Annotated in this window: 120 protein-coding genes (2 of these 120 cut by a window edge); 30 read left to right on the forward strand and 90 right to left on the reverse strand. The window is 65.1% G+C overall.

Annotated elements, in window-relative coordinates:
* From H292_RS0119715 to H292_RS0119755, 9 genes are all read right to left on the reverse strand, one after another.
* Positions 1-45 carry the start of a TlpA disulfide reductase family protein gene (locus H292_RS0119715; RefSeq protein WP_019666482.1) on the reverse strand. It extends 549 nt beyond the left edge of the window, so 45 of the gene's 594 nt are visible here — the first part of the coding sequence; the start codon lies at positions 43-45; its stop codon lies off the left edge, out of view.
* Positions 38-697, reverse strand: coding sequence for a histidine phosphatase family protein (locus H292_RS0119720; protein ID WP_019666483.1), 660 nt, complete (start codon positions 695-697; stop codon positions 38-40). Before H292_RS0119720 ends, H292_RS0119715 begins: the two co-directional genes overlap by 8 nt.
* Positions 694-2,016, reverse strand: a complete 1,323-nt coding sequence (gene hemL / locus H292_RS0119725; RefSeq protein WP_020112511.1) for a glutamate-1-semialdehyde 2,1-aminomutase — start codon at positions 2,014-2,016, stop codon at positions 694-696. Before hemL ends, H292_RS0119720 begins: the two co-directional genes overlap by 4 nt.
* Before the next feature lie 52 nt (positions 2,017-2,068).
* Positions 2,069-2,497: a DUF1707 SHOCT-like domain-containing protein gene (locus H292_RS0119730; RefSeq protein ID WP_019666485.1), complete on the reverse strand. Its 429-nt coding sequence runs from the start codon at positions 2,495-2,497 to the stop codon at positions 2,069-2,071.
* A 40-nt stretch (positions 2,498-2,537) separates the two neighbouring features.
* Positions 2,538-3,239 carry an alpha/beta fold hydrolase gene (locus tag H292_RS0119735; RefSeq protein WP_020112512.1) on the reverse strand — a complete coding sequence of 234 codons (702 nt, stop codon included), beginning with the start codon at positions 3,237-3,239 and terminating at the stop codon, positions 2,538-2,540.
* A gap of 39 nt (positions 3,240-3,278) precedes the next feature.
* Entirely contained in the window at positions 3,279-3,830 is a 552-nt protein-coding gene (locus tag H292_RS0119740) for a hypothetical protein (RefSeq protein WP_019666487.1), read from the reverse strand.
* A 73-nt stretch (positions 3,831-3,903) separates the two neighbouring features.
* Positions 3,904-4,590, reverse strand: coding sequence for a dethiobiotin synthase (gene bioD, locus H292_RS0119745; RefSeq protein WP_020112513.1), 687 nt, complete (start codon positions 4,588-4,590; stop codon positions 3,904-3,906).
* Positions 4,587-5,729, reverse strand: a complete 1,143-nt coding sequence (locus H292_RS0119750; protein ID WP_020112514.1) for an 8-amino-7-oxononanoate synthase — start codon at positions 5,727-5,729, stop codon at positions 4,587-4,589. Before H292_RS0119750 ends, bioD begins: the two co-directional genes overlap by 4 nt.
* A 25-nt stretch (positions 5,730-5,754) precedes the next feature.
* Positions 5,755-7,020, reverse strand: coding sequence for an adenosylmethionine--8-amino-7-oxononanoate transaminase (locus tag H292_RS0119755; protein WP_020112515.1), 1,266 nt, complete (start codon positions 7,018-7,020; stop codon positions 5,755-5,757).
* A gap of 84 nt (positions 7,021-7,104) precedes the next feature.
* Here H292_RS0119755 and H292_RS0119760 point away from each other — a divergent pair, with 84 nt between their 5' ends.
* Positions 7,105-7,311: a hypothetical protein gene (locus tag H292_RS0119760; RefSeq protein ID WP_020112516.1), complete on the forward strand. Its 207-nt coding sequence runs from the start codon at positions 7,105-7,107 to the stop codon at positions 7,309-7,311.
* A 30-nt stretch (positions 7,312-7,341) separates the two neighbouring features.
* The gene (locus tag H292_RS0119765; RefSeq protein ID WP_020112517.1) at positions 7,342-9,306 is read left to right on the forward strand and encodes an acyl-CoA dehydrogenase family protein; all 1,965 of its coding nucleotides are present in this window, start codon (positions 7,342-7,344) and stop codon (positions 9,304-9,306) included.
* A 99-nt stretch (positions 9,307-9,405) separates the two neighbouring features.
* Here the strand turns inward: H292_RS0119765 and H292_RS0119770 are convergent, their stop codons facing one another.
* The 14 genes from H292_RS0119770 to H292_RS0119840 all read right to left on the reverse strand — a co-directional run bounded on the left by H292_RS0119770 (position 9,406) and on the right by H292_RS0119840 (position 19,852).
* Positions 9,406-10,584, reverse strand: a complete 1,179-nt coding sequence (locus H292_RS0119770; RefSeq protein ID WP_020112518.1) for a PQQ-dependent sugar dehydrogenase — start codon at positions 10,582-10,584, stop codon at positions 9,406-9,408.
* Positions 10,585-10,659: 75 nt separating this feature from the next.
* Positions 10,660-10,872: a heavy-metal-associated domain-containing protein gene (locus tag H292_RS0119775; RefSeq protein WP_020112519.1), complete on the reverse strand. Its 213-nt coding sequence runs from the start codon at positions 10,870-10,872 to the stop codon at positions 10,660-10,662.
* Positions 10,873-10,894: 22 nt separating this feature from the next.
* On the reverse strand, positions 10,895-11,176 hold the full coding sequence (locus H292_RS0119780) for a metal-sensitive transcriptional regulator (RefSeq protein ID WP_019666495.1): 282 nt from the start codon (positions 11,174-11,176) through the stop codon (positions 10,895-10,897).
* Between the two features lie 16 nt (positions 11,177-11,192).
* Positions 11,193-11,432 (reverse strand): hypothetical protein, encoded by a 240-nt coding sequence (locus H292_RS0119785; protein ID WP_019666496.1) that lies wholly within the window; start codon positions 11,430-11,432, stop codon positions 11,193-11,195.
* Positions 11,429-11,905: a hypothetical protein gene (locus H292_RS0119790; protein ID WP_020112520.1), complete on the reverse strand. Its 477-nt coding sequence runs from the start codon at positions 11,903-11,905 to the stop codon at positions 11,429-11,431. Before H292_RS0119790 ends, H292_RS0119785 begins: the two co-directional genes overlap by 4 nt.
* A complete protein-coding gene (locus tag H292_RS0119795; protein WP_020112521.1) occupies positions 11,898-12,332 on the reverse strand; it encodes a hypothetical protein in 435 nt (144 codons plus the stop codon). The genes H292_RS0119790 and H292_RS0119795 overlap by 8 nt, the downstream gene beginning before the upstream one ends.
* Positions 12,333-12,400: 68 nt before the next feature.
* The gene (locus H292_RS28465) at positions 12,401-12,559 is read right to left on the reverse strand and encodes a hypothetical protein (RefSeq protein ID WP_020112522.1); all 159 of its coding nucleotides are present in this window, start codon (positions 12,557-12,559) and stop codon (positions 12,401-12,403) included.
* A gap of 300 nt (positions 12,560-12,859) precedes the next feature.
* Positions 12,860-13,459, reverse strand: a complete 600-nt coding sequence (locus H292_RS0119810; RefSeq protein WP_020112523.1) for a hypothetical protein — start codon at positions 13,457-13,459, stop codon at positions 12,860-12,862.
* The gene (hemB, locus tag H292_RS0119815) at positions 13,456-14,430 is read right to left on the reverse strand and encodes a porphobilinogen synthase (RefSeq protein WP_027498939.1); all 975 of its coding nucleotides are present in this window, start codon (positions 14,428-14,430) and stop codon (positions 13,456-13,458) included. Before hemB ends, H292_RS0119810 begins: the two co-directional genes overlap by 4 nt.
* Positions 14,431-14,435: 5 nt before the next feature.
* The gene (locus H292_RS0119820) at positions 14,436-15,998 is read right to left on the reverse strand and encodes a uroporphyrinogen-III synthase (RefSeq protein WP_020112525.1); all 1,563 of its coding nucleotides are present in this window, start codon (positions 15,996-15,998) and stop codon (positions 14,436-14,438) included.
* A gap of 159 nt (positions 15,999-16,157) precedes the next feature.
* On the reverse strand, positions 16,158-17,153 hold the full coding sequence (hemC, locus tag H292_RS0119825; RefSeq protein ID WP_019666504.1) for a hydroxymethylbilane synthase: 996 nt from the start codon (positions 17,151-17,153) through the stop codon (positions 16,158-16,160).
* Positions 17,150-18,532: a glutamyl-tRNA reductase gene (locus tag H292_RS0119830; protein WP_019666505.1), complete on the reverse strand. Its 1,383-nt coding sequence runs from the start codon at positions 18,530-18,532 to the stop codon at positions 17,150-17,152. The genes hemC and H292_RS0119830 overlap by 4 nt, the downstream gene beginning before the upstream one ends.
* The gene (locus H292_RS0119835) at positions 18,529-19,392 is read right to left on the reverse strand and encodes a redox-sensing transcriptional repressor Rex (RefSeq protein ID WP_019666506.1); all 864 of its coding nucleotides are present in this window, start codon (positions 19,390-19,392) and stop codon (positions 18,529-18,531) included. Before H292_RS0119835 ends, H292_RS0119830 begins: the two co-directional genes overlap by 4 nt.
* Positions 19,393-19,579: 187 nt before the next feature.
* Positions 19,580-19,852 (reverse strand): glutaredoxin family protein, encoded by a 273-nt coding sequence (locus H292_RS0119840; RefSeq protein WP_026348038.1) that lies wholly within the window; start codon positions 19,850-19,852, stop codon positions 19,580-19,582.
* Between the two features lie 306 nt (positions 19,853-20,158).
* Here H292_RS0119840 and H292_RS0119845 point away from each other — a divergent pair, with 306 nt between their 5' ends.
* A complete protein-coding gene (locus tag H292_RS0119845; RefSeq protein WP_230594353.1) occupies positions 20,159-21,085 on the forward strand; it encodes an HAD family hydrolase in 927 nt (308 codons plus the stop codon).
* 7 nt (positions 21,086-21,092) lie between these two features.
* On the opposite strand, the gene H292_RS0119850 is transcribed toward H292_RS0119845, so the two are convergent.
* From H292_RS0119850 to H292_RS0119895, 10 genes are all read right to left on the reverse strand, one after another.
* A complete protein-coding gene (locus tag H292_RS0119850; protein WP_019666509.1) occupies positions 21,093-21,581 on the reverse strand; it encodes a GNAT family N-acetyltransferase in 489 nt (162 codons plus the stop codon).
* Between the two features lie 17 nt (positions 21,582-21,598).
* On the reverse strand, positions 21,599-22,687 hold the full coding sequence (locus tag H292_RS0119855) for a lysophospholipid acyltransferase family protein (protein WP_020112526.1): 1,089 nt from the start codon (positions 22,685-22,687) through the stop codon (positions 21,599-21,601).
* Entirely contained in the window at positions 22,684-23,796 is a 1,113-nt protein-coding gene (locus tag H292_RS0119860; protein ID WP_170947532.1) for an NAD-dependent epimerase/dehydratase family protein, read from the reverse strand. The genes H292_RS0119855 and H292_RS0119860 overlap by 4 nt, the downstream gene beginning before the upstream one ends.
* A 145-nt stretch (positions 23,797-23,941) precedes the next feature.
* Positions 23,942-24,043 carry a 30S ribosomal protein bS22 gene (locus H292_RS27930; RefSeq protein WP_003402602.1) on the reverse strand — a complete coding sequence of 34 codons (102 nt, stop codon included), beginning with the start codon at positions 24,041-24,043 and terminating at the stop codon, positions 23,942-23,944.
* A gap of 285 nt (positions 24,044-24,328) precedes the next feature.
* On the reverse strand, positions 24,329-24,565 hold the full coding sequence (locus H292_RS0119870) for a helix-turn-helix domain-containing protein (RefSeq protein ID WP_019666513.1): 237 nt from the start codon (positions 24,563-24,565) through the stop codon (positions 24,329-24,331).
* A 127-nt stretch (positions 24,566-24,692) separates the two neighbouring features.
* Positions 24,693-25,508, reverse strand: coding sequence for a pyrroline-5-carboxylate reductase (proC, locus tag H292_RS0119875; RefSeq protein WP_019666514.1), 816 nt, complete (start codon positions 25,506-25,508; stop codon positions 24,693-24,695).
* Between the two features lie 40 nt (positions 25,509-25,548).
* The gene (locus tag H292_RS0119880) at positions 25,549-26,379 is read right to left on the reverse strand and encodes a thioesterase family protein (protein WP_019666515.1); all 831 of its coding nucleotides are present in this window, start codon (positions 26,377-26,379) and stop codon (positions 25,549-25,551) included.
* A gap of 38 nt (positions 26,380-26,417) precedes the next feature.
* Entirely contained in the window at positions 26,418-27,254 is an 837-nt protein-coding gene (locus H292_RS0119885) for a sugar phosphate isomerase/epimerase family protein (RefSeq protein ID WP_052062070.1), read from the reverse strand.
* Positions 27,255-27,265: 11 nt separating this feature from the next.
* Positions 27,266-28,360 (reverse strand): hypothetical protein, encoded by a 1,095-nt coding sequence (locus H292_RS0119890; protein ID WP_019666517.1) that lies wholly within the window; start codon positions 28,358-28,360, stop codon positions 27,266-27,268.
* Positions 28,357-29,310: a Ppx/GppA phosphatase family protein gene (locus tag H292_RS0119895; protein WP_027498940.1), complete on the reverse strand. Its 954-nt coding sequence runs from the start codon at positions 29,308-29,310 to the stop codon at positions 28,357-28,359. Before H292_RS0119895 ends, H292_RS0119890 begins: the two co-directional genes overlap by 4 nt.
* 33 nt (positions 29,311-29,343) lie before the next feature.
* On the opposite strand from H292_RS0119895, the gene H292_RS0119900 reads away from it, so the two are divergent.
* On the forward strand, positions 29,344-30,144 hold the full coding sequence (locus H292_RS0119900) for a hypothetical protein (RefSeq protein WP_020112528.1): 801 nt from the start codon (positions 29,344-29,346) through the stop codon (positions 30,142-30,144).
* A 62-nt stretch (positions 30,145-30,206) separates the two neighbouring features.
* Here H292_RS0119900 and H292_RS0119905 read toward each other — a convergent pair whose 3' ends face one another.
* The 18 genes from H292_RS0119905 to H292_RS0119990 all read right to left on the reverse strand — a co-directional run bounded on the left by H292_RS0119905 (position 30,207) and on the right by H292_RS0119990 (position 51,891).
* Positions 30,207-31,232, reverse strand: coding sequence for an NAD(P)-dependent alcohol dehydrogenase (locus tag H292_RS0119905; protein WP_019666520.1), 1,026 nt, complete (start codon positions 31,230-31,232; stop codon positions 30,207-30,209).
* Between the two features lie 97 nt (positions 31,233-31,329).
* A complete protein-coding gene (locus H292_RS0119910) occupies positions 31,330-32,019 on the reverse strand; it encodes a response regulator transcription factor (RefSeq protein WP_019666521.1) in 690 nt (229 codons plus the stop codon).
* Positions 32,016-33,191 carry a sensor histidine kinase gene (locus H292_RS0119915; RefSeq protein ID WP_019666522.1) on the reverse strand — a complete coding sequence of 392 codons (1,176 nt, stop codon included), beginning with the start codon at positions 33,189-33,191 and terminating at the stop codon, positions 32,016-32,018. The genes H292_RS0119910 and H292_RS0119915 overlap by 4 nt, the downstream gene beginning before the upstream one ends.
* A gap of 119 nt (positions 33,192-33,310) precedes the next feature.
* Entirely contained in the window at positions 33,311-34,066 is a 756-nt protein-coding gene (locus H292_RS0119920) for a phosphoglyceromutase (protein ID WP_019666523.1), read from the reverse strand.
* Positions 34,063-35,223: a low temperature requirement protein A gene (locus H292_RS0119925; RefSeq protein WP_020112529.1), complete on the reverse strand. Its 1,161-nt coding sequence runs from the start codon at positions 35,221-35,223 to the stop codon at positions 34,063-34,065. Before H292_RS0119925 ends, H292_RS0119920 begins: the two co-directional genes overlap by 4 nt.
* A 143-nt stretch (positions 35,224-35,366) precedes the next feature.
* A complete protein-coding gene (gene cydB, locus H292_RS0119930; protein ID WP_020112530.1) occupies positions 35,367-36,401 on the reverse strand; it encodes a cytochrome d ubiquinol oxidase subunit II in 1,035 nt (344 codons plus the stop codon).
* Positions 36,402-36,410: 9 nt separating this feature from the next.
* Positions 36,411-37,853, reverse strand: a complete 1,443-nt coding sequence (locus H292_RS0119935; RefSeq protein ID WP_026348042.1) for a cytochrome ubiquinol oxidase subunit I — start codon at positions 37,851-37,853, stop codon at positions 36,411-36,413.
* A 73-nt stretch (positions 37,854-37,926) separates the two neighbouring features.
* Positions 37,927-39,402 (reverse strand): carboxylesterase/lipase family protein, encoded by a 1,476-nt coding sequence (locus tag H292_RS0119940; protein WP_020112532.1) that lies wholly within the window; start codon positions 39,400-39,402, stop codon positions 37,927-37,929.
* 104 nt (positions 39,403-39,506) lie between these two features.
* Positions 39,507-41,096, reverse strand: coding sequence for an AMP-binding protein (locus tag H292_RS0119945; protein WP_019666528.1), 1,590 nt, complete (start codon positions 41,094-41,096; stop codon positions 39,507-39,509).
* Positions 41,097-41,181: 85 nt separating this feature from the next.
* Positions 41,182-42,447, reverse strand: a complete 1,266-nt coding sequence (locus tag H292_RS0119950) for an ABC transporter permease (RefSeq protein ID WP_019666529.1) — start codon at positions 42,445-42,447, stop codon at positions 41,182-41,184.
* Entirely contained in the window at positions 42,444-43,664 is a 1,221-nt protein-coding gene (locus H292_RS0119955; RefSeq protein WP_230595781.1) for an ABC transporter permease, read from the reverse strand. The genes H292_RS0119950 and H292_RS0119955 overlap by 4 nt, the downstream gene beginning before the upstream one ends.
* Positions 43,657-45,159, reverse strand: coding sequence for an ABC transporter ATP-binding protein (locus H292_RS0119960; RefSeq protein WP_020112534.1), 1,503 nt, complete (start codon positions 45,157-45,159; stop codon positions 43,657-43,659). Before H292_RS0119960 ends, H292_RS0119955 begins: the two co-directional genes overlap by 8 nt.
* A 1-nt stretch (position 45,160) precedes the next feature.
* Entirely contained in the window at positions 45,161-46,258 is a 1,098-nt protein-coding gene (locus H292_RS0119965; RefSeq protein WP_027498941.1) for a BMP family lipoprotein, read from the reverse strand.
* A 138-nt stretch (positions 46,259-46,396) separates the two neighbouring features.
* Complete coding sequence (locus H292_RS0119970) at positions 46,397-47,839, reverse strand: nucleobase:cation symporter-2 family protein (protein WP_020112536.1); 1,443 nt, start codon at positions 47,837-47,839, stop codon at positions 46,397-46,399.
* A gap of 34 nt (positions 47,840-47,873) precedes the next feature.
* Positions 47,874-48,371, reverse strand: coding sequence for a YbjN domain-containing protein (locus H292_RS0119975; protein ID WP_019666534.1), 498 nt, complete (start codon positions 48,369-48,371; stop codon positions 47,874-47,876).
* Positions 48,368-49,696, reverse strand: a complete 1,329-nt coding sequence (gene mshA / locus H292_RS0119980) for a D-inositol-3-phosphate glycosyltransferase (RefSeq protein ID WP_027498942.1) — start codon at positions 49,694-49,696, stop codon at positions 48,368-48,370. Before mshA ends, H292_RS0119975 begins: the two co-directional genes overlap by 4 nt.
* 31 nt (positions 49,697-49,727) lie before the next feature.
* Positions 49,728-50,600 (reverse strand): alpha/beta fold hydrolase, encoded by an 873-nt coding sequence (locus H292_RS0119985; protein WP_020112538.1) that lies wholly within the window; start codon positions 50,598-50,600, stop codon positions 49,728-49,730.
* A 49-nt stretch (positions 50,601-50,649) separates the two neighbouring features.
* Complete coding sequence (locus H292_RS0119990; protein ID WP_230620902.1) at positions 50,650-51,891, reverse strand: ROK family transcriptional regulator; 1,242 nt, start codon at positions 51,889-51,891, stop codon at positions 50,650-50,652.
* 372 nt (positions 51,892-52,263) lie between these two features.
* On the opposite strand from H292_RS0119990, the gene H292_RS0119995 reads away from it, so the two are divergent.
* Complete coding sequence (locus H292_RS0119995; RefSeq protein WP_020112540.1) at positions 52,264-53,019, forward strand: SDR family NAD(P)-dependent oxidoreductase; 756 nt, start codon at positions 52,264-52,266, stop codon at positions 53,017-53,019.
* A gap of 96 nt (positions 53,020-53,115) precedes the next feature.
* Here the strand turns inward: H292_RS0119995 and H292_RS0120000 are convergent, their stop codons facing one another.
* The 3 genes from H292_RS0120000 to H292_RS0120010 all read right to left on the reverse strand — a co-directional run bounded on the left by H292_RS0120000 (position 53,116) and on the right by H292_RS0120010 (position 57,053).
* A complete protein-coding gene (locus H292_RS0120000; protein ID WP_026348046.1) occupies positions 53,116-54,312 on the reverse strand; it encodes a L,D-transpeptidase in 1,197 nt (398 codons plus the stop codon).
* A 103-nt stretch (positions 54,313-54,415) separates the two neighbouring features.
* Positions 54,416-55,966, reverse strand: coding sequence for an MBL fold metallo-hydrolase (locus H292_RS0120005; RefSeq protein ID WP_019666540.1), 1,551 nt, complete (start codon positions 55,964-55,966; stop codon positions 54,416-54,418).
* 70 nt (positions 55,967-56,036) lie between these two features.
* Positions 56,037-57,053: a UDP-N-acetylmuramate dehydrogenase gene (locus H292_RS0120010; RefSeq protein WP_019666541.1), complete on the reverse strand. Its 1,017-nt coding sequence runs from the start codon at positions 57,051-57,053 to the stop codon at positions 56,037-56,039.
* A 56-nt stretch (positions 57,054-57,109) separates the two neighbouring features.
* Here H292_RS0120010 and H292_RS0120015 point away from each other — a divergent pair, with 56 nt between their 5' ends.
* The 3 genes from H292_RS0120015 (at position 57,110) to H292_RS0120025 (ending at position 58,946) form a co-directional block, all read left to right on the forward strand.
* Positions 57,110-57,616, forward strand: a complete 507-nt coding sequence (locus H292_RS0120015; RefSeq protein WP_019666542.1) for a DUF2505 domain-containing protein — start codon at positions 57,110-57,112, stop codon at positions 57,614-57,616.
* A 15-nt stretch (positions 57,617-57,631) separates the two neighbouring features.
* Entirely contained in the window at positions 57,632-58,135 is a 504-nt protein-coding gene (locus H292_RS0120020; RefSeq protein WP_020112541.1) for a DUF2505 domain-containing protein, read from the forward strand.
* Between the two features lie 109 nt (positions 58,136-58,244).
* Positions 58,245-58,946, forward strand: a complete 702-nt coding sequence (locus H292_RS0120025; protein WP_020112542.1) for a class I SAM-dependent methyltransferase — start codon at positions 58,245-58,247, stop codon at positions 58,944-58,946.
* Here H292_RS0120025 and H292_RS0120030 read toward each other — a convergent pair.
* Entirely contained in the window at positions 58,943-59,530 is a 588-nt protein-coding gene (locus tag H292_RS0120030) for a type IV toxin-antitoxin system AbiEi family antitoxin domain-containing protein (protein ID WP_019666545.1), read from the reverse strand. The genes H292_RS0120025 and H292_RS0120030 overlap by 4 nt on opposite strands.
* A gap of 132 nt (positions 59,531-59,662) precedes the next feature.
* Between H292_RS0120030 and H292_RS0120035 the strand changes: the two genes are divergently transcribed.
* Positions 59,663-60,397: an LmeA family phospholipid-binding protein gene (locus tag H292_RS0120035; RefSeq protein ID WP_026348048.1), complete on the forward strand. Its 735-nt coding sequence runs from the start codon at positions 59,663-59,665 to the stop codon at positions 60,395-60,397.
* A 32-nt stretch (positions 60,398-60,429) separates the two neighbouring features.
* On the opposite strand, the gene deoC is transcribed toward H292_RS0120035, so the two are convergent.
* Positions 60,430-61,092: a deoxyribose-phosphate aldolase gene (gene deoC, locus H292_RS0120040; RefSeq protein ID WP_020112543.1), complete on the reverse strand. Its 663-nt coding sequence runs from the start codon at positions 61,090-61,092 to the stop codon at positions 60,430-60,432.
* 45 nt (positions 61,093-61,137) lie between these two features.
* Here deoC and H292_RS0120045 point away from each other — a divergent pair, with 45 nt between their 5' ends.
* Entirely contained in the window at positions 61,138-61,968 is an 831-nt protein-coding gene (locus H292_RS0120045; protein ID WP_020112544.1) for a class I SAM-dependent methyltransferase, read from the forward strand.
* Positions 61,969-61,980: 12 nt separating this feature from the next.
* A complete protein-coding gene (gene purU / locus H292_RS0120050) occupies positions 61,981-62,868 on the forward strand; it encodes a formyltetrahydrofolate deformylase (protein WP_020112545.1) in 888 nt (295 codons plus the stop codon).
* A gap of 13 nt (positions 62,869-62,881) precedes the next feature.
* Here purU and H292_RS0120055 read toward each other — a convergent pair whose 3' ends face one another.
* From H292_RS0120055 to H292_RS0120080, 6 genes are all read right to left on the reverse strand, one after another.
* Positions 62,882-63,907 carry an alpha/beta fold hydrolase gene (locus H292_RS0120055; RefSeq protein WP_019666550.1) on the reverse strand — a complete coding sequence of 342 codons (1,026 nt, stop codon included), beginning with the start codon at positions 63,905-63,907 and terminating at the stop codon, positions 62,882-62,884.
* A gap of 1 nt (position 63,908) precedes the next feature.
* On the reverse strand, positions 63,909-64,688 hold the full coding sequence (locus tag H292_RS0120060; protein ID WP_027498944.1) for a MerR family transcriptional regulator: 780 nt from the start codon (positions 64,686-64,688) through the stop codon (positions 63,909-63,911).
* A 45-nt stretch (positions 64,689-64,733) separates the two neighbouring features.
* Positions 64,734-65,036 carry a DUF2516 family protein gene (locus H292_RS0120065; RefSeq protein WP_019666552.1) on the reverse strand — a complete coding sequence of 101 codons (303 nt, stop codon included), beginning with the start codon at positions 65,034-65,036 and terminating at the stop codon, positions 64,734-64,736.
* A 70-nt stretch (positions 65,037-65,106) separates the two neighbouring features.
* Positions 65,107-65,904 carry a YtxH domain-containing protein gene (locus H292_RS0120070; protein ID WP_020112547.1) on the reverse strand — a complete coding sequence of 266 codons (798 nt, stop codon included), beginning with the start codon at positions 65,902-65,904 and terminating at the stop codon, positions 65,107-65,109.
* A complete protein-coding gene (locus H292_RS0120075) occupies positions 65,897-66,418 on the reverse strand; it encodes a helix-turn-helix domain-containing protein (protein WP_371828083.1) in 522 nt (173 codons plus the stop codon). The genes H292_RS0120070 and H292_RS0120075 overlap by 8 nt, the downstream gene beginning before the upstream one ends.
* Before the next feature lie 107 nt (positions 66,419-66,525).
* The gene (locus tag H292_RS0120080; protein ID WP_170947547.1) at positions 66,526-67,779 is read right to left on the reverse strand and encodes a DUF445 domain-containing protein; all 1,254 of its coding nucleotides are present in this window, start codon (positions 67,777-67,779) and stop codon (positions 66,526-66,528) included.
* A 127-nt stretch (positions 67,780-67,906) separates the two neighbouring features.
* Here H292_RS0120080 and H292_RS0120085 point away from each other — a divergent pair, with 127 nt between their 5' ends.
* From H292_RS0120085 to H292_RS0120100, 4 genes are all read left to right on the forward strand, one after another.
* Positions 67,907-68,683, forward strand: coding sequence for a TetR/AcrR family transcriptional regulator (locus tag H292_RS0120085; protein WP_020112548.1), 777 nt, complete (start codon positions 67,907-67,909; stop codon positions 68,681-68,683).
* A 29-nt stretch (positions 68,684-68,712) separates the two neighbouring features.
* Positions 68,713-69,270 carry a type 1 glutamine amidotransferase domain-containing protein gene (locus H292_RS0120090; RefSeq protein WP_026348051.1) on the forward strand — a complete coding sequence of 186 codons (558 nt, stop codon included), beginning with the start codon at positions 68,713-68,715 and terminating at the stop codon, positions 69,268-69,270.
* An 8-nt stretch (positions 69,271-69,278) separates the two neighbouring features.
* Positions 69,279-70,256, forward strand: coding sequence for an iron-siderophore ABC transporter substrate-binding protein (locus tag H292_RS0120095; protein WP_020112549.1), 978 nt, complete (start codon positions 69,279-69,281; stop codon positions 70,254-70,256).
* Between the two features lie 108 nt (positions 70,257-70,364).
* A complete protein-coding gene (locus tag H292_RS0120100) occupies positions 70,365-71,651 on the forward strand; it encodes a lipase family protein (protein ID WP_020112550.1) in 1,287 nt (428 codons plus the stop codon).
* Between the two features lie 96 nt (positions 71,652-71,747).
* Here the strand turns inward: H292_RS0120100 and H292_RS0120105 are convergent, their stop codons facing one another.
* Positions 71,748-72,209 (reverse strand): PPOX class F420-dependent oxidoreductase, encoded by a 462-nt coding sequence (locus H292_RS0120105; protein WP_019666560.1) that lies wholly within the window; start codon positions 72,207-72,209, stop codon positions 71,748-71,750.
* Positions 72,210-72,287: 78 nt separating this feature from the next.
* Between H292_RS0120105 and H292_RS0120110 the strand changes: the two genes are divergently transcribed.
* The gene (locus tag H292_RS0120110) at positions 72,288-73,157 is read left to right on the forward strand and encodes a polyphosphate kinase 2 family protein (RefSeq protein ID WP_019666561.1); all 870 of its coding nucleotides are present in this window, start codon (positions 72,288-72,290) and stop codon (positions 73,155-73,157) included.
* Between the two features lie 38 nt (positions 73,158-73,195).
* Here the strand turns inward: H292_RS0120110 and H292_RS0120115 are convergent, their stop codons facing one another.
* From H292_RS0120115 to H292_RS0120140, 6 genes are all read right to left on the reverse strand, one after another.
* Positions 73,196-73,450 (reverse strand): hypothetical protein, encoded by a 255-nt coding sequence (locus H292_RS0120115; RefSeq protein ID WP_019666562.1) that lies wholly within the window; start codon positions 73,448-73,450, stop codon positions 73,196-73,198.
* Positions 73,451-73,554: 104 nt separating this feature from the next.
* On the reverse strand, positions 73,555-74,595 hold the full coding sequence (locus H292_RS0120120; protein WP_020112551.1) for an NAD(P)-dependent alcohol dehydrogenase: 1,041 nt from the start codon (positions 74,593-74,595) through the stop codon (positions 73,555-73,557).
* A gap of 120 nt (positions 74,596-74,715) precedes the next feature.
* On the reverse strand, positions 74,716-74,991 hold the full coding sequence (locus tag H292_RS0120125) for a hypothetical protein (RefSeq protein ID WP_020112552.1): 276 nt from the start codon (positions 74,989-74,991) through the stop codon (positions 74,716-74,718).
* 93 nt (positions 74,992-75,084) lie between these two features.
* Positions 75,085-75,969, reverse strand: coding sequence for a 3-hydroxybutyryl-CoA dehydrogenase (locus H292_RS0120130; RefSeq protein ID WP_019666565.1), 885 nt, complete (start codon positions 75,967-75,969; stop codon positions 75,085-75,087).
* A 159-nt stretch (positions 75,970-76,128) separates the two neighbouring features.
* Complete coding sequence (aceA, locus tag H292_RS0120135) at positions 76,129-77,418, reverse strand: isocitrate lyase (protein WP_019666566.1); 1,290 nt, start codon at positions 77,416-77,418, stop codon at positions 76,129-76,131.
* 433 nt (positions 77,419-77,851) lie between these two features.
* Positions 77,852-78,250, reverse strand: coding sequence for an SPW repeat domain-containing protein (locus H292_RS0120140; protein ID WP_019666567.1), 399 nt, complete (start codon positions 78,248-78,250; stop codon positions 77,852-77,854).
* A 174-nt stretch (positions 78,251-78,424) separates the two neighbouring features.
* Here H292_RS0120140 and ramB point away from each other — a divergent pair, with 174 nt between their 5' ends.
* Positions 78,425-79,837 (forward strand): acetate metabolism transcriptional regulator RamB, encoded by a 1,413-nt coding sequence (gene ramB, locus H292_RS0120145; RefSeq protein WP_020112553.1) that lies wholly within the window; start codon positions 78,425-78,427, stop codon positions 79,835-79,837.
* A gap of 25 nt (positions 79,838-79,862) precedes the next feature.
* On the opposite strand, the gene H292_RS0120150 is transcribed toward ramB, so the two are convergent.
* From H292_RS0120150 to H292_RS0120175, 6 genes are read right to left on the reverse strand one after another with little or no spacing between them, the layout of a single operon-like run.
* The gene (locus H292_RS0120150; RefSeq protein ID WP_020112554.1) at positions 79,863-80,993 is read right to left on the reverse strand and encodes an LLM class flavin-dependent oxidoreductase; all 1,131 of its coding nucleotides are present in this window, start codon (positions 80,991-80,993) and stop codon (positions 79,863-79,865) included.
* Between the two features lie 16 nt (positions 80,994-81,009).
* Positions 81,010-81,828, reverse strand: a complete 819-nt coding sequence (locus H292_RS0120155) for an NADPH-dependent oxidoreductase (RefSeq protein ID WP_019666570.1) — start codon at positions 81,826-81,828, stop codon at positions 81,010-81,012.
* 45 nt (positions 81,829-81,873) lie between these two features.
* Positions 81,874-82,863, reverse strand: coding sequence for an MBL fold metallo-hydrolase (locus H292_RS0120160; RefSeq protein ID WP_020112555.1), 990 nt, complete (start codon positions 82,861-82,863; stop codon positions 81,874-81,876).
* A 22-nt stretch (positions 82,864-82,885) separates the two neighbouring features.
* The gene (locus H292_RS0120165; RefSeq protein WP_019666572.1) at positions 82,886-83,371 is read right to left on the reverse strand and encodes a hypothetical protein; all 486 of its coding nucleotides are present in this window, start codon (positions 83,369-83,371) and stop codon (positions 82,886-82,888) included.
* On the reverse strand, positions 83,368-83,892 hold the full coding sequence (locus H292_RS0120170) for a hypothetical protein (protein ID WP_020112556.1): 525 nt from the start codon (positions 83,890-83,892) through the stop codon (positions 83,368-83,370). The genes H292_RS0120165 and H292_RS0120170 overlap by 4 nt, the downstream gene beginning before the upstream one ends.
* Positions 83,893-83,894: 2 nt before the next feature.
* The gene (locus H292_RS0120175) at positions 83,895-84,119 is read right to left on the reverse strand and encodes a helix-turn-helix transcriptional regulator (RefSeq protein ID WP_019666574.1); all 225 of its coding nucleotides are present in this window, start codon (positions 84,117-84,119) and stop codon (positions 83,895-83,897) included.
* Between the two features lie 188 nt (positions 84,120-84,307).
* Between H292_RS0120175 and urtA the strand changes: the two genes are divergently transcribed.
* From urtA to H292_RS0120205, 6 genes are all read left to right on the forward strand, one after another.
* Positions 84,308-85,582 carry an urea ABC transporter substrate-binding protein gene (gene urtA, locus H292_RS0120180; protein WP_020112557.1) on the forward strand — a complete coding sequence of 425 codons (1,275 nt, stop codon included), beginning with the start codon at positions 84,308-84,310 and terminating at the stop codon, positions 85,580-85,582.
* Positions 85,583-85,661: 79 nt separating this feature from the next.
* The gene (urtB, locus tag H292_RS0120185; protein WP_020112558.1) at positions 85,662-86,546 is read left to right on the forward strand and encodes an urea ABC transporter permease subunit UrtB; all 885 of its coding nucleotides are present in this window, start codon (positions 85,662-85,664) and stop codon (positions 86,544-86,546) included.
* Entirely contained in the window at positions 86,543-87,631 is a 1,089-nt protein-coding gene (gene urtC / locus H292_RS0120190; RefSeq protein ID WP_019666577.1) for an urea ABC transporter permease subunit UrtC, read from the forward strand. The genes urtB and urtC overlap by 4 nt, the downstream gene beginning before the upstream one ends.
* A complete protein-coding gene (gene urtD, locus H292_RS0120195) occupies positions 87,628-88,458 on the forward strand; it encodes an urea ABC transporter ATP-binding protein UrtD (RefSeq protein ID WP_019666578.1) in 831 nt (276 codons plus the stop codon). The genes urtC and urtD overlap by 4 nt, the downstream gene beginning before the upstream one ends.
* Positions 88,451-89,143: an urea ABC transporter ATP-binding subunit UrtE gene (urtE, locus tag H292_RS0120200; protein ID WP_020112559.1), complete on the forward strand. Its 693-nt coding sequence runs from the start codon at positions 88,451-88,453 to the stop codon at positions 89,141-89,143. The genes urtD and urtE overlap by 8 nt, the downstream gene beginning before the upstream one ends.
* Before the next feature lie 15 nt (positions 89,144-89,158).
* Entirely contained in the window at positions 89,159-89,863 is a 705-nt protein-coding gene (locus tag H292_RS0120205) for a GntR family transcriptional regulator (RefSeq protein WP_051104951.1), read from the forward strand.
* 13 nt (positions 89,864-89,876) lie between these two features.
* Here H292_RS0120205 and H292_RS0120210 read toward each other — a convergent pair whose 3' ends face one another.
* The 3 genes from H292_RS0120210 to prpD are packed head-to-tail and all read right to left on the reverse strand — an operon-like array spanning position 89,877 to position 93,432.
* A complete protein-coding gene (locus H292_RS0120210) occupies positions 89,877-91,022 on the reverse strand; it encodes a bifunctional 2-methylcitrate synthase/citrate synthase (RefSeq protein WP_020112560.1) in 1,146 nt (381 codons plus the stop codon).
* On the reverse strand, positions 91,019-91,930 hold the full coding sequence (prpB, locus tag H292_RS0120215; protein WP_019666582.1) for a methylisocitrate lyase: 912 nt from the start codon (positions 91,928-91,930) through the stop codon (positions 91,019-91,021). The genes H292_RS0120210 and prpB overlap by 4 nt, the downstream gene beginning before the upstream one ends.
* A complete protein-coding gene (gene prpD, locus H292_RS0120220) occupies positions 91,927-93,432 on the reverse strand; it encodes a 2-methylcitrate dehydratase PrpD (RefSeq protein WP_020112561.1) in 1,506 nt (501 codons plus the stop codon). Before prpD ends, prpB begins: the two co-directional genes overlap by 4 nt.
* Positions 93,433-93,550: 118 nt before the next feature.
* On the opposite strand from prpD, the gene H292_RS0120225 reads away from it, so the two are divergent.
* Positions 93,551-95,053, forward strand: a complete 1,503-nt coding sequence (locus H292_RS0120225; protein ID WP_020112562.1) for a short-chain fatty acyl-CoA regulator family protein — start codon at positions 93,551-93,553, stop codon at positions 95,051-95,053.
* A gap of 6 nt (positions 95,054-95,059) precedes the next feature.
* On the opposite strand, the gene H292_RS0120230 is transcribed toward H292_RS0120225, so the two are convergent.
* Positions 95,060-96,001 (reverse strand): ABC transporter substrate-binding protein, encoded by a 942-nt coding sequence (locus H292_RS0120230; RefSeq protein ID WP_020112563.1) that lies wholly within the window; start codon positions 95,999-96,001, stop codon positions 95,060-95,062.
* A gap of 132 nt (positions 96,002-96,133) precedes the next feature.
* Between H292_RS0120230 and H292_RS0120235 the strand changes: the two genes are divergently transcribed.
* Together H292_RS0120235 and H292_RS0120240 are read left to right on the forward strand one after the other, a co-directional pair.
* Positions 96,134-97,183 (forward strand): M48 family metallopeptidase, encoded by a 1,050-nt coding sequence (locus tag H292_RS0120235; RefSeq protein WP_019666586.1) that lies wholly within the window; start codon positions 96,134-96,136, stop codon positions 97,181-97,183.
* Between the two features lie 66 nt (positions 97,184-97,249).
* Complete coding sequence (locus H292_RS0120240) at positions 97,250-97,798, forward strand: carboxymuconolactone decarboxylase family protein (RefSeq protein WP_020112564.1); 549 nt, start codon at positions 97,250-97,252, stop codon at positions 97,796-97,798.
* An 87-nt stretch (positions 97,799-97,885) separates the two neighbouring features.
* On the opposite strand, the gene lpdA is transcribed toward H292_RS0120240, so the two are convergent.
* The 3 genes from lpdA to H292_RS0120255 are packed head-to-tail and all read right to left on the reverse strand — an operon-like array spanning position 97,886 to position 100,972.
* Positions 97,886-99,301, reverse strand: a complete 1,416-nt coding sequence (gene lpdA / locus H292_RS0120245; RefSeq protein WP_019666588.1) for a dihydrolipoyl dehydrogenase — start codon at positions 99,299-99,301, stop codon at positions 97,886-97,888.
* 49 nt (positions 99,302-99,350) lie between these two features.
* Complete coding sequence (locus H292_RS0120250; protein WP_019666589.1) at positions 99,351-100,331, reverse strand: dipeptidase; 981 nt, start codon at positions 100,329-100,331, stop codon at positions 99,351-99,353.
* Positions 100,328-100,972, reverse strand: a complete 645-nt coding sequence (locus H292_RS0120255; RefSeq protein WP_019666590.1) for a GAP family protein — start codon at positions 100,970-100,972, stop codon at positions 100,328-100,330. The genes H292_RS0120250 and H292_RS0120255 overlap by 4 nt, the downstream gene beginning before the upstream one ends.
* Before the next feature lie 38 nt (positions 100,973-101,010).
* On the opposite strand from H292_RS0120255, the gene H292_RS0120260 reads away from it, so the two are divergent.
* Entirely contained in the window at positions 101,011-103,038 is a 2,028-nt protein-coding gene (locus tag H292_RS0120260; RefSeq protein WP_020112565.1) for a prolyl oligopeptidase family serine peptidase, read from the forward strand.
* Here the strand turns inward: H292_RS0120260 and H292_RS0120265 are convergent.
* The 3 genes from H292_RS0120265 to ppk2 form a co-directional block, all read right to left on the reverse strand.
* Positions 103,028-103,864, reverse strand: coding sequence for an alpha/beta hydrolase family protein (locus H292_RS0120265; protein WP_019666592.1), 837 nt, complete (start codon positions 103,862-103,864; stop codon positions 103,028-103,030). The two genes, H292_RS0120260 and H292_RS0120265, sit on opposite strands and share 11 nt — an antisense overlap.
* A gap of 448 nt (positions 103,865-104,312) precedes the next feature.
* Positions 104,313-104,441 carry a hypothetical protein gene (locus H292_RS28770; RefSeq protein WP_020112566.1) on the reverse strand — a complete coding sequence of 43 codons (129 nt, stop codon included), beginning with the start codon at positions 104,439-104,441 and terminating at the stop codon, positions 104,313-104,315.
* Between the two features lie 489 nt (positions 104,442-104,930).
* Entirely contained in the window at positions 104,931-105,842 is a 912-nt protein-coding gene (gene ppk2, locus H292_RS0120285) for a polyphosphate kinase 2 (protein WP_020112568.1), read from the reverse strand.
* 160 nt (positions 105,843-106,002) lie between these two features.
* On the opposite strand from ppk2, the gene H292_RS0120290 reads away from it, so the two are divergent.
* On the forward strand, positions 106,003-106,203 hold the full coding sequence (locus H292_RS0120290) for a PspC domain-containing protein (RefSeq protein ID WP_019666597.1): 201 nt from the start codon (positions 106,003-106,005) through the stop codon (positions 106,201-106,203).
* A gap of 19 nt (positions 106,204-106,222) precedes the next feature.
* On the opposite strand, the gene H292_RS0120295 is transcribed toward H292_RS0120290, so the two are convergent.
* Positions 106,223-107,626 carry a glucose-6-phosphate dehydrogenase gene (locus H292_RS0120295; RefSeq protein WP_027498948.1) on the reverse strand — a complete coding sequence of 468 codons (1,404 nt, stop codon included), beginning with the start codon at positions 107,624-107,626 and terminating at the stop codon, positions 106,223-106,225.
* 48 nt (positions 107,627-107,674) lie between these two features.
* Here H292_RS0120295 and H292_RS0120300 point away from each other — a divergent pair, with 48 nt between their 5' ends.
* Positions 107,675-108,277, forward strand: a complete 603-nt coding sequence (locus tag H292_RS0120300; RefSeq protein WP_020112570.1) for a hypothetical protein — start codon at positions 107,675-107,677, stop codon at positions 108,275-108,277.
* Here the strand turns inward: H292_RS0120300 and H292_RS0120305 are convergent.
* On the reverse strand, positions 108,274-108,846 hold the full coding sequence (locus H292_RS0120305; RefSeq protein ID WP_020112571.1) for an isochorismatase family protein: 573 nt from the start codon (positions 108,844-108,846) through the stop codon (positions 108,274-108,276). The genes H292_RS0120300 and H292_RS0120305 overlap by 4 nt on opposite strands.
* Positions 108,847-108,868: 22 nt before the next feature.
* Between H292_RS0120305 and H292_RS0120310 the strand changes: the two genes are divergently transcribed.
* Positions 108,869-109,696 (forward strand): MOSC domain-containing protein, encoded by an 828-nt coding sequence (locus tag H292_RS0120310; RefSeq protein ID WP_026348057.1) that lies wholly within the window; start codon positions 108,869-108,871, stop codon positions 109,694-109,696.
* On the opposite strand, the gene H292_RS0120315 is transcribed toward H292_RS0120310, so the two are convergent.
* The 3 genes in view from H292_RS0120315 to aspA are tightly spaced (at most 6 nt apart) and all read right to left on the reverse strand, a layout consistent with a single transcriptional unit that may run on beyond the window.
* On the reverse strand, positions 109,668-110,534 hold the full coding sequence (locus H292_RS0120315) for an asparaginase (RefSeq protein ID WP_019666602.1): 867 nt from the start codon (positions 110,532-110,534) through the stop codon (positions 109,668-109,670). The two genes, H292_RS0120310 and H292_RS0120315, sit on opposite strands and share 29 nt — an antisense overlap.
* A 4-nt stretch (positions 110,535-110,538) precedes the next feature.
* A complete protein-coding gene (locus H292_RS0120320; protein WP_020112573.1) occupies positions 110,539-111,957 on the reverse strand; it encodes an amino acid permease in 1,419 nt (472 codons plus the stop codon).
* 6 nt (positions 111,958-111,963) lie between these two features.
* Positions 111,964-113,186, reverse strand: the 3' portion of a protein-coding gene (gene aspA, locus H292_RS0120325; protein WP_020112574.1) for an aspartate ammonia-lyase. 217 nt of this gene lie beyond the right edge of the window; the window shows 1,223 of its 1,440 coding nt (coding positions 218-1,440); its start codon lies off the right edge, out of view; its stop codon occupies positions 111,964-111,966.

The following is a 113,186-nucleotide window of genomic DNA, read 5'->3' on the forward strand; positions in this document are numbered from 1 at the left end:
GGTGACTGCGACGACGGCCAGAGCCGAAGCGAGTACCTTACGCACCGGTGACTCGTGGATCGCTGGCGCCCGCGGGCTCGGAGTAGACGATGTCGACGAGCGTGTCTCCCTCGTAGACAAGGGAAGTCAGCGACGCGAGACCGCACTGACGGTGCCGCGGGTCGTGCCACAGACGCTCACCCTGCAGGAATCGACGCAGGGTCCAGACGGGGAGCTGGTGACTGACGACAACGGCTTCGTGGCCGACGGCTGCGACGCGAGCGGCGTTCACTGCGGCCAGCATCCGGTGCGCGATCTGCAGGTACGGCTCACCCCACGACGGCGTGAACGGGTCCCGCAGCTTCCACCAGTGCCGTGGCCTGCGCAGTGCCCCGTCGCCGACGGCGACCCGGAGGCCTTCGAACTCGTTTCCTGCCTCGATGAGGTTGTCGTCGGTGGCGATGTCGAGTCCGTGCGCCTTCGCGATCGGACCTGCCGTCTCCTGCGCCCGCTGCAGCGGGGACGCGATGACGGCGGTGATGTCGTGTCCGGCAAGCGCATTCGCCACAGCTGTCGCCTGCGTCTGCCCCTTCACCGACAGCCGGAACCCGGGGAGGCGTCCGTAGAGGATGCCCTTGGGGTTGTGGACCTCACCGTGCCGCAACACGTGGACGATGGTGCGCGTCGTCTGATGCGGATGCGCCTCCGGTGTACTCACTTGGTTCCTGCTTCGGCTCGGGCCGCTGCACGTGCGGCGTGGGGAAGGGCGTCGGCGATCTTCTCGAACGCGGCGTCGTCGAGGGCAGCGGAGACGAACCAGGCTTCGAATGCGCTCGGCGGCGGGTAGACCCCGCGCGCGAGCAGTGCGTGGAAGAAGTCGGGGTATCGCCACGTCTCGGCTGCTTTCGCGCCTGCGTAGTCGGTGACGGGCCCGTCGGAGAAGAACACGCTCACCAGTGTGCCTGCGAACTGGACGTGGTGACGAACGCCTTCGGCGGTCAGGGCATCACCGAGCAGCCCGCCGAGTCGCTCCGCGTTGTTCTGCAGCTTCTCGTAGACGGACGCGTCGGCCAGTTGCAGGCTCGCGAGACCGGCCGCGACGGCGACGGGATTACCGGACAGGGTGCCTGCCTGGTAGACGGGACCGGCCGGTGCGAGGTAGGCCATGACGTCGGCGCGCCCACCGAAGGCTGCGGCCGGTAGTCCACCGCTCATGACCTTGCCGAAGGTGTACAGATCGCCCGCGACGCCGTCGATGCCGTACCAGCCCGCTGCGCTCACGCGGAAGCCCGTCATCACCTCGTCCATGATGAGCAGTGCGCCGTTGTCCGTGGCCAGGCGTCGTAGCCCCTCGTTGAAGCCGGGGACCGGTGGAACTGCGCCCATGTTGCCCGCGGCGGCCTCGGTGATGATGCACGCGATCTGGCCGGCATTCTCGGCGAAGGCGTGCTCCACCGCGGCGAGGTCGTTGTAGGGCACGACGATGGTGTCCGACGCCTGTGCCCCAGTCACCCCGGGAGAGGTGGGCAGGCCGAAAGTGGCGAGACCGGACCCGGCGTCGGCGAGAAGCGCGTCGACGTGGCCGTGGTAGCAGCCGGAGAATTTGACGATCTTGGTGCGCCCGGTGAAACCACGGGCGAGGCGGACGGCGCTCATGGTCGCCTCTGTGCCGGAATTCACAAGCCGAACCTGGTCGACGGGGCCGACGCGGCGCACGATTTCTTCCGCAAGTGCGATTTCCCGCTCGGTCGGAGCGCCGAACGACAGACCGGTTTTCGCGGCCTTCTGCACGGCCTCCACGACGACCGGATGAGCATGCCCGTGAATCATCGGGCCCCACGACGAGATCAGGTCGACGTACGAGTTCCCGTCGGCGTCGAACATGGTGTATCCGCTGGCCTCGGTGATGAAGCGCGGCGTACCGCCGACCGAGTGGAACGCACGAACCGGGGAGTTCACCCCACCCGGGATCACTGCGCTCGCGCGCTCGAAGAGCTGGGCAGATACGGGTGCGTCGTCGCCGGGAGAAACAGTCACGACCCCCAGTGTCCCAGGTTCGTCGATTTCGCCAACTACAGGGCGTAATAATTCAGGACTTCTCGTCCTCGTCGTCGTCCTTGTCCTCGGGCATGACTGCCATCGCCACGAGGATCAGCGCCCAGATACCGATGGGCCACCCGGGCCAGTACCCGTTCAGTTCCCCGTCGGAGATGGACTGAAATCCCCAGATGCCGGACATGATGATGACGCCGCCGAGCCACCATCGCCATTCGTCCCAGTACTCGCGCCACTCGCGAGCATCCTTCGACTCCGCGGGTTCCGTGGCCTGCGTGGGCACAGGGAGATCGTCGGTCACTTTCGCGAGTTCGCCTCGCGTCGCTGATTTCCACACCAGGTCGAGGCGCTGCTCGTATTCGACGAGCGTCAGCCTGCCGTCCGCCATCGCGGTGCCGAGGAGCTGCGCAGTGGCCTCGCGCTCAGCGGTACTGACGCGCAGCTTCTCCATATCGGATCCCATGGACAAGCACCCCATCTCGGTCGGTGTCCGAAAAGCCAGGTTATCGCGGATCGCCGACGAGTTCAGCCCGATATCGATCCAATCGATCGGCGAGTTCGGCCGGCCTGGACAGGGCAACGAGGTGGCCGCCGGGCATCTCGTCCACCTCGATTCCCAGCCTGTCGCGAACCACGCGTCGCTGGAACTCGACCGGGAAGAACCGATCGTCGATGCCCTGAAGACAACGCGTCGGGATGTCGGGCCACGCCGTCAGCGGCCATGGCAGTGCGAACGGGCCGTCCGATTGGTCCGGTGCCGTGCCGCCCAACTCTGCGACGACATCGGCCGGAACGTCGTGCAGGAAGACATCCGCAACCAGATCCTCGGTGTCCAGGTCCCGTCCATCGCGCTCGGCTTGGACGGCGCGCGCGTGCCCGAACCCCGTGGCTTCCCACCACTCCCCGGGTGGCTCACCGGGTGTCGGTGCCATCGCGTTCAGCAGCACGATCATCGACGCGTCGACACGCGGAGCGACGAGGGGCGCGGTGAACCCGCCGAGGGATTGGCCGACCACGGTCACGCCCCGCCGATCGCCGACGGCGTCCACGACGACGTCGGCGTATTCGGCGAGTCCGGCGTTCGGATCCGACGCGGGAAGAGTCACGGCAACGACGTCATGGCCGCGGTCGCGCAGTTCGGGCTCCAACCGCGACCAGTACCGTGCGTCACCGCCTGCGCCGGGGACGAGAACGAATGTGTGCATCGCCGCTGAGCGTAAGCGCGTGCCGGAACAACCGCGGAATTACGGCTGGCGGTGCTCGCCGACGTGGTTGTCGTCGGTGCGGGGGTCGATCTTGCTGCCGCGAGGATCGAGCGGGTTACCGGGATTGTTCGTGGGGTTGTGGGTGGTGTGGGCCGGGTTCTGCGTGGCACTGTGGTCGCCCGAGCGCGCGTCCTGGTGCACGATCTTCTCTGCCGACGCCTTGTCCACGTCACCCGAGCGAGAGCGGGTCTTCACGTCGGGGTCGATCTTGTTGGCGCGTGCGAATTCCGCGTCCAGTTCGTCGCGTGAGGACGCGGCGTCACCCTGGTGGTTCTCTGCCTGCAGCGTGAGCCTGCGCGCCTCGGCTGCCTTCGCTTCGGCGTCGGCCTGTGCGCGGCGGGCTTTGGCTGCGCTTTCGTCGGCGCGCGCTTGACGCTCTTCGACTTCCGTTGTTCGGTCGGCGGCCTGCTCACGGATGCGTTCGGCCTCGACCCGACGGCTTGCTTTCTGCTTCTTGGACAGGGCCAGCGCGACGGCCACGACGAGAAGTACCACTACTACTGCGATGACGATCCATACTGCTGTGTTCATTGTGGAGCCCCCAACTTGTCGATGATGGGTTCGGGTACCCGCACGGGGGTTCGACAAACTACGAACCGGCGGTTCACCGGTTCAAGATGTCGGCGACGGCCTCCGAGTCGAACCATGCGGGTGCGTCGGCGAGGAACTGCTCCCGGTCCACGCTCCCCGTTCCCGCCGGGATTCGCCCGAGAATCGGGACCCCCGCTACGTCGGGAAGTTCGACGAGGTTGGTACGAGCGGCAAGGTCGGGCTGCGATGGCCACGCTCCCACGATCAGTCCCGCACAGAAGACGCCTGCCCGGTCGAGCGCGCCGACCGTCAGCGCGGTGTGGTTGAGGGTTCCGAGCTCGACGCCGCACACCACCACGACCGGTGCACCGATCTTCGCCGCGACGTCGAGCAGTGTGAACCCCTCGGCGCCGAGCCGGACGAGGAGGCCACCGGCACCTTCCACCAGTACGACGTCCTCGGTCAGCGAGACGATGTCGTCCACCACCGCGCCCAGTTCCAACGCAGGCATTCCGGCGAGGCGCGCGGCGACGTCGGGCGCGAGCGGGTCCGGATAGCGCGCAGTTTCCACGGACCTGGTGATCCCGGTCAGCCGCTCGATGTCCGCGAGGTCGCCCGCCTCTCCGTAGCCCAGACCTGTCTGCGCCGGTTTCACGACGGCGACCGACGCCCCGAGAGCAGACGCCGTTGCCGCGATCGCCGCTGTCGCCACGGTCTTTCCGACGTCGGTGGACGTGCCGGTCACGACGAGAACCGTCATACCGCAGCCCGATGCAGAACGGAATCGAGGACGTTCGCGACGGCCGCGAGCTCGGAGTCGGTGAGGTTCGCGCGCGCGGTCAACCGAAGCCGGGAAGTCCCTTCCGGCACGGACGGCGGCCGAAAACAGCCGACGTGTACGCCTCGCCGAAAGGCGTCCTGCGCTGCGTCGTACGCCCGCTGCGGATCGCCGAGAACGACGGAGACGACGGCCGACTCGGAACGCTCGACGCCGGCGATGTCGGCCAATTGGTGTGCGCGACGACGCACGTCCGCCGCCCGTTCCGGTTCTCGCTGCAGGATCGCGAGTGCTGCCCGAGCTGCTCCGGCAGCCGCGGGAGCCAACCCGGTGTCGAAGACGAAGGGCCGTGCGACGTCGATCAGATGATCACGCACCGCGTGCGTCCCGAGGACCACACCACCCTGCGACGCAAGGGATTTGGAGAGCGTCGCGGTGACGACGACGTCAGGCAGGCCCTGTAATCCCAGTTCGTGCACCAGACCACGGCCACCGGACCCACGGACGCCGATTCCGTGCGCCTCGTCCACGAGCAGGGCAGCCGAATACCGTCGGCACAGTCCGTGAAGTTCTCGCAGAGGCGCGAGGTGACCGTCGGTGCTGAACACAGAATCGGTGACGACGAGCGCACGGTCCTCGGTTCGTGTTCGAAGCGAGTGTTCGACGGCGTCCAGGTGCGTACGGTCGAACACCTCGATCCGTGCTCTCGACAGTCTGCATGCGTCGATCAGCGACGCGTGCGACGCGGAATCGGACAGCACCACCGAATCGCGTCCGGCCAGCGCGGCGACGGCGCCCAGGTTGGCGGTGTACCCGGAGGAGAACACCAGCGCGGATTCCGCGCCGACGAAGCGAGCCAGGTCGTCCTCCAACTCCTCGTGCAGCGTCGTGGTGCCGGTGACGAGCCTCGAACCCGTGGCACCCGCGCCCCACCGATTCACCGCAGCGCACGCGGCGTCCACCACCTCGGGGTGACGAGAGAGGCCCAGGTAGTCGTTCGAGGCGAGATCGATCACGGGGCCGTCATCACCGGGCCGAGCGGGGCGCGGACGCAGCGTTCGGTGGACCCCGCGCTCGCTGCGCAGGCGTGCCGCTTCGGTCAACCAGTCGAGTGCCGCCACACGGGCGACCCTACTTGAACACCGTTCAAGTTCGCGCGACGGCCCCGATCGCACGCGCGATCCGCGCAACGTCCTCGGCCGCGCAGACGTACGGCGGCATCGTGTAGACGAGCTTCCCGAACGGCCGGAGCCACACACCCTCGCCGACGGCGGCATCGGTCGCCCGCTGCATGTCGACGGGCTCGTCCATCTCCACGACGCCGATCCCGCCCAGCACACGAACGTCGGCGACGCCCGGCAGATCCCCCACCCCGGCCAGACCGTCGCGCAGGCCCGTCTCGATGCCCGCGACCTCGGACCTCCAGTCACGTCCCAGCAGGAGCTCCACCGCGGCGACGGCGACGGCACACGCGAGCGGATTGGCCATGAACGTCGGGCCGTGCATGAGCCCGCCCGCCTCACCCCCGCTGATGACCTCGGCGACGTGCGATGTCGTCAGTGTCGCCGCCAGGGTCATGTACCCGCCGGTCAACGCCTTGCCCACACACATCACGTCGGGAGCGACCGAGACGTGATCGGCGGCGAACAACTCACCGGTACGCCCGAATCCCGTGGCGATCTCGTCGAACACCAGCAGCACATCGTGCTCGTCGGCCATCCTCCGTAGCTCGGTGAGATACCTCGGATCGTGGAAACGCATGCCTCCCGCGCCCTGCACGAGCGGCTCGACGACGATGGCCGCGATCTCGTCGGCCCTCGCCGAGAGGATGTTCTCGAACTGCCCGAGGTAGCCGGCATCGAACTGCCTCGGCGGGGCAGGCGCGAAGATCTGCCGGGTGAGGACGCCGGACCACAGCGAGTGCATCCCACCGTCGGGATCGCAGATGCTCATCGGCGCGAACGTGTCGCCGTGATAGCCGCCGCGCCAGGTCAGCAGCCTGCACTTGGCCGGTTTGCCCAGACTCCGCCAGTACTGGATGCACATCTTGACCGCCACTTCGACGGACACCGAACCGGAGTCGGCGAAGAAGACCTTGTCGAGACCGTCCGGGGTGATGCTCACGAGCAGCTCGGCCAACCGCGCCGCGGGTTCGTGCGTGAGCCCGCCGAACATCACGTGACTCATCCGGTCGATCTGGGCGTGCGCGGCCGCGTCGAGCACCGGATGGCGATATCCGTGCACCGCCGCCCACCACGAACTCATTCCGTCGACGAGTTCGCGCCCGTCGGCGAGCGTCAGCCGGACACCCGATGCGCCCGCGACGACGAGCGGCGACGTCGCAGAGGGAAATCCACCGTAGGGATGCCACACGTGCTGCGCGTCGATTGCGGCGATCTGCGCTGCGTCCAAGCTGGTGTCCGTTCTCGTTCGGGGGCGAAGCCGGGCAAGTGGAATATGTAACACCCGTGTTACGTCTGCATTACACTCGCCTGCATGGAGGCACAACACGAGCCGGCCCGGTATTCGTGGCCCGACGGGTTCCGCGAGCACCTGATCCGCGAGTTCGACGGTTACAGCCCTCTCGTCACCCGCGCTCTGGAGGACAACGGCGCCTCGGTCTTCGGCGACGGGCCCTACGGGCGCAGCAAGTTCTGGTCTCGGATGCGCAAGTTCGGCCGCGAATATCTGTGGCCCGCCTGAGCGAGCCGGATCCGTAGGTTACCGTCGAGTATGGCAACCACTTCGGAGCATCTGCGTAACACATTGGACGGCCGTTGGCGCGACGTGAAGAACGAAGCGCGCGCTCAACTGGTTCGCGACGAATTCCGTCCTCACTACACCCCCAACACCGTGATCGCGCGCACCAAGGCGCTGGAGCAACTCAAGTTGCTGGCCCAGCACGGTGCGGCGGACGATGGTTTCAAGAAAGAGCACGGAGGCACCGGCGACGTCGGAGCCGCGGTCACCATGATCGAGATGCTCGCGATGTCGGACCTGTCGCTCATGGTCAAGGCCGGAGTCCAGTGGGGACTGTTCGGCGGCGCCATCGAGAACCTCGGCACCGAGCGTCACCACGACGCCTACGTACGGCGCCTCATCGACCTCGACTTGCTCGGATGCTTCGCGATGACCGAGACCGGTCACGGCAGCGATGTGCAGTCGCTCGAGACGACGGCAACCTACGACCGTGAGACCGACGAGTTCGTCGTCCACTCCCCCACACCGTCGTCCCGCAAGGACTACATCGGTGGTGCAGCCGAAACCGCAACGGTGGCCGCAGTGTTCGCGCAGCTGATCACCGCCGGCCCGGGCGAGGAACCCGAAGGACACGGCGTCCACTGTTTCTTCGTCCCGTTGCGAGACGAGGACGGCAACGACCTCCCCGGCATCACCACCTCGGACTGTCAGTACAAGGGCGGACTGCCCGGCGTCGACAACGGCCGCATCATGTTCGACAACGTCCGCATTCCGCGGGACAACCTGCTCAACAAGTACGCGGACGTCTCCTCCGACGGCACGTACTCCTCGCCCATCGAGAACCCGAGCCGTCGCTTCTTCACCATGCTCGGAACGCTGATCCGTGGCCGCGTCACGGTCGGCGGGTCCGCCGCCGCAGCAGCTCGGGTAGCCCTCGACATCGCCACGCGATATGCGTTGCAGCGCAGGCAGTTCTCGGCACCGAAGTCCGACGACGAGGTGCTCATCATGGACTACCTCGTGCACCAGCGCCGGTTGTTCCCGTTGATCGCGAAGTCCTACGCGTTGCAGTTCGCGCAGAACGAACTGGTCGCCAAACTGCACGAGATGCAGACCTCGGACAACCCCGATGCCGAAGAGCAGCGCGAACTGGAATCCCGAGCCGCCGGCCTCAAGGCCGCCAACACCTGGCACGCCACCAGGGCGATCCAGGAAGCACGTGAAGCATGCGGCGGCGCAGGTTATCTCGCGGAGAACCGGCTGATATCCCTCAAGGCCGACACCGACGTGTTCACCACGTTCGAAGGCGACAATCACGTGCTCACGCAGCTCGTGGCGAAGGAACTGCTCACCGCGTACGCCGACGACGTCAAGTCCATGAGCCCCGTCGAATGGGTGCGGTTCGCCGCAGAGTTCGCCGGTGATCGCGTCGTCAAACGCACTGCGGCGCAGACGATCATGCAGACGATCCTCGACACCCGCCAGGACAACGAGGAAGAGGGCTCCCTGTTCAACCGCGGAACCCAGGTCAAGATGTTCGAGGACCGCGAGGACTACCTGCTCTCCACCGTCGCCCGCAGGCTGCAGAGCAAATCGAAGGAAACGAGCGCGTTCGACGCCTTCAACGCCGTGCAGGACCACGTGCTGCACGCAGCCAGCGCACACATCGATCGGATCATCCTCGAAGCCTTCGTCGCCGGCATCTCCTCCTGCGAGGACGAGGCAGCCAAGGAACTACTCGAGCAGGTCTGCGACCTCTACGCACTGTCGGTCATCGAAGAAGACAAGGCGTGGTTCATCGAACACCGCTACCTCTCCACCGAACGCTCCAAAGCCGTCACCCGCGGCATCAACGAACGTTGCCGCACCCTCCGTCCGCACGCCCTCGAACTCGTCGAAGGCTTCGGCGTTCCCGAACAGCTCCTCGGCGCAGCCATGCTCGGTCACCCCCAGGCCGGCAGCGACGAAGAGTCCGCCTCGAACCCCAGCAAGGCCTGAGCACCCGCCTTCGCACCGGACCGAACGTGCCGTTCAGTCACTTCAAGTGACTGAACGGCACGTTCGGTCTCGAAAACGGGGGCTCCGGGAGACCGTGGGTCAGGCTCCGGCCGGTGAGACGCGGAGGATTCGGTCACCCGAGCCGTTGTCGGTGGTGAGCAGGAACGACCCGTCGCCCGTGGAGGTGAGTGAGCGGAGCCGGCCCCACTCGCCTTCGAGCGCGTCCACTTCCTGTTCGACGGTGATTCCGTCGGCGCCGAGTTTCAGGAACACCAGTTTTTCGCCCTGCTGGCTGGAGATGACTGCGGCGCCGGACCAGTCGCCCCATGCTGCACCGTCGACGAACGTCAGGCCGGGGGTGGCGATGGTCGGCTCGCCCGAGCTCCAGACCGCGTCGATGGCGCCGGGAACGCGATCGGGGTCGGTCATCGGGACCGACTCGTCGTAGATCAACGGGTTCCGGTCCGGCTTCCAGCCGTAGTTTCCGCCCGCGACCAGTAGGTTCAGTTCGTCGTCGCGGGTGGAGCCTTGTTCCACCTCGTACAGGCGGCCGGTGCCGGGTTGGAATGCGAGACCCTGAACGTTGCGATGCCCGAGGGTGTAGATGCGGCCGGGTGCATCCGCTGCGGCGCTGCCATCGACAGCGTCGACGTGCAACACCTTGCCGCCCAACGAGTTCCGATCCTGGGGCACCGACGGGGACGCCGTGTCTCCGGTGCCAACGTACAGGGTTCCGTCGGGTGCGGCCAGGATCCGGCAGCCGCCGTGCCTGCCACTGGACGCAACGGGGATGTCGTCGATGATGGCCCGGTCCCGCGTCAACGTCGTCCATGCCTCGTCGACGGTCCACCGGACGACCTCGATGTGATTGCCGCTTCCGGCCTGCGAGCTACCGGGCGCCGCGCTCCCGGTGTCGACGCCTGCTCCCTCGACGCCCTGGCACGTGAACAGTGCCCGCGATTGCTCGAAGTCGTGGGCCAGTTCGATTCCCATCAGCCCGGTCTCACCCTGGGCGTAGAGGTCGTCGAGATTCGCCGCGACTTCGCCGGCCGACCCGTCTGCCCGCTTGACGACGAATCTGCCGCTACGTTCACCGGTGAGGATCGTCCCGTCGGGGGCCTGGACGACGTCCCACGGCCGGGCGAGCCCGTCGAGCTCGGTGGTGACGGTCAACCCGACGCCGCCCTCCGGGGGCTGAGCCACCGCCCCCGTCGAACACGCGAGTGTCAGAGAAAGACTGGTCACCAGGATTCCGGTACCGGCCAGCAACTTGTTCACAGATCGTCTCCTCGAAAGCGAGCAGGGATGATCTATGACCTGTACCACGAACCGCGGCCGGTAAACCGGACATTTCTACGATACGAGACGGTATCCCGCGTCGCTCACCGCACCGGCGATCGATTCTCGTTCCAGTGCAGTATCGCTGGTCACCACCACTTTGCCCGACGCCACGTCCACCGTCACTCCGGTCACGCCACCGATCTCGGAAATCTCCTCCGACACCGACGCAGCGCAGTGCTGGCAGGTCATTCCTTCGACGATGTAACTGTTCTCCACGCTCGACACCTTCTTTCCGTTGGCTGCGACTTCAGGACCGAACGAGCCGTGCGATGGCGTCCGATGCCTCTTTCACCTTTGCGTCCGCGTCGGGACCGCCACGTTTGGCAGCCTCGACGACGCACCCCGCGAGGTGCGCGTCGAGCAGCTTGAGCGAGACGGACTGCAGCGCTTTGGTTGCCGCCGAGACCTGGGTCAGTACATCGATGCAGTACCGATCCTCGGCGACCATGCGCGAGATGCCGGCGATCTGACCCTCGATGCGACGCAGCCGCTTCAGCAGATCGTCCTGCTCGCTCGTGTAACTACTCATGCCGCCGATGATACCCCTACCGGGTATGGGAACGCCCCTGAAAACGAACTCTGACTGCGTCGACCAGCAGTAGAAATGCGACGGTCACGCAGGCAGCACCGGCCGCTGTCCAAGAACCGGAGTACCGAACCGCCACGAATTCGGGCGCGCCCTCGTCCGTGGCCGCGAACAGGTGTTCCGTCGCACCGAGGTTCCAGCACACGACGGCCGCCGCGAACAACAGCACGGCACCGAGCACCTCCACCGCGGATCTCATGGGCCGCTCACCACCACTTCTTCCAGGGCCTCTCGTAAGCCGTCGTCGTCCTTCGCCCAGGCCTGAACCAGGCCGCCTCCCACCAGGCGCAACCCGACGCCGTGGCGTCGGCGGGGGATGCCGGTGAGCTCACCCAGCACCCGGGCGGTTTCCCACTTCTTCGGCTCGTATTCACCCGCGGCGTACTCGGGCGCCGGAAAGACGACGGCGATGTCCGCCACGGGCAGCCTTTCGGTGCCCTGGCGAAGCTCGGTCGCCGTGAGGGCCACGCTGACGTGGCGGCGAGCTGCGCTGACCTGAACGTAGGTGAAGCCCGTCAGCACGACGGCAACCACTGCGAGCGCGACCCAGTGGACGACAGGCCCCGTCAGCAGCTCGAACACCAGTACCGCAGCGCAGAAGGCAGGCCCCCACAGCAGCGATCGCCACCGAGCTCCCGGCTCTTCGAACAGCGCGTCGTTCGAGTCAGTCATGGGCGAACCACGGTGTCGCCGAGGGGCGGTAGATCACCACGCAGGCGGCGATCAGGACGAGGGCGACTGCGAGTAGTTCGGAGAACAGACCGAAAACGAAGACCACCACGAGGAGCAGCAGAACGGTGACCGACGACAGCAGTACGGACACGGCCCGCATCCTTGCGTGTCCGGCGCGCACGGGTCCGGCGAGGAATCCGAGAACGATGCCCAGGAGTCCGCAGCCTGCACCGAGAAGACGAATGGTGCCGAGGTAGGAATCGATCTGAGCGGGTGTGTTGCCCTCGTCGGCGAGAGAGGTGCGTAGTTGGTCCACCGGCACGGTCAGCGTGATCAACGCGACGAAGACGAGCAGTACCGCAGCGATCAGCCACAGCAGGTATGCAGCGGTGACGACGCGCGGGCGTGCGTCCTTGTCCGAATTCACGATTTCATAGTGCCCGGTTGCGTGTGATCGAACCACAGTGGGTCGGCCGAGAACCGCCGCGCGAATCTTCAGTGCGAGACGAGCGCCGGAATGACGATTGCGACCGATGCGAGGATGCCCATGGCAACCACGAGGGCGATCAGGAAGAGCTCTCGGGTGACACCGTGTTCGACGGGAATCGTGCGCTCGGCGGGTGGTGCGATCCGCCTCGAACTTGCCTGAACCATGGGTTCACCTCATCCTGACGCACGGGCATCTGCAGTGACAATTGTCACCGTACCCTCCCTCGGGTGCTCACCCTAATCACCAGGTCAGGCTGCACTCAACCCCATACTCACGATCAGCACGGCTACCGAGACGGCGGTGAGCAGGCCGAGGAGCGCCCACAGCGGACGGCCGCGTTCGGGCTCGGGAACTTCGGATAGGGCCATGAGATGTCCGATCTACTCGACGGGTTCCCCCATCGCGTGATCGTAGTCACATGTGGCGCATGTGGCTGATGTGACACGCGGAGCGTCGGCCGAGTGTCAATGCTTCCGCGCCGCCAGAAAGTACGCCTGCGACTCCTTGCGATGCATCAGATACACCGCGCCGCCCGCCAGAACACCCTGCAGAATGCCCGCGACGCTCATGGCGATCTGCATGGCTCCACCGTCGACACCGAAGGCGAACAGCTGCGGGACGGCGAGCACCACCGTGACGGTTCCGATGACGGTGAGCACGGTTCGCGCCCAGAGCCGTCCGAGTCGCATCTTGTTCACCCAGTACAGGAACAGCCCCGCGAACGCGATGCCGATGACGGCCATCAACACCAGGGCGCCGGTCAGGTAACTTTCCGCGGATTCGAGCGTCAGCGGCAGCGACGGATCCTGTCTCGCCACGTCGTCGACCAGTTGCTGGGCGAACGGCGTGCGATCGGAGTTCACCATCACCAGGGTCAGAATCGAACTGATCAACCCGAGCGCGGTCACACCCCACCACAGATGCCGTGACGTCTCGATGTCCAGAGGAGCCGAACTGCGGGCCGCGGGCTGTTGCGGCGGGATGGCGTCGAATCCCACGGGGCCGTGCTCGGCTTCCCAGCGTGCCCAGTCGGGCTCGGGCGGGCGTTGTCCGTCATTGCTCACAGCCAGCCCGCCGCTTCCGTCGCCCAGTAGGTCAACACCACGTCTGCGCCTGCACGGCGAATGCTGGTCAACGACTCCAGGATTGCCGCGTCGCGGTCGATCCACCCGTTCTGGGCGGCCGCGGTGATCATCGAATACTCGCCGGAGATCTGGTACGCCGCAACCGGAACGGACGAGATGTTCGCGACGTCGCGCAGAATGTCGAGGTAGGACATCGCAGGCTTGACCATCACCATGTCCGCGCCCTCGTTCAGGTCCAACTCCACCTCGTGCACGGCCTCGCGGCGGTTCGCCGAATCCTGTTGGTAGGTACGGCGATCGCCCTGGAGCGACGAGCCGACGGCCTCGCGGAACGGACCGTAGAACGCCGAAGCGTACTTGGCCGAGTAGGCCAACTGTCCGATCTCGCGGTGCCCGGCGGCGTCGAGTGCCTCACGGATGACGCCGACCTGCCCGTCCATCATTCCGCTCGGTCCGAGCAGGTGTGCCCCTGCATCGGCCTGCGACAGCGCCATGTCCACGTAACGAGTCAGCGTCGCATCGTTGTCGACCGCGCCGTCCTCGGTGAGGACACCGCAGTGACCGTGGTCGGTGAACTCGTCGAGGCACGTGTCGGCCATGATGACCGTCGCATCGCCCAGATCCGACTTCAGCCGCCTCAGACCGCGATTGAGAATGCCGTCCGGATCGCTCGCGCCGGAACCCTCGGCGTCCTTGTCCTCCGCCTTCGGCACGCCGAACAGCATGACACCACCGACGCCTGCTGCGACAGCCTCCTCCGCGGCTGTGCTCAACGAATCGAGCGTGTGCTGGAAGACTCCGGGCATCGACGAGATCTCACGAGGCTCGGCGATACCGTCGGCGACGAACATCGGCAGCACCAGGTGCCGTGGCTGCAGCGACGTTTCGGCGACGAGGCGCCGGAGCGCCGGGGTACGCCTGAGCCTGCGGGGACGGTCTACGGGAAACACCGGCCTCAGCGCCTACGGGACTTCTTGCGGGGAGGAGGCAGTGCGCCTTCGGCGCGCAGCCGAGCTGCGTGCTCGGCGAGCGCTTCGATCAGCGGACCGACCTGCGCGGTCTCCGGCTGCACGTCCACGCGCAGACCGAATTCCACCGCCGTCTCGGCTGTCTTCGGCCCGATGCACGCGACGAGTGTGCGCGCATGCGGCTTTCCGGCGATACCGACGAGATTGCGGACCGTGGAGCTCGACGTGAAGCACACGGCGTCGAATCCACCGGTCTTGATCATCTCGCGGGTCTCGGCGGGCGGCGGCGCTGCACGCACCGTGCGGTAGGCGGTGACGTCGTCGATCTCCCAGCCACGTTCACGCAGGCCCTCGGCAAGGGTCTCGGTGGCAATGTCGGCACGCGGCAACAGAACTCGGTTGACCGGGTCGAACACCTCGTCGTACGGCGGGAAGTCCTCGAGCAGGCCGAGAGAGGACTGATCACCCGACGGCAGCAGTTCGGGGTTGATTCCGAACGAACGGACCTTGTCCGCGGTTGCTTCACCGACGCAGGCGATCTTGACGCCCGAGAACGCGCGAGCGTCCAGCCCGAACTCCTCGAACTTCTCCCACACTGCGCGCACGGCGTTGGTGGAGGTGAAGACGACCCACTGGTAGCGGCCGTCGACGAGGCCCTTCACCGAGCGTTCCATCTGCGCGGGGCTGCGCGGCGGCTCGACGGCGATGGTCGGAACCTCGATCGGGATCGCACCGTGCGTGACGAGCCGATCGCTCATCTCACCGGCCTGATCCTTCGTCCGAGGCACCAGCACGGTCCACCCGTACAACGCCCGAGATTCCCACCAGGACATCTTGTTTCGGCCCGAAACGACCTTTCCGACGGTCACGACGAGCGAGCCGACGAGTTCGCTGCCCGCGTCGTTGAGCGTCGCGAGGGTGGCCTCGACGGTCCGCTGCTGACGGGTGGTGCCGCGAACGGTGATCGCGGCAGGTGTCTGTGGGGCGAGCCCGTGCTCGGTGAGCGCACTCGCGGTCTCGGCGAGGTGGCCGGACGTCGCGTGCAGAACCAGCGGGCCGGGAGCGGCCGCCAGAGCAGCCCAGTCGACCTCGCCGCGCACGTCGGCTTCGGTGTGACCGGAGCCCAAGGCCATGCCCGCGTAGCTGGGAACAGCCGATCCGGACGGGAGACCCGGCAGGACCTCGAACTGAACGTGGGTGCGAGCAACGGCAGCGACCTCGGCGATGACCGAATCGGTCGTCAACGGATCACCCGACACGAGACGGACGACGTCGTGGCCGTTCTTGGCCTCGGCCAGCAGAGTCTTCGCGACCTCGGCGGGCTCACCGAGGGCGGGACGGACGTCGACACCGTTCTCCCCGGTCTCCGGGTCACGCGGGAGGTCGTTGCCGACCAGCGCCACGACACCCTTGTCGACGTCGGGATCGGTGAAGGCGAGTTCGGCTGCGCCGAGCACTTCGCGTGCGCGGACTGTGAGCAGAGCCGGATCTCCCGGCCCCGATCCCACGAACAGGATCCGTCCGTTTGCGTTCTTGCGGACTGGGCTCATCGGTTGTTCTCCAGTGCTGTCTTGTGTGGGTAATGCAGTTCGAGCGGGGTTGCCGGGCCCCGTTTCGGTATCAGTCGCGCGGTCGCTATCGCGCCGCCGCGCACAGGTGGCCGAGGGGCCCTGCGTTTGGCTCGTCCGCGTGTCGGAGCCGTGATGGACCTAGACATGGTCGGCTCCCCCGGTAGCGGCGGAACCGGCTGCGGGTGCAGGTTCGGTCACCGCGACGAGATCCCGGGCACCGAGGTCCAGGAGTTCGCGGGCGAGATCGCGACCGAGTTCCTCGGCGCCGGACACTGCGCCGACGATGGACGCTCGGATGCTGTCGCTGCCGTCGATTGCCGCGACACATCCACGGACCGACAACTCGTCGAACACTCGCCCGTCCTCGTCGATGGATTCGACGACCTCGGCGATGGCTCCGACGGGAGCGGTGCATCCCGCCTCCAGCTCGGCCAGCAGTCCACGTTCCGCGGCGACGGATGCCCGCGCGTTGGCGTCGTCCAGTGTGCGGACCACCTCGATGAGGTCGACGTCCGCGGACCGACATTCGACGGCGAGGGCACCTTGAGCGGGCGCGGGAAGCATCTGGACCGGGTCGAGAGCCTCGGTGACGACGTCCAGGCGGCCGATGCGGGCCAGTCCGGCCCGAGCCACGACGACGGCGTCGAGTTCGCCCGAGGCGACCTTGCCGATGCGGGTGTCGAGGTTTCCGCGTAGCGGCTGAACGTCGAGCCCCTGCCCCAGAGCTCGAAGTTGCGCCGCGCGACGCGGCGCCGAAGTTCCGATCCTCGCGCCTGCGGGCAGTTCGCCGAGAACGAGGCCGTCGCGTGCGACGAGTGCGTCGCGCGGATCCTCGCGGGGCGGGATTGCCGCGATGACGAAGCGCTCGTCGGGTGCGGTCGGCAGATCCTTGTAGGAGTGGACCGCGATGTCGACCTTGCCGTCGGTGAGAGCCTCGCGCAGCGCGGCGGTGAAGACACCGACGCCGATGGTCTGCACCGGAGCAGCGGACAGATCGCCCGCGGTCTTGACGATGACGAGTTCGGCGTCGAGGCCTGCTGCGATCAAGCCCTGACGGACCGTCTCGGCCTGCGTCGTGGCGAGCAGAGACCCTCGCGTTCCGATCCGAACGACATTCTTTTCACTCACGCTCACTCCGACTGTCCCTTCCGACCATCGGTGCGGCTGGCGGTGAAGTCGTCCACGAGTTCCATTCCGTTGATCTCGATCGGGCTCGCGACGGCCTCGACCGTGCCCGGACTCAGCTCGAACAGTTCGCGCAGAGCAGCCGCGTACGAGTCCCCACCCGGGGTGGTGGCGAGCTGCTTGACCCGGACCGTCGGAGAGTGAAGAAGCTTGTCGACGACGCGCCGCACCGTCCTCGCGACCTCATCGCGCTGCGGTGAGTCCAGGCCGGGCAATCTCGATTCCAGACGCATGAGCTCGCCTTCGACGACCTCCGCTGCGCGCTGGCGCAGCGCGGTGACCGTCGGCGTCACCTCGGCGAGCCGCTGGCCCGCCAGGTAGCCGGAAAGCTCGGAGGACACGATTTCGCGGGCCGCCGACGCGTCCGACGAGGCCGCTCCGGCTGCGGGGTCGCGTTGCAGCGACTCCATGTCGAACACGCTGATTCCGGGGAGTCCTGCGACTGCCGGATCCACGTCGCGGGGCAGTCCCAGGTCGCACACGGCGAGCGGCCGGCCTGCTTCTCGCTGCGCGAGCGCGTGGTGGGCGTCCGCGAGCGAGACGACGGCGCCGACCGCGCCGGTACAGGTGACGAGCACGTCTGCGTCGGCGAGGGCGGATGCGAGGTCGTCGAGGTCGACGGAGGTTGCTGCGACACCGGCCGACACCGCGGTCTCGGCCAGGTGGTCCGCACGCTCACGAGTGCGGTTGACGACGACCAGCGAGCCGATTCCGGCCCGACCGAGATGAGCCACGGACAGCCCGCCCATGGCCCCTGCGCCCAGCACGACAGCGGTTCGGCCTTCGAGGCTGCCGCCGAACAGTGCGGCGGCGCGGTCGAGCGCCACCGACACGACGGATGCGCCTGCGGCGTCGATCCCGGTTTCGGAGTGCACACGCTTGCCGACACGCAGTGCCTGTTGGGCCAGTTCGTGCAGAACACGTCCCGACGCCTGCGAGGCATCGGATGCCGCGTACGCGGCACGGATCTGACCGAGGATCTGCTGTTCACCGATGACCATCGAGTCCAGTCCGCTGGCGACGGCGAACAGGTGCTCCACAGCGGCTTCGCTGTAGCGAACGTAGGCGTGCTTGGTCAGCTCGGGAACCATCAGACCGGAGTGCTCGGCCAGGATCTCCCCCACCGATGCGAGCGCACCGTGGAAGGCGTCGACGACGGCGTAGACCTCGACGCGGTTGCACGTCGACACGACCATGACCTCGGATATGTTTCCGCTGGCCATCAGCTTGTCCGTCAACTTCGGACGGTCGGTCTCCGTGATGGCGACACGCTCGAGGACTGCGACGGGAGCGCTTCGATGCGAAATCCCGACGAGGAGGACACTCACGGTGTAATCACCGATCCGTTCTGTGTAAAGCTACTGCTTGCCGAACTACTTACCGGGGTACCGAGCGCGGATTGCGCCGAACTTGCCAGAGAACCGGGCGTGACGCGGGGGCCTCTGCTTCTGCCGAGCCGCGGCGCTGCCGACAGCGCGGACGCGTCGTTGCGGGAGCTGTTGAACGACAGGACCTGCATCTCGACGGCCAGATCCACGCGACGGACCTCCACTGCGTCGGGAACGTCCAGCGTCACCGGAGAGAAGCTGAGGATGCTCTGGACTCCGCCGGCGACGAACGCCGACGCCACGTCCTGGGCCGAATCGTCGGGGGTGGCGATGACGCCGATGGTCGCTTCCAGTTCACGGCACGACGTTTCGAGCCGGTCGACGTGCTGGACGCGGAGTCCGTCGATGTCGAGGCCGACCCGCTCGGGGTTGCGGTCGAACAGACCCACCATGGAGAAGCCACGACGGCCGAATCCTCCGTAGCGAGCGAGGGCCTCGCCGAGGTTTCCGACGCCGACGAGCACCACCTTGTGCCCGCGGTCCAGTCCCAGTGCGGTCTCGATCTTGGCGCGCAGTCGCAGAACGTCGTAACCGACGCCGCGGACACCGTTGGGCCCGAGAAAAGAAAGATCCTTGCGAAGTTTGGCCGATCCGACTCCGGCGGCAGTGGCGAGTTCTTCACTCGAAACGATCAGAACGCCGTCGTCGGCGAGGATTCCGAGGACCCGCAAGTAGGTGGCCAATCGCGTCACCGTAGCCTGTGGGATGACCCGTTCGGCAGTGCCCGATCGGGCTGGATCGACACCAGGTGACCGGTCGACACCAGCCGGCATGGCCGGGCGCTCTTCGGTCACGTTCATGGCTCCTCGTCCGATCGGCTGCGACGGCCGGTCTTCACGCTGATCCGCGGGCTTCTCTCACCAGAAACTGCACGCAGTTCCATTCCTGCGCCGACACCACGGTAACTGCTTGTGAACGAATGAACAAAGTCGCTGCATCCGTGCTAGAGGGGCTCTCACCTGCAAAGCGAGCACCGACGGCCCGTTATTAGGGTGCCCTTCTGGCTGCGAGATCGGCACGTAGACGTGGTTCGTCGACCTCCCAGTAACTGTGTTCGCGGCCGTCGAGCAGCACGACAGGGACGCGGTCGCCGTACTCCGCGCGCAGGTCAGGCATAGTTTTCGCGACTTCGTCGACGTCGGTGGACGTCGGCGTCACCCCGAACTCGCTGCAGACCGCCACCAATCGCTCGAAGGCGGCCACACATGTGTGACATCCGGCTCGGGTGAGAAGAACCACGGTGGGACCAGCTGTAGTCATACCGTCCACCCTCTCACCCACAGTAGAGAGACGAAGGTCACACAGGAGTGGAGCCTGCAGGAACGACCCGGTCACACAGGAGTGGAGCCTGCAGGTCCTCGGTGGGGGTGACCGAGTGCGAGGGATTCCCCGCGGAGAGCTACGGACTAGGGTTTGGGGCAGTGCTCGAACATGGAGGTGCGCGTGATGAGCAACGGGGGTTCCGAGACGCCTGGAAGTACTCCTGACGGCCCGCTCGGGAGCAGCGACCCGGACACGAGCGCCGAGACGCCCGACCTTCCCATCACCGAGGTGCCGGACGAGGTCATGGTCGACACGGAGCATCCGCGGGAGGACAAGCGCCGCAAGCGGCGACTCCGTAATCCACTCGGTCCGTCGGATGCACAGGTGCGCGCGAATGTCGCAGGCGAGGCCAGTGCCGATGCTGCGATAGCGCTGCAGGCCGAGTCGGGAGGTTCGGTCCCACTCGACCTCACCGCGGCAGCGTTCTTCGACGTCGACAACACGATGGTGCAGGGTGCGTCGATCATTCACTTCGCGCGCGGGCTCGCAGCGCGCAAGTACTTCACCAGTAGCGACCTAGCGCAGTTCGCCTGGCAGCAGGTCAAGTTCCGGGTCAGCGGCAAGGAGAACAGCGACGACGTCGCGAGCGGCCGCGAGAAGGCGCTGTCCTTCATCAAGGGTCGCTCCACCGCGGAGCTACGTCTGCTCGGCGAGGAGATCTACGACGAACTGATCGCGGACAAGATCTGGCCGGGCACCGCAGCACTCGCTCAGATGCACCTCGACGCCGGCCAACAGGTGTGGCTGGTGACCGCGACCCCGCTCGAGTTGGCCCAGATCATCGCCGAACGCCTCGGTCTCACCGGCGCGCTGGGAACCGTGGCCGAGAGCAACGACGGCATCTTCACCGGCAGGCTCGTCGGCGACATCCTGCACGGTCTCGGCAAGGCTCACGCCGTCCGCACCCTGGCCGTACGCGAGGGCCTCAACCTCAAGCGGTGTACCGCGTACTCCGACAGTCACAACGACGTGCCGATGCTCTCGCTCGTCGGAACTGCAGTTGCAGTCAATCCCGACGCGGACCTGCGCGAGCTGGCGAAGAATCGGGGCTGGGAGATCCGCGACTTCCGCACCGGCCGCAAGGCGGCCAAGATCGGCGTCCCGACGGCCCTCGCGCTCGGTGCCGTCGGCGGCGGCCTCGCCGCGGTAATCGGCCGCCGCCGAGCCTGAGCAGGCGTTAGAGCGTCAACTGCATCAAGGTGAGATCGAGCCACCGGTCGAACTTGATGCCGACCTCGGGCATCTGCCCGACGGTGACGAATCCGAACTTCTCGTGCAGCGCTATCGACGTCGTGTTTCGTGATTCGATGACCCCGACGAGCGCATGGATCCCCGCGGCGGATGCCCGGGCGATCAGTTCGGCCATCAAGGCGCTGGCGATTCCGCGACGGTGGAAGTCGCTACCGACGTACACGGAATGTTCGACGGTGAGACGGTATCCGCTCTTCGGGCGCCACTGCGCGTACGACGCATACCCCGCGACTGCGCCGTCGACGACTGCGGTGAGCACGGGGTATCCGGCGCGGAGTCGGCCGTCGAGCCAGTCCATCCGCTCGTCGAGACCGACTTCGGTTTCGTCCCAGATTGCCGTCGTGTTCCGGATGGCGTCGTTGTGGATGTCGAGAATCGACGGGAGATCTTCGGTGACGGTGTCTCTGATCAGCACACCGGCGAGGTTACTGCCTACCCGAGAAAGACATTGCGGCGCTTGGCCAGCAGTCGGTACAGGGTGTGCTGGATGGTTTCACGGACGTGGTCGGTCAGTTCGAACAACACCATCGGGTCCTCCGACGCCTGCGCGTCGTACGAGTCGGTGTAGATCGGCTTACCGAATTCGATGTACCACTTCGACGGCAACGGAACGAGACCGAGCGGCCCGAGATGCGGAAAGAACGGCGTGACCGGGAAGTACGGCATACCCATCAGACGTGCGAGCGGCGTGATGTCGCCGATCTTCGGATAGATCTCCTCCGAACCGACGATGGAGCACGGAATGATCGGCGCACCGGTTTTCAGAGCGGCGGACACGAATCCGCCGCGACCGAACCGCTGCAGCTTGTACCGCTCGCTGAACGGCTTGCCGATGCCCTTGAACCCCTCGGGGAACACCGCAGCGACCTCACCCATACGAAGCAGACGTTCTGCGTCCGGGTTGCAGGCGAGGGTGTGCCCGGCCTTTCGAGCGATGGTTCCGACGCCCGGCATCTCGAACGCCATGTCGGCGGCCAACATTCGCAACGGGCGGTGCGCAGGATGGTGGTCACGGACGGCGACCGACGTCATCAGCGCGTCGACGGGAATGACCCCTGCGTGGTTGGCGACGACGAGCGCGCCACCGTCGTCGGGGATGTTCTCGATTCCCTTGATCTCGACACGGAACCATTTGTCGAACAGAGGTCGCAGCAGCGGCAGCCAGACGGCGTCGGCGAAATGAGGATCGTATCCGAACTCGTCGACCGTGTAATCGCCCGCGAGACGGCGGCGCACGAATTCCGCTGTCTCCGAGATGGTGTCGACGATCTTCGCCTTGACGTCGTCGATCTGTGACGGCTCCGTCGCCGTGGTGGGGTGGGCCGTGGATTCGGTCGGCGTGAGCAGTGGGATCGGCGGCGTCGGCTCGGCGTACGACGACGGGTGTCTGCTACGGCTGCTCGCCGCACCGGTATCGGCACGATTGTTGTCGGCACGTGCGCGGGCAGCGCGCTCTCGACCGGCTCCGTCGCGTCCGGAACCGGTGCCGTGCAGCGGGATTACCTTCGCCACCTCGTTCACCCCTCCCGTCCTGAACCCGACACAGCCGTCAGTGCTGCCTTGGTGACGGCAGCGCCGCCGTCGACTGCGCGCAGCGCGTGCTGTTCCACCGAATCGACCCATTCCGTGCGAAGTACCGGCCGTAGCGCCGCGCCTCGAACGAAATCGTCGAATGCCTGAACCGTAGTCCATCGAGGCTCGAATCCGAGGTCCGATCGCATACGAGTGGTGTCGAGTCCGCAGCCGAAGTGGAAGTAGTCCAACTGTTCGGTTGTGAACTCCCGCATCATCGATCCCATGAGGGCGCGCCCGACGCTCTTGAACAGCGCGAACGGGACGGGTACCTCGATACGGCCTGCGCGTCTGATGGCCTGCGACAGCATGATGGTGCCGTCTGCGCCGACGTTGAAGGTGCCCGCGGGACCGCTGACGGTGGCTCGTTCGAGCGCGGCGAGTGCGTCCTCCTCGTGCAGCAGCTGCATCCTCGCGTCGCGGCCGATGATGCTGGGAATGATCGGAGACGTCATGTATCGCGAGATGGACCCGTTCAGTCGTGGACCGATCAGCGGAGCCATCCGCAGGATCGACACGGCGATGTCCGGGCGGCGCCGACCGAGGCCGCGGATGTAGCCCTCGATGTCGATCGTGTCCCGGGCGAATGCTCCGGACGGCGGCCGCCTGGCGCTCATCTCCTCGGTGAACTTCACCGGATCCTTCGCACTGCACCCGTACACCGAGGACGAGGAACGGAGGACCACCTTCTGTACCGACGGAGACTTCTGGCACACGGCGAACAGCTGCATGGCCCCGATGACGTTGAGGTCCTTCATCGTGGCGCGACCACCCGAGCGGGGCGGTTTGGTGATGGTGGCGGCGTGCACCACCGTGTCCACGTTGGCGTTCCGGAGGACCTTGCCGATCAGCGGGTTGCGGATGTCGGCGCGCACGAATTCCGCGCGGCCCATGCGTCGCAACAGGTCTTTGCTCGGTGACTGTGCGTCGACGGCGATGACGCGCTCGACAGCCGGGTTCTGCGCAAGTCTGGTGACGAGATATCCGCCGAGGAAGCGGCTCGCGCCGGTGACCAGCACTACCTTCGGCGCCGCGACGCCTCGCTCGTTCGAAGTCACTCACACCCCCGATTGATTACCGCTGGCGGCAAGCCTACTGGAATCCGCGGAAGATGCGAGGACAGTGGAAAACGCAACAAGCGGTCCCATGACACACGAAAGGCCCGACACCTCCTGCGAGGTGACGGGCCCGTCGAGACGAGATTTACTTGCCGAGTTTCCTGCGCTGAACGCGGGTACGGCGAAGCAGCTTGCGGTGCTTCTTCTTCGACATGCGCTTGCGACGCTTCTTGATCACTGAACCCATGGCGGGTGTCCTCACGTTCTTCTCTAGCGTTTCGCGCACGCAAGTTGCGTACGCCTACCTGGCAGCCTCGAACCCATCCGCCCACGTACTGCGGACCGAGCCGTCGATCCCCAAGCTGGCGCTCGGGCCTCGTTTGCCGAAGCTCGATGCAACCGACGAAGCTCTTGAAGCTCCTGGCACGAGTGTCGATATTACTCGACCACGACGAAACCTCACCTTACCGGGGTGGACCTGGTTCCACGAAACCGGCTCGGCGAGGTGTACCGCCGACGACTCTCGGGCCGCTCAGCCTGCGTCGAAGTACGAGGTCTCGAGGTAATCGTGCACAGCCTTGGCATGCACACGGAACGATCGACCCACTCGCACAGCAGGCAATTCTCCGCCGTGCACCAATCGGTACACAGTCATTTTCGACACCCTCATCAGGGTCGCGACCTCCGCGACCGTGAGGAACTGCGTTCCAGCGACAGCTGACTGTCCGTCCTGGGACGCACTCTTGACCGGCTTGTTTGCAGGCACCATCAATCCACTTACCTCCGGCACGTCTCGCGCGGCAGGCTTCCCCTCCTGCCGAACAGACACGCACGTGCTACCTGTGAGCTTAACGTGACCAATGGGGTTACTGCGACGGGTGTAGGGAACTGATTTTTTATTCTGGTGTGACGCCCATCTCAGCTGCACGATCGTTGGCTGCGGACAACGCGTCGAAGAACGCAGTCCGTAGACCGCCCTCCTCGAGCCGGCGCACCGCTGCCGCCGTCGTTCCCCCAGGTGAGGTCACTGCGTAGCGCAGCTCGGTCGGGGTGTCGTCGGAGCGATCCAGCATCGCACCCGAGCCGATCATCGTCTGAACGACGAGCGCCGACGCCACATCCCGTGGCAGCCCCAATCCGACACCGGCGTCGATCATCGCCTCGGCGACGAGAAAGAAGTACGCCGGACCGGAACCGGACACCGCGGTCACCGCGTCGAGCTGATTCTCCTTGACGACGACGACCTTGCCCACCGAGGACAGGATCTTCTCGACCAGTTCGAGGTGTTCGGTCTTGGCGTACCGGCCGGGCGCGAGGACGCTGACGCCCTCGCCGACGAGCATCGGTGTGTTCGGCATGACTCGGACGACGGGAAAACCTGCGGGCAGCTTCGGCTCGAACTTCGACGTCGGGACTCCGGCGGCCAACGACACGATCAGCTGTTCACGCTCGCCGTCCAGGTCGATCTTCGCGACCTCGGTGATGACGCCGTCGACGTCGCCCGGCTTCACGGCGAGAACGATGACGTCCGCGTTCTCCGACGCCTCCGAGATCGAGGTCGTGAGGATTCCGAAGGTGGATGCGAGCTCGGCCGCCCGGGCCTCGAACTTCTCGGCGACCACCAGGTCGCGGACTGCGTGGCCTGCTTCGAGCAGTCCGGCGATCAGCGCCTCGCCGATCCGCCCGCCTCCGATTACTGCAATTCTCGTCATGGGTGACAAGCGTAGATTGCGGCCCGGGAGTCGCCGAACGCTACCGGGGCACCATCGCCAACTGCCTGCTCTGCACGACGACGTCGCCCGTCTCGTCGAGCACCAGGTGATCCTCCTCGAACCACGTTCCGCCGATGACGGTGCTGCTCGCGGCGACCCGGAGCCATCCCGGTGCAGGCTGCTTGCGCAGGTAGGTCGTCAACTGCACAGTCGGCGCCCAGCCGAACATCCCTCGGTTCATCGTCACGGGTGCGCAGATGTCGCCCGTCATCAGCGCGAACAGGGCTGCCGTGTCCACGTCGTTCTCGTCGCCCGGCCGGGGCCTGACCCACATGCGAACTTCGGGTTCGCCCTGCTGTCCCGTGAGGAAGTGCGCCGACGTCGGGTCGATCCGCATCTCGCACCCCTGTGCCAGGTGCACGATCGACGCCATCGGATGCTCGCCGCCGATCGCATCCGTCTCCGGCGGCGGCGCGGCAGGCATCGACGCCAGCGACGATTCCACCGTGTGCCGGGGAGTGTCGGTGTCCGGCCGCCCCAGGGTGACGACTGCACGAACCGCGGCACGTCCGCCCTGCGTCATCTCGACGTCGACGTGCGAGACCTGCTTTCCGCGTTTGCGAAGTACTGCGGTCAGGTGCACCTCACCCGGGTCGGGTGCGCTGAGGTAGCTGACACTGACGGCAAGTGGCTGTACTCCCTCGTCCCCCAGCTGCGCCTTCGCTGCGGCGGCGCACGTCGCCAGCATCGTGCCTCCGTGCACCTTCGGCCCGATCGTCCAGATCGAATCGATGACCGCGCCGTAGCTGCCTTCGAACTCGGATCTCTCCAGCGGGGTCAACGTCGTCGCCGCGGCGAAGGGGCTGGTCATCGGTGGTGTGCCTTTCGAATCGGGACGTACTGGTGCGCTCACGCCAGGTGGCGGCGTGCGAACGCGAGGGCCTGGCCGAGCATCGATGCTCTCTCCGGCAGAGTTCGTGCGTTCTGAGTGTTGATCTCGATCACCGCCTGCCCGCGGAAGCCGCGGCGAACCAACTCGGCGCAGACCTGTGCGCACGGCTGATCTCCGTGGCCCGGGATCAAATGCTCGTCGATCGACGCGCCCCGACCGTCGGCGAGATGCAGGTGCGCGAGCCCGTCGCCCATCCGGTCCATCATGTCGACGGCGTCGGTCCCGGCGGTCGCGGTGTGCGACAGGTCGAGGGTGTAATGCGCGTGGCCGGAATCCGTCGGATCGTACGAGGGCGCGAACGCCGACACCGCAGCCCCCGGCCCACCACGCTTGCGGAGCCTCGCCGCCGAGCCTTCCTTGCGCCCGAAGAATCGGTCCGCGCGCATCGGGAACATGTTTTCCACGGCCACCACGACCTCGGACGCGGATTCCAGCTCGGCGACCTGGTCACCGAAGCCCTCGGCGTACTTCTTCTGCCACCGGAACGGCGGATGGACGACGACGGTCGCCGCACCCAACTGCTCCGCCGTACGCACCGAACGCTCGAGCTTCGCCACCGGATCCGCACCCCACACGCGTTGCGAGATGAGCAGGCACGGCGCGTGGATCGCCAGGACCGGGACGCCGTATTTGCGGGTCAACGCCCGTACGGCCTCCGCATCCTGGCTCACCGACTCCGCCCAGACCATCAGCTCGATGCCGTCGTAACCCAACTCGGCGGCGTATCGAAACGCCGCTTCGGTGTTCTGCGGATACACCGAGGCAGTGGACAACCCGACAGCTACGCCCGACACCCGAGCGCCTGTCAGCCAGTACTCAGTTGAAACGCCAATGGACCGAGCGTCACGAACACACCGACCACAACGGCGATCACCATGCTGACGAGGTCGTCGGTGCGGCGCAGGATCCGCACGACGGCAACGAGACCGACGATCACCAGAACCGCGAGAACGAGCGCCACCCACGGCAGGACGTCCCACAGCCTTTCGAAGCCCTTGAACAACAGCGCGCCGACGACCACCGCCACAACACCCTGGCCTGCGAGCCCGAGCCACTGCTTGGCGGCATCCTTCTTCTCGGCTCTCGGCTGCGACTCGTCCGTCTCCTCGACGCTCTCGGCGGAGGCGTCCCTGTCCGCGACAGTGCTGTTCTCGGCAGTGCTGTCCTCGGCTGGAGCGTCCTCGGTGTCGGCGAGCGCTGCGACCTTCTTCACCAGGTCAGGAGTCTGCGTCGTCTCCTCCTCGGCGAGCGCTTTCTCGTCTGCGTCGTCACGTCGAGCGAACGCACGCGTCGCTGGGCTCGACGTTGCTGCCGGTGTGGACGTGACTGCCGGGCCTGCCGCCTTCGGGGGCACAACAGGCTTGGGCGTGACGTCGGTCTTCGGTTCTGCGTCCGCAGGTGTCGCGGCGGACGGCTCCGGGCGCGACGGGCGGGGACGGGCCACGAATCCGGTCGTCTGCCTGCCGGACGTGGAACGTGAGGTCTCGTCGGGCGTGCGTCGACCCGCCGCGGGCACCGGACGCTGCGACGCGGTCGAGCCGTACGGTCGCCGCTCGTCGGCCTCGTCGTGAGCTCGGTTCATCAGGTCGCCGGCTGCCGTCGTCGATCCGGACAGCAACTCGGGTTCCGGTTCGTCGGTCTCGCGCGTGCGGACCGGCGCCGGGGCCTGCGCAGGCACCTGCTTGGAGTCCGTGGCGATCACCGGGGCCTCGTCGGATGCGGGCTCGGCGCGGACGACGGGAATTTCGCCGGTCAGTTCCGCTACGGAGATGCCGCCCTTGACGCCGCGTCGACGGCGTCCACCGGTGCTCGACGACGTCGACTTCTGTCCGTTGCGAGCGAGCAGTTCGGCTACGGAGATCTGTCCGGTGTCCTCCGGATCGGTGTTGTTCTCGCTCATGTCGACCGCACCACCAGATCGCCGTCCGTTTCGGTGTCCAGCTTCCGCAAAATCAAACCTTCCCTCAGCGCCCACGGGCATATCTCGATCTGCTCGACCGACAGTGCTCGCATACTCGCCTCTGCCACCAACGCCCCGGCCACCAATTGCTGTGATCGGTCGGCGCTGACTCCTTCCAATTCTGCACGGTCGGATGCAGTCATCCTCGTTATGAAGGCTATGAGTTGCCTGAGACCGTTCGCCGTCAGCGTCCGGGTCACTCGCGGACCTGCTGCCGACGGCGCCGCTCCGGTCAGCCGGGCGAGCGACCGGAACGTCTTCGACGTTCCGACGGCACGATCAGGTTCGCCAGCGGCCAGCAGTTCCTTCGCCGGGGTCGCGAGCTCGGCGTCGAGCCAGTCACGCAGGACCGCGACGCGACGCTTGCCCGGCGGGTCACCGTCGAGCCAATCCCTGGTCAAGCGGCCTGCGCCGAGTTGAAGGGAGAACGCGACGTCGGGGTCCTCATCGGTTCCCGACGTCAGCTCGAGCGACCCTCCGCCGATGTCGAGGTTCAGGATGCGACCGGCGCTCCACCCGTACCAGCGGCGGACTGCGAGGAACGTCAGGCGGGCTTCGTCGACACCGGACAACGTCTGCAGCGCGACGCCCGTTTCACGCTGAACGCGGGCCAGAACATCGTCGCTGTTGTGTGCGTCACGCACCGCCGACGTGGCGAAGGCCATGAGCTCCTCGCAACCGGACTTCGTCGCGATCGAGGCGAAGTCGCCTACCTCGTTCACCAGCCGGTCTGCGCCTTCGCGGGTGATGTTGCCGTCGGCGTCGGTGTTCTCGGACAGTCGCAGCGTGGCCTTCGACGAGCTCATCGGTGTGGGGTGACCACCGCGGTGCGCATCCACCACCAACAGATGCACCGTGTTGCTTCCGACGTCGAGCACCCCTAATCGCACAGGACCACGGTACTGGGTCTACCGTCGACACTTGTGACAGCAGGTAGTAAGCAGCACACCTTCGCCGCAGAAGTGGACCTGGATTTCCCTCGCGAATGGGTGGAATTCCCCGATCCGGACAACTCCGAACACATCATCGCCGCCGACCTGACGTGGTTGCTGTCCAACTGGACGTGTGTGTTCGGCACTCCTGCCTGCCAAGGAACCGTGGCCGGGCGCCCGGACGACGGCTGCTGTTCGCACGGCGCGTTTCTGTCCGACGACGACGACAAGAAGAAACTCGACGCGTCGGTGAAGATGCTGACGGCCGAGGACTGGCAGTTCAGGGACAAGGGACTCGGGAAGAAGGGATACGTCGAGTACGACGATCTCGAGGACGAGCAGTCGCTGCGCACCCGTCGCTACAAGGGTGCGTGCATCTTCCAGAACCGTCCGGGGTTCGCCGGCGGCATCGGATGCGCACTGCATTCGATGGCGCTGCGCAAAGGCATCGAGCCGCTGGAGGTCAAGCCGGATGTGTGCTGGCAGCTACCGATTCGCCGCACTCAGGACTGGGTGACGCGCCCCGACGGCACCGAGGTTCTGAAGACGACCATCGGTGAGTACGACCGGCGCGGATGGGGCGAGGGCGGGCACGACCTGTCCTGGTACTGCTCGGGTTCCCCCGACGCGCACGTCGGCAGCAGGCAGGTGTTCGAGTCCTACGAGCCCGAGCTGACCGAGCTGCTCGGCAAGCCCGCGTACGACGAGTTGGCGTCGCTGTGCAAGCGGCGCCGCGGCCTCGGCCTCATCGCGGTGCACCCAGCGACTCGTGAGGCCCAGCGGACGAAGTAGGCCCTCTCCCCTACGTGAGTGGATATGTAGGCCAAGGCCTACATATCCACTCACAACGGACGTCAGGGCACGATCACCGCGCGGCCACGGATCTTGCCCGCGTGCAGGTTGTCGTACGCCTCGGTGGCGTTGTCCAGGCTGTACTTCTCGACGTGGATCTCGATGGCGCCGCGCTTGGCGAGCTCGACGACCTCCATCAGCTCGGCGCGCGAACCCCAGTTGATCGCACGTCCGGTGACGTCCAGTGGAACCGTCCGCTGCCCGATCGGCACCGCGCCACTTGCCACACCGATGACGACGACCTGTCCTGCGGTCGCGACCATCTTCGCGGCCAGATCCGCGGTGGGCTGGATGCCCACGAAGTCGAAGACCACGTCCGCGCCGAGGCCACGAGTGAGTCCCTTGACCGACTCGGCAGCCGCTGCGTCGGAGGTGAACGTGTGGTCGGCACCGACTTTCCTGGCGAACTCGAGCTGCTCCTCGCCCAGGTCGAGCGCGACCACCGTCGACTGCGTCAGCGCCTTGAGGATCTGGATGGCGACGTGCCCGAGACCACCCGCGCCGATCACCACGGCCGTCGTGCCGGGCGTCAGCTTGTTCAGCGCCGACTTGACCGCGCGATACGGCGTCAGGCCTGCGTCGGTGAGCGACACACTCGTCACGGGGTCGAGGTCACCCAGCGGGACGAGGTGGCGGGCGTCGTCGACGATCATGTACTCGGCCATGCCGCCGTCGCTGAAGATGCCGGGCGCGCGCATCCCCTTCTCGCAGTTCATCTCGTCGCCCTGTGCGCAGGCGTAGCAGCGGCCGCATCCCCAGGGTCCGTAGACGATGACGGATTCGCCGATCTCCACGTCGTGGACTCCACTGCCGACGGCTTCGACGACGCCTGCGACCTCGTGGCCGAGGGTCAGCGGGAGGGGCTTGAAGTAGTACTCCTCTTCGGAGACGCCCATGATGAATTCGTCGGAGTGACAGGCGCCTGCGGCCGTGACGCGAAGCAGAATCTCCGATGCACCGGGTGTAGGCTTGTCGATGTCGACGAGTTCGGGGCGGGATCCGATGGAGCGGTATTGAAGGGCCTTCATTACTTACTTCTTCCTCGATACAGTTTCATTGCAATACTTGAATGTTAAACCTTCAAGTATCACCGATCCTGCGAGGGTGAGGCCCCATCCCTAGGATCTAGCCTTCGAGCTTGTAGCCCAGGCCTCGGACGGTCACGAGATGCTCCGGCTTGGCAGGGTCGTTCTCGATCTTCGACCGCAATCTCTTGACGTGCACGTCGAGGGTCTTGGTGTCTCCGACGTAGTCCGCGCCCCACACCCGGTCGATCAACTGTCCGCGGGTGAGGACCCGACCGGAGTTGCGGAGCAAGTACTCCAGCAGATCGAATTCCTTGAGCGGCAACGTGATCTGTTCCGAGTTCACCAGGACGACGTGTCGTTCCACGTCCATGCGGACCGGGCCTGCCTCGAGCACACCGGTGTCCGCGGTGCCGTCGAGCTCGGCGTCGCTGCCCCGGCGGAGTACCGCGCGGATGCGGGCGATGAGCTCGCGCGCCGAATACGGTTTGGTGACGTAGTCGTCCGCACCCAGTTCCAGTCCGACGACCTTGTCGATCTCGCTGTCGCGTGCGGTCACCATGATCACCGGGACGCCGGACCGTGCACGCAGTTGCTTGCACACGTCGGTGCCGCTCATTCCCGGCAGCATCAGGTCGAGCAGCACGATGTCGGCGCCGGCCTTGTCGAACTCGGCCAGCGCGGAGGGTCCGTCGCCGACGACGGTGGCCTCGAAACCTTCCTTGCGCAGGAGAAAGGCCAGAGGGTCGGCCAACGATTCCTCGTCCTCGACGATCAAGACGTTGGTCACTGTTCTTCTCCTTCTAACGACGCGAGGTCGTCCTCTTCGAAATACGCAGGGATCTGCAGAGTGAATGTCGATCCGGTGCCGAGCTTGCTCCACAGCGAGATGCTCCCGTTGTGGTTGGCTGCGACGTGTTTGGCGATGGCCAGGCCGAGACCTGTGCCTCCTGTTGCCCGCGACCGTGCTTTGTCGACGCGGAAGAATCGTTCGAAGACCCGCTCCTGGTCTTCTTTCGCGATGCCGATTCCGCGGTCGGTGACCGCGAAGGCGACGCAGCTGCTTCGCAGTGCCCGCGACACCGATACCGGCGATCCGTCCGATGAGTAGGCGATGGCATTCTGGATCAGGTTGGCGAGCGCCGTCACCAGCAGTGCCTGGTCCCCCAGCACTTCGAGGCCGCTGGGGTGGTCGGTGGTGACGGTGATTCCCGCGTTCTCGGCGGCGATCTTCGACCGATCGAGAGCTTCGTTGACGACGGTATCGACGTCGACGACTTCGAGGTCGGGCAATTTCTCGGCGCCTTGGAGGCGGGAGAGCGCGATCAGCTCCGTCACCATGTTGCCGAGGCGCTTCGACTCCGCTACGACCTTTCCGCCGAAGTGGCGGACCGAATCGGGGTCGTCGGCGGACTCGAGCAACGCCTCGGCCAGCAGACTCATGGCGCCGACGGGCGTCTTGAGTTCGTGAGAGACGTTGGCGACGAAGTCCCTACGGGTCGCTTCCATCCGAACCTGTTCGGAATCGTCGTCGGCGAACAGCACGACGAAGCGTTGGTCTTCCTTGCTCAGCATCCGAGCCACACACCGTACGGCCATGCGATCTCGGCTGGTGGTGGTGCGGGCGTCCTTGGAGCTGATGTCGACTTCGACGGGGTGGCCGTCGGCGAGGACCTTCTGTGCGGCTTCCCATGCACGGTCGTCGATGAGGCGGTTACGCACCAGACCGAGCTCCTCGGCCCGTGGGTTGGACAGGACCACGTCGTGAAAGCGGTCGACGACGGCGATGCCGCTTTCCGACGCCAGGATGATCAGATCCAGTACCTGCGACATCGTCAGTCCCGACGTTGCGCGTGCGCGTTCGGAGTGACGTGTCGCGAGATAGGGGATCAGAACACCGCCGACGAGATATCCGACGAAGGCCGTGGCGATAGCCAGCAGTACGGCCGATGCAACACTCACACCGGAATCGTACGTTCGATGGACACCTCACATACGCAGGGTGCAGGCATTTCCCTGGTCGTCATAGTCCTCGTCGGCAGTGTTCTTCGATCGTTCACCTGCTGTTTCGGACCGGGGCCTTACTTGCCGCCCTGATTGGCGACCGCGGCGGCTCCTGCGGCGGCGGCTTCGGGGTCGAGGTATGTTCCGCCCGGGTTCGACGGCACCAGCTTGCCTTCGCCGTCGACGAAGTCGTACTGCAGGGGAATGCCCGTCGGGATGTTGAGGCCGGCGATGTCGGCGTCGGAGATCTCGTCGAGGTACTTCACGAGAGCGCGCAGCGAGTTGCCGTGTGCGGCGACGAGCACGTTCTTGCCCGCCTTCAGTTCGGCGACGATGACGTCTTCGAAGTACGGGATGAGCCGGTCGACGACGTCCTTCAGGCACTCGGTGAGTGGAACGCTGTCGAGGTCTGCGTATCGGGGATCGCTGTCCTGGCTGAATTCACTGCCTACCTCGATGGGCGGCGGCGGGGTGTCGTAGCTGCGACGCCACAGCATGAACTGCTCGTCGCCGTACTTGTCCTTCGTCTCAGCCTTGTTCAGTCCCTGCAGCGCGCCGTAGTGACGTTCGTTGAGTTTCCAGTCGCGGACGACGGGGATCCAGTGCCGGTCCGCGGCGTCGAGGGCGATGTTCGCGGTACTGATCGCGCGACGCAGCAGCGAGGTGTACAGCACGTCGGGGAGCACTCCTGCTTCCTTCAGCAGCTCACCTGCGCGCTTGCCCTCTGCTTCGCCCTTGTCGGTGAGGCGAACGTCCTGCCACCCGGTGAACTGGTTCGACGCATTCCATTCGCTCTCGCCGTGGCGGAGCAGAATCAAGGTTCCGATACTCATGAGGAGAGTTTCTCATGCCCGGTTTCGTGGTGCGCCGCGTCGACGGGACGGTGTACGACGAGCACCGCCACGATCACCGCCATCACGACGGCCGTCAGCGTGATCGGGATGGGAATGACCGGGTCGAGGAGGACCAGGAGGGCGCCGACGGGAACGACGGTGTTGACGACGCGATCCGCGTTGTCTTTGATAGCGATGAACCAGATGCCGAGGACGAACACTGCGATGGGCACCGTCACGGTGAACGATGCGGCGACGTCGCCGAGCTCGCTGTGATGGGTCAGCACGTCGATCTCCACTTCGATGCCTGCCGAGAACGCGCCGGCCGCGGCGAAGATGAAGTAGTGCATGTAACCGTAGGTCAGTGACGTGCCGAATCCACCGATCGCACGGTGATGTGGCGGCCAGAAATAGATCCACCACAGTCCGGCGGTGACCACGAGCGTCAGCACCGAGATGGAGATCAGTGGCGCGAGCGCGGTCTCGTCGTGGAGAGCTTCGATGATGGCGTTGGCCGACGCGAGAAGTGATTCGCCGAGGAGGATGAGCGTGAACAGTCCGTATCGCTCGGTGATGTGATGCGGGTGCCACGGTGTTGTGCCACCGGACTTCTCGGCGACGACGGGAATCGAGATCTCCAGTGCCGCGAACACCACGAACAGAACGATCTGCACCGGACTCTGCGGGACCAGCAGCCAGAGAACCCACAGCACTTGAACGGCCGTGATACCGGACGCGTAGATCAACGCCGTCTTCCGGTGCTCGGGCGCCCTCGACGCTCGAATCCACTGCGCCACCATCGCGATACGCATCACGACGTAGCCCAGCACCGGAATCGTGAAGTCCTTGTCGGTGAACGCCGGTTCGATTCCCGCGGCAAGCACGAGCACGCCCGCCATCTGCACCACCGTCAGTACGCGATACAGCCAATCGTCGGTGTCGAACGACGTCGCGAACCAGGTGAAGTTCATCCATGCCCACCAGATGGCGAAGAACACCATGAGGTAGCTGGCAATACCGTCGAGGACGTGGTTCTCGGTCAACGCGTGATGCAGCTGAACCGCCGCGATACTGACGGCGACCACGAACACCAGGTCGAAGAACAACTCCAGCGGACTCGCGGCGCGATGCGGTTCTGCTGCGTCACGCGGGCGCATGGGGTTGAGCCTGAACTTACTCGTCGGTTGGTTCACAGGCGTCGACGATAGGCCAGAGCAGACCGAATTGTCTTGTGCTGCACACGTTTATCGGACATTTCGGGCGAAGGTCCTGACCTGGCACCCCTTCTACAGAAACAGGGTCAGCTACGCCCCGCCCATTTCAATCCGTGGGACTGTCCGATGGCGGTGCTGGAGATGCGCTGACGGAAGACCCAGTACGTCCATGCCTGGTACAGGATCACGACGGGCGTCATGAAGGCGGCGACCCAGGTCATGACGGTCAGTGTGTACGGGCTGGACGACGCGTTCGCGATGGTCAGGTTGTAGGCCGGGTCGAGGGTGGACGGCATGACATTGGGAAACAGCGACGCGAACAGCAGTGTCACGGTACTGACGACGGCGATCGACGTGAGCGCGAAGGCACGTCCTTCCTTCTCGTCTCGGGTGAAGACCACGACGCCCAGAAGGGCTGCCGCGGCGAGGCCGACGAGGATCCAGGTCCATCCCTTGCCGTACGCGATCTGGGTCCACAGTACGAAGGATCCGGCGATCGGCACGGCAGGTACCGCGAGCCTGGCTGCGATGGCGACTGCGTCCTCGCGGATCTCGTCGGCCGATTTCAGTGCGAGGAACACCGCGCCGTGGAGTGCGAACACCACGGCGGTGGTGACGCCGCCCAACAGGGCGTACGGATTCAGCAGATCGACGAGGCTGGACACCACTTGCTTCTGCGCATCGATCTCGACCCCGCGCACGATGTTGGCGAAGGCGACGCCCCACATCACGGCCGGAACCCATGACCCGAAGACGATCCCCCAGTCGCATCGTCGGCGCCAGTTGTCGTCGTCGATCTTCGCGCGCCATTCGATCGCGACGATCCGCAGGATCAGGGCCACCAGGATCAGCAGCAGCGGAAGGTAGAAGCCGGAGAACAGGGTTGCGTACCAGTCCGGGAAGGCTGCGAACAGTGCGCCGCCCGCGGTGATCAACCAGACCTCGTTGCCGTCCCACACCGGTCCGATCGTGTTCAATACGACCCGACGTCGAACGTCCGGCGGGATATCGGTGCGCCGCCCCACGATCGGCATCAGCATTCCGACGCCGAAGTCGAAGCCCTCCAGTAGGAAGTAGCCGACGAAGAGTACTGCGACGATCACGAACCACATCTCGGCCATCGTCGCCTCCTAGTACTCGAACGAAAGTTGCTTCGGTTCAGCAGGATCCGGCGGTGTTCTGTCGTGATCCATGGGGCCTTCCTTCGCGTATCGGATCATCAGCTTCAGCCACACGACGCCCAGTGCCCCGTACAGCAGCGTGAAGGTGACGATGGAAATCCACACGGTTGCGGCGGAATGCCCGGACACACCTTGGTCGACGGTCAACCGGATCATGTCCACGCCGGTCGGGTTGGGGTGCACCATCCACGGTTGTCGGCCCATTTCGGTGAAGATCCAGCCGGCGCTGTTGGCGAGGAACGGCATCGGTATGGCGATCAACGCCAGCCACGAGTACCAGCGCTGATCGGGCACCCGCCCGCGCCTGGTGACCCACAGCCCGGCGAGCGCCAGCGCGGCCGATCCAGCGGCGAGCCCGATCATCATTCGGAACGACCAGTACGTGACGAAGAGATTGGGTGTGTAATTGCCCGGTCCGAATTCCTGCTCGTACTGCTCCTGCAACTGTTCGACGCCTTGCAGTGTCACTCCGGAGAACTTGCCTTCCGCGAGGAACGGGAGCACGAAGGGTAATTCGATCACCGATGTCACGCTGTCGCAGTTGTTGTGCGTGCCGATCGTGAGGACCGAGAAGTCGGGGTCGGTCTCGGTGTTGCACAGCGATTCCGCCGACGCCATCTTCATCGGCTGTTGCACGAACATCAGCTTGCCTTGCGAGTCCCCCGTCCACGCCACGGCGACGCCTGCCACGACCATCACCAACAGCGCGAGACGTGTTGCCGGACGGAACAGTTCACGAGCTTCCTGTTCGCGGCCCCGACGCATGTTTCGCACCATCCACCAGCCGGAGATACCGGCGACGAAGGTTCCGGCCGTCAGGAATGCGCCGGCGATGACGTGTGGATAGGCAACCAGCGCAGTATTGTTCGACAGCAGGTCACCGATCGAGGTCAGCTGCGCCCGGCCGGACTCGGCGTTGTACTCCGCGCCGACGGGATGCTGCATGAACGAGTTCGCGACGACGATGAAGTATCCCGACGCGTTCACACCGATCGCGACGAGCCAGATGGTCGCGAGGTGGACGCCCCGAGGCAGTCGTTCCCAGCCGAAGATCCACAGTCCGAGGAACGTGGATTCGAGGAAGAACGCGACGAGACCTTCCATCGCCAACGGAGCACCGAAGACGTCGCCGACGAACCGCGAGTACTCACTCCAGTTCATGCCGAACTGGAACTCCTGAACGATTCCGGTGGCGACGCCGAGCGCGAAGTTGATCAGCAGAAGCTTGCCGAAGAACTTGGTGAGCCGGTACCAGGAGTCCTTCCCGGTGATCATCCACATCGTCTGCATGATCGCGACCATCGGCGCGAGACCGATGGTCAGCGGCACCAATACGAAGTGATAGACAGTCGTGATTCCGAACTGCCACCTCGATAGATCCAAAGCGTCCATTGCCACTCCAGCCCGCAGGTTGGTGGTGACTATAGACCCGTTGTCGACGCCTTACCTGTGAAACGAGACCTCGTCAGCGCACCCCGGCCCAGACTTCCCTCGTCGACGCACGGGGGTCGTCGACCACTTCGGTCCGGTCGCCGAACATCATCACCGATCGATCCGCCCCGTACCGGGACCAGCCGGGCGAGCCGTCGCGCACGAAGTCGACCCAGGCTCGGTGCATGTCGTCGGCCACCTGCTGGGGTGGGTTCGCTCCGGTGATGCGCGCCGTCTCCGGTTTGTCCAGCAGGTCGAACACGAACGGTATTTCCAGGGCATGACATGCCCCGAGGGCGCCGTCGAAGAGAGTGGATCGCCACGTGAACTCGTAGACGAAGGCGTTTCCGCCGCGGGTCTCCGCGACGCGTACGGCGGGGATGCGGAAGAACCAGTCGGTGATCACCGCGATGAGCAGTTCGCCGGGTGACGCGTCGGGCAGCTGCGCCCGGTAGACGTCGAGTGTCTGCTCGACGTCGGCACCGTACGCGCCGATCGCGGCTCGAACCCGTGCCTCGTCCACGTACCCGACGACACCGGCCGGCACCAGGAAGAACGCGAACTCCTCGCTGGTGGTGCCGATCAGAACATCGATCTCCGAGCCCGCGCCTGCGGCGATTCTCCGGTGCGGAACGTCGGGCACGACATCTCCGTCGACATAGGGCTCGAACGGCATCATGTTGAACGCCAGTTCACCCCACGCTCCGGTCGGGGCTTCCGCGGTGACGCGGTCGCCGAGCTCACGCTGAGCGTCGACGAACGCTTCCACCGGCACAGAACCGAAACCGTTCACATCGGGTTGCACGCCGAGCGAATCGGCAAGCGCCTCGGCTACTTTCGTGGCAGTACCCTCGGTGATGACGTGGTAGCCCGCCCCGCTCTGCAGTATCGCGCGCCGGAAGAGCCCCTCCGCCGACGGCATCGACATCAGGGTCCCGACGCTCATCGCCCCTGCCGATTCACCGGCAACGGTCACCGTGTTCGGGTCTCCGCCGAAGGCAGCGATGTTGTCACGCACCCACCTCAGTGCGGCGACCTGGTCCAGGAGACCTCGGTTGGCAGGCGCTCCGTCGATTCTCGCGAATCCGTCGGCGCCGAGACGGTAGTTGACGGTGACGACGACGATGCCGTCCCGCGCGAACGCCGAGCCGTCGTAGATGGGTACGGCGTTGCTCCCGTTCACGAATGCCCCGCCGTGGATCCAGACGAACACCGGCAGTCCCGACGCGGACACGTCGGGTGTCCACACGTTCACGTTCAGGCATTCGTCACCGGGAACCACTGGCTCGGTGAGTATGTCGCTGACGGGCGGTCGGTATCCGATCTTGGGGGCCGTGGCCCCGAACGTCACGGCATCTCGGACACCGCTCCACGACGGGGGTGCGCTGGGCGCCGCGAACCTGCGGGCACCGAACGGCGCTTCGGCGTAGGGAATTCCGAGAAAAGAGGTGACCGGTCCGCTCTGTTGACCGCGGATCGTGCCTTGAGCGATGTCGACTGTGACGTCCATACATCTTTACTACCCGAACGACTGGGCGTGGTGTGACAGTTCCGTCCTACGCAGGCGGGAATCCGAATGCTGAGCACGTGATTGTCACACCACTCCCGGAGGTCCTACTGTGCTACTTCCGCGGCCCTGAGGTCCTTGCGCAGGATCTTGCCCGCAGCGGACTTCGGAACCGTGTCGATGAACTGGACCTTGCGGACCTTCTTGTGCGGTGAGACCCGCTCGGCGACGAAGGCGATGACGCCGTCCTCGTCGATCGCCGCATCGGCCTGCAACACGACGAAGGCCTTCGGCACTTCCTCGCCCTCGTCGTCGAGTACACCGATGACGGCGGCGTCGGCGATTTCGGGGTGGGTGAGCAGCAGAGCTTCGAGCTCGGCGGGCGGAACCTGGTAACCCTTGTACTTGATGAGTTCCTTGAGCCTGTCCACGATGTAGACGACGCCCTCGGAGTCGACGACTGCGATGTCTCCGGTGTGCAGGTAGCCGTCGTCGTCGAGGGTCTCTGCGGTAGCGGTCGGGTTGTTGAGGTAGCCGGCCATGACGTTCGGCCCCTTGACCCACAGTTCGCCCGGCTTGGACCGTCCTTCTGCCGGAATGTCGATTTCCTCGAGGGTCTCGGGGTCGACGAGCTTGTTGACGGTGTTGGCCAGCGGGAGGCCGACGGAGCTGAGCGGCATGTCGTCGCGGTCGAACGGGATTGCGTGGCTGACCGGGCTGAGCTCGCTCATGCCGTATCCCTGACGGATGCGGGTGTTCAGCCGAGCCGCGACGGCCTTGCCTAGTTCTTCGTCGAGCGGGGCTGCGCCGGAGAAGATGGTGTGCACGCTGGAGAGGTCGTACTGGTCCACCAAGGGGTGCTTGGCGAGTGCAACGGCGACGGGGGGTGCGATGAAGAGGTAGGTCAGCTTGTTGTCCTGGATGATGCGCAGGAATTCGACGAGGTCGAACTTGGGCATGGTGACCAGTCGTGCACGCAGTTTCAGGGCGATGTTGAGAAGCACTGTCAGGCCGTAGATGTGGAAGAACGGCAGCAGCGCGAGGATCGCGTCGTCGGTGTCGATGCCGACGCGGGGTTCCATCTGCGCGACGTTGGCGACGAGGTTGCGGTGCGTGAGAATGACGCCCTTCGGCACACCGGTCGTTCCGGACGAGTACGGAAGCACGGCGACCTGGGTTGCGGGATCGAACGTCACGTCGGGGGCGGGCGCGCCCTGGGTCAGCAGGTCGCGCAGATTCGGGTGGCCTTCGGCGCCGTCGAGAACGATGACGTGGTCGTCGTCGATACCGACTTTCTCCGCGGCGGCCTTGGCCTGCGGGTACAGCGGCGAGACGGTGAACAGGAACTTCGCGCCGGACCCGGTGAGCTGCTTGGCGATGTCCTCGGCGGTGTACAGCGCGTTGATCGTGGTCGCGGTGCCGCCTGCGCGCAGGATGCCGTGGAGGACCGCGGCGAACGCGGGCACGTTGGGCGAATGCAGGCCGACGACGTCGCCCACCTCTAGCCCGCGCGCGGCGAGTGCTCCTGCGATGCCGTTGATCTGGCCGATGAGAGCCTGGTACGTCGTGACATCCCCCGAGGCGCCGTCGATGAGGGCGGGCTTCTCCAGGTCGGCGTCCGTGATGGAACCGAAGAGGTAGTCGTAGACACTCAGGTTCGGTATCTCTACGTCGGGAAAGGGGCTGTTGAAGCTCATGACTCTCCTTCGAACACGCTTACGGCAATATGTCCGAAACCCTACAGTGAACGCGGTCACAACCGACAGGTGACCTACTGGCGAGTCAGGACTTCACGTACGGCTTACCGGCAGCGGCGGGACCACGCACGTGACCGACGAGACCGGCGACCGCGAAGATCGTGACCACGTACGGGAGCATCAGCATGAACTCGCTCGGAACGGGCGAGCCGATGATGCCGAGCACGTTCTGCAGGTTCGACGCGAAGCCGAACAGCAGGGCCGCCAGCGTTGCGCGTATCGGGTCCCATCGGCCGAAAATGACTGCGGCCAAGGCGATGTAACCGGCACCCGCGGTCATTTCCTTACCGAATGCGCCGACCGATCCGAGGGTGAAGTACGCACCGCCCAGGCCGGCGATGGCTCCGGCGAGGCAGACGTTCCAGAAGCGGGTACGCGCGACGTTTATACCGACGGTGTCCGCAGCCTGCGGGTGTTCACCGACGGCGCGCAGACGCAGACCCCACTTGGTGTGGAACAGACCGAACCACACCAGCGCGACGACAAAGTACATCATGTAGACGATCAGGGTCTGGCGGAACAGCACGGGGCCGATCACGGGGATCTGGGACAGCACCGGAATCTCGATGCGCCCGAACCGCGGCGGGGAGTTGAGGGTCTCGGGATTCTTCGTGAGCACGACCGAGTACAGGAAGCTCGTCAGTCCCACGACCAGAACGTTCAGTACGACGCCGACGATGACCTGGTTGACGAAGTACTTGATGGAGAACATCGCCAGCAGTGCCGCGGTCAACGCTCCGGCCAGCAATGCGGCGAGCAAAGCCACGTAGGCGGATCCGGTGATCGACGCGACGACGGCGCTGACGAAGGCGCCGGACAGAAGCTGGCCTTCGATGGCGATGTTGATGACGCCGACGCGTTCGGAGATGACGCCGCCCATCGCGCCGAAGATCAGCGGTGTGCTGAGTGCGACGGCGCCGATGAGCAGTCCGGGCACGGGCACGGTTGCTCCGGCGGCGGCCCACGTCAGGAACCCGAGTACGAACAGCACTGCGAACACTGCGAGGAGCCACAGCGGCGTTGTCCTGTGGCGCAGTACGTTCCAGACGGAGAACGCGAGAATCGCAGCCAATGCCGCGACGACGAGAATTCCGGTCGCCCCGGTCGGGACTCCCACTGCCGGGAGCGCGAAGAAGTCGTTCTCGCTGGCGAGGCCGAAGGTGGTCGTACCGGATTTGCCGCGCAGGACGAACAGGATCAGCCCGAGCAGAGTCGCTGCACCGAGGACGCCCGGTACCTTCCAGCTTCGCTTCGGCGTCAGTACCTCCGGCGCCGTGTCGAGGGTGGTCACAGTGCTCCCACCTTCGCGGTGTCGGCGCGGGCCGCGGTCTCGGCTCCCGGTGGCGGTAATCGGAAGACAGCTCGCACCAGCGGAGGCGCCGCGATGAACAGGACGATGACCGATTGCACGACGAGAACGATGTCGATGGGGATGCCCTCGGCCGCCTGCATCGCGAATCCACCGGCTTTGAAGGCACCGAACAGTATGCCCGCGAAGAACACTCCCCACGGTTTGGAACGGCCGAGCAGGGCCACGGTGATGGCGTCGAATCCGATGCCTGCGTCGATGTCCGCGCCGAAACCGGTGGTGACCGTGCCCAGAACCTGGGCGACACCTGCCAAGCCGACCAGGGCGCCGGACATCACCATCGCGTACAGGTACATCCGATTGACATCGATGCCCGCGATCTTCGACGCATGCGGGTTCTCGCCGACGGCGCGGAAGCGGAATCCCAACGATGATCGTTCGAGAAGCCACCAGACCGCGACGGTCACCACGACGACGAGGACGAAACCGAGATGCAGGGAATAGCGGTCACCGAACAGCTTCGGGAAGACCGCCGTCGATTCCATCGCTGCGGTCTTGGGGTTGTTCTGCCCGGGTGCTTGCAGTGCGCCCGGTGTGCGCAACAGATATGCGACGAGGTAGAACGCGACGTAGTTGAGCATGATCGTGACGATGACTTCGTGGGCACCGGTGCGCGCCTTGAGCACTCCGGCGATACCGCCCCACACCGCGCCGCCGACGACACCCGCGAGGATCGCCAGGATCAGGTGAATCCCCGCCGGGAGCTGCAGCGAGAAACCGACCCACCCGGCGCACGCCGCGGCGATGAGCATCTGGCCGCGGCCACCGATGTTGAACATTCCGACCCGGAAGGCAAGTGCCACACCGAGACCGGCGACGATCAATGGCGTCGCGAAGGTCAGTGTCTCCATGAGCGGCCGGATGCCGTTCTCGAATCCGGGTCGCCGAAAGTTGTACACCGACCCCTGGAACAGGGACGAATACGCCCCCGACACTGCGTCCCAGACCGCCACCAGCATGTCCGACGGCCGCGAGAAGAAGTATCCGGCGGTCTCCTGCACCTGATCGTCGGTGACGGCGATCAGCACTGCTCCGACGATCACCGCCATGAACACGGCGAGCACGGAAATGATCGCGCTTCCGGTGAATATCTGCCGCAGAACCACATGGGACCGCGACGGTGCAGGCGTTTCAGCCATGCTTCTCTCCACCCATCATCACACCTAGAACTTCGCGGGACGTGTCGGCAGGCACGATGCCGACGATGGTCCCGCGGTAAATGACTGCAATTCGATCGGCGAGCGCCGAGACTTCGTCGAGTTCGCTGGAGACGACGATCACCGGCACACCGGAGTCCCGAGTCGCGACGATCCGCTTGTGCACGAACTCGATCGAGCCGACGTCGATACCTCGTGTCGGCTGCGACGCGACGAACAGCCGGAGGTCTCGGCTCAGTTCGCGAGCGAGCACGACCTTCTGCTGATTACCGCCGGACAGCCGCCCGACGCGTGTGTCGATTCCCGGAGTTCGGACGTCGAACTCCTCGACCTTCTCGGCGGCGAACGTGTCCAGATACTCGCGTCGGATGGCGCCGCGACGAACGAACGGCTCCCCCGTCGACCTGTCCAGCATGAGGTTCTCCGCGATCGAGAACTCGCCGACGAGTCCGTAGACCGTGCGGTCCTCGGGCACGAAGCCGACACCTGCGCCGAGCACGTCGTGCACGGATGCGCCGACGAGAGAGCGACCGTCGAGCTCGATCTCGCCGCTGATCTGCTCGCGCGCTCCCAGGAGGGCCTCGACGAATTCGCTCTGCCCGTTGCCCTGTACACCGGCGACGGCGAGGATCTCACCTCGGTGGACCTCGAGGCTGACATCGTCGACGACCTTCTGACCGGCTCCGTCGAAGACCGTCAGATTTCTCACGACCAGCGCGGCATCCCCGGGCGTCGCCGGTTCCTTCGACACCGTGAGCTGCACATCGCGTCCGACCATGAGGGCAGCCAGTTCGGCGTTGGTTGCCGTCGGTTCCGCTTCGCCGACGACTTTGCCGAGCCGGATGACGGTGATGCGGTCCGCCACCTCACGCACTTCGCGAAGCTTGTGGGTGATGAACACGATGGCCGTGCCGGATTCAGCCAATTCACGCATGATGCGCATCAGGTCGTCGGTTTCCTGCGGCGTGAGCACAGCCGTCGGCTCGTCGAACACCAACACCTTGGCGTCACGGCTGAGCGCCTTGATGATCTCCACGCGCTGCTGAACGCCCACGGGGAGGTCGTCGATCCTGGCGTCCGGGTCGAGGTCGAAACCGAAGCGCGACGAAATCTCCCGCACCAGCTTCCGGGCGGCGGCGAGATCCAGTCTGCCTCCGGATTTGGTTGTCTCGTGCCCGAGGATGATGTTCTCGGCGACGGTGAAGACCGGAATCAGCATGAAGTGCTGGTGCACCATGCCGATTCCGGCGCTCATGGCCTCACCGGGGCCGGCGAAATTCTGCTCGACGCCGTCGAGCAGAATCTTGCCTTCCTCGGCGCGATACAGGCCGCTGAGAACGTTCATCAGCGTCGACTTGCCTGCCCCGTTCTCGCCGAGCAGGCACACGATCTCTCCCGGCTCGACGACGAGGTCGATGGAATCGTTCGCGACGAGCGAGCCGAACCTCTTCGTGATGCCCTGTAGTTCGAGTTTCACGTCACTTGGGCGAGGACGGGGACTCGACGGTGATCGAACCGTCGATGATGCCTGCCTTGATCGTGTCGAGTTCGCCCTGCAGTGCCGGGTCCACCTGGGACTCGAAGTCGTGGAACGGTGCGATGCCGACACCGTCGTTCTCGAGGGTGCCGACGTAGGGTGCGTTGTCGAACGATCCGTCACCCGAGGAGGCGACGATTTCGTCGACGCTGGTCTGCAGGCCCTTGGTGACCGACGTGAGGAGCAGGTCGCCGACGGACGGGTCGGATACGTAGACGTCCGCGTCGGCACCGATCAGAGCGACGGGACGCGAGGAATCACGGATTGCCTGTGCCGCGCTCTGGTAGATCGGTCCACCGACGGGGAAGATGACGTCCGCGTTCTGGTCGATGAGGCCTTGAGCGGTGTTCTTGGCGACGGCGTTGGCTTCGAAACCGCCGGTGAACGAGCCGTTCTGGGCCGGGACGTCCCAGCCGATGACGCGAACGTTGCCGTTCTTCTGCTCGTTGAAGTAGTTGACGCCGTCGGCGAATCCGTCCATGAAGATGGTGACGGTGGGCAGTTGTGAGCCACCGAAAGTACCGACGACACCGGTCTTGGAGAAGCTCGCAGCGGCGTAGCCGGCGAGGAATCCGCCCTGGGCCGCGTCGTAGGTCAGCGGTTTGACGTTCGGCAGGTCGATGCTGGAATCGTCGATGATGGCGAAGTCGATGTCGGTGTTCGCTTCGGCGGCGGCCTTGGTGGCGTCGGCGAGGTCGAATCCGACGGTCAGGATCAGCGAACATCCCTGGTCGATCAGGTTGTTCAGGTTGGGGTTGTAGTCCGTCGGCGACGCCGATTCGACGGTGATGGGCTCGACACCGAGCTCTTCGGAGGCGTTGGTCAACCCCTCGAAGCTGAGCTGGTTGAACGACTTGTCGTCGAAGCCACCTGCGTCGGACACCATGCAGGGCTTGAAGTCGCCTGCTGCTGTGCCACCGGAATCCGATCCACTGTCCTCGGGGGCGGAGCCACATCCAGCGACGAGTGCGACCGCCCCGAGCGACGCGACTCCCCCGAATACCAGTCTGCGGGTGTGTGAGCGGGGAACGACGGTCAAAACTTCCTCCAGTGTTCGGTGCAGCACGGTGGCGCTGCTGCGTGTTCGCGGGTCTCGTGAACACGCGATCGGTGTGTGGCTAGTTTGTCTGATTGCGGACGCTACTACTCGCTCGGGTTACCCGCATGATTTCGCGCCTTACGCCTCCGGGTCCCGGGGGTTCGGTTTCCGGCCGTCGACGCTGCTCCCGTCACGGTCTCTCGGGACGTCGGCTTCGTCGTCGCGCACCATGACGGCGGGGCCCGCAGCGACGATCGAAGGGTCCTCGGGCGTGCCGGGTCGGAAGACGTTGAAGAAGAGATTGAGTATCACCGCGACGATGCTCGCGGCGCTGATGCCGGAGTGGAACACAGTGACGAACCAGTCCGGGAACTCGTCCCAGAAGTCGCCCGCCACAACGGGAATCAGCCCGAAGGCAAGTGTCACCGCGACGATGACGAGATTGTTGTTGTTGTCGTAGTTCACCTTGCCGAGTGTGCGGATGCCACTGGCCGCGACGGTCCCGAACAGTGCGATGCCCGCCCCGCCGAGTACGGGAAGCGGAATCACACCGACGACCGCCGCGAGAATCGGCGAAAGACCCAGCAGCGCAAGCACTCCACCGCCCACGGCAACGACGAATCGACTTTTCACTCCGGACATCGCGACGAGCCCCACGTTCTGCGCGAACGCGGTGGCGGGGAACGAGTTGAAGACCGGAGCGATCGCCGAGGACAGCATGTCCGCGCGTAGACCGTCGCCGACGCGCCGGGTGTCGACGTCGGTGCCCACGACCTCACCGACGGCGAGGATGTCGGCCGTGGTCTCGACCATGATCACCAGAATCACGATGGTCATCGAGATGATGGCGCCCACGGCGAAGATGGGACTGCCGAATGCGAACGGTGTCGGCAGTGCCACGATGTCCGCATCGCCGACACCGTCGAAATCTGTTTTTCCGAAGACGAATGCGGCGATCGTGCCCACGAGAAGTCCCAGCAGAATCGACAGCCGCGACACCGTGGGGGTCTTCGTCAGGATCAGCACCACGAGCAGAGTGAACATCGCCAATCCGATGTTGCCGACGTCGAGGTACTCCGGATTCGGTGCGCCGCCGACCATTTCCTGCCCGGTGATCCACCGGGCCGCGACGGGCATCAGCGACAGTCCGATGACCGTGATGATCGATCCGGTGACGATGGGCGGAAAGAACTTCACCACTTTCGAGAAGAACGGTGCGACGGCGAGGCCGATCAGCGCGGCGACGATCACCGAGCCCAGCACGGTTCGCAGGCCGGTCTCGCCGTTCTCTGCCCCGACGATGATGGTCAGCATGGTGGAGACGGCGGCGAACGAAATACCCTGTACCAGTGGCAGTTGCGAACCGAAGAACGGCACGCCGACCGTCTGCAGCACCGTCGCGACACCGCTGACGAACAAAGCGCAGGAGATGAGCAGCGCCTGGTCGGTACCGGATAGCCCCGCCGCGCCGCCGACGATGATCGGCACTGCGATGACGCCGCCGAACATCGAGAGGATGTGTTGCATGCCGTACCCGAACATCTGAAGCACCGGCGGCGTGGCGTCCTCTGGCCTGGTCATGCACCGAAGCGTACGAACCCTCGGTTACGTCCGATCAGTTGTCGAGTTTCGACGGTGTAACCAGGTGTTCGAAGGCCTTCAAGTTCGCCAACGACTCGCCCCGGGACACACGCCAGGCCCACTCGCGTTTGATCGATTCGGCGAAGCCGAGTTCGAGCAGAACGTTGAAATCTCCGTCGGCGGCTTCGAGCACCTGGCCGAGTATTCGGTCGATTTCCTCCCCCGTCACCGCATGGGTGGACAACCGTCCGACGAGGTAGATGTCTCCTACCTTGTCCAGGGTGTAGTGCACTCCGTAGAGCCGTCGATTTCGGCGCAACAGGTATTTGTAGACGCCCTCGAAGTTCTCGTCCGGTTTACGGCAGACGAACGCCTCTATCCGTACGCCGTGGTGCCCGACGGTGAGGATCGTGGTCGTCTTCAGCTTCCGCTCGCCCGGCAGTTCGACGACGAACGCGTTGTCCCCCTTGCGTTGGTACTCGAGCTCGCGTTCGCTCAGTACCGAATCGATCAGCTCGATCAGCTCGCTCATGCCGTTGCCCCCGCCCTTCGTAGCTTCGACAGTCCGCGCACGCGCCGCGGCGAGAACTCGCTCGGGGCCTCGTGACGGTCGAAGTGGAACTGTGCTGCACGATAACTGTCCAGCAGGCCTTCCGCGGTGTGTTCCCACGAGAAGTTCGCAGCGTGGATCGGGGCCGCGGACGCCATGTGCGCCAGGCCATCTCGATCCGCGAGCATTGTGCCGAGGGCTCGCGCCCACTCCGTGGTCCGGTGCCCCTGCACGAGCACGCCCGTCTCCCCGGACCGCACGGCGACCCCGAGCCCGCCGACGTCCGCTGCGATCACCGGGGTTCCGCTGGCCTGAGCTTCGATCGCGACGAGTCCGAACGATTCGTTGTAGCTCGGCACCGCCACGACGTCGGCGGCACGGTAGACCTGGACGAGTTTCTCGGAGGGCTGCGGCGGCAGGAACGTCACTCGCGTCGAAATACCCAGTTCTGCAGCGAGTTCGATCAAGCTGTCGGGGCGGTCGAGGCCGCTGCCGGACGGCCCTCCGACCACGAGCACCCGCAGCGGAAGGCTCGGCCGAGCGGCCACCAGTTCCGCTGCGGCGCGCAACAACACGTCCGGGGCCTTGAGCGGTTGGATCCGGCCGACGAAGGCGACCACGGTTTCCGACGGATCGATACCGAATTCGGCTCGCGCAGCGGCTTTGTCACCGGGCCGGTACCGGCCGAGGTCGGCGCCGGGGGCGACGACGTCGATCGATCGAGGCGATGCGTGGTAGATCTCGATCAGCTGCTTCGCTTCCTCGCCGGTGTTGGCGATGAGCCTGTCCGCCTCGGCGACCACCTGTTGCTCGCCGATCTGCCGCGCGGCCGGTTCCGGGGAATCCCCCGCTGCCAACGACGCGTTCTTGACGGCGGCGAGTGTGTGGGCCGTGTGGACCAGCGGCACGCCCCAGCGATCACGGGCCAACCATCCGACCTGGCCGGACAACCAGTAGTGCGAATGGACCAGATCGTAGTAGCCGGCGTCGTGCCGGGCCTCTTCACGAAGGACTCCTGCCGCGAACGCGCACAGCTGCGTCGGGAGGTCCTGTTTGTCGAGCCCCTCGAACGGCCCTGCCACGATGTTGCGCACCAGAACGCCCGGCGCCGCTTCCTCGAGAGGCTTGTCCGCCGACGACGTCGCCCGGGTGAAGATCTCCACCTCGACGCCCCGTTTCGCCAGCTCCTTGGCGCTCTGGAGCACGTAGACGTTCATTCCGCCCGCATCCCCCATGCCCGGCTGCGCCAACGGCGAGGTATGCAACGACAACACTGCAACCCGATTCAACTGGCGACCACTCACCACACCAGTTTGCACTCTCCCGCGCCGGGTGGGTTCACAGACCCTGGACGAAGGCCGTCACCTCGGCCAGAAACCGGTCGGGATCGGCGACGAACGGGCCGTGGTCGACACCCTCCCAGAACGAGGCGGTTGCCGCCGGAATCAGCGACGCAGCATGCTCACCAGCGGAGACGTCGACGACGGTGTCCGCGGTGCCGTGGAGGACCAGCGCGGGCACGTCGAGGCCCGCGAGCAGGTCGTCGTGCGAGACAGCCCGATCGAACAGCGCTGCTCGGACGCGGGGCAACGTGGACAGCGTCGCCCCGAACAGGGCCTGAGCCTGCGCGCCTTTGCCCTCGATCGGCCCCTTCAGGGCTTCGCCCTCGATCGGTCCTGTCAGTGCATGACCGAAGCTGCCGAGCGCCTTGATGGCCACCCGCGGCTCCTCCGACATGGCGTCCGGGATCGCCGCGCGCATCGCGCTGCCGACTCGACCACCGGCTTCCCCCCTGCCGATGCTGGTGATCGCGCCGACGAGCACGATGCCCGCGACCGCCCCTGTCCCGTGTGCGGCCAGGTAGTCGCAGATGACCAGGCCGCCGTAGGACCAGCCGAGCAGAACCGCGTCCTGCTCGATTCCCTCGGCAGTCAGTACCGCGTGCACGTCTGCCGCCCAGTTGGCCGATTCGCCGTACCCCGTGTTCGGCGCGTCCGAGTAACCGTGGCCCCGCAGGTCGACCGCGATCACCCGGTACGACTCCGCCAGCGTCGTCAACACCCGGTCACCCCAGCACGCGGACGACTGCGCCCACCCGTGCAGCAGGACGAGCGGGCGGTGCGACTCGTCGCCGCTCACTCGATAGACGATGTTCGTGCCTGCCGTCGTGGTGTCGATTCGGCTCGTGGCGTGGCGTACCGATCCAGTCATGCCCCCATCATGCCCGGGTGCCCGACTGCCCGACTGCTCGGAGCGCGAGTTACGCGGCGGCCCGGCGCATCGACGCGAGCGGATCGGAGTAGACCGAGCTGAGGGACACCACGGCCGCAGCGAATTCCTGCACCTTGTTTCCGAAACCGGAGATTCGAATGTCCTTGCGCGGCAGCGTCGACGTCTGGCCGAATGCCTCGGCGACGTACGGAATACCCGCGGCGTACTCGGTGAACGCCTGTCCGCCGAGGACCACCCGATCGGGGTTGAACAGATCCCGCAGGAGTCCGACCGTCCGACCGAGCACCTTCGCACGTTCGACGAGGATCTGCTGCGCCGCCGCCGAGCCGTCGTGTGCGGCCTGGTACAGCGCGGCGACGCCCGATCCTGCCGGGAGAACCCCACGCTCGACGGCGATGGCCAGCACCGCGCGGTCGCTCACGGTCGCTTCGAGGCATCCGCGGTTTCCGCACTGGCACAGCACGTTCGATCCGGTGGGCAGGTGAGCGATCGACCCGGGTCCGGTGGAGGGCGTGTGCACCCGGCCGTCGATCGTCAACGCGATTCCCGCGGTCTCGCGTGCATAGAAGTACAGGCTGGTACCGGTCGTCGTCGTGTCCGCCCGCGCCGGCGTCAGGAGCAGTTCGGAGCCCGCCATCGCCTCGACGTGACCGGACACGGAGACGGGCAACCCCAGACCGCCACCGACGATGGCGCCGACCTGGGCGTTCTCCCAGCCGAGGCGGGGATGATCCACCGTGCCCGACGCACCGTCGACTCGACCGCCGAGGGCGACACCCACCCAGAGCGGAGTTCGACGGTGCCAGCGCGCCGCGAAAGCGCCTGCGCTGCGGGTGATCACGGACAACGCTTCGGAGGCGGGGCCGCCCGGCGTCGGGATCTCGACGGCGCCGAGGATGCGACCACGCAGGTCGCTGACGACGATGCCGGTGACGATGGCACCGATGTGGATTCCGATGGTGGCGAAGGGCTCGTGGTTGACCTCGAACGGCACGCGTGGGCGGCCGATCGCACCGGAGGCCGTCAGATCGGCGCGTTCGCGAAGCAACCCGACGCCGAGCAGGGCGGAGACCTGACGGTTGACCGTAGCGATACTCAATCCTGTTGCGCGAGCGGCAATATCGCGGGAAAGCGGACCGTCGGCGGAGGCTACGCGAAGCACCGATGCGGCGGGACTGTCGGCGATGCGCAGGTCGGGTGCAACGACCTGGACTCGGGCCCGTCCCGCTGAACGGGACAGAGAGGTGGGCCGTGACCCTCGAAGGTTCACGGAGGTGGAAGATACCGGCAAAGTTGCAAGTGACACTGTGGTTCGTCCTCGGCAGTAGACCCACTTGAATCGTGGGTGACACAGGTGCTGGAGAAGGAGAAAGTCGAGCGAGCGACGCCTGCAGAACGACCGATACGGCCGAGAATCGAGAAGCGATCCCGAGAAAGCTACAGGCCTAGAAGCTGCGACAACACAGTTCGCGAGGGAGCGGCAGCCGGGAACCCAGAGCAGCGGTCACGTACGTGACGCGCAGTGCGGGAGTGTGGCTGGCGGACATGAACGCAAAAGTAGCACTTCCCCGCCCGATCACCAATACAGGCAAGATTTCCGCTGCGTACCGGCCGCGCCCGACCGGAGTCTAGAATTTCTGCCATGACATTGTCAGAACAAATCCCGTCCGACGCCCGCATCGCCGTAGTCACCGGCGCAAGTTCCGGCATCGGTGAGGCAACCGCACGCCAACTCGCCGAGCAGGGCTACCACGTCGTCGTCGGTGCGCGTCGCGTCGATCGACTCGAGAAGCTGGCATCCGAAATCGGCGGGACTGCACTGCAACTCGACGTCACCGACGAAGATTCGGTGGCCGCGTTCACCGCGGTGATCCCCCGTGTTCACGTGTTGATCAACAACGCGGGAGGCGCGAAGGGACTGGCACCGGTCATCGATGCCGATCTCGACGACTGGCGCTGGATGTGGGAGACGAACGTCCTCGGCACCCTGCGTGTCACCAAGGCTCTGCTTCCGAAACTCATCGAGTCGGGCGACGGACTTGTGGTCACCATCACGTCGGTGGCCGCCTTCGAGGCGTACGACAACGGCTCGGGATACACCTCCGCCAAGCACGCACAGGCCGTCCTGCATCGCACGCTGCGCGGCGAGCTGCTCGGGCAGCCGGTTCGGCTCACGGAGATCGCGCCGGGAGCCGTGGAAACCGAATTCTCGCTCGTCCGTTTCGACGGAGACGAGGACAAGGCCGACGCCGTCTATCAGGGCATCACGCCGCTCGTCGCCAGGGACATCGCCGAGATCATCGGGTTCGTGGCATCACGTCCGTCGCACGTGAACCTCGATCAGATCATCATCAAGCCGCGTGACCAGGCCGGCCCCGGCCGCTTCAGTAGAAAATAGAACCCTTTGTGTGAGTGGAAATGTAGCGTCTTCTGGTCGCTCCGCAGGCTCCGCTCCTGTCCCAGGGCCTACATTTCCACTCACCTGAGATGCGCATCAGAGCGCAGACATCGACTCCCACGTCGGCCAGTCGATCGCCCAGTCGTAGAGGTCACCGTCGGCGGCCGACAGATCGATGGACGTACCCGTCACCTCGACCGGATCGCCGTACATCGCGGTCCCGAAATACTGCTCCGCGTCCGACGTCGACAGGTTGATACAGCCGTTCGTCACGTTGGACGCCCCCTGGACACCCGTCGTCTCCGGGTTGGCGTGGATGAACTCGCCGTTGTTGGAGATCCGCACGGCCCATCGTTCGCGCACGTTCTCGTAGAACGGCGGGTTCGACATCAGGAAGTCCTCGTGCTTCTCGGTCACCACGTGCACTCCGCTGCGCGTGACGTTGCGCGCTTCGTTGCCCTCGCCGTAGCTGACGGGGATGTCCATGATGGTCTGGCCGTCGCGCACGACCTGCATGCGGTGGCTCGTCGCCTCCGCCTTGACGATCTGGCTACGACCGATGGTGAAGTCGAGTGTCACGTCGTCGGCGCCGTACGCACCGCCGCCGTAGTCGACCCCGTACAGGTTCGCTTTCACCGACACCGTCGTGCCCGGAGCCCAGTAGTTGGTGGGGCGCCAGTGGACGCGTGAGCCGTTGTCGTCGGGGAACCACGCCCACGCGCCGGGCGTCGGCGGGTTGGTCGTCACCGTCAACGCCTTCTCGACGGCGGCCTTGTCCTCGATCGAGGAGTCGAACTGCAGGATGATCGGGGCCGCGATCCCCACCTCCTGGCCGTCACCGATGTTGGTGCTCACCGACGTGCGGCTGTCCGGCGTGACCGTCGTGAAGCTGCCCTCGACGGGTACGGACTTGCCGTCGCTTCCGACGGCGTTGCCCGCCCAGGTGTACGAGACGCCGTAGCCCAGCGGCTCCGTGACGGAGTACGACGCCTTGTCCGGCGCCAGCGCGCCTTGGACGACCTTGCCGTCGGGGTTGGTGAGGGTGACGTCGGCCAGGGTCCCGTTCTTCACGGCCACGGAGATCGGCGCGACGGGGCTGACGTCCTCGGCTCCGTCGGCGGGGTTCTGCGTCACTTGGGCGACGGGAGCCGCTTCGGTGGTCGGCTCGGACCCGCCGGAGGAGCCGTCGGTGCCACCGATGGTGCAGCCCGCGACGAGCGCCGCCAACGCCACGATTGCTGTGACCAGCCACAACAACCGCGTCCGTTTTGTCTGTTCTACCTGCTCATGCACGTATTCCAACGTACTCGCGGCTCATGGGCGAACCACTATCGAAAGCTCGGGTGCGCGGAGATTCACATCGAATCCTCGAGGAGATTCGGACAATCCGCGCACTTCAGAGCTTCGTCGACCTGAGTTCGTGTCCCTTGGACGTCAGGCAGCGGCCGGTATCGAGGTTCCAGTCCCAGCCGTGCAGGTTGCAGGTCAGCTTGTTGCCCTCGACGATGCCGAACTTCGACAGGTCCGCCTTCAGGTGCGGGCAGCGACGCTGGATCTCGTAGCCGTCCTTGACGATGGTGGCGGTGTCGTCGTGTGCTTCGGCGAACCACCCGTCGGCGTAGGCGATGCGCTCGTCGGTGAGGCACTTGAAGAACGTGTAGAGGAACTCGTTGTATCCCCCGACGCGTCGTGCCCGGAACCTGGTGGACAGGAAGATCGAGTTGACCCAGTCCGGTTCCTTGTCCCGCACGGCCGTCCGCACGAGCTGCGGCGAGATCGTGAAGCTGTACCGGAACCGCTCCTTGAGCAGGGGCTCACGCACGATGCGCTTGGGGAAATCGAGCACGACGGTTTCCGCGCCGAGCATCAGGGCCACCGGGTACCCGATGCCGTCGCATATCTGGTCGGTTTGAATCATGATGGGCTCGAACAGCTCTCGCAGTGGCTCGAGCAGTGGCTCGCCCTCGGCCGGTGCCCACGCTGCCTTCTCCGCGGCGATGACGCCTGCCTGTCGCTGTGCGAAATCCTCGATGTACTGGGCCTTGCCGGTGGTGAAGATGGCTTCGGCTTCTTCGGTGGGAATCGGGTGCTCGTGCGAAACGAGCTCGCTGCCCGAGAACGTCGACGTGGTGCCGGGGATCTGCAGCAGGCCCTTGTCGTGACCGTTGCGGCGCATCTGGTCCAGGAACACCATCTGGTCGGGGAAGATGTTCGACGGGTCCTCGTACACGTCGTTGAGGAAGCGGAGCTCGTCGTCGAGGAAACACGGCGGGCCTGCCGACGGAATCACCCACGTCGCGCCGATCTGCTCGATGTACTGGCGCGCACGATCCATCTGACGCTGACGCTTCTGCTCACCGAACGACTTCTTGGCGCGCTCGACCATGTCGTAGACCATCGGGTACCAGATCGCGCCCGAGTACTGCAGCATGTGCACGTCGACGTGCCCGAATTCCTCCGTCAACACGTCGAGGTCGACGGGCCGGGCGTCGTTCATGTTGAACGCGACGGTCTCTCCGTCGGAGACGACCAGGCCGGAGTCACCGATCGGGCCGTCGGCGGGTGCGCGCAGGGCGATGATCATGATGTCGAGATCGCCCTTGGGACCGGAAATGCGGTGCTTGACCGAGTCCGTCGTCTCGAAGAACTTGTGGAAGCCGAGCTTCTCCAGCTCGTGCTTGAGGTCCGGCACGGGGTAGTCCGGCAGCAGAACGGTGGTGTCCTTGTCCACGTGCTCGGCGAGGTTCTTGGGGTCGAAGTGGTCCTTGTGCAGGTGCGAGACGTACAGGTAGTCGCACTTGCCCAGCTCGTCCCAGTCCAACTGCGTGTTGTCCGGGAACGGGAACCAGGACGTGAAGTAGGCAGGGTTGACCCACGGGTCGCACAGGATGGTGCCTGCATCGGTCCGAATGTGGAACCCCGCGTGCCCGACGCTTGTGACCTGCAACGAACTACTCCTTAACTTGCTACGAAGAATCAATGGTAGGCGCTGCCACCGACTCGATGCTGCTACCGATTCAACTCAGCGAGCAGCCGACGAGATCGCACTCCGGCACCAAGGTGATGCCGAACTCGGCTTCCACTCCGTCACGAATGTGCGACGCCAACGCCATGACGTCCGACGTGCTCGCCCCGCCGCGATTGGTGATGGCCAGCACGTGCTTGGTGGACAACGACACTGTTCCGTTGCCGAACTCCGTGCCGTAGCCGTGCGCGAAGCCGGCGTTCTGGATCAACCAGGCGGCATGGATCTTGATGCCCGACGGGTCCGGATACTGAGGCGCCCTCGATGCGGACGCGGGGATCTCCGTCAGCACCGGATTCAGGAAGAACGAGCCGACGCTCCACGTGTCGTGATCTGCCGCGTCGAGCACCATGCCCTTCTGGCCACGCAGATCGAGTACGGCTTCTCTCACATCGAGAGCAGGGACCGTGTCACCGATGTCGACGCCGAGCCGGTCCGCGAGACCGGCGTAGCGGACAGGATCGGAGGACACGGACCGTCGCAACCCCATCGTCGTGTCGAGAATGACGTATCGCATCGAATGCTTGAACACCGACTGACGGTGCAATCCGAAACCACATCGGTCCGGCGACCAGACGGCGGTCTCGCCTGTCTCGCGGTCGTACACCGTCAGCGATTCCAGCACGTCGGACGTGACCGTGCCGTACGCACCGACGTTCTGCACCGGCGTCGCACCGGCCAATCCAGGAATGCCGGACAGGGTTTCGATCCCGGCAAGACCCTCGTCCAACGACGCGGCGACGACGGAGTCCCACCGCTCACCGGCAGCGACCCACATGGAATCACCGTCGACGCGCACTCCCGACGTCTCGACCTTGATCACCAGACCGTCGAAACCCTGGTCCCCGACGACGAGGTTGGATCCGCCACCGACCAACAGCACCGGGGTTCCCGACGCATCGGCGTCGCGCACGAGGGAGACGAGTTCGTCGGACGTCGTTGCGACGGCGAACTCGCGAGCCGGGCCACCGAGTCGCATGGTGGTGAGCTCGGAAATTGCGGTAGGCACGGGAGTCCAGGGTACCGGTCGACGCGGATGTCGGGAGCCACCGGTACCCTCCGCCTATGCCTCGCCCCATCGCGCACAGCGCGCCCGTTCCCGCACCCGTCGACAAGGTGCACGCCGCGCTCGTGTCCGAGAAGTACTGGAAGGACCGCATCGAGCAGATCGGCGGTCCGGGCGCACAGTTGGTGAGCGTCACCGCGATCAACGGAACCATCAGCGTCGTCATCACGCAGTCGGTTCCCGAGGAGGAACTCCCCGCCGCGGTCACCGCCTTCAAGAAGGGCCCGCTGATCATCGAGCGCACCGAGTCGTGGGGTCCTCTCGGCGGCGGTCGCGCCGAGGGCAAGTTCGGAGCCACCGTCGACGGCGCTCCGGCAACCATTTCCGGCACCACGCTCCTCGAAGGCGACGACACGTCGTCGACGATGTCGCTGTCCGGAACCACCGAGGTCAAGATCCCTCTCTTCGGGAGCAAGATCGAAGCGATGATCAGCGAGCAGGTACTGGGGCTCATCGACAACGAGCACGACTTCACGGGCAACTGGATCGCGGACAACCTCGGATAGGTACCCTCTCCGGTTATGGCGCGCCGAATGAACTACTCAGCCCGGTTCACCTACTCCACCGAGCAGGTGTACGCGGCATTGTCGAGCCGCGATCACTGGGACGCTCGCATCGAGGAGATGAAGAAGTACTCCCACAACGAGCTGAAGAGCTTCGAGGTCTCCGACGCAGGCATCGACGTCGTGATGCACCACATCATTCCCAGGACCGAACTGCCGGACATCGCGCAGACGGTCATGAAGAAGGACATGGTCATCACCCGCAACGTGCACTTCGACCCCTACTCGGACACCACCGAAGGCAAATACGACGCCTCCATCCCCGCCGGCCCCGGCAGCCTCAAGGGCGTCACCTCGCTGTTCTCCACCGACACGGGCTCGACGCTGCGGACCTCCTCCGAGGCCAAGGTGTTCCTTCCTTTCGTCGGCGGAAAACTGGAACAGCTCATGCTCGTCAACCTCCGAGACCTCTGGCGCGGCGAAGGCGAAGTCACCGCCGACTGGCTTGCCCAGAACAACTAGAGGCTCCACTCCTGGCCAACCGGGTCGTTCCGCAGGCTCCACTCCTGAAGGCACTGTTACCCGCGGCACCACCGGCATCAACCGCCTCCGCCGCAGTGATCGGTGGCTGATGCACGATCCACTGGTGCGCCGTGTGCTGACCGATGCACTCGATCCCTTGGTCGTCGATCTCGGGTACGGCGCACGGCCGGACACGACGCTCGAGCTGGCTCGTCGGCTCCGAACCGTTCGGCCGGACCTGCGGGTCACCGGCCTCGAGATCGATCCCGCACGAGTTGTCGAGTCGCAGGAGAACGTCACGTTCGCGCGCGGCGGCTTCGAGCTCGCCGGCCTCCGACCGAACCTGGTTCGCGCGTTCAACGTGCTGCGGCAGTACCCCGAGGACGCTGTTCCCGACGCCTGGGCCCGCATCCTGTCCGGGCTCGAACCCGGCGGGCTCCTGGTCGACGGGACGTGCGACGAACTCGGCCGTCGGTGCGCGTGGGTGCTCGTCGGGCAGCAGGGTCCGATCTCGTTGACCTTGGCGTGGGATCCGTTCACCGTCGCGACGCCGTCGGACATCGCGGAGCGTCTGCCGAAGGCGTTGATTCACCGCAATGTGCCGGGTGAACGCATTCATGCGGTGCTGCGCGCCGCGGACAGGGCGTGGTCGACGGCGGCGCCGCTGGCACCGTTCGGCCCGCGAGTGCGATGGCGGGCGGCCTTGAATCAGTTGGTCGCCGAGGGTCTTCCCACCACGGCGCCGCGGCGCAGGCTACGCGACAACATCCTCACCGTTCCCTGGGATGCTGTGGCGCCCGCCGAGACCTAGGTGCAGGACGAGAGGGCGAGCTCGACGCGTTCGGCCACTCGTTCCGGCCCGCCGACGGCTTCGTCGTACAGGGTTCCCGGGTCGACGCGGCCGATGGCGACGGCGTCGCCCACCACTTCGTCGAGGGTGATCTGGGAGATTCCTCCGGCGGCGAGGTCCAGGACAGTTCGGACCGGGGTGGTCATCCGGAACGTGCCGGTGGACTCGAAGTCCTTCGGAGACAGCTGCAGTCGGTGCACGGCGAGGCGCGTGTCGGTCAGACGCAGGTTGGTGTACGCGGAGACGTGCACGAACTGCGGGTGCAGGTGTCCGAATCCGTGTAGCTCGGCGGCACTTTGGTGAGAGATCACAGCATCACCACCGAACCACGCGCACCACATGGCGAACTGTTCGAGGTCGCTGTGCGGCCAGTCGGTCAGCCGGCACAGGTTTCGTTCCACTTTGGTCCAGTCGCCGACGGCGATGTTGGCGACCACTGCAGGGGCCTCGAAGCCCAGGGCCTCGGCCTGCTCGGTGGTGAAGTATCCGTCTTGGCGTGCTGCCAGACGACGCAGTTCGACGGTGCTCGGCCGTAACGTGCTCATGCGCCCCAGCGTACGACAATCTGTGTTGCACATCACAAAGAATCGGCACTACTCCCGTGTCGATCCATCTTTCCCGCGCTTGTATCTCTGTTTCACAGAGGACTTTCAGAATCATCGGGAAGACTGCGGCGAATGACACGAAGCAAAGCTCCCATGATCGCGGTGCTCGTCGTACTCGTTCTCGTCGCGGCGTTGCTCGGCGGGGAACTGTATTTCCGGCAGCAGATCAAGTCGTGCCTCGCCGGCCAACTGGAGTCCGAGATCGGCAGCCAGGTCGACGTCGGTCTCGGATGGAAGCCCATTCTGATCTCGCTCGTCGACAAGCAGGTTTCTTCGGTCACGCTCGATTCGAACGATGCCCGCTTCGGCCCCGCCGAGGGCATGACCGTCCACGCGGAGGTGGAGGACGTCGACCTCGCGCAGACCGCGGACAGCAACGGGACCATCGGCAGCTCCAGCGCCGACATCTCGTGGTCGACCGACGGAATCGCCCGCACCCTGCAGTCCCAGGGCATCGGTGCCCTCGTCTCCGGTGTGACGTCGGACGCCGCGGCGGGCACGCTGTCCTTCGCGGTGGGCGGCCTCGCGCAGTTGACCGTGAAGCCGACCGTCACCGGCGACCGCGTCGACGTCCAGACCGTCGACGCATCGATCCTCGGCCTCGGCATCCCGACCGACCTCGTCGACAGCATCGTCGGCGTCCTCTCCGACAGCCTCCAGCAGTACCCGCTGGACATGACGCCGACGTCGTTGACCGTCACCGACAGCGGCATCGCACTGAACCTGCAGGGCGGGCAGTACTCGATTCCCGCCGCCCAACCGGGTCAGACGGTCGAGGCTCCCGAAGGCTGCGGAATGCTCGCGTAGCGGAAACTGGCCCCTACACCCCTGCCATTCGGTCATTCCGCAGGCTCCACTCCTGCCAAGACGGCGCGAGTACCCGAGAGACCCAATCGGGTTGCGCCCGCGTCGATCATCGCCAGGGCGGCGTCCGTCGTACGGATGCCGCCGCTGGCCTTGACGCCGAGTCGTCCGCCGACGGTCTCCGCCATCAACCGCACTGCTTCGACGCTGGCGCCGCCTGCCGGATGGAAGCCGGTGGAGGTCTTGACGAAGTTGGCACCGGCTTTCTCCGCGACGCGGCAGGTTTCGACGATCGCGTCGTCGGACAGGGCTGCCGATTCGATGATCACCTTGAGCACAGCCGTCGGTCCGATGGCTTCGCGGACGGTCAGGATGTCCGACAGCACAGCGTTGTAGTCGCCGGCGACTGCGGCTCCGACGTCGATGACCATGTCGATTTCCTGCGCACCTTGATCGACGGCGAGCCGCGCTTCCGCTCCCTTGACGAGCGAATGATGTTTGCCCGACGGGAATCCCGCGACTGCGGCGACGACGAGTCCGTCGGCCCTGATCGGCAGCATCGAGGGTGACACGCAGACTGCGAGGACACCGAGTTCGAGGCCCTCGGCGATGAGTGCAGTCACGTCGTCGGACGTGGCTTCGGGCTTGAGCAGGGTGTGGTCGACCATTCGGGCGAGGGCTCCGCGTGAGAGAGACATGAGACCACCCAACCACAGCCCCCGAACGACATAAACTCATCGGTCATGAGCGTCGCAGGCACTTTCAATTCCACGAGTTCCGATTTCGACTCCGTCACCCCGCTCGTCTGGGGTCCGGCAGGCCAGTCGTTGGCGTTCGCGCTCGCATTGAGGGCCGGGGACGCGGTGCTCGACGTCTGCACGGGTACGGGCGCGTCGGCGCTCCCCGCAGCGCAGGCAGTGGGTCCGGACGGCATCGTCCACGCCATCGATCTCGCCGACGACCTCCTCGAGGTCGGGCGGGTGAAGGCCACGGCGGCCGCACTGCGCAACATCGACTTCGTGTGCGCCGACGCCACCGAGTGGGAGACACCGAGTTCCGTTCCGGACGGCTACGACGCGTTGTCCTGCTCCTACGGCATCTTCTTTCTTCCGGACATGGACATCTCGTTCGCGCGCCTGGTTCGCTTGGTTCGACCTGGCGGTCGTGTCGGCGTCACCGTGTGGCGCAAGGGCGCGGTGGAAGCGTTCGGTAACGCGTTCTTCGACGTCGTTGCCCGCTACGCGCCGGACGTCGCGCACAACGGTCCTCGGTCGAGGAGCAACTACGACACCAACCCCATCCGACGGGTGGAGACAGCGGACTCCCTGGCCGAGTGGCTGCAGTCGGAGGGATGCAGCGACGTACAGGTTCAGGAACTGTCCAATCACGTTCCCGCCACCGAGGAGTTCGTGTGGAACTTCGTGTTGGGCAGCGGCTTTCGTGGCGCCTTGAGCAACTTCGACGAGTCCACCACACTCGCGATCCGACGGGAGTTCGGCGAGCTGCTGACCGAGCGCGGTATCGATTTCGTCGACGCCACCACACTGGTCGCAACCGGCGTCAGGACCGCCTGAGAGAATCGACGCATGAGTTCCGCTGCTGTAGCCGACGACCGTCGCTACGTTCTGTCCCTCGGGTGCCCCGACACCACCGGCATCGTTGCCAGGATTTCCTCGTTCCTCGCGGACGTCGGCGGCTGGATCGTCGAAGCCGCGTATCACGCCGACCCGGACACGGGCTGGTTCTTCACCCGCCAGGCCGTCCGGGCGTCGTCGGTGAACATGAGCATCGAGGATCTACGCGCACGATTCCAGGAAGTCGCCGACGACATCGGCCCCGAAACGGAGTGGACGCTTCAGGATTCCGGCGAGCGCAAACGCGTCGTACTTCTCGTCAGCAAGGAAGCGCACTGCCTGCACGATCTGTTGGGCCGCGCGGCGGGCGGCGAGCTACCTGCCGAGATCTCGGCCGTGATCGGTAATCACAAGTCGCTGGAACCGGTGGCGACAGCGCACGGCATCACGTTCCATCATGTCGAGTTCGCGAAGGATCCGGCCGAACGAGGCCCGGCGTTCGATCGGGTTCGCGAGCTGGTCGACTCCTATGATCCCCACGCCGTCGTTCTCGCCCGGTTCATGCAGGTGTTGCCGGAGGATCTGTGCGAGCACTGGGCCGGCCGCGCGCTGAACATCCACCACAGCTTCCTGCCGTCGTTCGTCGGCGCACGCCCTTACCACCAGGCATTCGCCCGTGGCGTGAAGCTGATCGGAGCGACCTGCCATTACGTGACGGCCGAGCTCGACGCCGGCCCGATCATCGAACAGGACGTCATTCGCGTCGACCACTCCGACGAGGTCACCGACATGGTGCGCCAGGGCCGGGACATCGAGAAGCTCGTTCTCTCCCGTGGCCTCCGATGGCATCTGGAGGACCGTGTCCTGGTCCACGGCCGTAAGACAGTCGTCTTCAGCTAGTTGCCCGCGGGCTTCACAAGTTGCGCAGGCGCGCGACTTCGGCGTTGAACTCGTCGATGGCCTCGACCGAACTCATGTGGCCGATGCCGGGAATCTCGACGAGGGCGCTGAGGTGGTCGTGGGCGTCGAGCGCTTCGGCCAGTTTGCGGGCGTGCACGGGAGGCGTGAGCCGGTCCGCGGTTCCCACGAGCACGGTCGTCGGCACGTTGAGGTTCTTCAGCGCCTCGTGAATGTCGAGGTCGGTGAGTGCAGCGCCCCAGATTCCTCGGGTTCGGGGCGCACACTCGAGCACGATCTTCTCGCAGAACGCGACCTCGGCAGGCGTCGATCCCGGCGCCATCGACACGTACTTGATGGCGTGGCGGGTGACGGACGACGGTCGTAGCGGGACCGCTGATTTGAGGACCACCCGCCCGACGGGCACGGGTACCCGCGGGAATCGCTGAGGGAGCGGGATGACCGTGGTCTCACGTACCAGGCTGTCCGTGGCGGTCGAGGCGAGCAGGACTGCGCTCACCAGGCGGTCGACCTGTTCGGGGTACCGCCCCGCCCAGGCCATGATCGACATTCCGCCCATGCTGTGGCCGACGAGCACCGCCTTGTCCGATTCATCGACAGTGGCCGCGAGAACGTCCGCGAGGTCGTCGGCGAGTACGTCGGGGCCGAGCGGCCTGGTGCCGACGTCGCTGCGACCGTGGCCACGCTGGTCGTAGACGATGACCTTGTAGTTGTCCGCGAAGGCGTTGATCTGCGGTGTCCAGTAGTCCACCGAGCACGTCCAACCGTGGCTGAACACGATCGGCTGTGCGTCGGGGTCTCCGTAGATCCGCACGTGCAGTTGCGCGCCGTCGTCGGTGACGACGGGGACGGTCCGAGGAACGTGTGTCGGCTGGTGCAGCAGCTCGTCGGGTCGACTGTCCGCCGCGCGGACGAAACTGTTCGCGTGGCGATTTCTGCGGACGAGGGCACCGATGCCCGCAATCGCCGCGAGACCTCCGACTCCGAGAATCGTTGCCTCGACTGCCTTGCGTGTAACCACTTCAAGCCTCCCCTGTCTGCGACAGTGCCGCGCCTTCCGACGCAGTGTCGCCTTCCGCGCTGTACTGCGCGACCATCTCTTCCATGGTCAACGTGATTCGGTGTTCCATTGCTTCCCGGAACAGCGCTCCGACCACGCGATGCGTGAGCGGCCGGAGGTTGTCGATCAGCGTTGCCAGTTGCCCTACGGTCAGGGCATCGGTGTCGAACGGATCCTTGCCTTCGCCGACGAATTTGTCTGTGATCAACGACACAAACCTTGCGGCGACGTCATCGAGGTCCTTCTGCACCGCTTCGGTCTCGTCGAGGATGCGACCGACCGAGGTTCCCGCGTCGTGGAGCAGTGTCGCGGCGTCGAGCAGATCCGGCTGGTCGACGCGGTAGCCATCCGAGCTGCGGGCCAGTACGCCGAGGGCAACCCCCCGGTCGAGTTCGTCGTCGGTGATGCCTCGGGCGAACTTCCGGGTGATGTCCTCGCGGGTCACGCGGGTCGATTCCCGTTGCCTGCGGGCGGTGTCGTCGACGTCGTCGGCGGTCAGAACGTCCTCGATGCGGAGCCCGGACTGCGCTGCGATCAGCAGTTCGCTGATGGTTGCGAAGGTGTACCCGCGGTCGAGCATCCGGCTGATCAGCTCCAGCCGGGCGAGGTGAGACTCGCTGTACCAGCCGGTTCGTCCTTCTTTCCGCGGCGGCGGAAGCAGTCCACGGTCCTGGTAGACGCGGACGTTACGAACGCTCACCCCTGCGCGACGCGCCAGATCGTCGACCCGGTACTCCATCATCCCTAGAAGATAGGCCCACGCCCCGCGGGATCGGCGAGCGAGGATCTACCAGCGCGAGCCGCCGCGCTGGATGCTGTCGACCTTCGGTCGGACGTCGACCAGGTAGACGCAGACCGCGACGATGCCGATCAGGCCGATGAAGTTGATTCCGAACGCAAAGATGACGAGCAACGCCACGACGAGGATTCCCAGCCAGACGGGCTTGGTCAACTTGTCCACCGCGGTGAAAGCGTCGGGCCGCTGCCTGACTGCGTGGAACACCGCGTAGGCGGCGCCGGCCAGCGCGATGAAGCGCAGGACGAGAAGGATCAGTCCGGTGAGGCTGTCTACGGCTGGCACAAGGCCCATACTAACCACTCGAACTGGGCAATTCGACCCCTGCACCGCTCGGTGCAGGGGTCGACAGCCGTTCGGACGCTCAGCTGGTGGTCTTCTTGGCCGGAGCCTTCTTGGCCGGTGCCTTCTTCGCTGCGGTTGCCGGCGTCGCCTTCTTGGCGGGCGCAGCCTTCTTGATCGGAGCGTTGGCGGTGCCGCGGGTCTTGGACTCGACCTTGCCTGCCACGCCGCTCACCTTCTGCGATGCGTCGGTTGCGGCTTCCTTGGCGCCTTCGCCCGCCTCGTCGATGCCCTCGGCCAGTTCCTCGGCCGAATCGGAGATGTCGTCGGCGGTGTCGCGGACCTTGTCCGACGCGATGCCTGCGAGTGCGGCAGCGCGCTCACCGACTGCACGGGTCTGCGAGGCGACGGTGCCGAGAGCCTGCTCGGTCAGGTCGACGACGTCGTTGGCGGCGGAGTTGGCACGCTCGAGTCCTTCTTCGACGGCGGGGGTGCGGCGAATCCGCTCGACGGTCTCTTCGCCGCGCTCGGCGAGCGAGGTGTAGAGATCGGACGCGACCTTCAGGTACGCCTCGGCGACCTTGCGCAGTTCTTCCGGGGTGAAGCGCTCACGCAGATCCGCGATCTCGTCGGGGAGTTCGGCGGGAAGGTTCGCCAAGCGCTCGCGAAGGGACTCGACTCCTTCGGTGACGTCCTCGGACAGGTCGGCGATCCGTGCCCGTGCCGTGTCGACGCGATCGGTGACCTCGCTACCGCGCGTCTCGGCGCGACTGCGTACCTGCGAAACGACGTCGGCGACGGCCTGAACGACGGCATCGCCTGCGCCGACTGCGGCGTAGAGGGGGGTTTTGACGTTGTCGAAGTTCCTGGGATCAGTCATGGGAAGACTCCTGTAAGGGTGATTCGGTGTCGGTTGTCGGATCTGGTCCGGCTGCGTTCTTCTGGTCGTTCTCTCGGCGGAACGAGTCGTAGATCTCGATCAGCACGTGCTTCTGCCGTTCGGTGATCTCCGTGTCGCCGAGCAACGCGTCCCGGACTGGACCGTGTGGTCGTTCTTCCAAGAACCCGGCCCGTACGTACAAAGCTTCCGATGACACACGTAGACCCTTGGCGATCTGCGTGAGCACCTCGGCGGAGGGCTTGCGCAATCCGCGCTCGATCTGGCTGAGATACGGATTGCTCACCCCCGCCCTCGACGCGAGTTGCCGCATGGATACCTGGGCTGCCTCGCGCTGGCTACGGATGTAACTACCGATGTCCGACGCCGCGGTTGTGACGACGCTTGCGACGAGGTCGCTCGCTTCGGCCACGACGTCCGTCGCCTCGGACACCTTCGCGACTATCCCCTGGTTGTCGATCTGACTGTCGATCGGATCTTCACTGCTGGGGGTCATGGTCACCACTCGTTTCGTGTGTCTCGAACTTGTGGTCTTCGGTGTACTCGTCCGAGGCTACCCAAGGGTGCTAACTATTGCAAGCACTCTGCTAGCAGTAGTTGCCATCAGCCGAACAGCAGGTGCGACAACGTGTAGATCACCAGTCCGGCGAAGGAACCGACGACGGTGCCGTTGATACGAATGAACTGCAGATCGCGACCGACCTGTAGTTCGATCTTGCGGCTCGCCTCGTCGGCGTCCCATCGTGCGACGGTGTCGGTGATGATCGTCGTGATCTCGTCCGCGTAGTTGGACGCCACGTAGCGGGCCCCGCCGAGCAGCCATCCGTCGACCTTGGCGCGCAGTTCCTCGTCGTCGCGGATTCTCGCGCCCCAGCTCGCGACGTTCTCGCTGACCTTGCGTCGCAGGGTGCTGGACGGGTCGTCCACGGATTCGGTGATGAGCCGCTTGGCCACCTTCCACGTTGCCGCGGCGAGCCCGGTGATCTCCTCACGGCCCATGATCTGCGCTTTGAGCGACTCCGCCTTCTCGATGGTCGCGGGGTCGTTCTGCAGATCGTGGGCGTAGTCGACGAGGAACTTGTTGGCGGCCAGGCGCAGTTCGTGCTGCGGGTTGGACCGAACCTTCCAGGTGAACTCGACGAGTTCCTTGTAGATCTTCTCGCCGAGCAGGGCGTCGACGAACTTCGGCGACCACGTCGGTGAGTCACGGGACACGACGCGCTCGATGGTCTCCTCACTGCCGAGGGCCCACTGGTGTGCGCGCTCGGCCAGCATGTCGATGAGCGGTAGCTGCCGGTTCTCCTTGATCAGCTCGTCGAGCACGCGTCCGATGGGCGGCCCCCACTGTGGATCGCCGAGACGTTTGACGATGGTGCTGTCGATGATCTGGGTGATGTCCTCGTCCTTCAGGACTTCGACGGCGCCGTGCAGAATCGTCGCGGATTCCGCGGCGACACGTTCGGCGTTCTGCGGCTCGGCGAGCCACGTTCCGAGCCGCAGCGGGATCTGCGCGGACCGTACTTTCTCCGACACGACGTCGGGCGCGAGGAAGTTGCTCCCCACGAAGGATCCGAGCGAGGATCCGAGCTGATCCTTCTTCTTCCTGATGATCGCGGTGTGCGGAATCGGAATGCCGAGCGGATGCTTGAACAACGCGGTCACCGCGAACCAGTCGGCGAGCGCACCCACCATGCCCGCCTCGGACGCCGCCCTGACGTACCCGACCCACTCCCCCGCACCGCGGGATTCCTGCCAACGGCAGATCAGGTAGACCACCGTCGCGAACGCAAGGAATCCGGTCGCGACGACCTTCATCTTGCGCAGATCACGACGCTTGGTCGCGTCGTCCATCTTCATCAGTTCCACAGCGCCATTGTGCCCGCGCACGGGCGTTGCAAACGTGAGCCGCACCATGGACGACCTCTCCCAGCACGGACGCCTAAGCTGATCTGCATACGAAGGCGATGGGATACGGCGGGCACACGTGGCGAGAAATGCAACATCAGCGAACAACGACGACACCGAAGCAGCAGCCAAGGACGCAGGAGCCGGTAAGACGGAGGCCACCAAGACGGAGAAGCCGGACGGACGCAAGCGTCGCTGGCGCGACCACAAGATCGCGCGTCGGGAAGAGTTGGTCGACGGCACTCTCGCGGCGATCCGCCTGCGCGGGCGCGAGATCGGGATGGACGAGATCGCGTCGGAGATCGGTATCTCGAAGACCGTGCTGTACCGGTACTTCACCGACAAGGCGGACCTGACCAACGCGACGATGACGCGGTACGTCGAGACGACGCTCGCGCCGCGGATCTATTTCGCGATCTCGGAGGAACTGGACGAGTACCACCTCACCCGGGCGGTCATCGCGGCGTACGTGGAGACGGTTGCCACCGATCCCGAGGTCTACCTGTACGTGATGGCGAACAACGCGGGCAGCAACCGGGACGTCGTCGCGGAGTCGGAGCGCATGATCGCCGAACTGTTGGCGACGGTTCTCGGCGAGCGTCTACGCCAGCGCGAAATGGATTCCGGCGGTTCGGTGCCGTTCGCGTTCGCGATCGTCGGGGCCGTGCAACTCGCCACCCACTGGTGGATCTCGAACAAGTCGATGTCGATGGAGGACCTCATCGACTACCTCAGCATGATGACGTGGGGCGGAATTCACGGCGTCGCGATGGCCGACGGTTCCCCGGCGAAATTCAACGCGCAGCCGCATCCGCTCGTCACCCCGAAGGACGAGGAGGACCAGCGCTCGGTTTGAAACGCCGATTCGCCGGTCACCCTGGCACCATGAGCCCTTCGTTGACAGGACGCACGGTGGCCATTCTCGCTACCGACGGCGTCGAAGAAGTAGAACTGGTCCAACCTCGTGATGCGGTCCGATCCGCCGGTGGCACAACGACATTGATTTCGCTGACTCACGGGGACATTCAAGCGATGACCGGTGACGTCGACGCCTCCAACACGTTCGAGGTCGACGCTGTCGTCGCGGATGTGTCTCCCGAGGATTTCGACGCGTTGATCCTCCCCGGCGGGACCACCAACCCGGACAAGTTGAGAACCGATTCCGACGCAGTGGAATTCGTCCGCCGATTCGTGTCCTCGGGCAAGCCCGTCGCCGTCATCTGCCACGGTCCGTGGACCCTCGCGGAGGCCGACGTTCTCCAGGGCCGCACCTTGACGTCGTTCCCGAGTATCCGCACCGATCTGCGCAATGCGGGTGCGACCGTCGTCGACGAGGAAGTGGTGGTCGACGGAAATCTGATCTCGAGCCGTAACCCGGACGACCTCCCCGCCTTCTGCGCTGCACTGGTGGAACAGTTCTCGAAATCGGACACCGTAGGTTAGCGTTGCCTATGCGCACATCCCGCCTTGCTCTACTCGCCCCCGCGATCGCCGCGGTCGCGGCCCTCACGATGACCGCCTGCAGCAGCTCCGACTCGTCGGACACGGACGCCGAGGGTGCCACCGTCTCGACCATCTTCGGCGACGTCACCGTTCCCGAGAACCCGCAACGCGTGGTGGCCCTCGGTTGGTCCGACGCCGAGACCGCACTCGCGCTCGGAGTGCAGCCGGTGGGAGCCAGTGACTGGCTTGCAGTCGGCGGAGACGGACTCGGCCCGTGGGTGGAGGAGTCCTACGACACGCCACCTACCGTCCTCGGCACGTACGAGGTGGACATCGAGTCCGTGGCCGCGCTCGACCCGGACCTCATCCTGTGGACCCGCAGCACCAACGACCAAGCCACATACGACCAGTTGTCCGAACTCGCGCCGACGGTCGGGGCACCCGCCGGCACCGAGATCGCGTACGGCACCACGTGGGACGGTCAGACCGAACTGGTCGCCGAGGCACTCGGCAAGGAAGCCGAAGGCCGGACGCTCATCGACGAGACCAACGCCGCGTTCGACGCCGCAACAGCGGCCAACCCCGAGTTCGACGGCAAGAACGTCGTCGTCGGCACGCTGTACAGCGGGCAGTTGGGTGCCTACGTCGACGGCGATACTCGCGTCGAGTTCATGAAGCGGCTCGGCTTCGTCAACAAGCCGGAAATTCAGGCCCAGGCGTCGGACGGGAAGTTCGCCATCGACCTGTCCGCCGAGAACGCAGCCCAGCTCGACGCGGACCTGACCGTGATGTTCCCCATCGGCGAGACCGCCGACGCCATCGCGAACGACCCGTCGATCCAGGGTCTCCCGGTCGCCCGCGACGGGCGTCTGGTGGTTCTCGGTGACCTCGACCTCAGCAACGCCTTCTCGGCCGCCTCGGTTGCAGGTACCCGATACGCCCTCGAGAACGCTGTTCCGCTGTTCGCTGCTCCGCTGAAGGGCTGACGAACGACACTCCCGCGGCCTCGCCCCTCGACAGAAGGGCGGGGCCGCTCGTCGTTGCCCACCGAGAACGCTTTGGTTCCGCACTGCCGACCGTGGTTGGATCGACGCGTGTTCGGTTCTCGCGCTCCCCGGTTCCTGCCGGCGAAACCGACAGTGGGTCCGAAGGCCAGCGCGGCTGCGCTCGCCGTATGTGCAACCCTTGCGGCGGCGTGCAGCACCACCTCCGCCCAGCCGCACGCACCCTCACCCGCACACTCGGCCGCCCAGCCGCCCGCTTATTCGACGAGCATCCCCACCGCCACGGCCGAGACCGTCGCCGCGCGCGGAACCGTCGTGTCGAGTTCCACCACGACGCCGTTCGATCCAGCTCTGTTCCCGGCCGGCACCACCGCGGCGACTGTCGTGTACAACTCCGTGTCCGGCGTGGACGGCAGCCCGACCCAGGTGAGCGGCGCAGTGTTCGTCCCCGACGGCCCCGCCCCCGTCGGCGGGCGACCCGTCGTGGCGTACGCGCACGGAACCGTCGGCATCTCCCCCGGGTGCGCCCCGTCCGAGAAGCGAGACCTCGCCGGCGACGCCGACGTGGTGTCACGCTTCCTCGAACGCGGATACGCCGTCGCATACACGGACTACCAGGGCTTGAGCAGCACCGTCGACTCGCCGCCACACCCGTATCTGGAACCTCGGACCGCAGCCTTCGACGTCATCGACTCCGTCCGCGCCGCCCGCAACCTCGACCCGCGCCTGTCGACACGATGGGTCGCCGTCGGCTGGTCCCAGGGTGGTCAAGCAGCGTGGGCTGCAAACGAATTCGACGACGTGTACGGGGACGGACTCGACCTGCGCGGCGCCGCAGTCCTGTCTCCAGCACTGGACATCTCGCCCGGAATCATCGAAGCCCAGAGCTCGGGAACATCAGGCGAAGCAGATGGCCAGCGGGCGGTGTACCCACTGATCGTCGAAGGCGCCGCCCGGGTCGACCCGTCCATCGACCCCGCCGACCACCTGCACGGTGCCCTCACCGGCAACCTCGACCAACTCGTCGGATGCAACACCGCGAGCAGCGAAGCACAAGCCGCCGCAGCCGCCGACGTCCAGCCAGGTGACACCACCGCATCGACTCCGGCAGCCGCCGAACAACTGACTCGCCGCATGCAGGAGTACTCGCTGCCACGCGCAGCATCACCCGCACCGATCCTCGCCGTCTACGGCTCCGAGGACACCGTGGTGAAACCCGCCTGGACCGAATCCGCGCTCGGGCGAGCCTGCAGCCTCGGCGACACCCTGCTGGCCGTCCGCCTCGAAGGCCAAGGTCACGACGTCGACCCCGGCACCCTCGTCGAAACCTGGGTCGACGACCGCTTCACCGGCGGCCCCGCGCCCAGCAACTGCTGAGCCGTCACATACTCCCGTGCGGGCTTGTCACATTCTTGCCGGAGGGCTTGTCACATTCTCCCGGGCGGGCTTGTCACATTCTTCCCGGAGGGCTTGTCACATTCTTCCCGGAGGGAAGCCACCTTCGGCGACGGGGCCCCAGGATTCGATCGTGATGCGTATCAACGACTTTCCCTGCTTCACCATTGCCTCGCGGTACTCGTCCCAATCGGAATGCTCCCCGGCGATGCTGCGAAAGTACTCGACGAGCGGTTCGACGGCGTCCGGCACGTCGAGGATTTCAGCGGTTCCGTCGATCTGGACGTAGGCGTCGTTCCATTCGTCGGAATGAACGCAGACGGTGACGGCGGAGTTCCGCCGGATGTTGGCCACCTTGGCGCGTTCGGGGTACGACGCGATGACGATGCGGCCCTCGGAGTCGACGCCGGATGTCACCGGCGAAACCTGCAGGCCACCATCACGTTTGTGCGTGATGAGCGTGGAATGATGACGTGGGCGGACGAAGTCGAGCAGTTGTTCACGTGCGACGGATTCGGCAGTTGCCAGTTTCGGAGCCATGCCTCCAGGTTAGCCGCGCCGCGCGACGCCATCTCGGTTCTCGGCGGGTGGGGTCCCCGCTGCTACTAGGGTCCAATCATGGCAAAGCATTCGAAGAAGAGCGGCAACCTGTGGTCGACACCTGCGGCCGACATCCTCCGTGCGACCGACGAGACATCCGTCGCGGACCTGGACTGCTCACTGACTCCGGGTTTCGAGGGCAGCAAGACCGACGGGCAGGCGCTGCTCGCAGAGCGCGGCGAGGTGCTGTCGGCGTTGCAGGAGAAGCTGTACGCCAACGGCCGGACCGGTGACCTGCGCTCGATCCTGCTGGTACTTCAGGGCATGGACACCGCAGGTAAAGGCGGCATGGTGCGACATGTCATCGGAATGGTCGACCCGCAGGGCGTCGACCTGGCGTCGTTCGGAGTTCCGACGCAGGAGGAGAAGCAGCATCACTACCTGTGGCGCATCCGAAACGCCCTGCCGCGCGGTGGACGGATCGGTGTCTTCGACCGCTCGCACTACGAGGATGTGCTGGTCGTCGCCGTCCACGACCTTGTTCCGCGTCAGGTCTGGGAACCGCGGTTCGACGAGATCAACGCGTTCGAGAAGGAGTTGGTCGACGGCGGCACGCACATCGTGAAGGTTGCGTTGTTCGTTTCTCCGGAGGAGCAGCGAACCAGGTTGCAGGAGAGGTTGGATCGGCCGGACAAGCACTGGAAGTACAACCCGGGCGACGTCACCGAGCGCGGCTTTCTGCCGCAGTACCGCACCGCGTATCAGCGGGTCATCGACAGGACCAACACGGACTACGCGCCGTGGCACGTCATTCAGGCCGATCGGAAGTGGTACGCACGCTTGGCGGTGACCGAGCTGCTGATCGATGCACTGCAGAAGCTCGACCTCGAGTGGCCCGAAGCCGATTTCGACGTCGAGGTGGAGAAGCAGCGTCTCGCGGACAGCTAGCGACGGACCTCTCCGACGAGGTCAGGCGTCCGACCAGGTCAGGAGTCGGGGTGCCCTGTGCCGCCGACGAGACCCATCGCCGACGCCATTGCGACGACGCACACGCAACCGGCGATGACGGCGACGGTGCCGAGACCGTTGAAGGCCGACAGTGCGAACAGGACGAGCGCGAGCACACCGACGGTGACCAGTGCATACCGCGCGGCGCCGGGGTGGGCGCCGACCAGTGCGTGGCCGGCTGAGCTGTGCCCGGCTGCGGCCATCTTGCCGTGACGGCTGGAGGAAGTCTTCATGAAAGTGTCCTTTCCTTGCGGAGAACATCTTCCGACCCGACTTCGACGTTACGCCTGTGGGCGGCAGGTAGCGCCCGTCGCTACCCGCCGCCCACAGGAGTGGATCAGAAGGTGTTGGCGTCGATGACGAAGCGGTATCGAACGTCGCTCTTCAGGACGCGCTCGTAGGCTTCGTTGATCTTGTCGGCCGGGATGGTCTCGATTTCGGCACCGATGTGGTGTTCGGCGCAGAAGTCGAGCATTTCCTGGGTCTGCGCGATGCCACCGACCATCGAGCCTGCGAGGCTGCGACGGTTCGCAGCGAGCGTGAATCCGCGAACCTTGATGGGCTCCGACGGCAGTCCGAGGATGACGAGCGAGCCGTTGATCGCGAGCAGCGACATGTGCTTGTCCATGTCGATCTCGGCGGAGACGGTGTTGATGATCAGGTCGAACTCGCCGCGCAGCTTCTTGAACGTCTCCTTGTCGGAGGTCGCGTAGTAGTGGTCGGCTCCGAGGCGCTTGCCGTCCTCTTCCTTGCTCAGGGTCTGGCTCAGCACGGTGACCTCGGCTCCGAGGGCGTGGGCGATCTTGACGCCGACGTGACCGAGTCCGCCCATTCCGATGATGGCGACCTTCTTGCCCGGGCCTGCACCCCAGTGCTTGAGCGGCGAGTACAGCGTGATGCCCGCACACAGCAGCGGTGCGGCGACATCGAGTTCGATGCCCTCGGGGATGGACAGCACGAAGCCCTCGGTCACGACGATGTGCGTCGAGTAACCGCCCTGGGTGATCGACCCGTCGGCCTGCTTGGAGTTGTAGGTCTGGGTGACGCCCTTGAAGCAGTACTGCTCCTCGCCTGCCAGGCAGGCGTCGCACTCGCCGCACGAGTCGACGAAACAGCCGACGCCGACGCGGTCGCCGACCTTGTGCTTGGTGACGCCGGAGCCGACCTCGGCAACGATGCCTGCGATTTCGTGTCCCGGGACGACCGGGTAGGTGGTGCCGCCCCACTCGTTGCGGGCGGTGTGGATGTCGGAGTGGCAGATGCCGGCGAACTTGACCTCGATGAGGACGTCCTTGGGCCCTAGCTCGCGGCGGTCGATCGTCACCTTCTCGAGGGGTGCGTCGGGGGCTGTCGCTGTGTACGCGGTAGCTGAAGTCATAACTACATTGCTACCTACGCATCGGTAGCTTGGCAAACAGCCTTGGCGCGTTCGAGCAGGTGAAGGCGCCGCGAGCAGGGAATTCCCGATCGGCGGGAGGCGTTCGCTACATTCTCGGCGTCAGCTGTTGCGAGCGATGTTGTATCCGAGCCAGCCGACGTAGGCACCGAGGCCGAGCAGGCCGATCTTGCGTGTCTTCGGGTACGCGATGGCGGCTCCGACGACCAGTTCGGTTGCACCGTTGCGCGTGATCCAGTCGCGGGTGTCCTTCGGGAACGGCAGTTTGGTGATGGGCTCGAATGCCTCGGGAACCACGAAGTGCGCTGCGCCCGTCGCGGCCAGTCCGATACCGAACGCCTTCGGCAACACTCCACCGGACTTTTTCGACTTGCTCATCGCTCTCCCCTGCCGTCGTCTGGCGCGCCGTGTGCGCACCACCAAGTTACTGCGGTCGGGAGTGGAAATGTATCCCGACACCTACATTTTCACTCACGAAGGCTCTTTCACTACCCGGCCGTTCTCGTACCGATAGAACCCTGCGCCTGTGCGTTTGCCGGTCGAACCCGATTCGACCATCCGAAGAAGCAACGGCGGGGCGGCGAAGAGTGGTTCGCCGAACTCGGCGTACATGGAATCGGCGATGGACTTGACCGTGTCGAGTCCGATCAGATCCGCGAGCGCAAGCGGCCCCATCGGATGCGCGAGACCGAGCACCGTCGCCTTGTCGATGTCTTCCTTGGAGGCAAATCCGGACTCGACCATCCGAACCGCGGAGAGCAGGTAAGGAATGAGAAGTGCATTGACCACGAACCCGGATCTGTCCGCCGAGCGGACGACCTGCTTGCCGAGTACGTCGCCGGCGAACTTCTCGGCGCGTTCGGCCACTGCGTCACTGGTTTTCACGGTGGTGACCAGCTCGACGAGAGGCAGAACCGGCACCGGATTGAAGAAGTGCAGCCCGACGACTCGGTCGGGCGAGGCCGTCGCGACACCGAGTTTCATGATCGGGATCGACGACGTGTTCGACGCGAGGACCGCGCCGGGGTCCGTCACCACTGCGTCCAGACGGGCGAAGATGTCGGACTTGATGTCCTCGTCCTCGGTGACGGCTTCCACGACGAGCTCTCGATCCGCGAAGTCGTCGAGATCGGTCGTGAAGCGTAGTGCGCACGCTGCCTGTTCGCGTTCGCGTTCGGTGATCTTGCCGCTGCTGACGCCACGGTCCAACGATCGCAGGACGCGCGTGCGTCCTGCGGTCGTCAGCTCGCGAGTGTGCTCGTAGACCAGAACGTCGAGGTGTGCCCGGGCGCAGACTTCTGCAATCCCGGCCCCCATCTGGCCGGCGCCGACAATCCCCACCCTCTCGACCGGCACGGCGGACTCCTTCGATGCGTACACGACAACAGCTGTAAGCGAGGTGGGGTAACTCCGGCCGGGTACCCCTAGAACCCGGGCGATACAGATCAGGCGGCCCGCAGCGAAACGCTGGGGCCGCCTGACTGATGTGCTGTGTATCCGGGGAGGCGGGCTAGCTCAGTGGAACTGGCCCTCTTCGGTGGATCCCTTCAGCGCTGCGGTCGAGGTGTTGGGGTCGACCGTGGTGGCGATGGAGTCGAAGTAGCCTGCGCCGACCTCACGCTGGTGCTTGATGGCGGTGAAGCCACGCTCTGCTGCAGCCTTGAACTCGCGCTCCTGCAGGTCGACGAACGCGGTCATGCCTTCGCGGGCGTAGCCGTGTGCCAGGTCGAACATGCCGTAGTTGAGCGAGTGGAAGCCCGCGAGGGTGATGAACTGGAACTTGAAGCCCATTGCTCCGAGCTCACGCTGGAACTTCGCGATGGTCGCGTCGTCCAGGTGCTGCTTCCAGTTGAAGGACGGCGAGCAGTTGTACGCCAGGAGCTGGTCCGGGAACTCGGAGCGAACCGACTCGGCGAAGTGCTTGGCGACCTCGAGGTCCGGCACGCCGGTCTCCATCCAGATGAGGTCTGCGTACGGCGCGTATGCCTTGGCGCGCGCGATGCAGGGCTCGACACCGTTCTTGATGCCGTAGAAGCCTTCTGCCGTGCGGGTGCCGTCGAGGAACGGCTGATCGCGCTCGTCCACGTCGGACGTCAGAAGCGTTGCGGCCTCGGCGTCGGTGCGGGCGATGACGACGGTCGGAACGTCCGCGACGTCGGCGGCGAGGCGAGCCGAGGTCAGGGTGCGGATGTGCTGCTGGGTGGGGATGAGCACCTTGCCACCGAGGTGGCCGCACTTCTTCTCCGAGGCGAGCTGGTCTTCCCAGTGCGATCCGGCGACGCCGGCCGCGATCATGGCCTTCTGCAGCTCGTAGACGTTGAGGGCACCACCGAAGCCGGCTTCGCCGTCGGCGACGATCGGAGCGAGCCAGTTGTCGACGGTGGTGTCACCCTCGACGCGGGCGATCTCGTCGGCGCGCAGCAGTGCGTTGTTGATGCGACGAACGACCTGCGGCACCGAGTTGGCCGGGTACAGGCTCTGGTCGGGGTAGGTGTGTCCGGACAGGTTGGCGTCGCCTGCGACCTGCCAGCCGGAGAGGTAGATGGCCTTGAGGCCTGCGCGGACCTGCTGAACGGCCTGGTTACCGGTCAGTGCGCCGAGCGAGTTGATGTAGTCCTCGTTGTTGACGAGGTCCCAAAGAATTTCGGAGCCGCGGCGAGCAAGGGTTGCTTCCTCGACGACGGAGCCTTGCAGCTTGGAAACCTGCTCGGCGGTGTAGTTGCGCGTCACGCCCTTCCAGCGAGGGTTGGTGTCCCAATCCTTCTGGATTTCTTCTGTAGTTTTCGGGGTGCCGGTGGTCGACATCTCAGCTCCAGTCTCTATCGGATGTGCGATACGGCCGACTCGGTGCTCGAATTCTTCACATCGTTGCCAGGCCGTGCGGGTGTTCTTCCAAAGAGTGGCACACCCAAAAAGGGCCGTCCACCTGTTACAAGTGCCAATCTTGGTTAGGTTTCAATCAAGCCTTGCTAACTTTGCGAAGATCGCCGTCGGATCACACCCGCCCGATCGGACGGCTTTGCTACTCGCCAGTAGGACGAAAGCGCAGTTCATGAACGCAATTTACGAAAACCGTCCGGCCGTTCCAACCGGACGAACGTACTGTTTTCATGAAACCGTCTGAATCGAGCCAGAAGGCAGGCACTGTGACCAGTATCACATACCACGATCGGAGCCTCCGACGACGAAAGCAGCCTCGGCACAGTGCCGAGGCTGCTTCCGGTGAGAGAGGGACGTGTCAGCTGCGCACCCGCACGCGTTCGGGCGACGACGCCACGAGCACACTCGGCCGGATGTCGCTACGACCGGTGGCCACGCCGAGAACGCCCATGGCCGCGATGACGACGCCCCCGACGAGCGCGAACAGGTCTGCTGTCACGAGGCCTGCAGGGAACGCCAAAACCACGGGCGACAGGGCGAGAGCCGCGCCGAGCACGACGTGCGCCCAGTGACTCGACCTCGAGGCCGCGGACATCGCCCACAGCGCGGTGCCTGCGGCGAGCAGACCGAGAATCAGAATGGCCCCGGACACGCCGGTGTCACCGTCGACCGGAAGCCAGATGGTCGACGCCACCAGAACGGTGCCTGCTACGAGTACGACGGCGTCGCGGACGAGTTCACGAAGATTGTCGGACATGATGGGCCTCCCTCTTAATTACTTATGCGAACCAACACCTATGGGTATACGCCTCCCAGCGCCCGGTTGTTCCGCTCGACCCCGAATTGTGATCCATAGACCATCCGGAACTGCACGTGCGCACCGATCGGTGAAGCCTGTTAACGCCATTCTTCGCAGGCGTAACCTGAGCGCATGCCCAAGACGTTCGTCGGCGTGCGCCTGCGTCAACTACGCACGGAACGCAAGATGAGTCAGGTAGCTCTGGCCGGACAGCTCGAGATCTCCGCGAGCTACCTCAACCAGATCGAACACGACGTGCGGCCTCTCACCGTCCCGGTCCTGCTGCGGATTTCCGAGGTGTTCGGCGTCGACACGTCGTTCTTCTCGTCCGAGGACGACACCAGGCTGGTGGCCGAGCTGCGCGAAGTCGCGCTGGATCAGGACATGGGCATCGTCGCCGACGCGCACGAGATCGCGCAGATGGTGTCTTCCCATCCGCAGTTGGCGCGAGCGATGGTCAACATGCATCGTCGGTATCGCAACACCACCGCTCAGCTCGCCGCGGCGACCGAGGAGCGGTTCGCCGACGGTAGCGGCAGCGGGTCGATCAGCAAGCCGCACGAGGAGGTACGTGACTACTTCTATCAGCGACAGAACTATCTGCATGAATTGGACACAGCGGCAGAGGAATTGACGTCGCGGATCCGCTTCCATCGGGCCGACGTCGGTAACGAGATCGCCAAACGCCTACGCACGGTGCACGAGGTGCAGATCGTCAATCGGATCGATCTGGGCGAGAACGTTCTGCACCGGTTCGACCCGAAGACTCGGCTGCTGGAGATCTCGCCCCACCTGTCCGGCGGGCAGCGGGTCTTCAAGTTCGCGGCAGAATTGGCCTACCTGGAGTGCGCGGACCTGCTCGAGCAGATGGTCGAGGAGGGAGGCTTCACGTCCGAGGCGTCCAAGAAGCTCGCGAAGCTGGGGTTCGCCAACTACTTCGCCGCCGCGACCGTTCTGCCGTATCACCAGTTCCACGACATAGCCGAGGATTTCCGCTACGACGTGGAACGGTTGTCGGCCTTCTTCTCGGTGAGCTTCGAGACGATATGCCATCGCTTGTCGACACTGCAGCGGCCGAAGCTCCGCGGAGTTCCGTTCTCCTTCGTCCGCGTCGACCGCGCCGGGAACATGTCGAAACGACAGTCGGCGACGGGGTTTCATTTCTCGTCGAGTGGCGGAACGTGCCCGCTGTGGAACGTGTACGAGACGTTCGCCTACCCCGGCAAGATCATGACTCAGATCGCGGAGATGCCCGACGGGCGCAGTTACCTGTGGATCGCTCGGACCGTCGAGCGGCGCGCGGCGCGGTACGGCCAACCGGGCAAGACCTTCGCCATCGGACTCGGGTGCGAACTCCGCCATGCGGGCCGATTGGTCTACGCGGACGGGCTGGATCTACACGGGTCGTCGGTCGCCACGCCCATCGGAGCAGGCTGCCGTGTCTGCGAGCGGGCGAACTGCCCTCAACGCGCCTTCCCTCCCCTGGGCAAGGACCTGGACATAGACGAGCATCGAAGCTCCGTGTCTCCCTACCTCGTTCGCTGAGCGGCGTCGCCGCACTCGCAGCGGGTCAGGAGGCAGTGAATCCCTTGGCTCGGTCGGCGTCGAACGGACTCCACAGTGTCGTGGACAGTTCCTTCTTCACCAGAGGGATCACTTCCTCCGCGAAGCGGCGAAGCGTGTCCTTCTGCTGCTCGAAGTCCAGGACATGATTCACCGACACCGACTGCAGATCGTGCCCGTAACTGTCGTGGTAGTCGAGAATCTTCTCCGCAACCCTGTCCGGGGATCCCACCAGTGCCGGGCCGCGCTCGACAGCATCCTCGATGGTCCGGAAACTCGTCACCTTCCCCTTCGCGGCCGGGTCTTGATTGCCACCGAGGTCACTCCGCAAGCTACGCTCCAGCCGCTTGTCCTGCTGGGCCACGAACCCTTCGTAGATCGGGCGGAACTCGTCGGTCGCCTGTTCGGTGGTGTCGGCGAGGAACAGCCCACCGGAACCCGATCCGACGTAGAGCTTCTCCGGGTCGTGGCCGTGCGCGAGGTACTGCTCCCGGTATCGATCGATGAGAACCTTGTAGTTCTCTCGCGGCTGCAGAGCGTTGGCGGTGACGATGGGATCTCCCCACTTCGCGGCCAGGTCCACCGCCTCCACCGACGTCGCGGATCCGTGCCAGATTCGAAACGGCCCGTCGAACGGCCGTGGAAGGGTGGTCGCGTCGACGAGTGGGTGCCGGTGCGTCCCGTTCCAGTCGACGTGCTCTTCACGAACGAGCCGCCGAAGCAGCTCGTAGTTCTCGGTGAGGTACTCGTACTGCTTGGAGATGTCGAGGCCGAACAGTGGGTACTGCAGTGCTTCGTTGCCTTTACCGATGACGGGTTCGAATCGTCCGCGGCTGAGTTGGTCGATCGTCGCGAAGTCCTCGGCGACACGGATCGGATCGAGGACGGCGACGACGGATACTCCGGTCGACAGCAGGATCCGGTCGGTCGCGTGGGCGATGGCACCGAGAATCACCGTCGGCGACGAGGACAGGACGTCCCCGGCGTGACGTTCTCCGACGGAGAAGGAATCGAAGCCGAGTTCTTCGGCGAGAACTGCCGTTTCGACGACGCGACCCAGCCTGTCCGACGGATGGACGACCTCCCCGGTCACCGGGTGCGGTGGGTTGAAGATGATGTCCAGAATCTGAAATCGCACGTCGAATGTCTTTCTGTTATTTGGAGAGCAAGCCGCGGGCGGAGAGTGAATCCCGAATGGTGTCGCGCCCTTTCAGCGATGTCGCGTCGCGCAGCCGCGCGAGCACGGCGGTGGTCCATGCCGTCGTGCGCCCCTGTTCGCGGTTGTACTCCCCCAGTCGTTCGTCGTAGACGTCGATGCCGGAGTCGGCCGTCTCGGCGTCGTAGACGTCGTGATGGAGAACCGACGCCAGCGGCAGTCGAGGCTTGATACCGGGACCGGTGCCGTCGGTGGCGACAGCGGAGCGGCCGACGGACAGCCCGAACACCGGGAACGCCGCGGGAGGCAGGTCGAGCTCGTCGGAGATCTCTTCGGGCGCGTTGCGGACGGCTCCCACGTACACCGTCCCCCAACCGAGTGACTCCGCGGCGACGACGGCGTTCTGCGCGGCCAATGCTGCGTCGATCGCGCCCAGGAGCGTCGAGTCCAGGTAGTCGGCACCCTCCGACGGCACACCCCGGCGTTCGGCCAGGCGCCGGACACGGCCCAGGTCGGCGAGGAAAACCAGGAACACCGGAGCTTGGGCAATGAAGGCCTGGTCACCTGCCAGCGTCGCGATCCGTGCCTTGCGCTCCGGATCACGGACGGCGACGACGCTCCAGGCCTGCAGGTTGGACGACGTCGGCGCGGACTGTGCTGCTGCGACGATGGTCTCGATGGTGGCGGTGTCGATCGGGTCCGAGGTGAAACTGCGCACCGAGCGATGGGAGAGCAGCACCTCCAGCGTCTCGTTCCGGTGCGCGAGCTCGCGTAGGTCCGGGTCGCGGTAGCGCTGAAATACTGGAGCAGGAGTCACTCGGACGATGATTGCCGCGTCGGTGCAGCGTGCACAGTGTTGGACTCAGCGTGATTCTATTGCCCGCAGCAGCGCCCCTGCGTCGGCGAACGCTCGTGCGCGGCGCAGCAGGGTCGGCGGGGCTGCAGGCTCGCCCTTCCACAGGCGGTAGAGGGTGGACATGGTGAGCACGAGCCGTTCGGGCGAGCCCCACGCCTGATACGGCTGAAAGTCCCTCGACTGCATCATGTTTCGTGCCGCATGCGCATACTCGACACCGGCGTCGAAGTGTTGGCGGCCGGCGTCGTCGACCCAGGTCCAGTACTCGCGGACCGCGCGGATCTCGTCGGCACCGCACAGTGGTCCGTGACCGGGCACGTACACGGCGGCGTCGAGCGCCAGTAGATGATCGAGTGCGTCGATCCAGTTGGACAAGGGGCCGTGCCACAGGATGGGCGTCGAACCGATGAACAGTAGGTCACCGCTGAACACGACACCGACGTCGGGCACGTGGGCGATCAGGTCTCCCGCCGTGTGCGCGGGCCCCAGATATCTGAGTTGTACGGCTCTGGTTCCGACGTCGATCCGTTCCGTCACGTCGAAAGTGTGATTCGGTAGCCGCGGCGAGGTACGGGGAAAGGTCGCCCCGCCCCGCACACGGTCCATGTAAGTCCCGGTTGCTCCGACCGGCCCGGGCAACCGGCCCGCCAGTGCCCCCAACGACGCGAACAGGTGCACGCCCGACGGGGGCGTCTCCTCCTTCATCGCATGCAACGACGCTGCGCTCGTGATGATTCTGGCGTCCGACGGAACCGTGTCGTTGCCCCACCAATGGTCGCCGTCCGAGTGCGTGTTGACCACGTCGGCGACCGGTGATCGTCGTGTGAGAGAACGATTCTCGGATGCGATGGCGTCGGCCCTGCCCGTGTCCCAGACGGTGTCGATCACCATCGACGCCGCACCGTCGTCGACGATCAGGCCGGTGTTCGTCTGGCCCCAGCCTCCAGGCGTCCACAGGTGGGCCCAGGTGCCGTCGGCGATCTGCTGTGCGTTCATGCACTCGACCCTAGCTACCGGGTCACTGGTCCGCCTCGGCTTCGAAGCGGGCGTTGCGACGACGCATCCACCACACCCCGAGTCCGACGACTCCGCCGCCGACGACGGCTCCGACGACACCGCCTGCCCAGGAACTCGCATCGGAGAACGTGTTCGGTTGCAACCTGATCAACGCCCCGACGTATCCGATGATCAGCACCACCGCGACGACGAGTCCGCGCACCCGGTTGATCTTGGACGCGGTGTACAGGTTGACCTTCCGCGCCGCCGAGTAACCGATGGTCAGGACGTTGATCACGGTGAGGGTGACGAGGATGCCGAGGCCGACCCATGCCCCGGTGGTGCCTGCCACCCACGGCAACACCGCGGCAGAGACGAGCGAGGCCCACTGGAAGAGCTGAAACCCTATGGCCGACGCTTCGTTCCACACATCACGCTGACGTTCGTCGTCGTAGAACTCGTCGTCCAGATCGCCGACGAATCGAAGTGCTTTCACGAACGCGTTCATATCTGCTCCTTCGTCAGTTCCTGCAGCTCGGTTGCTTCGGCAGCAGCTTCGGCCTCGCGGTCGAGTCGACGCTTGCGAACGAGGCCGTGCACCCCGCACCCGACACCGACGCACGCTCCGATGGCCATACCGACGAACACGGCTGCACCTCCTGCGCTCAGGTACTCGGAAGCCAGGGTGATCATCGCGCCGAACGCCGCGATCAGGTACACGCCGGTGCACAGGTAGATCCTTGGGCGAGCCAGTGATTGGGAGGTGTACATGTCGAGGCCTCGGGCCTTCGCGTACATCAGAACCATCGACGACACCGTGAAGAACACGGCCAGCACGCCGAGCGTGATCCAACTGCCGGTCACGCCTGCCACCCACGGGAGAACGGATCCGGCGATCAGCAGAGTCCAGACGAACAGCTGAAACCCTATGGCCGAGGCCTCGTTCCACACATCGCGCTGACGTTCGTCGTCGTAGAATTCGTCGTCGAGATCGCCGATGTACTGCATCGCCGCTGTGAAGGTGCTCATCTCTACTCCGTTTCGAAGAGTGTTTCGACGGTCGTTCCCAGTGCTCGCGCCAGCTTGATCGCGAGGTAGACGCTCGGGGCGTAATCGCCGCCCTCGACCGAAACGATGCTCTGCCTGCTGACTCCGCAGATCTTGCCCAGCTCGGCCTGGGTGAGCCGCGCCGCTTTGCGGTGCTCGCGCACCGAGTTGATCTTCAGCGCGTCGGTGGTCTTCGCCGCGTCTCTCATAGGTAAAAGTCAAGCGGACTTGTCACTGGATGTCAACCCTGCTTGTCATTTCGGTCGACGGCCGGTTGTTTACACCCGCGTAATCCGTGCAACGAACTCGTCACCGCGGAACATATCAACGCAATACTTCCCCTTTACTGTCTGCAATCGCGAATACAACTCCGTATACAAGCGAAAGGGCTTCCGCGATGCCTGCTCTTCCTTCCAGCAAGTTCGCCACCAAGGCACTGGTGCTCCCCGCAGCGCTGGCGATGGTCGGACTGACCCTCACCGCGTGCGGCAGCAGGGCCGGTGACACGGCGTCGGGCGAGGGTGGCGGGGCCACCGAATCCTGCGTCGACACCTCGGGCGACACCGTCAAGGTCGGTTCGCTGAACTCCCTGTCCGGCACGATGGCGATCAGTGAAGTGACGGTTCGTGATTCGATCGCCCTGGCCGTGGAGGAGATCAACGCGTCGGGAGGCGTCAACGGAAAGCAGATCGAGGTGGTCGCCGAGGACGGTGCGTCCGAGCCGACCGTGTTCGCGGAGAAGGCCGAGAAGCTCATCAGCAGCGACTGTGTCGCAGCGGTATTCGGCGGGTGGACGTCGTCGTCGCGCAAGGCCATGCTTCCGGTCTTCGAGGACAACGACGCACTCCTGTACTACCCGGTGCAGTACGAAGGCCTCGAAGCGTCGGACAACATCTTCTACACCGGCGCCACGACCAATCAACAGATCATCCCCGCGCTGGATTACCTGAAGGAGCAGGGGGTCACCTCGCTCTACCTGGTCGGTAGCGACTACGTCTTCCCGCAGACCGCCAACCGCGAGATCAAGGCGTACGCCGCGGCCAACGGCATCGAGATCAAGGGCGAGGACTACACGCCGCTCGGGTCCACCGACTTCTCCACCATCGTCAACAAGGTTCGATCCGCCGACGCGGACGCCGTGTTCAACACGCTCAACGGCGACTCCAACGTCGCGTTCTTCCGTGAGTACACCAATGCCGGCCTCAATGCCGCTGACATGCCGGTTATTTCGGTGTCCATCGCCGAGGAAGAGGTCGCGGGCATCGGTGCACAGAACATCGCGGGCCAGTTGACGGCGTGGAACTACTACCAGACGGTCGACACACCGGAGAACTCGAAGTTCGTCGCCGACTACAAGGCCAAGTACGGCGCCGACAAGCCGACCTCCGATCCGATGGAAGCCGCGTACACCTCGGTGTACCTGTGGAAGAACACCGTCGAGAAGGCAGATTCGTTCGCAGTCGCCGACATTCAGGCCGCGGCGGACGGCGTGAGCTTCGCAGCCCCCGAGGGTGAAGTGGTCATCAACGGCGACAACCACCACATCTCCAAGACCGCGCGCATCGGTGAAATCCGCCCCGACGGCCTGATCTACACGGTCTGGGAGTCGCCGGCACCGATCGAGCCCGACCCGTTCCTGGAGACCTACGACTGGGCCGCCGACCTCAACTGACCCCGGTCCCCGCTGTGCGCGCACATGTAGGCCAGGGTCGGCATGTACGCGCACGGAGGGGCCTGTAAAGGAGCCTTACATGGATGTCGTAGTCGGGCAGCTGTTCACCGGCCTGAGTATCGGATCGATTCTCTTGCTCGCCGCTCTGGGACTCTCGCTGACGTTCGGTCAGATGGGCGTCATCAACATGGCTCATGGTGAGTTCATCATGGCCGGTTCGTACACCGCGTACGTCGTGCAGCAGATCGTCTCCACCGGCGGAGCGTCGCTGTTCATCTCACTGATCGTCGGATTCCTCGTCGGCGGCGCCATGGGCGTCCTGCTCGAGGTCACGCTCATCCAGCGCATGTATCACCGGCCGTTGGACACACTGCTCGTCACCTTCGGTGTCGGTCTGGTTCTCCAGCAGCTCGCCCGCGACATCTTCGGCGCTCCGGCCGTCAACGTCGTCTCCCCCGGCTGGTTGTCCGGCGGTGTCGACATCCTCGGAGCCGTCGTCCCCAAGACGAGGATCTTCATTCTCGTTCTCGCCGTACTCTGCGTTCTCGCACTGTCGTTCGCGCTCAAGACGACACCGATGGGTCGACGCATCCGCGCGGTCGTGCAGAACCGCGATCTCGCCGAGACGTCGGGCATCTCGTCCCGTAGGACCGACATCTCGACGTTCTTCATCGGGTCCGGCCTCGCCGGCGTCGCCGGTGTGGCGTTGACGCTGATCGGCTCCACCAGTTCCACCGTCGGGCAGAGCTATCTGATCGACGCGTTCCTGGTGGTCGTCGTCGGCGGCCTCGGCCAGATCAAGGGCGCGGTGATCGCCGCGTTCACACTCGGCATCGTCAACTCGTTCATCGAGTACAACACGACGGCGTCCATTGCCAAGGTCATTCTGTTCGTCCTCATCGTGATCTTCCTCCAAGCCCGCCCGCAGGGTCTGTTCGCGGTCAAGACAAGGAGTTTGGTGTGAAAACCTTCGTCGCGAAACGTGGAGCATGGCTCGGTTTCGCCATCGCCGCGATCCTCCTGTTCGCCGTCGCACCGGCTGTTCTCAGTGAGTTCAGGCTCAATCTTCTCGGCAAATTCATCTGCTACGCCATCGTTGCGGTAGGCATCGGATTGGCCTGGGGCCGAGGCGGAATGCTCACGCTCGGCCAGGGTGTGTTCTTCGGGCTCGGTGCGTACATCATGGCGATGCACCTCAAGATCTCCGACGCCGACATCCGCGGCGACGCGGTCCCGGACTTCATGTCCATCGCCGGTATTCGCGAGCTACCGTCGTACTGGGTTCCGTTCCAGTCTCCGCTCGTCACGATCCTCGGGATCCTGTTCATCCCGGCTTTCGTCGCACTCGTCCTCGGTCTCGGCGTCTTCAAGCGTCGGGTCAAGGGTGCGTACTTCGCCATCCTCAGTCAGGCGCTGGCCGCTGCGTTCGCCATCCTGCTGATCGGTCAGCAGAGCACCGGTGGATCCAACGGACTCAACCGATTCCGGACGTTCTTCGGGTTCAACCTGAACGACCCGGCCAACAAGCAGATGCTGTTCTTCATCGCGGCCGGTGTTCTGCTCGCGGTCGTCGCCATCACTCGCCAGCTGATGTACTCGCGGTACGGAGAGCTGCTCGTCGCCGTTCGCGACCAGGAGGAGCGCGTCCGCTTCCTCGGATACGATCCCGCGAACGTCAAGATCGTCGCCTACGTCGCCGCTGCGTTCTTCGCCGGCCTCGCCGGAGCCCTGTTCGTGCCCATCGTCGGGATCGTCTCACCGAACGACGTCGGCATCGTCCCGTCCATCGCCTTCCTGATCGGCGTTGCGATCGGCGGACGCACCACACTTCTGGGGCCGGTGCTGGGCGCGCTCGGCGTCGCGTGGGCTCAGACCACACTCTCGGAGCAGTTCCCGTCCGGGTGGACCTACGCACAGGGATTGCTGTTCATCGTCGTCGTCGGATTCTTCCCCGCGGGTGTGGCCGGTCTGTTCGCACTCCGGAAACGAAAGAAGGCAGGTGACGACGTGGTCACCGTCGACGCCGTGGAGAAGGAGCTCGTCAAATGATCCACGTGGAGGGGCATCAGCCCACGTTCGGTGGCAATGCAGGCATGTCGAGCCAGTACCTGGAAGTCCGCGGTCTCACCGTCAGTTTCGACGGCTTCAAGGCGAACACCGACGTCGATCTCACTCTCATGCAGGGCGATCTCCGATTTCTCATCGGACCGAACGGTGCAGGCAAGACGACGCTGATCGACGCCATCACCGGACTCGTCCCAGCAACGGGATCGGTCACCAAGTCCGGCGTCGAACTGCTCGGCAAGAAGGTGCACCAGATCGCACGGCTCGGCGTCGGTCGAACGTTCCAGACTGCCAGCATCTTCGAGCAGCTCACCGTGTTGCAGAACCTCGACATCGCAGCGGGGTCGAAACGCACGTGGTCGACGATGCTCCGCAAACGCAAGACGGTGTCGGACGAGATCGAGGAGGCGCTCGAGACGATCGGCCTGAAGGCGCACCGGGACAAGCCGGCGGGCATTCTCGCGCACGGCCAGAAGCAGTGGCTCGAGATCGGAATGTTGTTGGTGCAGAACGCCGATGTGCTTCTGCTCGACGAGCCCGTTGCCGGTATGAGTCACGAGGAGCGGGAGGAGACAGGTGAACTGCTGCGCCGCATCGGCGGTGAGCGCACGGTCGTCGTCGTCGAGCACGACATGGACTTCATGCGCGCGTTCGCGACGTCGGTGACGGTCCTCGCCGGAGGCCGAATCCTGTCGGAGGGCACCGTCGCCGAGGTCCAGGCCGACCCGAAGGTCCAGGAGGTGTATCTCGGTACCGCAGCGGCGGGCGAGGAACTCGATCAGATCGCAGAAGAAGGAGACAGTCATGCTTGAGCTGATCGACGTACGCACCGGGTACGGCCGGAGCGAAGTCATCCACGGTGCGTCGCTGACCGTTCCGGCCGACGGCGTCGCGGCCGTCATGGGACACAACGGTGCGGGGAAGACGACGCTGCTCCGTGCCGCCGTCGGACTGTTGAAGGTCACCTCGGGCAAGGTCATGTTCGACGGTGAGGACGTCAGCGCGTTGCGGCCGAGCGCGCGCGTCGCTCGTGGTCTCGCCTACGTACCGCAGGGCCAACAGTCCTTCGGGCAGTTGACGACGGCCGAGAACCTGCAGGTCGTCGCCGACGGCCGTAAACGCGGAAAAGCGCTGATCGACGAGGCCCTCGACCTCTTCCCCGCGTTGAAGGAGCTCCTCACCCGTCGTGCCGGACTGCTGTCCGGCGGGCAGCGTCAGCAGTTGGCGATCGCCCGGGCACTCATCACCGAACCGAAGATGCTGATTCTCGACGAGCCCACCGAGGGCATCCAACCGTCGGTCGTCGCCGAGATCGAGCGCACCATCCTGGATCTGACCCGGCGCGGCGGTCTCGGTGTCCTGTTGGTGGAGCAGCACATCGGCTTCGCTCTGGAGTCCGCACAGAACTACTACATTCTCGAGGCCGGGCGAATCACGTCGAGCGGCACCGGCGGGGCCGATTCGGAAGCCGACGTTCGTGCAGCGATGGCGATCTGAGCGGCGACCACGAACATGACAGATGTGCCCTACACCGCGATCAGCGGCGGAGGACCTCTGCGCGAACAGGTGTACGTCGCGCTCCGTCAGGATCTGATGGCGGGGGTGTTCGACCCGACGACACGCCTCGGCGAGGAGAAACTCGCCGAGGCGTACGGGGTGTCGCGCACGCCCGTCCGAGAAGCGATGGCGCGTCTTCTCGCCGACGGGTTGGTGCAGCGACTCGACGCGGGCCTCTTTCCGTACCGGCCACGTCTCGACGATCTGGCCGACCTCTACGAACTCCGAACGACTTTGGAGCTCCGAGGTATCGACCGGGTCGACACCGAGCCGCACGACGCCACCGCGGTCCGCGAGGTCCTGAACGACTGGACGCAGGCGAGGTCGTCACTTCCGCACCCGGACGCGGAGTTCGTCGCGCGGGACGAATCGTTCCACGTGACGCTGCTGGCGGCGTCGGGCAATCCTGCGTTGGCCGAGGCGCTTCGTGCGGTGAACGCACGGATACGACCGGTGCGGATGTTCGATTCCCTGACTCGGGAGCGCATCGCGTCCACTGTCGACGAACACGTTGCCATCTGTGCGGCCGTCGTGGAGGGGGATCTCGCGGCGGCACGAGCGTCGCTGCTGGCGCACATCGACCTCGCGCAGCGGATCGTCATCGACCGTGCGACTCAGGCTCTGTCGATGGCGAAGATAGCACTGGCAGTGCAGAATTGAAGCTCGGACGGCGTCATGCACCGACGGCGCGCTGCGGAACGCCTGAGTAGTCGCTGAGCGGACGGATCAGCGCATTGGATGCACCCTGCTCGATGATGTGGGCCGTCCAACCGGTGATTCGGCTCATCACGAAGATCGGGGTGAAGACGTCGATGTCGAAGCCCATCAGGTAGTACGTCGGCCCGGTGGGGAAGTCGAGGTTCGGCTCGATCGAGGTCTCCTCGTTCATCGTGCGTTCGAGTACGTCGTACATCCGTACCCATTTGCGGCCGTTCGTTGCTTCGGCCACGTCCTGGAAGGCTGCTCGCATCGTCGGCACCCGGGAGTCGCCGTTCTTGTAGACACGGTGCCCGAAGCCCATCACTTTCTCCTTGGCCGCGAGCTTGTCCAGGAGCCACTGCCTCGCCAAGTGCGGTTCGCCGATGTCGAGCATGGCGTGCATGACCGCTTCGTTGGCCCCGCCGTGCAACGTTCCCTTCAGTGCGCCTATCGCCGCGGTGACGGCACTGTAGATGTCCGACAGTGTCGAGGTCACGACTCGGGCTGCGAACGTCGACGCATTGAAGCTGTGCTCCGCGTACAGGATCAGTGACACCTCGAACGCCTCGACGATCTTCGGGTCGGGCACGCTCCCGAAGCACATGTTCAGGAAGTTCTCGGCGAACCCCAGGTGGGTGTGCGGTGCGATCGGATCGAGGCCGCGTCGACGACGGTGATCCGCGGCGACGATGGTCGGTAGGACGGCGGTCATCCGAAGCGCCTTGTTCAGGTTCGCCGACGCCGAATTGTCCTCTTCCGCCGGGTCTTCCGCACCCAGATAACTGATCGCGGTGCGCACGACGTCCATCGGGTGGCAGTTGTCCGGCATCTTCGCCACCAGCGACAACAACGATCGGTCGGCGCGGCGGTGAGCCCGCTCTCGCTGCGAGAACAGCTCGAGTTGCGGGTTCGTCGGTAGCTCGCCGTTCCACAGCAGGTACGCCACTTCCTCGAAGCTGCAGTGCTCCGCGAGGTCCTGCACGGCGTACCCGCGGTAGGTCAGGGAGTTGGTCTCCGGGACCACCTTGGAGATGGCCGTCGTGTCGACGACCACTCCGGCCAGGCCTTTGTGGATCGTCTTCGTCTCGGCCAGGGCAGCTCTCGTTGTCGGATAGGTCATCTCGCGTCCCTCGTGTAGGTGAAGATCCCTCGATCGAATCGGTTGTACTGGTCGTACTCGAGCAGTTCGTAGAGGCGGCTGCGGTGTTGCATGCGGTCCAGGTCGGCGGCTTGTGTTCCGGTGGAGGCGATCTCACGTAGCCCGTTCTCGACGGCGAACATCGCCAGCCGCAGCGTCGTGACCGGGTAGATGACCGCGTTGTACCCCAGGTCCTGGAGTACGTGTGCCGGTATCAGCTCGGATTTGCCGAATTCGGTCATGTTGGCGAGCAACGGCGTGGTGACGGCACCGCGGAACGCGGCGAACTCGGCCTCGTCGGCCAATGCTTCGGTGAAGATGAGGTCGGCCCCGGCGTCGGCGTATGCCTTCGCCCGCGTGATCGCGGCGTCGATTCCCTCGATCGCGCGCGCGTCGGTGCGCGCGCAGATCACGAAGTTCGGGTCGCGCCGCGCGGACACCGCGGCCCGGATGCGCTGCACCATCGTCTCGGTGTCGACGACGGCTTTGCCGTCCAGGTGGCCACAGCGCTTGGGATTGACCTGGTCCTCGAGGTGGCAGCCGGCGATGCCTGCATCCTCGAGCATCGTGACGGTGCGTGCGGCGCTCATCGGTTCACCGAAGCCCGTGTCGGCGTCGATCAATACCGGCAGGTCGGTCACGCGTGCGATCTGCTGTCCTCGGCCCGCGACCTCGCTCAGTGTCGTCAGTCCGATGTCGGGCAGTCCGAGGTCCGCGGACAGCACTGCACCGGAGACGTACACACCCTCGAACCCGATTTCCTGCACCAGTTTCGCGACGAGAGGCGAGAAGGCACCGGGCAACCGCTGGATCGTGCCCGAGGCGAGACCGGCGCGAAACGCCGCCCGCTTGTCCGACGCCGACGTCGATGCGGCAATGAGGCCGGTCATCGGAAGATGCCCTTCGGGGTCTTCGGCGCCCGGGCCAGCACGTCGCCGCCGACCGTGAACGTGAGTCGGTCGAGCTCCCCGGCCGCCAGCGTCGGCGCGTTCTGCGCAGCGGTGAGGAAGCGGTCCTGCTCGTCGGGAGACACGATCCCGTCGGCGAGTGTCCTGAACTTGTCGATGTACTGCTCACGGGCGAACGGCCGGGCGCCCAGCGGATGGGCGTCGGCGACCGCGAGTTCGTCGACGATGACGGTCCCGTCCTTCAGCGTGATCTCGGCACGAGCGCCGAAAGCCTTCTCGTCCGGGTCGGTCGAGTGGTACCGGCGGGTCCACTCCGGATCCTCCGCCGTCGAGATCTTGTTCCACAGTTCGATGGTCGCCGGTCGCTGCGCACGCTCGGGAGCGTAGGACCGCTCGTGGTGCCACTCGCCGTCTTCGAGCGCCACGGCGAAGATGTACATCACCGAGTGGTCGAGCGTCTCCCGGGATGCTGTGGGATCGAACTTCTGCGGATCGTTCGACCCGGTGCCGATGACGTAGTGCGTGTGGTGGCTGGTGTGCAGCACGATCGTCTCGATCCGGTCGAGATCGTCGATGCGGGAGCGCATTCGGCGGGCCAGGTCGATCGGCGCCTGACTCTGGTACTCGGCCGAGTGCTCCTTGGTGTAGCTGTCGAGAATTGCGCGCTTGGCTTCGCCAGGTCCGGGCAACGGCACCTGGTATTCGGCGTCGGGTCCACCGAGAAGCCATGCGATGACGCCGTCCTCGCCCTCCCAGATCGGCGACGGTGCCCCCTCGCCGCGCAGCGCCCGGTCGACGGCTTCGACGGCGACCTTTCCGGCCAGGGCCGGCGCGTACGCCTTCCAACTCGAGATTGCGCCCTTGCGTGACTGACGGGTGGCGGTCGTGGTGTGCAGTGCCTGGCCGACGGCTTGGTAGATGGTCTCGGTGTCGAGTCCGAGGAGCGTTCCGATACCCGCTGCTGCCGACGGACCGAGGTGGGCGACGTGATCGATCTTGTGTTCGTGCAACGAGATCGCTCGTACGAGGTCGATCTGGATCTCGTAGCCGGTGGCGAGTCCGCGGATCAGGTCTCGGCCGGAGCACCCGGAATGCTGGGCGACGGCGAGGATCGGCGGAATGTTGTCGCCGGGGTGCGAGTACTCCGCCGCGAGGAACGTGTCGTGGAAGTCGAGTTCACGCACGGCGACGCCGTTGGCCCAGGCCGCCCACTCCGGTGAGAACGTGCCGGGTACGCCGAACACGGTTGCACCGGGGCTGTACGGATGCGCCTGCGCTTGGGTGCGCGCACTCGTGACCGGTCGACGCACCAGGGAGGCCGCGGCCACCGACGCGTTGTCGATGATGCGGTTCACGATCATGTCGGCCGTGTCCTCGGGTACCGGGACGGCATCGGCCGCCACCTCCGCGACTTTCCACGCCAGGTGCTCGGACCGGGGGAAGTCCTCGGCGGATCGACGGGTACGTACCAGATGGGTCTTCACTGACTGGTCCTCTTCTGCTGTGCGGTCACGCTTCTTTTGCAAACGTACGCACCTGGCCTCACCTGCGAAAGGTGTGGCCCGTGCCTATTTTTGCGATGCGCAGGGTGCAAATTTGCGAATGTTGCGAATGCCCGTCGGATACTCTCTCCAGCACGAGGAGGTCGCAGTGCAGAAGATCTACGCCGGCAGTCGCCTGCGACGGTTGCGCGCCGACCGCGGGTTGACTCAGCTCGCCCTGGCCAAGACGCTCGAGCTGTCGCCGAGTTATCTGAATCAGCTCGAGAACGATCAGCGTCCGCTCACCGTGCCGGTCCTGCTGCGCCTGAACAGCACGTTCGACCTGGATCCCACGTTCTTCGCCACCGACACCGACGCCAGGTTGGTCGCCGATCTGCACGACGTGCTCGCCGAGACCTCGGACGACGGTGAAGTCTCCATGTCGGAAGTGCAGGAGTTGGTGTCGCGGATGCCGGACATCGGCCGCACACTCGTCGGTCTGCATCGGCGTTTGCACGCCACGACGGATCGATTGGAACGTCTCACCGCGGGTGTCGACGGCCGGGGCACCGATCTGCCCGTCGACGGTTCGCCGATGCCCTACGAGGAGGTGCGCGATTTCTTCTACGATCGGCGCAATCACATACCGGAGCTGGACCTCGCGGCCGAGGAATTGTTCGCACGCGAGGGCTTGACCATCGGCGCTCTCGATCTGCAGCTGGCCCGTGTCATCGAGGCGAACTACGGCGTCACCGTCGACATCGAGGACGACGGCGATGGACGGCTGGGCCCCAAGGGACGGCTGGGCCCCAAGGAACAGCTGGGCCCCAAGCGCATCTACTCGCAGGGAAGGCTCACTCTCGCCAGGCGATTGACCGCGGGCCAGCGGGCGTACCAGATCGCCACTCAACTGGCGTTTCTGTCGCAGGCCACGATGATCGATGCTCTCGTCGACGCCGATTCGTCGTTGAGCGCACCCGCGCGCGAGCTCGCCCGAGTGGGTCTCGCCCATTACTTCGCAGGTGCGCTCCTGCTCCCATACGGGACTTTTCTGGACGCGGCGGAGTCGGTGCGCTACGACATCGAGTTGCTGTCGCTGACGTTCGAAGTGGGATTCGAGACCGTCTGCCATCGACTCTCGACTCTGCAACGACGCGGCGCCAAAGGCGTCCCGTTCTTCTTCGTCCGCACCGATCGCGCCGGGAACATCTCGAAGCGCCAGTCCGCTACCGCATTTCACTTCTCCCGGGTCGGCGGAAGCTGCCCGCTGTGGGTGGTTCACGACGCGTTCGCGGCGTCCGGGAGAATTCTCACCCAGGTCGCGACGATGCCCGACGACCGCAGCTATCTGTGGATCGCCCGCACCACCGAGAGCGGTGGGCTCGGGTTTCGCTCACCCCGCAAGCACTTCGCCATCGGGCTCGGCTGCGACATCGCGTACGCGAGCCGAGTCGTCTACGCGGACGGGTTGCCGCTGGACTCCGGCGCCGCCGCGGTGCCCATCGGCCCGGGATGCAAGGTGTGCGAACGCACCTCGTGCGCGCAGCGGGCGTTCCCACAGCTGGGGCGGCAGGTCCACGTCGACGAGAACGTCGACACCGACCTGCCGTACCCCTACACGTGATACGTCTCAGTTCGGCTGCGAGAGAATGCGTTCGATGTCGTCGAGGACTGCTTGTCCGCCCCTCGGTCCGACGCCGGTGATCCAGTAGGACTGATCGACGGCCTGCGGGTTCGGCAGTGCTCCTGGGTTCGCCGTGATCGCGGCGGGGATCGCCGCCGGGTCGGACGGATCGGTCGCGGTGACGACGATGACGTCGGCGCGCGCCTCGGTGACGAGTTCGGGAGACAGGTCGACGGAGATCTCGTCGGCCCATTCCGGCCGCGGCGGTGTGGTGAAGCCTGCGCATTCCAGCGTGCTGCCGGCGAAGGACAGCGGACCGTACAGCGTGAGCACGTCGTCCCGAGGCCGGATCAGTTGCGCGGTGCGACCTTGGGTGTCGAATCGAGTTGCGATGTCGGAGCAGCGGTCTCGATATTCGCCGAGCAGGGCCTGCGCGTCGTCCTCCCTGCCCAGCGTACGACCGACGAAGTCGACGTTGTCCTGCCACGGATCGGACTGCGAGGCCATGAACACCGTCGGCGCGATGGCCGCGAGTTGGTCGTAGTACTCGGCATGCCTCGTCTCGGTCCCGAGGATGAGATCCGGCTTCAACGCAGCGATGGATTCGATCCTCGGCTCGGCGACGGTCCCGACCGTCGCGATCGACGCGGCCTCGTCGCCCAGATATGCCGGGACACCGGTCGCTTCGCTGAGAACAGCGGTGCCGACCGGGACGACACCGAGAGCGACGGACGTATCCAACTCGACCGGCTCGAGCGTCACGATGCGCATCGGACTGTCCGGAACCTCGACGTTGCCGCGAACGGTCTCGACGGTCCGCGTGCCCTGTTCGTCGGCGCTGCCGTCGGACTCGCTCGCCGATCCCCCGCCTCCCGACGAGCACGCCACGAGACCGAAAGCCAGTATTCCGACCGCTACCGCCACGCCGCGGTGATCAGACCTCGACATCGTGCATTCCTCCGTACCTCGATGAATGAAAGTTCAATGAAGGTTAGCCTGTCTTGCGTCGCCGATGGGCAGACCGTCCAGCCCGTTTTACTGATACTTTGGACTGCGAATCTTCGACGCTGGGAGAACCGCTTGACTGCCGCACCGGACCGCACCCGTATCGAGTTTCCGGACATCAGCTCGCGAGCATGGGAACACCCCTCGGACAGAGCCGCGCTCGTGACCCTGCGCAGCTTGAAGGGTTTCGACACCGTGCTCCGCACCCTCTCCGGGCTGCTCAGGGAACGCCAGCACCGGCTGATGTACCTCGCCACGGCCGTACGCGTCGACGACAAGCAGTTCAAGGACCTGAACGATCTTCGCTCCGACTGCGTGAGCATCCTCGGCGCGGATCAGACGCCCGAACTGTTCGTCATGCAGTCACCCGTGGTCAACGCGTTCACGATCGGAATGGACCGCCCGTTCATCGTCGTGACCACCGGCCTGCTGGACATCATGACGTACGAGGAACAGAGATTCGTCGTCGGTCACGAGCTGGGGCACGCACTGTCCGGGCACGCGGTCTACCGGACCGTTCTGATGCACCTCATGCGTCTCGCCGGAACCATCGGCTGGATACCCGTCGGCGGCTGGGCGCTGCGGGCGATCATCGCAGGCTTGATGGAATGGCAACGCAAATCCGAACTTTCGGGTGACCGCGCCGGGCTGCTCTGCGGCCAGGACGTCCACACCGCCATCCGCGTGCAACTCAAGCTGGCAGGCGGTGCCCGCATCAGCGAAATCGACGTCGACGCGTTCCTCGCGCAGGCCGCCGAGTACGAGTCCAGCGGCGACCTACGCGACGGCGTCCTCAAACTTCTCAACATCGAACTGCTGTCCCACCCGTTCTCGGTACTACGCGCTGCGGAGCTGAAGAAGTGGGTGGACAGCGGGGAGTATGCCGCCGTGCTCCGCGGCGAGTACCCGCTGAAATCTCAGGACCACCGAGCCAAGGCGTCGGAGGAATTCAAGAACGCCGCCAGAACCTACAAGCAGAACTTCGACGAGTCGGAAGACCCCTTGATCAAGACGATCCGGGATCTCGGCGGCGGTTTCACCGGTGCCGTCGACGCCGTCGGAAACGGAATCGGCGACGTGGCGTCGGACATCAAGGAACGCTTCGACCATTGGCGGAAGTCCTGACTCGTTCCACGCCGACGACTCGCGTTACCTGGTGCGGGGTGGGGGTCGGGCGGTAGCGTCGGTCCGGTGACGACACCCCGCCTCTCCACACCTCGAATTCCGACAGGCACGTTCAAGGAGCTGGGCCCGATCAACTGGGCGTTGTGTCGGATTCTCTCCAAAGTCGCAGGCACACCCGACGCTCACCTGTTCAGCACCCTCGGCCGCAACAAAGGCCTGTTCCGGGGATGGCTGTTCTTCAGCGGGCGCTTGATGCCGGGTGGCCGCATCTCCAAGAAGGAGACCGAACTGGTCATCAACCGCGTCGCTCACCTACGGGACTGCGGCTACGAGATGGACCACCACAGCCGCATCGGACGCCGATTCGGTGTGACGAAAGAGCTTCTCGCACAGGTGAAAGAGGGGCCGGAGTCCCCGGGATTGACTCCTCGGTACCGAACCATCCTCACGGCAACCGACGAACTTATGAAGACCAAGAACCTGTCCGACCCGACCTGGACCCTTCTGGCCCAGGAATTCGACGAACGCCAACTCATCGAATTCCTGTTGCTCGTAAGCCAATACGACGGCTTGGCCACCACCATCGGCACCCTTCGCATCGAGCGCGATTTCTGAGCCTTCGCCCGAGGAGCTCCGACCGAAGAAACGAGAACATCCGCCCACGGCCGAGGCTGTGGGCGGATGCTCTTCGGTGAAGCTGGATCAGAAGTTGATCATGTGCCCGGCGAGGCCGTGGATGGCTTCCTGCAGCGCTTCCGACAGGGTCGGGTGCGTGTGCACGTTGCGAGCCAACTCGTTGACCGTCAGGTCCCACTTCTGCGCGAGCGTCAGTTCCGGCAGCAGCTCGGAAACGTCGGGGCCGATGAGGTGGCCACCGAGCAGTTCGCCGTGCTCGGTGTCGGCGATGAGCTTGACGAAGCCGGTGGCGTCGCCGAGACCGTGTGCCTTGCCGTTGGCTGCGAACGGGAAGTTCGCGACCTTGATGTCCGAGCCACGAGCCTGAGCCTCTTCGCGGGCCTGGTCTTCGGTGAGACCGAAGCTGGCGACCTGAGGCTGGCAGAACGTCGCGCGCGGCATCATGCGGTAATCGTCGATCGGGAGTGTCTCGGCACCACCGATCGTCTCCGCAGCGACGACAGCCTGAGCCTCGGCGACGTGCGCAAGCTGCAGCTTCGCGGTCACGTCGCCGATGGCGTAGATGTGCGGGACGTTGGTCTGCATCGTGTTGGTGATGCCGATGGCGCCGCGGTCGGTGAGCTCGACGCCGGTCTTCTCGAGGCCGAAGCCTTCGACGCGGGGTGCGAACCCGACGGACTGCATGACCTTGTCGACGGTGAAGGTTTCGCTCTCACCGGACTTGTTGTGCTTGATCTCGACGGTGACCTTGGAGCCGTCGTCGTCGATGCTCTGCACGCCTGCGCCGGTGATGACCTTGACGCCCAGCTTCTTGTACTGCTTCTCGATTTCCTTCGAGACGTCCTTGTCCTCGTTCGGCAGCGCGCGATCGAGGTACTCGACGATGGTGACGTCGACACCGTAGTTCTTGAGGACGTAGCCGAATTCCATGCCGATGGCGCCCGCGCCGACGATGAGGATCGAGCCCGGGAGCTCCTTCGTCATGATCTGCTCTTCGTACGTCACGACGTTCTTGCTCAGCTCGGTACCGGGCAGCAACTTGGTGGTGCTGCCGGTCGAGATGATGGCGTTGTCGAACGTGATGGTCTCGGTGCCGCCCTTGGTGAGCTCGACCTCGATGGTGTTGGCGTCGGTGAACGTGCCCTTGCCGTCGTACTCGGGGATCTTGTTCTTCTTCATCAAGAAGTGGATTCCCTTGACGCGGCCCTCGGCAACCTTGCGGCTGCGATCGAACGCTGCGCCGAAGTCGAAGGACGCTTCACCGGAGATGCCGAACAGCTTCGCCTCTTTGGTGAAGAGGTGCGCCAGCTCGGCGTTGCGGAGAAGAGCCTTCGAGGGGATGCAGCCGACGTTCAGGCAGACACCGCCCCAGTACTTCTGCTCGATGATGGCAGTGCTCAGTCCGAGTTGTGCCGCGCGGATAGCAGCGACGTACCCACCGGGACCGGCTCCGAGGACAACGACGTCATAGTGTGAGGTCACGATTCCCCAGGATAGTCCCGTCGTGTATCACTGTCTCCAGACGGTCCGGTTACCGGCCGGTAGCACGGCTCCGGGCGGCGACCCGCGCGAAGTTTCCTCCGTACACGGCGGCGATCGACGCCTCGTCGAACCCTCGATCACGCAGCACAGCAGGCAGCGTCACGACGTCCTCCGGCGGCACCCACTGCAGCATCCCGTACTTGGTGTACTCCTCCGAGAACGCCTCGGGATGCGTCGCGAGTTCCAGATTGAAATCCTCGTGATCGAACGAGTAGTCCGAGCCGATTCCGATGTGGTCGATACCGAGCAGGTCGACGCCGTACTCGATGTGGTCGGCCATGGTCTGGACCCGCTGCGCACCCTCGTCCCGTCCGTTCTTTCCGAGAAAGATGCCGACGCCGTTGATGCCGACGACTCCTCCGGTCCGAGCGCATTCGACTGCCTGTTCGTCGGTGATGTTGCGCGGATGCTCCCAGAGCGCGGAGAAGTTCGAATGGCTGTAGATCATCGGAACCTGCGTCGCCGACGCCAGGTCGAGGCCGGTTCGCGTCGAACAGTGCGAGCCGTCGACCACCATGCCGACACGGTTCATCTCCGCGACGAGGTCGCGTCCGTAGCCGGTGAGGCCGGTGTCGTCGGTGTCGAGGCATCCGCAGCCTGCCGCGTTGGCCCAGTTGTACGACGGAAGTATCGATCTGACACCGAGGCGGTGGAAGTGCGCGACGTTGTCGAGGTCGCCTTCCAGCGGACCGGAATCCTCCAGGTCGAAGGCGAGCGTGATCAGGTTGCCGTCGGGCACCTCGTCGACCATTCGAAATCGACCGTCCGACAGCGCTTTACGACGAAAATCCTCGGCCAACGCCGTCGCGACGGCATACGAGTGCGGCGAGAACCCGACGTTCACCGACACGTACGAACCGAGCGGATACCGTGCGACCTCGGCGATGTCTGCGCCAGTTCCATCCGACGACGCCGAGACGAGCGGAAGGCAACAGTGCTGCTCCCACAAGATCATTTCCCGCGAAGTCATACGGATGCTCCCCCTTTCACGATCAACACCACCGATACCAGACCGAGGACCAGGCACACGATCGCAGCACTGTGCTGCACGAGCCATTCTCGCCAGGATTGCTGGACGGCAGCGGAGTTGCGGCCCGACCTCGCCAGCACCACCAGAGGAGTGACGACCCCGAGCGTCGCGACCACGACCCACACCACCGCAGCGGCGACGGCTTCTGCGCCGTGCAATTCCCACAGCGACAGTTCGGCCACCGCCACCGTCACCAGCATGTAATTGGGCACCCACAAGCCCAGCACGAACGCCGCGATCACCGACAGCCGATCGAGTCCTCTCAGCCACTTCGGTGTCTGCCCCGCCGTGCGCCGCCCACGGATCCACAGAACCAGGACGAACAACGCCAGAACGAGGCCGACGGCGAGCTCGAACCAGGAAAGGGCGTGAGACGTCGACTTCGCCCGCGGCCCCGGCGGCAGCAGAGTTGCCGCAAGAACCATCACGAGGGCGAGGGCCAGGACGTACCCGAGGACGTACGCGACAAGCTTTCTCGGACCGTTGTCGGTGGCCGCGAGCAGAAACGCGGGTACCACCGACCACGGCCACACCATGACGACGAGACCCACGAGTGCGAACGTCAGCGCATGGCCGGCCATGACCTACGGACAGTACTCGCAGACGGTAGAAATAGGGCATGAGCAACGCGATCGATCCGTACCTCTGGCTCGAAGAAGTCACCGCCGACGAGGCCCTCGACTGGGTCCGCACCCGCAACGCCGCGACCACCGCAGCACTCGCCGGAGACGAGTTCGACGCCACCGAAGCACGGATCCTCGAGGTCCTGGACACCGACGCGCGGATTCCGTATGCACGCCGACGCGGTGAGTACCTCTACAACTTCTGGCGCGACGCATCCCACGTCCGAGGTATCTGGCGTCGCACGACGATGGACGAATATCGCAAGGACGAGCCCGCGTGGGACGTTCTCCTCGATCTCGACGCCGTGGCCGCCGCGGAGAGCGAGAACTGGGTGTGGAGCGGCGCACAGGTTCTGCGTCCCGATCAGAAGATCGCGCTGGTGACGATGTCCCGGGGCGGCGCCGACGCCACCGTCGTGCGCGAGTTCGATCTGGAGTCGAGGACTTTTCGCGACGACGGGTTCTTCGTTCCGGAAGCCAAGACCGACGTCGGGTACATGGACGCGGACACCGTCTACGTCGGAACCGATTTCGGCGACGGTTCCCTGACCGACTCGGGCTATCCGCGGATCGCCAAGCGCTGGCACCGTGGCACTCCCCTGGCCGAGGCGACGACGGTCTTCGAGGGCGAGGCGTCGGACATCTCGATCTCGGCGTGGCACGACAGGACGCCCGGTTTCGAACGCGACTTCGTTCAGCGAGCCACCGACTTCTACAACGCGGAGCTGTACCTCCTCGAGGGGGACACACTCACGCTCGTCGAGACCCCGACCGACGCAACCACTTCGGTGCACAAGCAGTGGCTTCTGATCCGCACGATGACCGAGTGGACCGTCGGCGACGTGACGTACCCGTCGGGCGCCCTGCTCGCGACGAACTTCGACGACTTCGTCGGTGGCAGCCGCGACATCACGGTCCTCTTCCGGCCCGACGCCCATCGGTCGCTGCACCAGTGGGCGTGGACCGAGAACCACCTGCTCGTCGTCACCCTCGTCGACGTCGCCACCGAAATCGGCATCTACACCCCGAGCGCCGACGGATGGAGCGACACGCCACTCACCGGCCTGCCGGAACTGACGTCGATCGAGATCGTCGGCACCGACGGCGAAGAGAACGGCGACGAGTTCTTCCTGTCGTCGAGCGGATATCTCACTCCCGCCACGCTGCTGTTCGGAACCGTCGGCGGCGGCGTCGAGGCACTCAAGCAAGCGCCGTCGTTCTTCGACACCGAAGGACTCACCGTCGCACAGCATTTCGCGACCTCACTCGACGGCACCGCGATCCCGTACTTCGTCGTCCGGAAGGAGCCCGCCGACGGCTCCCCGGCCCCGACCCTGCTCTACGGCTACGGCGGCTTCGAGATCTCGCTGACCCCGTCGTACAGCGGAGCGACCGGGTCGGCCTGGCTGGAGAAGGGCGGCACCTACGTCGTCGCCAACATCCGTGGCGGCGGTGAGTACGGGCCGGACTGGCACACACAGGTTCTCCGCGCGGGGCGCCACAAGGTGCACGAGGACTTCGCCGCCGTGGCCCGCGACCTCGTCGACCGGGGAATCACGACGCCGAGTCAGCTGGGTGCACAGGGCGGAAGCAACGGCGGCCTGCTGATGGGCATCATGGTCACCAAGTACCCCGAGTTGTTCGGTGCGATCGTCTGCCAGGTTCCGCTTCTCGACATGAAGCGCTACCACCTGCTGCTGGCCGGGGCGTCGTGGGTCGCGGAGTACGGAAACCCCGACGACCCGGACGAGTGGGCGTTCATCTCCGAGTACTCGCCGTACCAGAACGTCGTCGGGCCTGCAGAGAAAACGTACCCGCCCATCCTGATCGCGAACTCCACCCGCGACGACCGAGTCCATCCGGGTCATGCTCGCAAGATGGCGGCTCGGCTCGAAGAAACAGGGCACACCGTCCGCTACTTCGAGAACATCGAAGGCGGGCACGGCGGCGCAGCCGACAACGCGCAACTCGCATTCAAGACCGCGCTGACGTACCGATTCCTGTGGAACACCCTCAACGACTGAACCAAGCCTCGATCTCCGCGACGACGGTCGCCGGCTGCCGGATCCATTCGTTGTGTCCGCGCGGCGACGAGAGGTGCCGCGTGGTGACCTCCGCGCGCGGGAACTTCTTCAGCAGGTTGGCCATGGACGCGCGCGGTGCAAGATCGTCGCCGGCGAGCGTCACCGCGAGGATGGGAAGCGTCAACCGGGCAATGCGTTCCTCGTAGTCGATGTCCGCGCCGGTCGGTTCGATCCGACCGGTGCGGGCGAACCTCGACCAGTCCTCGATGAGCACCTTCGACTGGCGCCCGAACCCGCCGACGTCGATGCGATCACCCGGCCAGAACCCGGCGATGTTGCTGGTCAACGACATCGCCGCTGCCCCGAGGAACAGCGACGCCCCGCGGGCCACACCGAACCCGCGATGGAACGGCGATCCGGATGCAACGAGGATCAACCCACCGAGCCGCCCCCGGATTCTCGACGCATAGAGGGAGCTGAGCTGGCCACCCATGCTGTGACCGAGCGCGTACGGCGTGGCGTCGGGAAACCGTTCCCGAACCACCTCGAAGATTGCGGGAAAATCCACCGAGACGAGTTCCTGATAGCCGTACGTGCTGACTCCGCTCGGCTTCGGTCGGCTGTCCCCCTGGCCGCGAAGGTCGGCCGTCGCCACATGGAAACCCCGCTCCGTCAGAGCCTGCGCGAACAGCGCGTAGTACCCGCCCGGAATGCCGAGGCCGGGCAGCACGACGATGACCGGCAGGTCGGACCTCGGAGTCTCGGCCTCGAACAAGCGAACCGGGACGCTCGTCCCGTCGGGCATCTGAATCGGCACTGTCTCCACGCCGACACCTTAGGCCCCGGACAGTCGAACAGCCGGCTCGCGTGACGCGAGCCGGCTGGAGGGTGTCCTGGATCAGAGGGGGAGACCCGGCAAGTCGATGATCGGGTCGGTCGAGCTGTCCGAGCTACCGGTGGCGAGCAGCTTCAGGAGGATGACGAGCAGTTCCATGTAGATCTCCTAGCAGAGGGGAAAGGCCATGCCACGAATGGGCGGGCTGAGGAAAGTTCTATCAACCGGGATGGCCGTGAGGAAAGCGAAGAGATCGCAATTGCGTCGTTCGAATGAATGTTTACCGGATCAAATAATTCGAACGACGCTCAAAACCTTCATCAGGACTTTTATGCAAGGAAAGCGAGGCCGGGAAGGACGAAAAAGACGTCAGCCCGAACCGGGTCACGGTTCGGGCTGACGTCGAGGTTCGCGTGGACCGCGGTGTGCGGTCGGTGGATCAGCTGACGGGAGGCGTACCAGGAATGGTTGCCTCGCTCGATCCGCTGTCCGAGCTGCCCGTGGAGAGGAGGGCCAGGAGGCCGAGAAGTTCGGAAAGTTCGATCTTGTTCGACGGCTTGATGGACATCCTTTGAGCTCCTTCGATTCGAGGTCAGGTACCCGGAATGTGAAAGTTACGAAACGATCACTTCCGAATACATTCCTACCAACCGAATATCGAATTGGCTACAGCCGCAACGATAAAAAACCGAATGCATTCAAATCGACAGTAAACAGGAATCTTGTTTTCACTGATAACTATCGAATCACCGCGGCCCCCGACACCGCGTGTGATTCAACCGATCAGGCTGCGCTGCCCGAGGTCAGAACGCCGACGATCTGATCGACGATGGCGTCGACGATGCCGTCGTACACGCCGCTGACGATGTCACCGATGAAGCCTGCTGCAGAACCCATGAGATCTCCTTGAATTTGGAAACGAGCCGATCGATCACGACCCATGTACGTTTTTACCGCATTAACGGGCGGTCTCGGCTCCGACCCCGTTAAATCCAGAAACAAACTTGGTAACGCCTTGGCACCGTAACAGCTCGATTACTTGTTTGACCTGGCGCTTTCACTCGCCGATCACGTCGCGAGCCCGGCCGACGAGCAATGGGTCGGTTTCGCCGACGATTTCGGGATCCTTGTTGGCGTAGTCGTACTTGTTGAGGATGAACCGCATCGCGTTGATCCGAGCGCGCTTCTTGTCGTTGCTCTTGACGACGGTCCACGGTGCGACGTCGGTGTCGGTGGCCCTGAAGTTCTCTTCCTTCGCAGCGGTGTACGCATCCCATTTGTCCAACGACGCGAGATCCATCGGCGAGAGCTTCCACTGGCGAACGGGATCGACCTGACGGATGGCGAACCGAGTGCGCTGCTCGAGCTGCGACACAGAGAACCAGAACTTGGTGAGACTGACCCCGTCGTCGACGAGCATCTGCTCGAACAGCGGTGCCTGACGGACGAATCGAGCGTGCTGGTCCTCGGTGCAGAAGCCCATGACGCGCTCGACGCCTGCACGGTTGTACCAGGACCGGTCGAACATCACGATCTCGCCCGCGGCAGGCAGATGCTGAATGTACCTCTGGAAGTACCACTCCGTGGACTCCCGAATCGACGGCTTCTCCAGCGCGACGACGCGTGCGCCTCGGGGATTCATGTGCTCCATGAATCGCTTGATGGTGCCGCCCTTGCCCGCGGCGTCGCGTCCCTCGAAGACGATGACGTGACGCTGGCCGGTGTCCTTGATCCACATCTGCAGCTTCAGCAGCTCGATCTGCAACAACCGCTTCTGGAGGTCGTACTCGGCCCGCGTCATCCGCTCCGAGTACGGGTAGTCCTCACGCCAGGTGTCGACGATCCGACCGTCGGGGACGGTCAGGAGAACGGGATCGTCGTCGTCGTTGTCGTCCACGACGAACCCGGAGGTGTCCGTCAGGTCGACCGCCGTGGCCAGGTCGCCGAGGAGGCTGAAATCTTGCGTCATGACCGCAGAAGCTAGCCGGATACGGAAACGAACCGGTGACACTTCGGTGAACGACAGACGCGGTTCACCCCGAGAACGGCGGGCATGCGCTACGAATCAGGGTCGAGATGGGGGTTGTTCCCGATGCGCCGGGGCCCTGACGTCGCGCAGACTTCGTGTCATGACTTACACCAACGCCCCCAAGGAATTCGTTCGCTCCGACTCGCAGAAGATGATCGCCGGTGTGTGCGGCGGTGTCGCCGAATACTTCGAGATCGACCCGAACCTCGTCCGAGTACTCACCGTCATCGGTGCGTTCGTCTCCGCCGGCACCGTCGCCCTCGTGTACCTCGCAGCGTGGATGCTGATGCCCCAGCGCTGACCCCTCACCGGTACCGAGGTCAGTGCACCAGCCAGCCGCACGGCGCGGCGAGTTCGTCGGCCTCGTCAGGCCCCATCGAGCCCGGTGCGTACGACTTGACCTCGGGAGGATCGTTCAGCAGCGGCGCCGCGACCTCCCACACGTGAGCCAAGCCGTCGGGCCGGGTGAACAGCGACCGGTCTCCGTTCAGCACGTCGAGGATCAGACGTGAGTAGGGGGACAACGGTTCGGCATCGGGCACCGACGGCAGCGGCAGGGACAGGTGGCCGACGGACAGGTCGAAGTCCGGGCCCGGCTCCTTCACCGTCATCGCGACGTCGATCGCGCCGTTGCCGGACAGGTCGAAGGACAACACCGCACCGTCGCGGGGCAGATCTTTCAGCGGGCTGTTCGCCGGAGTCCTGAACACCAGCGACACACGCTGGGCCCCGACCCCGAGCATCTTTCCGGTGCGGAGCAGGAACGGGACACCGCGCCATCGGTCGGTGTCCACCCACAGCGTCGCGGCGACGAACGTGTCCACGACGGAATCCTCGGCCACGCCCTCCACGTCGCGGTACCCGTCGTACTGGCCGAGAACCACCTCGGACGTGTCGATCGGCCTGAAACACCCGATGACGGATTCACGCGCGGACTGCAGGTCCTCCGCGTCGAGCGTCGCGGGCGGCTCCATCGCGACCTCCGCAGCAACCTGGAACAAGTGCGTCACCAGCATGTCCAACACGGCACCGGTGCTGTCGTAGAACTCGGCGCGGTCGTCGATGTTCAGCGTCTCCGGTACGTCGATCTGCACCTGCTCGACGTGCTCGGAGTTCCAGATCCCGTCGATCATGCCGTTCGCGAATCTCAGCACGTGCAGGTTCTGCGTCGCTTCCTTGCCCAGGAAGTGATCGATCCGGTAGATCTGCTTCTCGTCCAACACCTCGTGCACAGCCTTGTCGAGCTGCTCGAATGCCTTCTGCGACGTGCCGAACGGCTTCTCGTACACCACCCGTGCTCCGTCGGCGAGGCCGTGCGCACCCAGCGCGGCCGTGTAGTCCTCGAACGTGCTCGGCGGCAGTGCGATGTAGTGCACCAGCTGCGCGTCGCCGATGTCCTCACGAGCCTTCGCGACGACGTCGACGAGATCTCCCGGATCGTCCACGGTGAACCCGTTGCCTGCGAACCGGATTCGCTCGGAGAACGAATCCCAGTCGTCCGCCCCGGAGCCGAACTCCTCGAGCGCACTGCGCACGTGATCCCGGAACTCGTCGTCGGACGTGTCGTGCCTGCCGTTGCCGACGAGAAGCCACTCCTCCGGGAGCAGTCCTTCGACATGGAGTTGATGGAACGACGGCAGAACCATGCGCTTGGCAAGGTCGCCTGTCGCACCGAACAGGACGAAGATCGTGGGTTGCTGCGAATCGGAACGCGTGGACGCCATGAATCCATCATGCACCCAGAACAACGCCGCAGGGTTACAGTCGGTGTGATGGGAAGATCACGGTTTCACGGTGAGATATTCGGAGTAGGTACCTCGTCGGGCGTACGCATCGTCGTCGGGCACTGGACCCGATCTCCGCTCGGAGAATTCACCGACGTCATGATCCAGTTCTCCGGCGGCCACCGCCTTCTGCTCGCACCGGACGAAGATGTGCGCGAATTCGTCACCGCGACATACACGTTCGACGACGTATCACTGACCCCGGTCGGCTTCACACGAGTCGGCGACACGGTGAGCGTGAACACCGACGACCTTCGACTCACTCTGAGAACGGGACGCTCCACCGCACTCGGCACCCTCCTCGCGATGGTCCCGTCCACGATCTCTACGGCACCGTGGTTCTGCCGCATCTCCGATCCCATCGCACGGGTGGTCCTCCGAGGTGTACGCACCCGCGGCAGTGCAGGGAACGACAGGCGCGAGTACTACGGCGCGAAGCACCAACACCGAATTCTCAGCGCCACCGCATCCTGGCGCGGCGAAGACCTCGGCCACCTCACACCCGTCACGCCCCCGGTCACCTTCGGGTTCGGCAGTACCCCGGCGGCACCGTCGGTCACCTCGATCACGACGACCATCGACACGCCCTAGGCCAGCACGGCACCGGCGTCGGACAGTTCTTTCAGGGCGGTCTCGGAGGACTCCGGCGCGACCCCTGCAACGAACTCGGTCAGAATCCGAACAGCCAATCCATGGTGGATCGCGTCCAGGGCGGATGCCCGCACGCAGTAGTCGGTCGCGATCCCGACGACGTCGATGTCGGTGACCTCGTTGGCATCCAGCACGTCCCGCAGCGCAGTGCCGTCCTCGGTGCTGCCCTCGAACGCGGAGTAGGACGGCTCGCCCTGCCCCTTCAGAACATGCACGTCGACCGAGTCCGTCGCGAACTCCGGGTGATACGCGGCGCCGGCGGTGCCCGCAACACAGTGCACCGGCCACGTCGTCACGAAGTCGGGCTGCTCGTCGGTGGCGAAGTGGCCGCCGTTGTCACTGTCCGCGTCGTGCCAGTCCCGCGATGCGACGATGACGTCGTACGCGTCGCCCTGCCGCGCGAGAAGCCCGCTGATCCGACGCGCGACATCGGCACCGCCCACGACTCCCAGAGCACCGCCTTCGGTGAAATCGTTCTGAACATCGACTACCAACAATGCACGTGTCATGGCCCCCAGTATCCTCGCCGGTGTGAGTGCCACAGGTCGGAGTGCCACAGTGTCCGAATTGGTCTGCTACCCGGTCAAGGGTTGTGCCGGGCAGTCACTCGACACCGCACGAATGACGGTTCGCGGGATCGACCACGATCGAGAATTCATGATCGTCGACGACGACTTCTCGTTCCGCAGCCAACGCAGCGACCCCGTCCTCGCCGTGGTGACGCCGTCGATCGACGGTGACCAACTGACGCTCACGCACGAAGAATTCGGGTCGGTCACCTGCACGATCGATCGACGGTCACAGCCGATCGACGTCACCATGTTCCGTGCGCCGTTCCTCGGCATCGATCAGGGCGACGACGTCGCGTCGTGGTTGAGCGACGTCGTCGGCGAGGCGTCGCGGCTGGTTGCCGTCCCCTCCGACTTTCACCGCGTCACCGACGGAATCACCCCAGGGACAGCGGCATTCGCGGACAGCTCCGCCGTTCACATCCTCTCGGAGTCCACCCTGGACGGATTGAACACCCGGATGGACGCGCCGCTTCCGATGAATCGATTCCGGCCGAACATCGTCGTCACCGGCTGGGACGACCCCCACACCGAAGATCTTGTCCGCGACATCTCGATCGGAGAGACAGAGCTCGCCTACACCAAACTCGCGATTCGCTGCCCCGTCACCACCGTCGACCAGGCGCGCGGAGTGCGAGACGGACGCGAACCACTGAAAACCCTCGGCACGTACCGCAAGGCACGGCAGAAGGGCGTTGCCTTCGGCGCGAAATTCAGCGTGGTCGACGGCGGCACACTGTCCGTCGGAGACACCGTGAACGTCACGACCTGGGGCGAGTCGGAGCTGTAGCGATCTGTACCGCGAGCACCACCCGCGCCTGGCCTGCGCGTAGCAACGGCGAGAACACGGCCCCGGCGTCCACGAGATCCGCTCCGCCGCCGCCACCGCCGTACGTGGGCTCGATGGTCCCGACGGGCACGCGAGTGGTGACGACGACCGGTACACCCGCGCTCTTCACCGCCGCCACGACGGACGGATTGGTGTTCCCGGACCCGGTGGCCTCGAGCACGATGCCCTGAGCGCCCGCGGAGACGAAGGCGTCGATGGCCACCGCGTCGGCGCCGGGGTACAACGCCACGATGTCCACGCGGACACCGGAGATCGGAGTCCGAGGCACGACATCTCGCGGCTCACCGGAGCTGACGAATGCGTCGAGTTCCGTTGTGTGCCACTTGGACAGTCCCCGCGCAGGCAGCGTCCGTCCACCGAACACGACGAGTACACCGCGGCCACGGTTCGCCTCGTCGAGAACGGCGTCGACGGCCGCGGCGACGTTGCCCGGACCGTCCGCATCCGCGTGGTCGGACGTGCGCTGTGCACCGGTGAACACCACGGGCCTCGGGTCACCGTGGAACAGATCCACCAACAGCGAGGACTCTTCCATCGTGTCCGTGCCGTGCAGCACCACCACACCCAGGCAGGCCGGGTCGTCGAGCTCGTCGAACACGGCGTCGACGATGCGGTCCAGGTCCGCGAAGTCGAACGCCGAGCTGTCCTTGGACATCAGGGTGCGGACCCGTACTTCGCCCGGCAGGTCGAAACCCACGGAGCCGGGCCTCGAGATGCCGTCCTCGTCGCGGCTGCTCCCGATGGTTCCGCCTGTTGTCAGCAGGGCAATGTGAGACAAGCCGTCATCCCTCTCGTTCTTCGGCCACTGCGGCAATCCGATTGCGGCACAGGAACCATCCGCCGACGAGCAACGGTGCGATGATCAGGATCGACGCGATGGTCCAGGTACCGACCGGCTTGTCGAACGCCATCAGAATCAACACGGCGAGGAGGAAGACCAACGTCGCGATACCGGTGTAGGGAGCGCCGAACATCCGGAACTTCGGCCGGGCGAGGTCTCCCGAGCGAGAGCGCGACCACAGCTTCAGTTGACACAGAATGATCACCGCCCATGCGCTGATGATACCGAGGGCCGCGAAGTTCAACACGATCTCGAACGCCTGTGCCGGTACTGCAGCGTTGAGTCCGACGCCGGCGAGCGCCACCAACGCTGTCAAAGCGATCCCGCCGTAGGGAACTCCGGCCTTGTTCATCCGAGCCGCGAACTTCGGTGCGGATCCGGCGACGGCCATCGAGTGGAGGATGCGGCCCGTCGAATACAGCCCGGCGTTCAGCGAGGACAGTGCTGCGGTGAGCACCACGAGGTTCATGATGGCGTCGGCGCCCTGCACGTCGATCGCGCCGAAGAACGTGACGAACGGACTTTCCCCTGCGTGATATGCGCTGTACGGCAACAGAAGCGACAGCAGTAGCACCGAACCCACGTAGAACACCAGGATCCTGACGATCACCGTGTTGATCGCCTTGGGTATGACCTTCTCCGGGTTCGCGGTCTCTCCCGCCGCGGTGCCGACGAGCTCGATCGACGCATACGCGAACACGACGCCCTGCACCACGACGATCGCGGGCAGCAGCCCGTTGGGGATCAGTCCGCCGTTGTCGGTGATGACCGACAAGCCGGGAGCCTGACCGTCGATGGGAGTTCCGAAGATGACGTAGTACACGCCGACGACCAGGAAGGTGACCAAGGCGAGAACCTTGATGAGCGCGAACCAGAACTCGAGCTCTCCGAAGACCTTGACCGACACCAGATTCAGACCGAGTACGAGAACCAGGCCGATCAGCGCGAAGACCCACTGGTCCACATCTCCGAGTGGCGCCCAGTACTTCTTGAAGAAATTCATGTACAGCGCAACCGCTGTCACGTCGACCACGGCCGTCATGGCCCAGTTCATCCAGTACAGCCAGCCGGCCGCGAACGCCATCTTCTCCCCGAAGAATTCGCGTGCGTAGGACACGAAGCTTCCCGACGACGGTCGGTGCATCACCAGTTCGCCGAGCGCGCGGAGGATCAGGAAAGCGAAGAACCCGCAGAGAGCGTAGACGAGCACCAGGGCCGGACCGGAGTCGTGCAACCGTCCGCCTGCGCCCATGAAGAGTCCGGTTCCGATCGCACCTCCGATGGCGATCATCTGAATCTGTCTCGGTACCAGAGCTTTACGGTATCCGAGGTCTTCCGAATGTCGAGTGTCGACTGTCATGTGCGGCTACCTTGTCGAAGTTTCGGGGGCATCGGCGTGCGGTGCAGGCGCGACGCGGAGATTGGCGAGATGTTGCGGGCTGAGCAGACGATCCAGTTCTTCACGGGCCAGTAGCTTCTTCTCGAGCACGAGGTCGACGACATTGCGGCCACTGACCAACGCCTCCTGGGCGATCGTCGTGGACTCGGCGTAGCCGAGGTACGGGCTCAGTGCGGTGACGAGGCCGATGGAGTTCTCCACACGCTCACGGAGCAGATCGGCGTTGGCGGTGATGCCGTCCACGCATCGGGTCGCGACGGTACGGCAGGCTGCGCCGAGATGGGCCATGCCTTCGGACAGCGACTTCACGATGATCGGTTCGAAGGCGTTGAGCTGCAGTTGCCCTGCCTCGGCGGCCATGGTGATGGTGACGTCGTGGCCGATCACCTCGTAGGCCACTTGGTTGAGCACCTCGGGAATCACCGGGTTGACCTTGCCCGGCATGATCGACGAACCCGCCTGCATCGGAGGCAGATTGATCTCGTTCAGGCCGGCCCGAGGACCCGAGGACAGCAGCCGCAGGTCGTTGCAGATCTTGGACAGCTTCACCGCGATCCGCTTGAGCACACCCGACAGGTGCACGAACTGACCCACGTCCTGCGTCGCCTCGATCAGATCGGTCGCCGTGACCAGCGGAAGTCCTGTCTTGGTGCGCAGATGCTCGCACGCAGCCGCGGTGTATCCGTCGGGCGCGTTGAGACCGGTACCGATGGCCGTTGCACCGAGATTGATCTCGTGCACCAGCAGCGCGGCTTCCTCCAGCCGCGAGCAGTCCTCGTCGATCATGATCGCGTACGTTCCGAACTCCTGCCCGAGAGTCATCGGCACCGCGTCCTGCAACTGCGTACGTCCCATCTTCACGACGGTGGCGAACTCGGATGCCTTGCGGCGGAACGCGTCGCGCAGGAATTTCATGGACTCGATCAGCTCGTGCGCCGCGTAGATCGTCGCGATGTTCACGGCCGTCGGGTACACGTCGTTGGTGGACTGACTTGCGTTGACGTGCTCGTTGGGGTGCAGGTGGCTGTAGTCACCGTGCGCATGACCGAGGATCTCGAGCGCACGGTTGGCGATCACCTCGTTGGCGTTCATGTTGGTCGAGGTGCCCGCGCCGCCCTGAACGACATCCACGACGAACTCGTCGTGCCACTGCCCGCCCAGAATCTCGTCGCATGCCCGACGGATCGCGT

Source organism: Rhodococcus sp. 114MFTsu3.1, assembly GCF_000383555.1.
GTDB classification, from domain to species: domain Bacteria; phylum Actinomycetota; class Actinomycetes; order Mycobacteriales; family Mycobacteriaceae; genus Rhodococcoides; species Rhodococcoides fascians_E.

What these genes read in the sequence shown, in the direction of transcription:
- H292_RS0119730 (WP_019666485.1), bottom strand. Translation starts at nt 2,497, where the DNA reads ATGGGATCCGATATGGAGAAGCTGCGCGTCAGTACCGCTGAGCGCGAG.
- H292_RS0119735 (WP_020112512.1), bottom strand. Translation starts at nt 3,239, where the DNA reads ATGCACACATTCGTTCTCGTCCCCGGCGCAGGCGGTGACGCACGGTAC.
- H292_RS0119740 (WP_019666487.1), bottom strand. Translation starts at nt 3,830, where the DNA reads ATGAACACAGCAGTATGGATCGTCATCGCAGTAGTAGTGGTACTTCTC.
- bioD (WP_020112513.1), bottom strand. Translation starts at nt 4,590, where the DNA reads ATGACGGTTCTCGTCGTGACCGGCACGTCCACCGACGTCGGAAAGACC.
- H292_RS0119760 (WP_020112516.1), top strand. Translation starts at nt 7,105, where the DNA reads ATGGAGGCACAACACGAGCCGGCCCGGTATTCGTGGCCCGACGGGTTC.
- H292_RS0119765 (WP_020112517.1), top strand. Translation starts at nt 7,342, where the DNA reads ATGGCAACCACTTCGGAGCATCTGCGTAACACATTGGACGGCCGTTGG.
- H292_RS0119780 (WP_019666495.1), bottom strand. Translation starts at nt 11,176, where the DNA reads ATGAGTAGTTACACGAGCGAGCAGGACGATCTGCTGAAGCGGCTGCGT.
- H292_RS0119785 (WP_019666496.1), bottom strand. Translation starts at nt 11,432, where the DNA reads ATGAGATCCGCGGTGGAGGTGCTCGGTGCCGTGCTGTTGTTCGCGGCG.
- H292_RS0119790 (WP_020112520.1), bottom strand. Translation starts at nt 11,905, where the DNA reads ATGACTGACTCGAACGACGCGCTGTTCGAAGAGCCGGGAGCTCGGTGG.
- H292_RS28465 (WP_020112522.1), bottom strand. Translation starts at nt 12,559, where the DNA reads ATGGTTCAGGCAAGTTCGAGGCGGATCGCACCACCCGCCGAGCGCACG.
- H292_RS0119820 (WP_020112525.1), bottom strand. Translation starts at nt 15,998, where the DNA reads ATGAGCCCAGTCCGCAAGAACGCAAACGGACGGATCCTGTTCGTGGGA.
- H292_RS0119835 (WP_019666506.1), bottom strand. Translation starts at nt 19,392, where the DNA reads ATGAACGTGACCGAAGAGCGCCCGGCCATGCCGGCTGGTGTCGACCGG.
- H292_RS0119840 (WP_026348038.1), bottom strand. Translation starts at nt 19,852, where the DNA reads ATGACTACAGCTGGTCCCACCGTGGTTCTTCTCACCCGAGCCGGATGT.
- H292_RS0119845 (WP_230594353.1), top strand. Translation starts at nt 20,159, where the DNA reads ATGGTCGACACGGAGCATCCGCGGGAGGACAAGCGCCGCAAGCGGCGA.
- H292_RS27930 (WP_003402602.1), bottom strand. Translation starts at nt 24,043, where the DNA reads ATGGGTTCAGTGATCAAGAAGCGTCGCAAGCGCATGTCGAAGAAGAAG.
- H292_RS0119870 (WP_019666513.1), bottom strand. Translation starts at nt 24,565, where the DNA reads ATGGTGCCTGCAAACAAGCCGGTCAAGAGTGCGTCCCAGGACGGACAG.
- proC (WP_019666514.1), bottom strand. Translation starts at nt 25,508, where the DNA reads ATGACGAGAATTGCAGTAATCGGAGGCGGGCGGATCGGCGAGGCGCTG.
- H292_RS0119880 (WP_019666515.1), bottom strand. Translation starts at nt 26,379, where the DNA reads ATGACCAGCCCCTTCGCCGCGGCGACGACGTTGACCCCGCTGGAGAGA.
- H292_RS0119890 (WP_019666517.1), bottom strand. Translation starts at nt 28,360, where the DNA reads ATGAGCGAGAACAACACCGATCCGGAGGACACCGGACAGATCTCCGTA.
- H292_RS0119905 (WP_019666520.1), bottom strand. Translation starts at nt 31,232, where the DNA reads ATGAAGGCCCTTCAATACCGCTCCATCGGATCCCGCCCCGAACTCGTC.
- H292_RS0119920 (WP_019666523.1), bottom strand. Translation starts at nt 34,066, where the DNA reads ATGAGTATCGGAACCTTGATTCTGCTCCGCCACGGCGAGAGCGAATGG.
- H292_RS0119925 (WP_020112529.1), bottom strand. Translation starts at nt 35,223, where the DNA reads ATGCGCCCGCGTGACGCAGCAGAACCGCATCGCGCCGCGAGTCCGCTG.
- cydB (WP_020112530.1), bottom strand. Translation starts at nt 36,401, where the DNA reads ATGGCCGAGATGTGGTTCGTGATCGTCGCAGTACTCTTCGTCGGCTAC.
- H292_RS0119935 (WP_026348042.1), bottom strand. Translation starts at nt 37,853, where the DNA reads ATGGACGCTTTGGATCTATCGAGGTGGCAGTTCGGAATCACGACTGTC.
- H292_RS0119940 (WP_020112532.1), bottom strand. Translation starts at nt 39,402, where the DNA reads ATGGACGTCACAGTCGACATCGCTCAAGGCACGATCCGCGGTCAACAG.
- H292_RS0119945 (WP_019666528.1), bottom strand. Translation starts at nt 41,096, where the DNA reads ATGAGCTTCAACAGCCCCTTTCCCGACGTAGAGATACCGAACCTGAGT.
- H292_RS0119955 (WP_230595781.1), bottom strand. Translation starts at nt 43,664, where the DNA reads ATGGCTGAAACGCCTGCACCGTCGCGGTCCCATGTGGTTCTGCGGCAG.
- H292_RS0119970 (WP_020112536.1), bottom strand. Translation starts at nt 47,839, where the DNA reads ATGACCAGGCCAGAGGACGCCACGCCGCCGGTGCTTCAGATGTTCGGG.
- H292_RS0119975 (WP_019666534.1), bottom strand. Translation starts at nt 48,371, where the DNA reads ATGAGCGAGCTGATCGAGCTGATCGATTCGGTACTGAGCGAACGCGAG.
- H292_RS0119985 (WP_020112538.1), bottom strand. Translation starts at nt 50,600, where the DNA reads ATGACTGGATCGGTACGCCACGCCACGAGCCGAATCGACACCACGACG.
- H292_RS0119995 (WP_020112540.1), top strand. Translation starts at nt 52,264, where the DNA reads ATGACATTGTCAGAACAAATCCCGTCCGACGCCCGCATCGCCGTAGTC.
- H292_RS0120015 (WP_019666542.1), top strand. Translation starts at nt 57,110, where the DNA reads ATGCCTCGCCCCATCGCGCACAGCGCGCCCGTTCCCGCACCCGTCGAC.
- H292_RS0120020 (WP_020112541.1), top strand. Translation starts at nt 57,632, where the DNA reads ATGGCGCGCCGAATGAACTACTCAGCCCGGTTCACCTACTCCACCGAG.
- H292_RS0120025 (WP_020112542.1), top strand. Translation starts at nt 58,245, where the DNA reads ATGCACGATCCACTGGTGCGCCGTGTGCTGACCGATGCACTCGATCCC.
- H292_RS0120030 (WP_019666545.1), bottom strand. Translation starts at nt 59,530, where the DNA reads ATGAGCACGTTACGGCCGAGCACCGTCGAACTGCGTCGTCTGGCAGCA.
- H292_RS0120035 (WP_026348048.1), top strand. Translation starts at nt 59,663, where the DNA reads ATGACACGAAGCAAAGCTCCCATGATCGCGGTGCTCGTCGTACTCGTT.
- deoC (WP_020112543.1), bottom strand. Translation starts at nt 61,092, where the DNA reads ATGTCTCTCTCACGCGGAGCCCTCGCCCGAATGGTCGACCACACCCTG.
- H292_RS0120045 (WP_020112544.1), top strand. Translation starts at nt 61,138, where the DNA reads ATGAGCGTCGCAGGCACTTTCAATTCCACGAGTTCCGATTTCGACTCC.
- purU (WP_020112545.1), top strand. Translation starts at nt 61,981, where the DNA reads ATGAGTTCCGCTGCTGTAGCCGACGACCGTCGCTACGTTCTGTCCCTC.
- H292_RS0120060 (WP_027498944.1), bottom strand. Translation starts at nt 64,688, where the DNA reads ATGATGGAGTACCGGGTCGACGATCTGGCGCGTCGCGCAGGGGTGAGC.
- H292_RS0120065 (WP_019666552.1), bottom strand. Translation starts at nt 65,036, where the DNA reads ATGGGCCTTGTGCCAGCCGTAGACAGCCTCACCGGACTGATCCTTCTC.
- H292_RS0120070 (WP_020112547.1), bottom strand. Translation starts at nt 65,904, where the DNA reads ATGACTGATCCCAGGAACTTCGACAACGTCAAAACCCCCCTCTACGCC.
- H292_RS0120075 (WP_371828083.1), bottom strand. Translation starts at nt 66,418, where the DNA reads ATGACCCCCAGCAGTGAAGATCCGATCGACAGTCAGATCGACAACCAG.
- H292_RS0120080 (WP_170947547.1), bottom strand. Translation starts at nt 67,779, where the DNA reads ATGAAGATGGACGACGCGACCAAGCGTCGTGATCTGCGCAAGATGAAG.
- H292_RS0120090 (WP_026348051.1), top strand. Translation starts at nt 68,713, where the DNA reads ATGAGCCCTTCGTTGACAGGACGCACGGTGGCCATTCTCGCTACCGAC.
- H292_RS0120095 (WP_020112549.1), top strand. Translation starts at nt 69,279, where the DNA reads ATGCGCACATCCCGCCTTGCTCTACTCGCCCCCGCGATCGCCGCGGTC.
- H292_RS0120105 (WP_019666560.1), bottom strand. Translation starts at nt 72,209, where the DNA reads ATGGCTCCGAAACTGGCAACTGCCGAATCCGTCGCACGTGAACAACTG.
- H292_RS0120110 (WP_019666561.1), top strand. Translation starts at nt 72,288, where the DNA reads ATGGCAAAGCATTCGAAGAAGAGCGGCAACCTGTGGTCGACACCTGCG.
- H292_RS0120115 (WP_019666562.1), bottom strand. Translation starts at nt 73,450, where the DNA reads ATGAAGACTTCCTCCAGCCGTCACGGCAAGATGGCCGCAGCCGGGCAC.
- H292_RS0120120 (WP_020112551.1), bottom strand. Translation starts at nt 74,595, where the DNA reads ATGACTTCAGCTACCGCGTACACAGCGACAGCCCCCGACGCACCCCTC.
- H292_RS0120125 (WP_020112552.1), bottom strand. Translation starts at nt 74,991, where the DNA reads ATGAGCAAGTCGAAAAAGTCCGGTGGAGTGTTGCCGAAGGCGTTCGGT.
- aceA (WP_019666566.1), bottom strand. Translation starts at nt 77,418, where the DNA reads ATGTCGACCACCGGCACCCCGAAAACTACAGAAGAAATCCAGAAGGAT.
- H292_RS0120140 (WP_019666567.1), bottom strand. Translation starts at nt 78,250, where the DNA reads ATGTCCGACAATCTTCGTGAACTCGTCCGCGACGCCGTCGTACTCGTA.
- ramB (WP_020112553.1), top strand. Translation starts at nt 78,425, where the DNA reads ATGCCCAAGACGTTCGTCGGCGTGCGCCTGCGTCAACTACGCACGGAA.
- H292_RS0120160 (WP_020112555.1), bottom strand. Translation starts at nt 82,863, where the DNA reads ATGAACGCACAGCAGATCGCCGACGGCACCTGGGCCCACCTGTGGACG.
- H292_RS0120165 (WP_019666572.1), bottom strand. Translation starts at nt 83,371, where the DNA reads ATGAACGCGTTCGTGAAAGCACTTCGATTCGTCGGCGATCTGGACGAC.
- H292_RS0120170 (WP_020112556.1), bottom strand. Translation starts at nt 83,892, where the DNA reads ATGAGCACCTTCACAGCGGCGATGCAGTACATCGGCGATCTCGACGAC.
- H292_RS0120175 (WP_019666574.1), bottom strand. Translation starts at nt 84,119, where the DNA reads ATGAGAGACGCGGCGAAGACCACCGACGCGCTGAAGATCAACTCGGTG.
- urtA (WP_020112557.1), top strand. Translation starts at nt 84,308, where the DNA reads ATGCCTGCTCTTCCTTCCAGCAAGTTCGCCACCAAGGCACTGGTGCTC.
- urtB (WP_020112558.1), top strand. Translation starts at nt 85,662, where the DNA reads ATGGATGTCGTAGTCGGGCAGCTGTTCACCGGCCTGAGTATCGGATCG.
- urtD (WP_019666578.1), top strand. Translation starts at nt 87,628, where the DNA reads ATGATCCACGTGGAGGGGCATCAGCCCACGTTCGGTGGCAATGCAGGC.
- urtE (WP_020112559.1), top strand. Translation starts at nt 88,451, where the DNA reads ATGCTTGAGCTGATCGACGTACGCACCGGGTACGGCCGGAGCGAAGTC.
- H292_RS0120205 (WP_051104951.1), top strand. Translation starts at nt 89,159, where the DNA reads ATGACAGATGTGCCCTACACCGCGATCAGCGGCGGAGGACCTCTGCGC.
- H292_RS0120210 (WP_020112560.1), bottom strand. Translation starts at nt 91,022, where the DNA reads ATGACCTATCCGACAACGAGAGCTGCCCTGGCCGAGACGAAGACGATC.
- prpB (WP_019666582.1), bottom strand. Translation starts at nt 91,930, where the DNA reads ATGACCGGCCTCATTGCCGCATCGACGTCGGCGTCGGACAAGCGGGCG.
- H292_RS0120225 (WP_020112562.1), top strand. Translation starts at nt 93,551, where the DNA reads ATGTTGCGAATGCCCGTCGGATACTCTCTCCAGCACGAGGAGGTCGCA.
- H292_RS0120230 (WP_020112563.1), bottom strand. Translation starts at nt 96,001, where the DNA reads ATGTCGAGGTCTGATCACCGCGGCGTGGCGGTAGCGGTCGGAATACTG.
- H292_RS0120250 (WP_019666589.1), bottom strand. Translation starts at nt 100,331, where the DNA reads ATGACTTCGCGGGAAATGATCTTGTGGGAGCAGCACTGTTGCCTTCCG.
- H292_RS0120255 (WP_019666590.1), bottom strand. Translation starts at nt 100,972, where the DNA reads ATGGCCGGCCATGCGCTGACGTTCGCACTCGTGGGTCTCGTCGTCATG.
- H292_RS0120260 (WP_020112565.1), top strand. Translation starts at nt 101,011, where the DNA reads ATGAGCAACGCGATCGATCCGTACCTCTGGCTCGAAGAAGTCACCGCC.
- H292_RS28770 (WP_020112566.1), bottom strand. Translation starts at nt 104,441, where the DNA reads ATGTCCATCAAGCCGTCGAACAAGATCGAACTTTCCGAACTTCTCGGC.
- ppk2 (WP_020112568.1), bottom strand. Translation starts at nt 105,842, where the DNA reads ATGACGCAAGATTTCAGCCTCCTCGGCGACCTGGCCACGGCGGTCGAC.
- H292_RS0120290 (WP_019666597.1), top strand. Translation starts at nt 106,003, where the DNA reads ATGACTTACACCAACGCCCCCAAGGAATTCGTTCGCTCCGACTCGCAG.
- H292_RS0120295 (WP_027498948.1), bottom strand. Translation starts at nt 107,626, where the DNA reads ATGGCGTCCACGCGTTCCGATTCGCAGCAACCCACGATCTTCGTCCTG.
- H292_RS0120300 (WP_020112570.1), top strand. Translation starts at nt 107,675, where the DNA reads ATGGGAAGATCACGGTTTCACGGTGAGATATTCGGAGTAGGTACCTCG.
- H292_RS0120305 (WP_020112571.1), bottom strand. Translation starts at nt 108,846, where the DNA reads ATGACACGTGCATTGTTGGTAGTCGATGTTCAGAACGATTTCACCGAA.
- H292_RS0120320 (WP_020112573.1), bottom strand. Translation starts at nt 111,957, where the DNA reads ATGACAGTCGACACTCGACATTCGGAAGACCTCGGATACCGTAAAGCT.